A 115,343-nucleotide genomic window follows, 5' to 3' on the forward strand; every position below is an offset into this window, starting at 1 on the left:
CCGACCAGCCGGGCATGAGGTACTTGCCCTTCGCATCCACCACGAGGGCGTTAGCGGCAGGTTTTGTATTGGTATTAATGGAAACAATCTTACCGTTCCTGACCACGACCGTCTGATCTTTCAGCACCGTTTCGCGGTCCATCGGGATCACATTCACCGATAGGAACACAATATCACGATCGACATTGCTCACAGGCGCCTGCGCGAAGCCCGCCTGGGCACTCATGAACCCGAAAATCAAAATCAGTCTGCGTACCATAGTTGTGAAGTGTTGGAAGTGATCAGGAACAGGGCAATCGTATTAGCTCACCACCGAAACATTCTGCGCATTCTTCTGCGCTTTCAGGCACAGCTCCGTCGCCAGGAAACAATGCTCCTGCGACATCGCCGTTTCGGTGCGGTTCAGCACGTCGTCCACCAGCTGGCGGCCGTAAGGCAGCTCCACCTTGCTGCAATCGACGTAGGTCGTTTCTTTGTTATTCACGACAAAAAGGTGGTTGCCGCCATCGCGCCCGCCGATATCGATATTCTTGCGGATCTCGATAAACCCTTCGGTGCCGAGCACGGTCAGACGTCCGTCGCCCCAGGTTTTCAGGCCGTCGGGCGTAAACCAGTCGACGCGGATGTATCCCGAGCCGCCATTTCCGCGGAGCATGGCATCACCAAAATCTTCGAATTTGGGATATTGCGGGTGATTTACATTGCCTACCTGCGAGGCTACCACCTGCGCTTTGGTAGAGTTTGTGAAAAACAAATATTGGTCGAACTGGTGGGAAGCAATGTCGCAGATAATACCGCCGAACCGTTTTTTATCGAAAAACCATTCAGGCCGCGTGTTCGCATTCATGCGGTGCGGGCCGAGACCGATCGTTTGCACCACCTTACCGATAATACCTTCCTTGATGAGCTCGCCCGCCTTCACCGTGGCGCGGTTTTCGAGGCGCTCGCTGTACATGATGGAGTAAATCCGCTTCGTTTCCTTCTGCACTTTACGCACTTCCGCGAGCTGTTCGAGCGTGGTGAGGCCCGGCTTGTCTACCATATAATCCTTGCCCGCCTTCATGACGCGCACACCCAGCGGCCCGCGTTCGTCGGGGATGCCGGAGCTGAGGATGAGCTGAATGGATTTGTCTTCCAGGATTTCCGCCTCGGATTTGGCCTGCTTGGCGTTCGGGTAGCGCTTGGCAAATGCCGCGGTAAGGTCCGCCTCTTTGGCATAAAACGAAACCAGCTCGCCGCCGCCCCGCGTCACGGCCTCCACCTGCCCGTAAATATGGCTGTGGTTCATCCCGATCACCGCGAATTTAATGCGCGACTCCACCGCAGGCGCGAAAGCAGGGCCATCGGCCACGACGGTTTTGACCGATCCGTAGGCATCAGGCGTCAGTTGCGGAAACATGGCCAGCCCGGCGGCCGAATAAAGCGAATTGCGCAGGAAGTCACGGCGATTGTCCTGTTGGTCTCTCATTGCTCGATTTAATTGTAGTGAATACTTAGTAAAGCACATTTTCGGCAGATATAATGTGCTGTTACAATGGACAGTATTCTCCGCCTTTTTCCCTGACAATCCGTTCCCGGAATCGTCTATTTATTTCCTATTGAAATCCCAAAAGTGATGCGCGAGTCGTTGCGCTTACGGCCCGTTTCGACTACACTTTCATAGGAGTTCTCGAAACTTGTCCGGAGTGTCACCCATTTGTTCAGCGGCAGTTCGGCAGAGAGAATCGTGTTCCAGCGCACGTTCGACAGGTCGTTCAATGCGGGCTGGATGAATGTGAGGTGGTTGAACCGGAATTTATCCGACAAGAACGAATGCTTTCCCTTGATTCGGAACGAGTTACGGATCGTCGTTACCGTGGCCTTTTCGAAAAAGTTGGTCGATTCGTACAGCATTGCGTCGGTGAGGCTGAGGTCGTGGGATTTGCTGCGCAGCACGCGGTAGCCTATGCCCGCACCGGCCATTTGCCGGAGGTCGATCCGCCGTAAATTGCTCGTCTCCAACGCCGCGAGGCCGAAAACGTAGGTCCGCCTCTTTTTAAAAACATCCACAAACAGATCGAGATAACTATCGCGCTCGGCGAGGATGCCATTCTGTTTTCCGTAGGTAAATCGCGGATTGGTGGCAATGTTGATCACGGGCCCGCTGAATATGAGCTCGGCGCGGAGCACCATCAGGCTGCGGTTCACGTTGCCGCGGGTGAAGTTACCGTCGCCGATGAAGCGGTAACGGACGGTGTCGATCAGCACGCGGGGCGGCGCCAGGGCCGTGTCGGGCTTCGGGGCGACGAGCGAGTCGGCCGGGACCAGTTTCAGGCCCGTCGTATCGGGTTGGGCATCCTGGGCCATCGCAGAGGCCGAAATAAGCGCAATTAAAAAAGCGGCAAGCGGGAAGAAACGGTAGCAGTTTAGTTTTTTCATCACGGCAATTTTGCAAAATAATGGTGCCAAAATAGCATCAGTTGGTTAATTTGCCCTATGAACCAGAATGATCCCGCCGGAACGCCAGCAGCCGGAATGCACAACTTTATTTTCCTCGACTTCAACATTTCCGACCTGTCCGTTTCGCATATCCTGAACAACAGCGCCGAAATGCCGGCGACCGAGAAACGGGGCTTTTTCGACATTCAGCCTTACGAGATCGACATCGATTATGCCGCATTCCGCGTGCCGGTGTCGCTTACGGAGACGTTCAAGGTGGTGATGAAGCAGGACCACCGGGCGGTAAACCTTTACTGCGAATGCACCCGCCCGAAGCGTAAACTATGCCCGCACCAGAGCCAGGTTTTGTATAACTTCCTCAACCGCCGCGACCTCCGTGCATTCTTTGATAAAAAGCTCCGGCACGAAAAGATCCGCGAGGAAGCGGTATTCTACGGCCTGGAAAACGAAGCCGACCTCGACCCCTATTTCCAGCTGGAATATGCTAACCGCGAATTACGCATCAAACCGAAACTGAAAGAGCTGATCCCGCTCGACACCCTCTCGCTCGAAGCGATGCAGGAGCAGCTCGGCGCGGGTACCACACCCACGCTGCCAGGCCCGAAACCGCAATCGCCCGATACTAAGCCCATTGTCGCGATCGGCCTGAACAAGTACTATGATCATTTCTTTATGGAAATGTATGAAGCGCCGGTGACGCGCCAGGGTAAGCTAAAAAACCCGTTCACGGCGCTCAACCCCCTGGAACAGATCTGGAAAACGCAGGAAACCGACGTGATCAAATTTTACACGGCAGTGGCCTCGTTCCTGAATAATTACCGTAAAAAGAACCCCGAAACCGACCTGCCCGGCCTGCATTCGGTGGCGCAAAACCCGCTGAACCTCGATTTCTACTACCATAACCCGTCGGTTTCCGACAATATCAATGCCGCTTCGCTCCTGCCCGTGAAGCTGGCGTCCACGCCAACCGACCTCGTGCTGACGATCGATAAGAAGGACCCTTTCTTCCAGGTCCGCGGCGAGCTCGTACTGGACAATGTGCACCTTGACCTCGAAAGCGTGCAGTTCCGTTACGACTATTTCGTGTTGTACAAAGATTCGCTGCACCTGATCGAAAGCCAGGACATTCTGCGCACGCTGCAGTTTTTTAGGCAGCATAACCAGCGCATTTACATTCACACGTCCAAATTCGAGACATTCCGGGTCAATCTGCTATCGAAGCTGGGGAGCAGCATCCGCATCAACTATACCTACGTGAAGCCCGCCACACCCGCGCAGCGCGAAGAACAGGGTTTCGATATGAATGTGCAGAAGCTCATTTACCTGGAAGACGTGGGCAACTACATAACCATTACGCCTGTGCTAAAATATGGCAAGGTGGAAGTGCCGCTGTTTTCCCCGAACGACATTTACGCGCTCGACAACCACGGCAACCCGTTCATGGTCAAGCGCGACGAGGAGGCCGAGCTCCGTTTCGGCAGCGCCGTCATGCGGCAGCACCCAGATTTCGAAGAGCAGCTGGGCCGGCCGTTTTTTTACCTGCACCGCGCCCGTTTCCTGAGCGAAGACTGGTTCCCGAATGCATTTGAGGAGTGGCAAAACCAGGGCGCGACGATATTAGGTTTCAACAAACTGACCAAAAACCGACTGAACCAGCACAAGGCGCGCATTTCGGTGCACGTGGAGAGTGGTATCAACTGGTTCAATACGACGGCCAATGTAGAGTTCGGAAAGCAGAAGGTCACCCTGAAACATTTGCACAAGGCCGCGAAGAACCGCAGCAAATATGTGGAACTCGGCGACGGCACGCTCGGCATCCTGCCGGAACAATGGGTCGAAAAATTCGCCCGGTATTTCGAAGCGGGCAGCATTGCCGGCGAGGTGATCCAGACCCCGAAGATCCGTTTCGCTTCCGTCGAGGAGATGTACGAAGGCGCAATGCTGGACCGCGCCGTGCAAGAGCAGATTGCATTTTACCAGACGCGGTTCGATGATTTCGATAAAATCCAGCCGGTACCTGTGCCGCGGACGCTCAAAGCGAGCCTGCGCAACTATCAAAAACAGGGGCTGAACTGGCTCAACTTCCTCGACGATTTCAATTTCGGCGGCTGCCTGGCCGATGATATGGGCTTAGGTAAAACCCTGCAAATCATCGCGTTCATATTGTTGCAAAGAAAGAAACAGGTACGGAATACCAACCTCATTATCGTCCCTACATCCCTTATTTTCAACTGGCAGGCGGAGATCGGGAAGTTTGCGCCGGGCTTGAAGCTGCTAACTATCTACGGCGCCGACCGCGTGAAGGACGTCACCGGTTTCGACCGGTACGAGATCGTGCTTACGTCCTACGGCACATTGCTTTCGGACGTGCAGTTTTTGAAAAAATACCAGTTCAACTACATTATCCTCGACGAATCGCAGGCCATCAAAAACCCCGAATCGCAGCGGTACAAGGCCGTGCGCCTGCTGCAATCGCGGAACCGGCTGGTCATGACCGGTACACCGGTTGAAAACAATACCTTCGATCTGTACGGGCAGCTGTCGTTTGCCTGCCCCGGCCTGCTGGGCAGCCAGACGCAGTTCCGCAACCATTTTTCAATCCCGATAGATCGGTTCAAGGACAGCGAACGGGCTGCGGAGCTGCAAAGGCGGATCAATCCGTTCATTTTGCGGCGTACCAAGCAGCAGGTCGCTTCCGAGCTGCCCGAGAAAACGGAAATGGTGATCTACTGTGAAATGGGCGAAGAGCAGCGCAAGGTGTATAATGCGTACGAACTTGAATTTTTCAATTTCCTCAATACCAAAAAGGAAGGCGATATCGAACGCAGCCGCCTGCACGTGTTGCAGGGCCTTACCAAGCTCCGCCAGATCTGCAACTCGCCCGCGTTGCTCCGCGACGACCTCTATTACGGTGATTCATCGGCAAAAATCGATGTGCTCATGGAGCAGATCGAGGACACGGCGCCGTGGCATAAAATACTGGTATTCTCGCAGTTCACCTCCATGCTCGACCTCATCCGGCCGAAGCTCGAAGAACGCGGCATCGGCTACGAATACCTCACTGGCAAGACCCGCGACCGTGCCGCGCGCGTGGAGAACTTTCAGACCAATGAGCAGGTACGGGTGTTCCTCATCAGCCTCAAAGCCGGCGGAACGGGCCTCAACCTCACCGGGGCCGATTACGTGTACCTGATCGATCCGTGGTGGAACCCGGCCGTCGAAAACCAGGCCATCGACCGCAGCCACCGGATTGGCCAGCAGAAAAATGTGATCGCCGTGCGGCTCATATGCCCCGGCACGATCGAGGAGAAGGTGATGGAATTGCAGGAAACAAAAAAAGACCTGGCCAATGACCTCATCAAAACCGATACGGACGTGCTGAAATCACTGACCAGGGCCGATTTGCTCGCGCTCGTGTCGCGCTAGTCGAGGTTTTTGTGGATCTCGTTGATCAGGTATTCTTTCGGGTCATTGAAATACTCCCAGAAAAATATCCCGGCCAGTTTGTTCTTTTTCACGTATTTACATTTGGCCTTGATCGATTTTTCGTCGTCGTACGTGATGAGCACTTTCGTGGAATCGTTGAACAGGTAAGGTGCCCTGGCTTTTTTGTCGTAATACTTTTTGTAGCCGTTCTGATCGATCATGGTGTCTTTCAGCTTGGTATAGCCGCCGCCCTGCACCGATTTGACGCGTTTGGCACCCAGGCCGTGATTTTCCGTCGTTTCTGCTTCCCAGCCTTTGCCATAGAATGCCGCGCCCAGCCCGATTTTGCTCGCTGGAACGCCCGCCGCAATGAAATTCTTCACCGAACGGTCGGCTGAGGAACCCTCACCGGAAGGATCGTAATCATGGAGGTTGGTATGGTGCCCCACGGTGCCGTTGCGGCCGCCGTAGTCGTAGGTCATAATCAGCACATAGTCGAGGTACGCCTGCGCCAGGCCCATTTCCGTATGCTCGATAAAGGATTTCGAGCCTCCTACCGCTGTGGTGAGCAGGTATTTCTTCCCTTTTTCTTTTTCCAGAATATTCAATTCATCGCGTATCGCCTTGAACATCAGGGTAAAATTCTGCTTGTCTTCGGGCCGGAAAATGTTGCCTTCCTCGCCGCGCATACCGGGGTATTCCCAGTCGATATCCACGCCGTCGAGGTCGTACTGGCGCACGATGTCCACACTCGATTTCGCGAATTTCAGCCGTGAGGATTCCGTCAGCACGGCATCGGAAAAGTTTTCGCTCCACGCCCAGCCGCCGATCGAAATCACGATTTTGAGATCGGGGTTGATCTTTTTCAATGCATTCAGTTTACGGAAGTTCGTCGAATCGGTGGCCAGGTTGGTGAGCACGGCCATACTGTCCTGCACATTCACGAATGCGTAGTTAATGTGCGTCAGCTTTTCCGCATCGATTTCCTCAACGTTGGCCAGCCCCCGGAAGCCGCCGACGTAGCCATTTACAATGTACTTTTTCTTCTTTTGGGCCAATGTGGCGCCGGACATCAGCAGGCACAGCAAGAGCGCCGCGAGTGGGAAGCTGCGGGAGCAGTTTGAGCGTGAGATTCTCATAGGGTCAGGAAAATTTAGGTTTAGGATATATTAAAAAAGCAATATACGCTTAGATGTTACTTCTTTCCCTGTATCGGACACTATAATATAAATTCCCGCCGGCAGCAATGCGAGGTCCATGCTGCCCCGCTGCCTGATCTTCCGCGAACGATGCGCTTTCCCGGCCATGTCATAAACGGTCACCAGCGCGTCGGCAATGCGGTTCAGCTCGACTACCAATATACGGCCCGCAGCGTAAATCCGATGCGGATTACCCGCCGGTTCCAAGGCGGTGATAACGGACGCCGCGCGCACGATCGCCAGCAGGCTGTACGGAGAGTCGCCGCCTGCATTACGGGCTTTGATGCGGTAAAAATAATCCGCCGGTTCCAGTTCCGACCGGTCTTCGTACTGCAATGTGGCAGCCGGCAATTTGGCAATTTGTGCAAAGCTCCCCTCTCCTTTCGCCCGTTCGATCACCACTTCCACGGCATTGTCGGCCGGCTTGGCCCAGCGAAGCTGAATGAGGTCCGGCGCCGTCGGTACGGCTGTAAAATTCGTCGGTGCGGGCGGCACCGGTATGTTTTGCGTTTGGGCTGAACCTGCATTACTATATGCCGACGGCCCGATCGCATTCACGGCGCGCACGCGGTAGTAGTAAGTCGTGGCGGTTGTGAGGCCTGTGCTTTGGTAGGTTGTCGCATTGGCGGCGAGGTCGGCAATTTTGGTAAATGATGTTCCGTTTGGCGAGCGCTCTACCTGGTAACCAGTCTCGTTGTTCGCATTATCCGTCCATTTCAGGTCGATCTGTGAAATGGAAACCGCCGTTGCCGTCAGGTTCGAGGGCGCAGCGGGCGCCACTTGCAGCGTGGTGGCATTGGCAATATTGGAATAGGCTGATTTGCCCGATGCATTCTTTGCGAGTACACGGTAGAAGTAGCGTGTGGCTGGTGCGAGACCGGTATGCTGGTAGGTTTTTACATTCGGACCGAGGTCTGTGAGTTTGGTAAATGTTTGCCCGTCGGCAGATCTTTCCAGCTCAAAACCTGTTTCGTCCGTCGCATTATCGGTCCACGCCAGGTTGATCTGCGTCGCCGAAGCGGCGGTTGCCGTGAGCGCCGTCGGTGCCTTGGGAATGGCCGCCCAAGCGGGTGCGGGAAGCAGCTGGACGAGACAATGCAACAGAAACAGCGAAAACAGGCGTCGGGTAAGGGTTTGCTTCATAGATTCGGGACGATAGGGAGGCAAAAATAGGGGTTAAATGCATTGATGCCACGCATTACAGCCATCCCCGCCTTTTAAACCACACATAAATACCGAAAGTGATGGCACCCATGAGGATCATTACGCCGGGATAACCCCATTTCAGGCGCAGCTCGGGCATAAAATCGAAGTTCATCCCGTAAATGCCGACGATGAATGTAAGCGGCATGAAAAACACGGAAAATACCGTAAGCACCCGCACGATCTCATTGGTCCGCTGGGAAGAAATCGAGAAATAGACCATTACCAGATGGTTCATATTCTCGAAAAGCGTGTCGTAAATGTTGTGAAGCTTCACGTACAGGTCACGCGTGTCGCGCGTGTAGGTGTTCGAATGGCCGGGCTTATCCATCTTGTCCACGATGTCGTGCGAGAGCATGAGAATGCGGCGCGTCACTTCCACCCTTCTTCTCAAATAGTAAAGTCCTTTCAGCAGCGATGCTTTCCGGTTTTTGAGAAACATATTTTCCTCGTAGTACTCAATATCCTTCGTCAGCTTCTGTGACGGCGCCTCATAGGTGGCAATGCAGCTTTTGATGATCTCGTTCACTAAATGTAATGTATCCTCGCAATCGTGCTGGTCCACCTGGTTTTTCAGGATCGCTTCGGGGCCGTCCCACTGCCGCTTGTGCATGGTAATGACGACGTCCTTGGTGATGAAAATGGCCAGCTTATCGGTCAGCTCGGCCACGGTATCGGCCTCCGCGCCCACGGTTTCGCAATGCATCCTGAAAATAATGAAGACATATTTGCCGACATCCTCGTATTTGGGCAGGTGATCGGGTTGCAGCCAGTCCTTGATGGACGATTCGTGCAGCGCATACTTTTGCCTGATCTGTTTGAGTTCGTCGTCGTCCGGGTTCGTCACGTCGATCCATTCGAACGGGTAATGTGACGAATCTGCAATGGTCTGGATCATAGGGCAATACAACTAAATTTTACAGTGTTAAATTAAATACGACCGGTCGTTAAGCCGGCTTTTCCGGCTTGGCGTCCATGATGAACCGCAGCGATTGGTCACGCGTGAAGAATGCCACCATCCAGTTGTAAAGCGTCTTGACCTGGTTCCGGTAGCGGATCAGCGAGAACAAATGCACAACGAGCCAGAGAAAGAAAGCGATAAACCCCTTGAAATGCAAGCGCGGCAGGTCGGCCACAGCTTTGTTGATCCCGATAATGGCCATCGTCCCCTTATCGACATACCTGAATGGCCTCGGTGAGCGTCCTTCCAGCCATATCGGCAGATTGTGCGCCAGGTTGCGGCCTTGCTGGATTGCCACCTGCGCCAACTGCGGATGGCCGTTCGGGAAGTTTTCGTCGGCGTCCATGTAACAAATATCGCCAATGGCAAAAATGTCGGAGAAGCCTTTCACGCGGTTATACGCATCTACCAGCACCCGCTTACCCTTGCCCAGCACGTCCGCGGGCAGGCCGGGCAATGCCGTGGCCGTCACCCCCGACGTCCAGATAAGCGTTTCCGTTTCGATGGTTTTGCCATTGGCGAATGTTACAACCCCATGCTGGTAATCTTTCACGGCATGGTCGAGGAGTACCTCGATGCCCAGGCCGCGCAGTTCTGCCAGCGTTTCTTCCTGTGACTTTTTACTCATGGGGTTCAACACCACGGGCAATGCGTCCACGAGGTATATCTGCACTTCTTCCCTTTTTAATTCGGGGTAATCTTTTTTGAAAATACCCCTGTGCATTTCGGCCAGCATACCCGAGACCTCCACACCCGTGGGTCCCGCACCGGCCACTACGATCGACAACAGTCGCTTACGCGTCGCCAGGTCGCGCTCTTTCACGGCCTCTTCTTTGAGCCGGAGCACGTGGTTCCGCAGCGCCAGCGCATCCTGGACGGTTTTCATGGGAACGGCATTCTGACGGACATTCTCCATGCCGAAATAATTGGTTTCGGTGCCCGTAGCAAACACCAGGTAATCGTAATGAATGTCACCGCTGTCTGTGGAAATCCTTTTTTCTTCGGGAAAAACTTCCCGGAACGCCCCGAAACTAAACCGCAGGTTGTCTTTCTCCTGAAAAAACTTGCGGAACGGGTAGCTGATATTCGAGGCTTCGAGAAAGCCCGTGGCTACCTGGTAGAGCAGCGGCGGAAAAAAATTGTAATTGTTCTTATCCACCAATACAATCCGAAATGCCTTGTTGCGGGACAGTTTCTGGGCCAGATTAATGCCCGCGAAACCGCCTCCGACGATTACTACTTGCTTTTGATCCATAGCGCTATGCATTTGCCGGCCATTGTCGGCCGCACCGGCACGCTAGCATTAATAACCATGCCGAACGCATCCGGCTACGCAAAAGCAAGGATCGGGAGCCCTGCCGGCCACGCTGCGGTGTGCAAATCTTTACTCATTTGCGCCACCCGGGCCGCTGGCACTGGTTTTGGGCAATGCGCCGCACTCACAAACCATTTGACAAATATGAATTTCGATATCGACACCCGTGGCCAGACACAAGATGTGCAGCCCGGTATAGAAGAAATGATGGACCCGGCACCGGTGGTGATCCGGGACAACTACCGCGGCAGCGGCAAGCTTCAAGGCAAAACGGCGCTCATTACCGGCGGCGACAGCGGCATAGGCCGGTCCGTGGCCGTGCATTTCGCACGGGAAGGCGCCGACGTCGCCATTGTGTACCTCGATGAAGGCCAGGACGCGGCGGATACGAAAACTATGGTGGAAGCGGAAGGCAAATCCTGCCTGCTCATCCAGGGCGACATCCGCAGCGAGGCATTTTGCAAAGAAGCAGTAAGCCGCGCGATCAGTGAATTCGGTAAGCTGAATATCCTCGTCAACAATGCCGCCGAGCAGCACCCGAAGGATAATATCGACGACATTTCGGCCGGGCAGCTGGGCGACACGTTCGCGACGAATATCTTTTCTTTCTTTTACTTCACGCAGGCCGCATTACCGCACCTGGACCACGGCGATACCATCATCAACACCACGTCGGTAACAGCCTACCACGGCAGCCCGTCGCTGCTCGACTATTCTTCAACGAAAGGGGCGATTGTGGCATACACACGCTCGCTGGCTGGTAACCTGGCCGATAAGGGCATCCGCGTGAATGCGGTAGCGCCGGGGCCGATCTGGACGCCGCTCATTCCTTCGACATTCGATTCCGAACGGGTGAAGAAGTTTGGTAAGGACACCCCTTTCAAAAGGCCGGGACAGCCTTGCGAAGTGGCTACGTGCTATGTGTTCCTCGCGAGCGAGGACGCCTCGTACATGAGCGGGCAGGTACTTCACCCGAATGGCGGACAGGTGGTGAATGGCTAATTCTTGTAAAGCCATTTGCGGATCGCCGCTTCCAATGTGTCTTTAAGTACCGGCTTGGTGAGGTAGTCGTCCATCCCGGCCTCCATGCATTTCTCGCGCTCGCCGACGACCGTACCGGCGGTGAGCGCGATAATGGGTACGCGCGTACGACCTTCCGCATGCCTGATCTCGCGTGTGGCCTCATAGCCGTTCATTTCAGGCATCTGAATGTCCATAAACACGATATCCGGGCTGGTTTCGCGGAATGCCGTAATGGCCTCCTTCCCATTCGCCGCCTCGATCAGCTGGCTGTTGGGCAATATCTTGCCTAACATCGATTTCACGAGCAGCATATTGATCTTGTGATCCTCCGCGATGAGCACTTTCACTTCCCCGCTTTGCGCCGACTCGCCCGAAGGCTCTTCGGCAGCGACCGGCGCGGCCTGCTCATGGGTGCTCCGGGCTTTGAGGCCGAAGTCGGATAAGGCGTGGAACAGCTGCTGTATCTTGACAGGTTTTACCAAAAAATGCTTGATATCCAATTCGTTACCGAACGAGCGCAATGCTTCCTCGTCGAAGGCATCGTTCAGGAGAAAGATGGGCTGCCTTACGCCGCCGTTTTCCAGCTTGCGCAGCCTCCTGATTGTTTCGATCCCGTCCCATCCCGGCATCTGGGAATCCATGAGCACCACATCGTATTGCTTACCCGCTTCGAGTAGTGCGAGCGCCTCCTGCCCGCTGCGGATATAGTCGGATGCAATGCGCTTGTTGCCCAGCATATCCTGTAAAATCCGGCCATTGTGGGCATTATCGTCCACGATGAGTACTTTTTCGATCTGCGCTGCATTCACCCATTCGAACCGGTCCTCGCCTTCCACGGCCCGGAAGGTGACGTCGAAAAAGAAGGTGCTGCCTTTTTCCGGCTCGCTGATCAGCTGCAAACGGCTGTCCATCAACCCAAGCAGGCTGTTTGAAATGGTTAGCCCCAATCCCGTGCCGCCGAAACGCTTCGTGGTAGATGAATCTTCCTGCGAGAATGCCTCGAAAATGCGGCGCTGATTCTGCGGGTCAATGCCGATACCGGTGTCGCGTACGGAGAAACGGAAGGTGTAATCCATGCCGCTTACTTTGTTCAAAAGCTCGATTTTCAGCTCGATTTCGCCCTCGCTGGTGAATTTAACGGCATTACTGAGCAGGTTTACGAGGATTTGCCGAAGCCTGACGGAGTCGCACCATACCACTTTCGGAATGTCGGCCGGGATGTTCAGCAGCATTTCCAGGTGCTTTTGCTGTGCCTGATAGGTAACCATATCGGCTACCTGTCCGCAGATTTCCAGCATATCGGCCTTCTCGGGCGTGAGTTCCAGCTTTCCGGCTTCGATTTTCGAGAAATCGAGAATATCGTTGATAATGTCCATCAGCGAGTTGGCCGATTGGAATACCATCGACATATACTGCTGCTGGGTTTCGTCGAGATTGGTTTTCATGAGCAAATCCGTAAACCCGACCACGCCATTCAGCGGCGTGCGGATTTCATGGCTCATGTTGGCCAGGAACTCGGATTTCAGTTTACTGGCCGCCTCGGCATGTTCGCGGGCTTCGAGCAGTTCGAGCTCCGCCCGTTTCCGCAGCGTAATGTCGCGGATCACCGCCTGTATGATCTCCGTATCGTTGATTTTGATCAGGTTCAACAGCACCTCGGCGATAAACGATTCCTTCGATTCGCCAAAGCGCTTGTATTTCCACTCAAAACTGTGGGTGCCTTTCTCGTATACCTCGCGGATGTGCCGGTTGCCATCGCTTTTGTTCTCTTCCATCCCGAAGTCGTTCAGGCCCGAAAGATCGCCCATCGGCATGCTCAGCAATGTTTCCGCGGAATCGATGCCGAACATTTTCAATGCAGCCCCATTGCAATCGAGGTAGCCGGTATGGTCGAACAGGATCACGGCGTCGCTCGTGGAGTCGTAAAGGCTGCGGAATTTGGCTTCGGAGTTCATGATGTCCACCTCTGCCTGCTTCCGATGGGTAATGTCCTGGAAAGCGCCGTACAGCCGCACGCACAAGCCATCGACCATTTCGGCATTACCTATTGTCCTTACCCACAGCTCCTTGCCTTTGGCCGTTACCAGTTGCAGTTCGCTGTCCCAGGATGTTCCGTGCGCAAGCCCTTCTGCCAACGCTGCGGAGATCATATCACGGCTAGGGCCTTCCTTGTAAAAATAAATGGCCGTTTCGGTGTCAGGGACGTAGTCGGGCTCCACTTCATGGATTTCCTTCGTCGTCGATGACCAGTACAGCTGCCCCGTGCGCGTATACAGCTCCCACCCGCCTACGCGGGCGACGCTGTTCGTCTGCTCCTGAATGTCCTTGATGCGGCGCAGTTCCTGGTCGGCCTCCTTGCGGGCGGTAATGTTCCTTTCCACGGCCACATAATGCGTACAGTGACCGTAATCGTCGAATACCGGCGTAATTTTGAGATCGACCCAATACTTCTCCCCCGATTTGGTATAACAAAGCAACTCCTCCCGCACTACTTTTTTCTCCTTGCAATACAGAAAGATGCGGTCGAGCGTATCAGGGTCGGTTTCGGGGCCCCGGAGCATGAGCAGCGGATTTTTCCCCTTCACTGACTTGCGGTCATAGCCCGTGTGTGTTTCGTACGCTTTATTTACCCAGGTGATGTAGCCCTGGTTGTTGGTAATAACAATGTAGTCCGTCGTGTTGGAGGCCACCACAGCCAGCTCCTTGAGCCGCTCACGGGAGTTGCGGAGCTCGGTAATGTCGTGGCTGGTGAGGATAATTTCCTTGCTCACCGGGTCGATATTCGCCGACGTGTTGCTCCAAGACCAGGTCCCGTCACGGTGCTTGATACGGTGTTCGACACCGCCGGGCACGGGAACACCCGTTTCTGCCGTAATGCGCAATGCCTCGAAGCACACGTGGAAGTCCTCGGGGTGGATAAATTCCGTAAACGACCGGCCCACGGTTTCTTCGACCGAATGCCCGTACATGCCCGTCCAGCTGGGCGACACGTAGGTAAAAATGCCCTCCGCGGAGATGGTGAACAGCACGTCCTGCATATTGGAAACGAGTACCGAAAGGTCTTCTTCCACTTTGAGCTGCTGGGTAATATCGAAGCCGAGGCAGAGGATCTCGGTCACTACGCCCTGCTCGTCGGCAATGCCGGTAAACTCCCATTGCGTGGTTTTGACGCCGTCGCGGAGCGAGTATTTGCGCAGGACCACGGCGTTGGGCGTACCGGGGTTGATGAAGCATTGCTCCCCCGCTTGCAGGCATTTTTCGATGTCCTCCGGCACCACGCCGCTCAGCGACGACCGGCCGATGATCTCGCTCCGGTCGAGCCCGTAAAATTCACAGAAATGGTCGTTTACATACTTGTAGTTTCCTTCCAGGTCGATGCCGGTCACATAAATAAAATTGCTGTTCAGGAAAGGCTTACTCAGATCGGTATTCCGGATCAGCTCCGGCAGCTCGGGCACGAGGCCGTCGCGGTGGAAGCCGGATAATATGAGCCAGCCCTCCGTTTCACTGAACGCACTTATGGAAGTAATGGCCAGCCGGAGAAATTGCAGGTCTTTGCGCGGAAGCCGCAGAATGCCTCCGCGCGGCTCTTCATGGTCGGGAAACCATTCACGGGCCTTGTCGATATGGAATACAAATGAACGATTGGCAAAGAGCGCCGGGACCGGATCGGCACCGGAACGGAAGTCGGGCGTCACTTCGAGCGTCTGCCGCAATCTGGCATCGGCCCAATATGTGTGCGGGTCGGAATGCTTCCAAATCAGTAATCCGTCGGTCGCTGAATCCTGGATAAAGTCAAAAATAGGCTCATCCTGTTGCAGCAGCTTCAACAGCTCCTTCCTTAGATCATTCATTTTCAAAAAAACTTACAATTAGAAACGTCGGTGGTAGCTTCATTAACCCGTACAATATAGCCCTATTCAACGAATTCGGGAAGCGCAACCGCTTTCAAGAGGTAATTTTATCATATTCCAAAACAAATTCTACATTTATGCCATTCACTTTTTGGGGACTTTGGCACCTTCCTTACGCGCCTCGGAAAGACCGATCGCGATCGCCTGCTTCCTGGAAGTCACCTTCTTACCGGACCCTGATTTGAGCTTTCCTTCCTTCTGCTCATGTAAGGCTTCCTCCACCTTTTCGCCGGCTTTTTTCGAATATTTGGCCATGTTATTAGTTTTTACGTGTTGATGTTTTATTTTTCGCGCCGCTATTCCGCGGTGCGTTTTTCAAACAAAATGCATACCAACATTCCTGAACTCACCTTATTCATGAAAAACACAGCATTATTGTTTGCAATCCTGGGCTCGCTGTTTTGTACCCGCATTTCCGCCCAAACTGCTGCCGTCCTGTTGAAAAACGCGACCATCATAGACGGGACCGGCTCCCCAGCGAAGACGAACACCGACATTCTGATCACCGGCGACCAGGTTACCGACATCCGGAAAGGCATTAAGGCCAAGGGCGCGCGGGAGATAGACCTCACCGGAAAGACCGTCATGCCCTCGCTCGTGTGCGCGCATGCCCACGTGGGTACGCTCAAGGGAACCACGTCATCGGCCGACAACTATACCCGCGAAAACCTGCTCCGGCATCTCCAAAAATACCAGGACTATGGCGTGAGCGCCGTGCTATCGATGGGTACGGACCGTCCGCTGATCTTCAACGGCTTCATCGATTCCACGCAGCACGGGCAGTTGCCGGGTGCGCGCCTTTACTCTGCCGGGTATGGTTTCAACACGCCCGATCCGAACCCCGGATCGTGGATGAACCTGCTGCTACGCCCGAATACCCCGGAAGATGTGCCCGGATTGATGGAAAAACTGGCCGCGGTGAAGCCCACGGTAGTCAAAATATGGGTGGACGATCACGGCGGCAATGGGCAGAAAATGAAGCCGGAAATCTACCAGGCGATCATCCGAGAAGCGCACATGCGCAATATCCGCGTCGCGGCGCACCTTTTTTACGTGGAAGATGCCCGGAAGCTGACCGAAGCCGGCATCGACATTATCGCCCACAGCATTCGCGACAAGGAGGTGGACGCGGATTTGCTGACGAAAATGAAGCAGAAAAACGTGACCTACATCCCCACGCTCTCGCTCGACGAGTACCAGTTTGTATACGCCGGCAATCCCGACTGGATCAACGACGCATTTTTCAAAGCCTCCCTCGAACCGGGCGTTTTTGAAATGATTACGGATAAAGGCTATGCCGAAAAAATCCGTAGCTCGCCGGATTACCAGCGCAACATGTCGGCTTTCAAAACGGCGCTCATCAACCTGAAAAAGATCTACGACGCGGGCATCAAGGTGGCGCTCGGCACGGATTCGGGCGCATTTCCGGTACGCACGCAGGGCTTCACCGAACACCTGGAAATGGAACTGATGGTACAAGCCGGCCTCACGCCCGCACAAGCCCTGACGATCGGTACCCGCAACGCCGCCGAGGCATTGCGGATCTCACAGGAAAAAGGCACGCTCGAAAAAGGCAAAAAAGCCGACCTGCTCATCCTCTCCGCCAACCCGCTCGACAACATCCGGAACACACGGCAGATCGAAGGTGTTTGGAAGGATGGGAAGGAGGTCAGTAAAGGGCCGCTGGCCAAATAAATATGGAAAACGTAGTTTTGACACCCGAAAATCACTCCTGATCATGAAAATTACATTCAAACGACTCGATCATATTATGCTTTGCATCCCGCCGGGGACGGAGCAGCAGGCCAGGGAATTTTATGGCGGTGTGCTGGGGCTGGAAGAACTGAATGACCTGGGGTATCCCCTACCCAACGGCGCTATCTGGTTCCAGATGGGCGATATTCAGCTGCACATACGCGCGGAGGCGGTGCACGACATGTCGCAGCGCCACCCCGCCTTCGAGGTGGCCGACCTGGAAGCGGCCCGCGCAGTGATGGAACAGCATGGTATTCCCGTTAAAAACGAGAGCAAAATCCCCGACCGCAACCGCTTCTCGTTCCGCGACCCGTTCGGTAACCGCATCGAACTCATTGAAATGATCGGATAAAAAAGCGGGGACTACACCTGAGTGCATTCCCCGCGGGCCGGTAAACTGCCATTAGTCCGCCGACTTTAAGTCGCAATGTCGGTATACGGGTTGCTGATCGTCACCACTTCCTGGTTGATAAACTGAACGAGGTTTTCGTTCAACCGCTCCTTGTGCGTCACGAACAGGCCGTGCGGCGCACTTTCGTACACGATGTATTCGGCGCCGGGCAGCATGGCCGACGTACGGTTACTGCTGGCATCGATCGGCACCGTTTTATCGTCTTCCCCATGGATGATCAGCACAGGAATGTCCAGCAGCGATATTTCGTTCCTGAAATCGGTGGCGCTGAAACTCCGGATGCATTGGGTAGTTGCCCGGCCCGATCCCTGCAATGCAAGCATGCCGTGCCATTGCAGTATTTCATCGCTTACGGCGTTGTTCATAAATCCGTTTCCGTAAAAGTCCTTCGCGAACCCGGCGAGGAACTTGGGACGGTCGTCCTCGATATCCTTCACAAACCCGTCGAACATTTCCTGCGGCAGGCCTTCGGGATTATCGTCGGTGTGCAGCATATAGGGAAGCACAGTGCTGACGAGCACCGCCTTCGCGATCTTCCCGCTTCCGTATTTACTCAGATAGCGCACCACTTCGCCGCCGCCCATCGAAAAACCCACGAGCGTGACGTCGTGGAGGTCGAGCCCGTCGATCACCGATTTGAGGTCGCCGGCGAGCGTATCGTAGTCGTACCCGTTCCACGGTTTATCGGATTTACCAAAACCGCGGCGGTCGTATGCAATGCAGCGGATGCCGTGTTTGGGCAGCACATTGAACTGGTACTCCCACATTTCGTGGCTTAGCGGCCAACCGGAGATAAATACGACGGGCTTACCTTGCCCTACCTCGTGTACCAGAAGCTTCACGGGCTCGCCGCCATCGGCAACCCCCGCATTTGATTCTATCCATCTCATGACTTTGCGTTTTTAGTTTGTATTGATGTATTAATTTGAAGGGCGCATTTAAAAACACCCGTGCCAGACGCCGTTAAACGCTGTAAATCAATTGAGAACCATACCGCAGTAGTATCGGCGACGTTCCCGGATTGGGGAGAGCCGGAAACAGCGGGGCGGAAGGTCGCCAGCATCCCGTAACGGGACGCAATTGCCGCTATATTTAGTTAACGACAGCCGAAAAGGCCGTAATTGGAAAAAGTAATCCTAAATTTGCAGTCATATTCGATGCAGACGACGTTCACTTGATGTTAAAGTTTGTTTACAGGTTTTTAATTGCTATTGTCATTCTTGCGGGGATCACCGAGGTGGTATTGAGGGTAAAATACGGCTTTTGTAACTCGCCTCTTTACGTTTCAGACCCTGATTTTGAATATATCTACGCGCCCAATCAGGATGTAAAACGGTTCGGGCAGGTGCTGCGCACCAACAGCTTTTCCATGCGGAACGAGGAAGTACTGCCTACCGACAGCCTCGTGATATTGCTCATCGGCGACTCGGTGGTAAATGGCGGCAGCCTCACCGATCAGGACAGCATTGCGTCGACGCTGCTTGAAAAACGGTTTTTGAAAGATTTCAACAAACGTGTCCGGGTATTGAATATCTCGGCCGGATCGTGGGGGCCGGACAACATTGCCGCTTACCTCAAAAAATACGGCACATTCAAGGCGAAACTGATTTGCCTCGTCACGAGCAGTCACGACGCGCACGATATCATGTCGCACCAAAGCCCGGTCGGCGTCGATCCGGGCTGGCCCAACAAGCAGTACAAAGTAGCCCTTTACGAACTCTGGGACCGCTACCGCTGGATTTTCTTCTACTACCTGGATACCCTTTTCCTCACGCCCGAACCGGATAAAAAAGAGGAAAAAATTGCCATCGTCAAACCTGACGTGACGGACAGCGCACACGTGGAGGCGGATGCGAAAGCGGTAGCGGATACCGTGGAGGCCAAAAAGCTGAACGAAGCCGGTATTCGCAAACCCGGACTCGTCTTTAACCCCGGCTACGAGCAGATTTACGACATTGCGCAGCAGCAACATATCCCGATGTTCATTTACCTGCATCCCGAAATCTCGGAAATCGACCTCGGGCATTTCAACGACCAGGGCCAGGAGATCATCGCATTTGCCAGGGAAAAGAATATCCGGCTGATCGACGAGTTTCAGTTCGGTGCCTCGAAAGCGCGTTACCGCAAGATGGATGTCGTGCATTTCAATAGCGGCGGCCAGGTTTTTTTGGCCGATAACCTGTATCCATTGTTCCAGGAATATCTTAACCTTCGTAAATGATGCGCGTACTGATTGTCCACAACCAATTATGGGCGCATTACAAATCGAAATTGTTCAGCGAGATCGATCGGGCCATCCAACAGGCCAGTGCCTCCGATGAATTGCTCGTGGCGCAGATCGCATTGTACGAAGCGAGCCGCAAGGGCATGCAAACCGGCGGCACTGTCCGCTACGAATATCCCTACCGCGTTCTTTTTGACCGCGCACTCGACGAGGTGAATTTCAGCGAACGGCGCGCGGCATTGTTCCGGACCTTCGACGAATACCGCCCCGATGTGCTGAATATCACCGGCTATTTCGACTGGGCCCAGGTGCTGCTGATGTTTTACGCACGCTGGAAGGGCGTTCCGGTTGTGATTTCGTCGGAATCGTCTTCGGCCGACCATAACCGGTCTTCCTGGAAAGAATTGGTCAAAAAAATGATAGTGAACCGTGCCAATGCGTTTTTCTGCTTTGGCAAAACCTCGGCCGATTACCTGGAAACGCTGGGCGTGGCCAAGCGCGCGATCAAAGTCCGCAATGCGGCCGTGATTGACGAGCAGGTGATACGGGAGCGGTTCGACGAGGCGAAAAATACATCGCAAGCACCAGTTACGCGCAAGTTTGTATACGTGGGCAGGCTCGCGCCCGAGAAAAACCTGCCGACATTACTGCGGGCATTTGCCCATGCGGCGAAACGGCCGGCATCGGATTGGGAGCTGCTGCTGGTAGGCGACGGGCCTGAACGTGCCGCGCTGGAAAAGCTGGCGGCTGAACTGGGAATCGGCGATCAGGTCATTTTCGCAGGCGGTTTCCCCTGGTACGAGGTGCCACGCTGGCTGGCGCAGAGCGACGTGCTCGTACTCCCGAGCCAATCGGAGCCCTGGGGGCTGGTGGTGAACGAGGCAATGGTATGCGGCATGCCGGTTATCGTTTCAAAAACCTGCGGCTGCGCGCCCGATCTCGTGCGCGACGGCGTGAACGGCTTCACATTCGACTACGCGCACCTGGCCGGGCTCGAAACCCATCTCCGCTTTTTTATCCAAAATCTCGACCGGATAATCGGAATGGGAACGGAATCTCTGAAATTAATCGCACCTTTTGCCTCCCGACCGGTGGCCACGCAAATGGCCGAAACCTACCGCGCACTCGCGGCCGGACGAAAAGGCGCATAACACAACTATATTGAACGAAGCATGCGAATACTGAATATTTGTGCATATACATGGGCAATCGGCGGCCCGGCCCGCATTATCTACGACCACACCACGGAGGTCGTGAAGCGCGGCCACCAGGTCGATATCCTGAGCCCGATGACCCCCGGCGAGAAAATGTACCCCGTGCCCGAAGGTGCGCGGCTGATCAGCGTGGCGCGCACGACGCCCGTCAGCAATTTCTACCGGGAGTTCTCCATTGATTTGTACAAATATTTGAAACAACATATCCATGAATACGACGTCGTGCATATGCATGGCATCTGGCATTTCGGCAGCCTCGCGCCGTTCCTGATCCCTTCCAAAGCCGTCAAAGTGATCACGATCCACGGCTTGCTGGATAAATGGGCCGTAGCGCACAGCAAATGGAAGAAAGACCTCGTCACGTTTTTATACCAAAAGCGGCTGTTGGGTAAGGCCGACCTCATTCAAATCAACAATACGGACGAGGAAGAGGACGTGATCCGGTACCTGGGTTACCGGCCGAAAAACATGGTGATCGTGCCGAACGGCATGAAACTCGACGAGTACACCCGCTCGCATTTGCCTGAAAAAGGTACTTTCAGGGCGAAATACGGCATTTCTCCAGACCAGCAAATGGTGCTCTTCATGGCGCGCCTGAATATCAAAAAGGGCCTCGACCTGCTTTTGCCTGCATTTCAGAAAGTACACCGGCAGCTTCCGAACGCTCAGCTGATATTAGCAGGCCCCGACGATGGTTACCAGGCCGAAACGGAAGATTTTATCCGAAAACATAACCTGCAAGACCGCATCAAGCTGGTGGGCATGCTGACCGACACGATCAAAAAGGAAGCATTGGCCGACGCCGACCTGTTCGTGTCCCCCTCCTATTCCGAAGGATTTTCGATCGCCGTGCTCGAAGCGATGACCTCCGGCGTACCCGCGCTCGTCTCCGACCGCGTGGGTTTCGGTGATTACATTGCCCGGTATGAAGCGGCCTATCTCACCCCGCTCACGAGCGATGGCGTGGCCGACGGGCTTCTTAAAATATTACAAGACAAGACCTACGCCGAAGCCATCTCAAATCGTGCCTACAAGATGGTAACCGAAAATTTTGACATTCGGGTGGTTGCCAATCAGTTATTGGAAGAATACAAGAAAGTTCAAAAAAAGTAACTACATTTGCAGCGAATGTAACTGCCGGCCGGCGTACGGTAAACGACACCCGGTCCTGTTCTCAAACCCGTATGGTCGATTTATCCGTCATTATTTTAACACACAACGAATCCAAGCACATCGGCCGGTGCATTCAAAGCCTGTTACAGGTTACCGATCAAATTTTCATTGTAGATTCCTTTTCCACGGACGATACCGTCGCCATTGCCGAAAGTCTCGGTGCCGTGGTTGTGCAGAATCCCTGGGTTTCATACGCATTCCAGTTCAATTTCGGCATCCGCAACAGCCCGTTTCAAACGAAATGGCTCATGCGGATGGACGCCGACGAATACATTACGCCCGAGCTCGCCGCCGAACTCAATGCCTCGCTCACGCAGGTGCCCGAGACGGTGTCCGGCCTTTACGTAAAACGGCGGGTGATTTTCATGGAAAAATGGATTAAAAGGGGCGGGTACTACCCCATCTGGCTCCTGCGCGTGTGGCGGCGGGGGCTGGGCATCTGCGAAGAGCTCTGGATGGATGAACACATCAAGCTCAGCAGCGGCACGACCGCACAGTTACAGCACGACATTGTCGATCACAACCTCAATAACCTCACCTGGTGGACGCAAAAGCATAACAATTACGCAATCCGGGAGGTCATCGACCTGTTGAACATTAAATATAACTTTGATAGCAAGGAAACCGTCGAGCCGAGTTTCTGGGGAAGCCAGGAGCAGCGCACGCGTTTTCTCAAAATCAAATATGCGGGTATGCCCCTCTTTACGAGGCCGTTTATCTACTTTACATTCAGGTATTTCGTAAAACTCGGGTTCCTGGATGGAACAAAGGGGCTCATGTGGCACGTTCTGCAAGGGTTTTGGTACCGTTTCCTGGTGGATGCCAAAATCTTTGAAGTGTATCACCGGGTAGGCAAAGACAAGGAAGCTATTATTTCACATTTCAGGACAGAATATGGAAAAGACCTCAGGAGCCCAAACCAATCTGTCCGCATATAACAACGACTGGTATAATCCGGGCAGCTATCCCAAGCTGGTAACCTGGTACTTGCTCAACCGCTTGTTCATTCACACACACATTCCCTATCCTTCGGCATTCAAGGTCGCGCTGCTCAGGCTGTTCGGTGCAAAGATCGGCCGGGGCGTAGTGATCAAACCCAAGGTGAACATCAAATATCCGTGGTTCCTGCAAATTGGCGACCACGTTTGGATCGGTGAAGAGGTGTGGATCGACAACCTCACTTTGGTGACTATTGAATCAAATGCCTGCTTGTCGCAGGGCGCGATGTTACTTACGGGTAACCATAATTACCGGAAAAGTGCTTTCGACCTGATCGTGAAGCCGATCACGCTCGGGCCCGGCTCCTGGATCGGTGCCAAAGCGACGGTTTGCCCCGGCGTGCAGGTAGGCTCACATGCGCTGCTTACCGTGGGTTCGGTCGCGACGGGCCATTTGGAAGCTTACGGGATTTACCAGGGAAATCCCGCGAAATATCTCAAAACAAGAACTATAACCAGTTGAAAGTTAGCATTCTGACGGTTGTTTATAATGGTGCAGCGACGATCCGTCATTGCATCGAATCCGTGCTCGCGCAGGATTTCCCGGACATTGAATATATTGTCGTGGATGGAAATTCGAAGGACGGCACCCAGGAAATTGTCGGATCGTATGGCGGCAAAATCGCGCAATTCGTGAGCGAACCCGACGCCGGAATCTACGATGCCATGAACAAAGGCATACAATTGGCAACCGGTGATGTGATAGGAATATTGAATGCCGATGATTTTTATGCTTACCCATCGGTCATTTCGGATGTAGCAACGGTACTTTCCGCCAACGACATCGACGCTTCCTATGGCGATCTCGAATATATTGATGCAAATGATGCAACGGTTGTGAAAAGGAAATGGGTCTCAGGAGCATACAAGATCGGCGCTTTTCTAAATGGCTGGATGCCACCTCACCCGACATTTTTTGTAAAAAAATCAGTATACGACACACACGGTAATTTTCGCCTGGACCTGGGCAGCGCGGCCGACTACGAGCTGATGCTGCGCTTTGTTCACCGGGGAAAAATAAGGCTGGCCTATGTGCCTAAAACCCTCGTGAAAATGCGGGCGGGCGGTGTCAGCAACAGTAACCTGAAAAATCGCATTGCAGCCAACCGGAACGACCGGCTGGCGTGGAAAATAAACAATCTGGAACCACGGTTTTACACGCTGTGGTTGAAACCGCTAAGAAAAATTATTCAATTTATCTAGGACCCGGAAGTGACCTCGAGTGCCTTAAACCACAGAGTAAATATTTTGATATTCAGCTATTTGCATTTTTCATTAATTGGTTTATATTTCGACATTTGAATCAGGATTTTTATCCTTCCTCGACGCACTTCCGCTAACTTGACAGACACTATGGAACTACAACTACCTCTGCAAATTCTGACCGAGGGGAACGTTAATACGCTCGTCCACCACGACGTCTATCAATGCCTCCTTTCGTTTCTGATTGCCTGTTTCCTGTCCATCATTTCGATCCCGATCATCATCAACCTTTCCAACCTGCTGCATCTCACAGCGAAGCCGGGTTTCAGGAGTTCGCATGAAACGGAAACACCCACATTAGGTGGTATCGCCATTTTCGCTGCCACGCTGATCGCCTATTTCCTGTGGCCGCATTCGGAAAACATCCTCGATTCGAACCTGATCAGTCTCGCGATGACCGGGGTGATCATCCTGTTTTTCCTGGGGATCAAAGACGATATCCTGGCGGTAGATCCGACGAAAAAGCTTATTATCCAGATATTCGCTTCACTGATCCTCGTGGCGATGGGCAATTTCAAGGTCGATAACTTCTACGGCATTTTCGGCATTCACGGCGTTTCGGACTTCATCAGCATTCCGCTGACGGTCTTCATATTTATCGCGATCATCAATGCGATCAACCTCATCGACGGTATCGATGGTCTTGCGGGCGGTATCAGCCTCATTGCGGGTGTGGGTTTCGGGCTATGGTTCATCGCGAACGAGCATTTTTCATTCGGCTGCCTTGCATTCGCCATGTCGGGTTCATTGCTGGGTTTTCTTCGTTTTAATTTTTCCAAAACGAGTAAAATTTTCATGGGCGACACCGGCTCGCTGATCGTCGGCTACCTGCTCTCGATCTTCTCGGTGGAATTCCTCTCGCTGAACGTGAGCTACCTGCACGATCCGAATGCATATTTCAACGCACCGATCATCGTGATGGTGCTGCTCATCGTCCCTATTTTCGACACATTACGTGTGTTCATCGTCCGCATTTTCAAAGGCGGCTCACCATTCGTGGCCGACCGCAACCATATGCACCACATCCTGATCGACAATGGCCTGAACCACTTCTGGGCGTCGTTCACGCTCTGGATGGTGACGATCATCAACACGGCGTTGTTCTTCGCATTCCACGGCAATATTACCAATACGGCTTCGATGTACATTTACATCGGCATGTTCGGTTTGTACATGGTATTTGCCTATTTTCTCAAAAAGCGCATTGTTACCGTCAAAGAGCGGAAAAAATTGGTCAAAAGCCCTTCCCTGGCCGACGACGACCTTTCTACATTCCAATAACCGCCGGCCGCGGCCGCATTGGTTCACCCTCGTGAAATTCTTGCTAATACCCGCACGGATTTCATGGCGGTGAACCGATTGTTTGTACCTTAGCGCGAAACATCGTCAACTCAGGTATGAACAAAAAGATCAGAAAAGAAGACGCGCTATACTACCATTCCAAGGGTAGACCAGGAAAAATACAGGTAATCCCCACCAAAGAAACGAGTACCCAACGCGACCTTTCGCTTGCCTATTCGCCCGGCGTGGCAGAGCCCTGTCTGGAAATAGCCGATAATGTAGAAAATGCCTATCAATACACTGCCAAGGGCAACCTGGTAGCGGTGATCAGCAATGGTACCGCCGTGCTCGGCCTGGGCGATATCGGTCCCGAAGCTTCCAAGCCCGTCATGGAAGGGAAAGGGCTTCTCTTCAAAATTTACGCGGATATCGACGTTTTTGATATAGAACTCAATACCAAGGACGTCGACGAGTTTGTGAGGACCGTTAAGATCCTCGAACCCACTTTCGGGGGCGTGAACCTGGAAGACATCAAAGCGCCTGAATGCTTCGAAATCGAGTCGCGGCTCAAAAAAGAGCTGAACATCCCCGTTATGCACGACGACCAGCACGGCACGGCGATCATCAGCGCCGCGGCGATGCTCAATGCATTGAAACTCGTCAATAAGGACATTAACGACATTCGCGTCGTCGTTTCGGGCGCGGGCGCTTCGGCGGTATCGTGTACGAAACTGTATCTAGCGCTGGGCGCCAATCCGAAAAACATCGCCATGTTCGATACCAAAGGCCACATCCACAATGGCCGCACGGACCTGAGCGATATGAAAAAGCAGTTCGCGACCGACAAAGCTTACGAATCGCTCGAAGAAGCGATGGTAGGTGCCGACCTGTTCCTGGGCCTTTCCACCGCCGACATCGTATCGAAGGATATGGTGAAATCGATGGCGAAAGACCCGATCGTGCTCGCGATGGCCAACCCGAACCCGGAAATCCCCTATCCCGACGCTGTGGAAGCACGCGAAGACGTGATCATGGCCACCGGCCGTTCCGATTATCCCAACCAGGTGAACAACGTGCTCGGATTCCCGTACATATTCAGGGGCGCGCTCGACGTACGCGCGACGGAAATCAACGAGGAAATGAAGCTGGCGGCAGTACACGCATTGGCCGACCTCGCTACCAAGCCGGTGCCCGATATCGTGAACCTCGCTTATAATGAGACGAATATTGTCTTTGGTAAAAACTACATTATTCCAAAACCGGTAGATCCCCGCCTGCTGACAACCGTGGCGCCCGCCGTGGCGAAAGCGGCTATCGAAACGGGCGTCGCGCGCAAGGTCATTACCGACTGGGATGCTTACGAACAGGAGCTTTCGAGCCGCCTGGGACGCAACGAACAGATTTCGCGCGTGATCCTGAACAAAGCGAAACTGTCGCCCAAGAAAGTCGTATTTGCGGATGCGGAGAATATCCAGGTGCTCCGCGCAGCCCAGCAGGTGCGCGACGAGGGCATTGCCACGCCGATCCTTTTGGGTAATAAGGAAACGATCCTGCATTTGATCCGCGAAAGCAAGCTCGACCTCGCCGACGTTTCGATCATCGATCCGCGCGCCGAAGAAAGCGATCCGATGATCGAGAAATATGCCGCCAAACTGTACGACAAACGCAAGCGCAAAGGCCTCACACCGATCGAAGCGCGCCGTACGATGTACTTTAAAAGCTATTTCGGCTCGATGATGGTCGAAAACGGCGAGGCGGACGCATTCATTTCCGGTTTAACGAGGACTTATCCCGATACCATTCGTCCCGCATTGCACGTAATTGGTAAGCAGGACAGCGTGAACAAGGTGGCAGGTATGTATATTCTGCTCACCCCGAAAGGCCCGCTGTTCTTCTCGGATACGACGGTAAACCTCGACCCGAGCGTGGATGACATCGTAGAAATTACCGAGCTGACGGCCAAGGCAGTGGAGCAATTCAATATCCAGCCGCGCATTGCATTGGTAACTTATGCCAATTACGGCTCTGCCAAAGGCGCCGACGCCGACAAAATGCGCGAAGCAACGGCGATCCTGAAAAAACGCAACCCGTCTATGATCGTGGAAGGCGAAATGCAGGCGCATTTGGCATTCAATACGACATTGTTGAAAGAAAATCACCCGTTCAGCGACCTGGTGGACGGTGGTGCCAATACATTGATCTTCCCGAACCTTTCGGCTAGTAACATTGCCTACAACCTGTTGAAAGAAGCCGCGGAACTCGAAACCATCGGACCGATCCTGCTGGGCCTCAAAAAGCCCGTACACGTGCTGCAATTAGGTAGCTCCGTGCGCGAGATCGTTAACATGGTCGCGATCGCCGTCGTGGAAGCGCAGATGAAAGGGAAGTGACGGGGGACCGATGAGTTGGTGAAAAAACGACCGCCGACGGCTGACCGTTGGCGGTCGTTTTCAGCCCGTCACTTCCCCCCAAGCTTCACGAACGACGGATCGTAGAGCTTCGAATGGATCTGTTTCAATTTCGCTTCCGGGAATTTGATCACCTTACGGTCGTAGGTCATTAATCCGTTGGTTTCCACCTCAACATCAGTGGTCTGTGTGTAAACCGCGGCGGAAAGTCCCTTCTTGATCAATGGCTCAAAGCGGTCGATGAACGTCGCGTAGCGGTTGTAGAGCTCCTCCTGGTTTTTGAAGCTCTGATAACCCCAGTTGTCCTTCTGCTGCCAAACGTGCTGGTCCACCGGCAGGCCTAACCCACCGAATTCGCCCAGAACGATAATCTGTTTCTGACCGAACAAATCAGGACGCGGCATCACCGGCGCCGGATAGTTGTGCAAATCGATAATATGCCCTACCGGCTCGAAATTACCGCCGCTGGCGCTGTTCACGAGGCGCGAAGGATCATATTGCATCGTCCAGTTGGTGATTTCAGCTGTCTTGAACTGCCCCCAGGCCTCATTGAAGGGCACCCACACGACGATCGACGGGAAGAAACGGTTGGCATCCATGATCGCTTTCCACTCCGTTTTGTAAATGTTCTCCGACTCCGGCGTGCGCTGCTTGTCGGTTTCGTTGCCGGTAATGCCCGGGCGCATTTCCCAGTTATTGCCCAGGTCGCCGCTCGGCATATCCTGCCACACGAGCATACCCAGCTCGTCGCAGTAGCGGTACCAGCGCGCAGGCTCCACTTTCACGTGCTTGCGGATCATATTGAAGCCCATTTCCTTCGTTTTCAGGATGTCGAACTTCAATGCCTCGTCGGTAGGCGCCGTGTAGAGGCCGTCGGGCCACCAGCCCTGGTCGAGCGGCCCATATTGGAAGAGGAATTTGTTGTTCAAAGTCATGCGCTGGATGCCGTTTTCATCCACCTGCACCCCTATTTTGCGCATGGCCGCATAGCTCTTCACCTCGTCCACCGCCTTGCCGTTGCGGGTAAGGCTCACGGTCAGGTTATACAGGTTGGGCGCATCCGGCGACCAGAGTTTCGCGTCGCTGATGGTCAATGTCGCAGGCTGGTTGGCGGCCACTTCCTGTTCGGCCACCTTATTTACGCCGTCCCACGCGGCGACTTTCACTTTGTCGGTTGCACTGGCGCCGGCCACCTCTGTGTTGACGGTCAATGTGCCTTTATCGATATCGGCCACCGGTGTCACTTTCGTAATGTGGCTGGTAGCGACCGTTTCGAGCCACACCGTCTGCCAGATGCCCGTCACCGGTGTGTACCAGATGCCGTGCGGGTTCTTGATCTGCTTGCCCCGCGGCTGAGGTCCGTCGCTGCTCGGGTCCCAGACTTTGACGGTGATTTCCTGCTGTTTTTTCTTCGCAAGCAGGTCGGTAATGTCGAATGAGAATGGATCGTAGCCGCCCTGGTGGCTTCCGGCCGGCTTGCCATTGACAAATACCTCCGCTTTCCAGTCTACCGCGCCGAAATGGATGAGCACACGCTGGTCTTTCAGTTTTGGTGCAAAATCGATGAAGCGCTGGTACCAGAGAACGCTGTCCTTGCCTACCGTTTTACCGACGCCGGACAGGGCGGATTCCACGGCGAACGGGACCAATATCTTGCCATCGAATGTGGCCGGTTTGGCATCGGCTGCGCTTGCGGGCACAATGGCATAATTCCACAATCCATTGATATTCTGCCAATTTGGGCGCACCATTTGCGGACGGGGATATTCCGGTAGCGGGTTTTGCGCGGTCACTTTTTCCGCCCACGGCGTAACGATCTTGCCTTGCACATACTTCCATTCAGCGGATTGCTGCGCATAGGCCGGACCATACAGGCTGCCCAGAATCACTCCCAGGCTAAGCACTACTTTCTTCATCAGAGTTTCGGTTTTTGGATAAATTTTGAGTTAGAACTACCAAAAGTAACCACGGAATATGCTCTACTGCACAAAAAAGGCCTTTTCCGTCATCAAAAATGCAAATCGCCCGGCTATCAGCCGAATAGGGATATCGACTTTTAGTTGTTAGATTTGAGACATTCACTCAAATTACTTCTTCATGAAAAAACTTTCCTTAACCCTGCTCGGCGCTTTCTGCTGCATTTCAGCATTCGCGCAGGATTTTTCCGACAAAATCACCCTCGTCATACACGGGGGCGCAGGTACGATCACGCGTGCGAACATGAGCCCGGAACGCGAGAAAGCCTATCGCGACGCACTGAATATTGCATTGGAAAAAGGTTATGAAGTCCTCAAACAAGGCGGTACCAGTGTCCAGGCCGTTGAAGCGGCCATTCATGTCATGGAAGATTCCCCGCTGTTCAATGCCGGGAAGGGCGCCGTTTTTACCCATGAAGGCAAAAATGAAATGGACGCAGCCATAATGGAAGGCAAAACTATGAAAGCCGGTGCCGTGGCTGGGGTTACCACGATCAAAAACCCCATATCGGCAGCCATTGCAGTCATGGACCAGTCGGTACATGTGATGATGGCCGGCAAGGGCGCCGAGCAGTTCGCAAAGGAAAAGGGCCTCGAAATCGTAGACCCCTCCTATTTCTACACCGAGGCGCGGTACAAGGCATTGCAGCGTGCTAAGGAGCAGGAAAAGACCGAGCTCGACCATGATGCGAAGGACGATGGAGGAAAGGGAATAAAGGGAGGAGGGGCGGAAGGGGAATTGAAGAAGGGCGCTAAGACCGGGCAACGGTCCGCTGAGGAACTGATCTTCACGGAAGGCAAAAAGTTCGGGACGGTCGGCTGCGTCGCGCTGGATCGGTTCGGTAACCTGGCGGCGGGCACTTCTACCGGCGGGATGACCAACAAGCGCTACGGCCGCATCGGCGATGCGCCCATTATCGGCGCCGGCACCTATGCCAATAACGCCACATGCGCCGTATCGGCCACGGGCCACGGCGAATACTTCATCCGCTCGGTAGTGGCACACGACATTTCTGCATTGATGGAATACAAAGGCATGTCGCTGAACAATGCCGCGAACGAAGTTGTCATGAAAAAACTCGTGGAAAGAGGCGGCGAGGGCGGCATTATCGCTGTCGACCGCGACGGCAACATCGCCATGCCTTTCAACAGCGAGGGCATGTACCGGGGCTATATCAAGAGCGACGGTCGTCGCGAAATACTGATTTATAAGGACTAAGCCCGAGTGCCGCCGAGAACAGGATTTCCCCTCGGTATCTTTTGCATTTGTTTTGGAAAGAAGCCATACAAAATCAAACCGTTCCCACGTTTTGAACATATAGTTTGTAACCTCACGGCTTCTTTTCCTCTATATATGAAATCAGTTTACAGCTTCCTTTTACTGATCCTGCTTTCCGCGTCCGCATATGCGTCGCACCTGCGAGGCGGGGAAATTATAGCGACCCACGTTTCGGGCCTGACTTACAAGATCAATGTGCGGCTTTATGTGGACCAGGCAATCGGCATGTCTGCTGAATCGGGCAGCAAGACTACGGTGTGTATGGGAGACGGCGGCATTATCGAACTCCCCCGCATTACGAGCAATTCGGGCGTACTTCCCGGCAATGTCGTGGCTTATGAATACGGCGGGAATTATACTTTCCGCTCGACGGGCATTTACCAGATCGCCGTCGCGACCGACAAGCGCAGCGGCGGCATCCTGAACCTGCCCAATTCCTTGGAAACGACGCAGTTTATCTGGACGGTACTCGATACGCAGCAGCCCAATTCCACACCGGTTTTACCTTACCTTACATTCGAAGCCGGCGTTCGCCAGGTATTTTCGCTCGATCTCAAACCTACCGTCGCCGACAACGACAGCATTACCGTACGTGCCGCGCGTGTAAGCAGGCCTTCGCCCGGTACCTGTGGCGTACGAATGCTCGATCGGACCTATCTTTTCCCGAATGAAATCAGCGCTACCGGTACTTTCAGGGTAGATGCGGCGCAGCAAAAGCTCGTGTGGACGGCCCCGGAATTGGTCGGTAATTACCTCTTTGCGATGGTGGTGATCGAATGGCGCGACGGCGCGAAAATATCGGAAACCTACCGCGAAGGCGTCGTGACGGTCGTTGATAAGCCCGGCCAGACAGTTCAGGTACCCCCTTATGTATCAGCTGAATATGGGGATATAGTTACCGCTACGCCGGATGTAAAATCTGCCGAAGTGACGATGGCAGTTCAGGCATACCCTGTTCCCGCAGAGAATTTTGTAACCGTGAAAGCATACAGCAAGCAGCGCGACATTATCCGCCTGCAGCTGATCGATATGAATGGCCGGGTACTGCGCGAGATCGCTAGCAAAACGCCGCAAATCGCCGTGCACGAAGAGTTTGACCTCCGGCAGCTTGCGAGCGGCATGTACCTCATCCGCGCCAGCAACACGAAAGATTCGGTGACGCAAAAAGTCGTGAAATAATGTACTAAACCTGTAATGGTAACGTGCACGAATGTCGTCCTATGGATATAGTTGTTTTAGGTGAAATGCACTTTTCACGTAATACCATAGGTTAATTATTAATAGAAAAGCGGCAGGTCCTGTGATCTGCCGCTTTCTTTTTCCGGATATTTCAAAAATCTCAGTTACCGATTTCGCCGCCTTTGAGGTCCACCCCAATGGCCGTGATCTTATCCTGGAACAACCGGCTTTTCAGCAGCATTTCCTTGATCATCGCCGCGTGCGAGAATGTGATCATATGCCCTGCATTGTACAGGAATATGTATTGCGCCCGCTTGCTTTTGATATGTTTTTTGGCAAAATCGATGTTAGAGGGATCGGCGATCCAATCGTTACCGCCCTGGATGACGGTGGTAGGCACGTGGATTTTCTCCCAAACCGGGAGCAGCTTGCGTAATTCGTCGGCGTGGCTGTATTTCTCGGCGGTGGCCGCATTGAATGCCCTCGGCAGGAACAGCTGCACGAAACTCATCCTCCCCCATTTCGAAAACCAGAAGAACCGCTCCGTTTCAGGGTCGATCACGGGCGATACCATGATGAGTTCCTTGACCTGCTCGGGTGCCATGGAGGCCAGTTTGGCGGCAATGGGCGCACCATAAGAGCGGCCGAGCACAATCACCTTCTGGTCGCTTTTATTGAGGGAGAAAACGGGCAGCAATGCATTGGCCTGCGTTTCGATGGACGTGACGTAGCGGCGCTTTTTAAGGCGCGATTTACCATAGCCGACCCTATCAACGGACACAATGTGAAAATGCTTTTGCAGGTCCTCGTCATCCATCAGGTTCATGTAGCCCCAGAGCGAGCCGGGTGCTCCGTGAATGAGCAGCAGCATCGGCAGCGTGTCCGCGCCCATGCTCGCAAGCGAGAGGGAAAGTGTGTCGTTCCTGATGAAAATTTCCTTCGGTTTGACCTTTTTTTCCGCATAGTGACGCCGTACTTCCTTCGCTGAAATAATGTACCGGGAGAAGCAGGAACTCAGCGATGCGGATAAGAAAAGGAACAGAATAACCGAACGAAGCAATTTAAAACTTAACATACGCCGTAAAGAATCTTGCCTTATTTCCTAAATTCACAGTATATTTCAATATACGATAATATCGGTAGAAAATGTGGGAATCTGGCCCATTTTAAAAAGAAAACAGATTCCCTCAAATTTTTCGGTGCATTTCGTTGTTGGATATTCAAAAGCAATACCAGTAATCGTTTAACGGCGTAGTTAAACCTCTATTTTTGATGACAACCACCCAGCAAGCACTTTTTTTTGAGCGTCTTACGGCGCAGAACGACAAATACAGGTACAAGCTGCCGTCCCGGCAGGACGCGGGGAAATTTATCCAAAACCTGATTAATTTTCTCTTCCCGATCAGCAAGGATTGCCCCAGCTGCCCCGCCAAGGACCTCGAAATGAAATATGCCGATTTGCGAAACGACCTGCGCTGCATGCTGCAACCACTCCTGCCACAGCTCGAACGCGACACGGAGGAAATCCTGGACGACGTTTTCGCGCAAATCCCGGACATCTATGAAGCGCTCCTGGCCGACGCCAAATCGATTACCGATAACGATCCGGCTTCCGTGAGCATCGAAGAGGTGATTTCCGTCTACCCCGGCTTTATGGCCATTGCTACCTACCGCTTCGCACATTCGTTCGCCAAAGCCGGTATTCCGCTTGTACCCCGCATGCTCACGGAGTTTGCACATAGCCAGACGGGCATCGACATCCATCCGAATGCGACCATCGGCCATTCGTTTTTCATCGACCACGGCACGGGTGTCGTAATCGGTGAAACGACGCGGATCGGTAATAATGTGAAGTTGTATCAGGGGGTGACCCTCGGTGCGACCCACGTTTCGAAGTCGCTCGCATCGCATAAGCGCCATCCGACGATCGAGGATAATGTGGTGGTGTACGCCAATGCGACCATCCTGGGCGGCGAAACGGTGATCGGCCACGACTCGATCATCGGCGGGAATGCCTGGTTAACGAAAAGCGTACCCCCATTTTCGCTGGTTTACCACCAGAGCAAAATAGAGATACGCCAGCATTCAGCTCCTTCTGTTACATAATGCTCCGGATAAATCTCCGGATTCCTTCCATATAGACCGGCTCGGCCTGCGGAAATGCGTAACGGGGCTGGGTGGTCATGGTAATGCTGATAAACCCGAAGGTTAGGCACCACCATTCATAATATGTTTTGGTAACAAGGTCGCCCGACTTCGGACGCAGCCCTGCGATCATTTCCCACACGGGGTTATTTTTAATGCTCATAGCCTGCGAATAGGCCTTTTTCGAATCGCAATAGGCGCCTTCCAGGTTGAACATTACCTGAAAAACCTCCGGGTTTTCGACCGCGAAATGCCAGATCGTCTGCGCAACTTCCACCAGTTGCTTCTGGGGGTTGCTGAAATGGCCCTTTATCTTCACAAACTCCGTTTGCAAATAGTCGAATCCTTCCAAACGGATGGCTTCCAGAAGCTTGTCCTTGCTTTCGAAGTACTCATAGAGAATAGGCGGACTGTATTCAATCACATCTGCAATCTTGCGAATCGAAACAGCCGTCCAGCCATCTTCGCGGGCTATGTCCTTGGCTGTCTTGACGATGTCTGAGCGTACCTGTATTCTAAGCCGCTCTCGTCGCTCTACTATTCCCATGCTTAAAAAGTTTTTTAGGATTGATTCAGAATGATATGTTCTCAAATATAATGATATACCCCATACACTTCAAGCCCAGGCAATGGGTCGGAACGAAAAAGGGGGCGAAAATTTCTTTACCTTTTCTACAAACACCGTCAATTAAATCTTACAGGCGATTCAGAAATTTAATGCTGATAAAATTTTTTTAAGCCACCGGAAAGGTTATATTTCTGAACGTCGCGACAGTCCGTTGCGCTCGATTTTCTCCACCAGCCGGTAGTTTGCCTCCTGGGCGCGCACCTTCCCGCGCGAGTCGTCCGGGATGCGCAGATTGTTCTGATAAAGGTCCAGCCGCACCGATTTCTGGTTGTCATTCACGTAATTCCGCAGCACCGTGCGCATCTGGTTTTTCAGTGTTTCGTCCAGAATAGGGAAGCAAACGTCGATCCGCCGGTGCAGGTTCCGGTGCGTCCAGTCGCAGGAAGTGAGGTAAATCTCGTCGTTACCGCGGTTTCCGAAATGGAATATCCGCGTGTTTTCGATGTACCGGTCCACATGCCTGCTCACGACGATATTATCGCTGATCGACGGCAGGCCGGAGATCAAGCCGCAGCTCTCGCTCACGATCACATGTACGGGCACGCCTGCCTGGCCGGCCTGGTACAATTTGTCGATCAGGATATGGTCCTGCAACTGGTTGATTTTAATTGTGATAAATGATTTCAAACCTGCATTGCAATTGGCGATTTCCCGGTCCATAAGGTCGAGCAGCCGCTTTTGCAGGTTAAACTGTGTCACATATAAGTTATTGAAAGGCAAATATTTATATTTTTTCGGCTCGTCCTGCGTGGAAAGGTAGCCGAAGAGCAATTCCAGCTCGTTGGTTAGCTCGCGGTGCGAGGTCAGCAATGCGTGATCCACGATTTCGCGGCTCGTAAGCCGGTAAAAGCCGCCCGTTCCCAGGAATGCGTACCGCTCCCAGCCCTTTTGCACCTTGCGCTTCACCAATGCCATTTTCGCATGCACTTTGAGCCCCGGTACGCTCAACAGTATTTTCACGCCCGCATCCCGCATCTTCTTCGACCATTGCAGGTTCTCCTGAATATCCAGCTTGGTGTTCAGCTCCACGTAGGTAGTCACACGCTTGCCGTTTTTGGAAGCACTGATCAACGAGTTGAGAATAAAAGAATTAGGGCTTATTTTATACAACGAAACGTGGATCTCCCGCACATGCGGGTCCACGGCGGCCTCATTGAAAAACCGTACGATAGGTTCGTACGACTGATAAGGCAAATGCAGCATCTGGTCGCCCTGCTGGATCGACTCGAAAACGGATTCCGTATCGTCGAACTCCGGGTTCTGGACGGGGCGCTGGTGGGGATAATCGAGCCGTCGCGACAGTGCCGGGAACTTTGCCAGGTCCTGCATGAACAGGTATTCTCCCCGTTCGTGGAAATCGTGCATGGGTGCCGCCACTTTGCTCACGAGGTATTCCCGAAAGTACAGCGGCATACCCGATTCATAAAAATATTGCGAGGGCTGCACAAAATTGCGCTTTTCGAGCTGTTTGAGAATGCGCTGCGCCACCTGCATCGGGTATTCGTCTTCAATGGACAGCTCCGTCTCGCGCTCCACGCGTAAGGCGTAGCTTTCGAGGATCTGGTAACCCGGGAAAAGTACCGGCAGGTTTTCGCGGATCACATCTTCCATCAAGGCCACGTGCCGCCTTCCCTCCCACTCAGGCAGTTCCAGAAACCGGCCATGAGGCTCCGCTGGCACATTCACCGACGCATACCAGTCCTCTTCCGCGTCCTGCCGGTGCTGCATGCGTACGATCAGGTATAATTGTTTGGATTCGAATGCAGGCGTTTTCAGCGAACGCCGGCTGTCTAGAAAAACCGGTTGCAGGTAGCGAAAAAGGTGATCGATAAAAAAGCGCCGGGCAAATGCGGCATGCTCGGGCACGAATGCCTCGCGGTAGTAAAAATGCACGCCCTGTTCAAGCAATGCGGGCAGAATGCGGGTGGCAAGAATGTCGTTGAATTCACGAAGCTGGTTTTCAGCCGTTTCGTACACGTGTTCAAGCAGCGACTCGGGGAAAATGTTCAGCTTCGAGCGGATATCGTTGCTTACCTCGCCCATCGCCAGCAGGTTCGGGATACGCACGCGGTAGAACTCCTCCGTTTGATAGGCATATATTCCCAAAAACCGTAAACGTTCCCTTACCGGTACCGTTTCGTCGTTTGCTTCCAGCAACAACCTGTAATTATTCGAAAGCCAGCTAAGATTGGTATCAAAATAAGGATAGGAAACGTCGATCATTGAGTGTGGTGTAAAAGATCCAAAATTTGTTACAATATAAATACATTTGGCGGGTAAGGATATAACTTTGCAGGACAAAAATCAACCTGGACAGGTAAGTTTCATGGGCTATATCTTCACTCAAAATAATCAGTAAATTACTATGCGTTATCAATTGTTAGGCCGCTCGGGATTGCGGGTATCGGAGGTTTGTCTGGGTGCCATGACGTTCGGGAAAGAATGGGGCTGGGGCGCTGACAAGCACGAGAGCTTCAAGATTTTCGAAGCATTCGCCAACGCGGGCGGCAACTTCATCGACACCGCGAACCGCTACACCGAGGGTACTTCCGAGAAATATGTGGGTGAGTTCATCGAAACCGACCGCGACCATTTCGTGCTGGCCACCAAGTTTACGCTCAAAGACCGCAACGACGACCTCAACTTCTCGGGCAACCACCGGAAAAATATGATGCGCTCGGTCACTTCCAGCCTCAAACGCCTCAATACCGAGTATATAGATCTGCTTTGGGTGCATATGTGGGACAATACGACGCCCGCGGAGGAAGTCATGCGTGGCCTCGACGACCTCGTAACCCGCGGCCTGGTGCATTACATCGGTATTTCCGATACACCCGCATGGATCGTTTCACAGGCCAACACCATCGCCGATTTCCGCGGCTGGAATGCATTCGCAGCCATTCAGTTTGAATACTCGCTCCTGCAACGCACACCTGAACGTGATCTGCTGCCCATGGCCAAGGCCCTCCACCTGGCCGTAACCCCTTGGGGTGCCATCGGCGGCGGTGCATTGACGGGCAAGTACCTGCGCGGCGAAAGCGGCCGCGTACCCGATAATAGCACGCGCAGAAGTGAAGAAAGCAGCATGATCGCGCAGACGGTCGTGGATGTGGCCGCAGAACTGGGGGTGACCCCGGCACAGGTCGCCATCAACTGGACGCGCCATCGCAACCAGGTGATGATCCCGATCATCGGCGCCTCGAAAGAAAGCCAGTTGAAGGATTCGCTCGGCTGCCTCGACTTCCGCCTGCCTGCCGAAGCGCTGCAAAAACTGGATGAAGTGAGTAAAATCGAACTAGGCTTCCCCCACGAATTCCTGAAATCCGACGGCGTCAAGGAAGAAGCATTCGGCGGGCTTTACGAGAGTTTGGATAATCATAGGGAGTAGTCACACCGGCGGTCAGCGGTCGGCGGTCGGATACCTGACCGCCGACCGCTGACCGCCGACTCCTTGCCCTCTATTTCCCCCACCGCTCCGGCGCGACTCTCCATGCCGATAGACTCTCAAGTTGCGAGGCGTCGATATAATTGTGCTCCAAAGCCACTTCGATCAGCGCATTGTAGTTACTGATGGTGTGGAGCTCTACCTTCTTCTCGGTGAAATTGTCGGCCGCTACCTGGAAGCCGTAGGTGAAGATCGCTACCATTCCAGCTACCTCTATTCCCGCTTCACGGAGGGCATCTACCGTTTTCAACGAGCTCCCACCCGTCGAGATCAGGTCTTCCACGATCACAACCGATTGTCCTTTTTCCAGGCGTCCTTCGATCTGGTTACCCATTCCGTGCTTTTTCGGCTCCGGACGAACGTAGGCGAAAGGCAATTCGAGCAGGTCGGCTACCAATGCACCCTGGGCGATACCGCCGGTCGCCACGCCTACAATAGCCTGTGCATGGGGGTACTTTTCACGGATCAGCTCGGCAAGCGTTTTCTTGATGAACGTGCGGGTGTCGGGGTACGACAATGCGACGCGGTTGTCACAGTAAATCGGTGAAAACCAGCCGGAGCTCCATTGGAACGGCTTTGCAGGACTGAGCTTGATGGCCTGCGCTTCGAGCAGCAGCTCGGCGATTCGTTTGTTAATATCCAGATCGTTCGACATGGTTAATCTTCGGGTTCTTCCTGTTTGTTATAATTGGTTACTAAGAGCTTGTCTATCCGGCTGCGGTCCATATCAATGACCTCGAACTCAAACTGTTTCCAGCTGAACTTCTCACCGGTTTGGGGGATGTTTTCAAGGATATGCAGCACGAAACCACCGAGGGTATTGAAGCCCACGAGCTCCCGGCGCTCGCTATCGGGGATATTGAGATTGAAATACTGCACGAAGTCATCGAACGGCAGCTGCGCGTCGATGAGGTAAGAACCGTCGTCGCGACGGATGATTTCGGAGGCTTCCTCGATGTCTTCGGAAATGTCGCCCACAAGCGCATCCATAATATCGTGCATCGTCACCACGCCCAGCGTACCGCCGTATTCGTCGACGATAATGCCGAAATACACCCGCTGTTCCTTGAATTTTTCCAGCGCCTGGTAAGCGCGGTTGCTCTGGGGCAAATACACGGGATCGCGCATGATGGCATTCAAATGCGCCATTTGCACTTCCAGATCGGTGGCGATAAGGTCTTTGACATACACCAAACCCACCACGTCGTCGACATTACCGCGGCACACCGGATAGATGGAATGCCGTGAGTCGAGGATCTTGGCCTTGTTCTCTTCGACGGTATCTTCCAGGTCGAGCCACATGATTTCCTGCCGGTTGGTCATCAGCGAAGTTACCTTGCGGTCGCCGAGCTGGAACACATTATGCACGATCTCCTGCTCGATTTCCTCAAAAACACCGCCGGAAGTACCTTCCTGGATGAGGCTTTTGATTTCCTCTTCCGTGACGGAATTCTCGCTTTGTTTGATATTTAAAACCCTGATAATGAGATCACTTGAAAAACCCAGCAACGCAATGAACGGCGCCGTCACTTTGGATAGCAGGTTCATCGGTGTGGCCATTACCTTGGAAATAGCCTCCGGGTTCGACATGCCTATACGCTTGGGAACAAGCTCGCCCAAAACGAGCGAGAGATAAGTGATCACGACGAGCACGGTACCTACCGCCAGCGAGTGCGCATAAGGCACGAATGCAGGCACGCGGGCAATAATTTGCTCAAAATCGGAAGTGATATTGTCGCCACTGTACATACCGGTCAGCAAACCGATGAGCGTAATGCCGATCTGGACGGTGGAGAGGAATTTGGTAGGAGAATTGGCGAGGTTTAATGCGGCTTTGGCGCTCGAATCGCCATTCTTTGCTGCTGCTTCGAGACGCGATTTTCGGGAGGAAACCAGTGCAATCTCTGACATGGAAAAAAGGCCATTGAGCAGCACCAGAAGTAGAATTATAAGGAGTTCCAAGAACTGGTTAGTTGTTACAAGCGCAAATTTATCAATAATAATCTCTGCCTAAACTAAACTCTTTACTTAATTTTGCCATCCATTCACGTACCCATTCCAAAATGATCATTTTTTTCGACGACCGTCCGGTCAGAATTGTAAGGACCAACCAGCTGTCAGCCGCCGAAACTTCGCGCTTCGAACATATCGTAGACCTGAGGCTGGAAAAGTTGCAGCGGAGCATGCTGACGGGCCATGTGCTGTTCCTGAATTCGACGGCTACCAGCGCCATCCAGGTGATCCAGATGCTCGAAAAAGAGTTTCCGAAAGATATGCTTTCGATCACGCTGGCGACCCGCGAGAAATCGGAAGTGGAAGACCGGATCAAGGCACAATACAAGGTGATCAAAGCAGCCGGCGGCGTGGTGGTGAAGGAAGGCAAATGGCTCTTTATGTACCGCCGCAAAATGTGGGACCTGCCCAAGGGTAAGCTCGATAAAGGCGAGAATTCCAAAAAGGCCGCTACCCGCGAAATTGAGGAGGAAACCGGCGTAAAATCGCTCATTCGTGACAAGATCTGCACCACCTGGCACACCTATACGCTCAATAACAGCCGCATTCTGAAACGTACGAAATGGTACCTGTTCGACTGCCTCGACGATTCGAACATGACGCCGCAGGCCGAGGAGCAGATCGAAAAGCTCGACTGGTACGAGCCCGCGGAGGTAAAATCGCTGCTGATCAATTCATACAGCTCGATCCGCTACGTGGTCGACAGCCTCAACAAAATCCACAATCTGAAAGAATCGTAAAAACGGGTTAATGGGCTTCTTCTGCCTTTTTTAACTCCGATAACGAATAAGGAAGAAAATTGTCCACGGCCTGTCCATAACGGTGCAGGTCGCGGATAATGCTCGAACTGATCGGCGCCAGGCTCGGTGATGTGATCAGGAATACGGTTTCGATCTCTTCGTACAAGTACCGGTTCACCTGCGAAATGCCGTTTTCGTACTCGAAATCGGTCGTATTGCGCAGCCCTCTCAAAAGAAACCTCGCGCCGAGCTCGCGCGCCGTATGCGCCGTAAGGTCGTCGTACGTAATCACTTTCACATTCGGCTGTGCTGAAAACGTCTTTTCGATCATTTCCTTCATCACATCGAGCGGGAAGTAGCGCTTTTTCGTGGCATTATTGCCGATCCCGATCACGACTTCATCGAACAACCGCAACCCGCGCAGGACGATATCTTCGTGACCCTTGGTGAAAGGATCGAAAGACCCCGGAAATAGAGCAATGCGCTTCATAGGAGGCGGTATTAAGACGATATGAGATAGGTATTGAACAACCCGAAATACCGGTGCCCGGGCACTTCCGCGCATTGCGGGCTGTATTTCAGCGTCGTGGGCCGCGTGCCCATGTGTAAATTGGGAAAAAATCGCGATAATTCGTGATAGGAATCCGAAACCGGCGCGATTTCGCCATAGCAAAGCACCTTTACCTCTTCCGGCAGGATATTGAGCTGGCTTAATGTAAAGAGAATAATGTAGGCCAATTCCTGCGTTTGCGCATATTTGAAACGGTTGCAAAGTACCAGCTGCTGGCTTTCGCTGACCACTAGTGTAAAATGGTCCTTTTCAAAATACAGCGACATCATCCGCATTTCCTGGTGCTCCACGTGGTTCACCAGCGAACCGATCGCCAATGCACTCGTGAGGTGGTAGAAGGTCACCGTGGAGGAACTGAAATGGTTTACAACCCAATCATACCAAAGCTCCTGGATACTGAAAACATTCTGTGCATGCACGAGCGGCAGGTCGTGCCAAAGCACTTTCTCATGCTTGGAGACCGGGTTACCCAATGCGAACGACAAATACTCATAAGCCGATTCCGGCTTGAAGAGCAAGCTCGGCACCAATGTGAACGCATGCGAATTAACCGTTACACGCACATTTTTCCAGTTGTTGGACGACCATGATAAGTGTCCGCTGAAAATCCTTTTCAACCGTTCGAAAATTTCGGCAGGTGTAAGTGCATTTTCGAAGAAGTAATCTTCCAGCCAGATGCATTCCATATTTTCATCCCGCACAATACAAAAACGAATGCGCCGCTCGTCGAGCTCAATACAGAGCGTGCAAAGCGGGATACTGGCCGCATCGAATGAATTGTCTCCTACCAGCAGCGTGGGAATCACTTCTATTAACTGGTTCTCAGAATTTGCCACGTCGTCGGGGTCGTGTTGGTTTAATGGTCATACCGGCTTTTGATCGCCGGTCATATACTTATTCAATGTAAAAATCCCTGCCAGCGAACCGGCCATATTCAGAACGCGGTGGCGCTGCGCCGGTCCCAGCGCTTCGATATCCGCCCAGTCCATAAACCGGACGTCGCGGATCACCTGCCCATCAGCCGCCAGTTCCGGGTCAAAGCCCGCGGCGAGCTGCCCCGTAAAGGAGCTGATTTCAAAAAACAATTCTACGGCATGCAGCGGGTCGGCAATATGCTCATTCACAAAGAGCAGGTTCCCTACGGTCACTTCCAGGCCCGTTTCCTCGCGAAACTCCCGCGCAAGTGCATGGCCGGCGGTTTCACCGAAATACACGCCGCCACCCGGAGGCGACCAGAACGCATCGGTCCCATACAGCGAATGGTTCACAAGCAGGATGCGGCCTTCATGCACGCAGATTCCGCACACGCGCACACGCACGGAGCCTCCATAGATAGTGCTTATGTCTGCGTTTAATGTTGCCAAAAGCTACTTTTTTGAATGGGCAAAGATAACCATCCGGCCATAATAGGCAAGACATAATTCTACCTCCCCGCTACCGATTGCCGGCTGCGGGTGGTCAGAAAGGCGGTGATCCGGTGATTGGGAAAGAAGGATCAGGAGTAAGGGCTTCCGGAAATATAGCTTTCGAGCGTGTTGATATGTTCTTTCTGCTCATGGATGATGGCAGAAACAATATCGTTGATCGAAATGATGCCGATCAGCCTGCCGTCGCGATTCACGGGCAAGTGCCGGATGTGCTTGTCCGACATAATCTGCATACATGCCTCGATTTTCTCGTCCGTTTCGACCGTGATGACTTTGGCGGTCATGACGTCGCGGATCAGCGTGTCTTTCGACGCACGTCCCTGCAAGATCACCTTCCGCGCATAGTCGCGTTCGGAAAAGATACCGATCAATTCATTATCTTCAAGTACCAAAACTGCCCCAATGTTTTTCTCGGCCATGAGTTCCAGAGCCTCAAACACTGTGTTGTCCTGCGTAACCGACCAAATCGCATTGACAGGCTTGTTGCCCATTACATGTTGTACCAGCATAGATGTTTAGGTTTGGGGATTTTGAGATAAGGGAGTTCAATATAGGCAATTGACCTATTAAAGTCCAATAAATTCTGAGTATATTTTTGTTGAAAAATGCGGTTTTTGATATTCAAAATCCTTGCATTAGATTCGTTCCCATGGACACCGACAGACTTCTGCCTTCCCAGTTATTACGCCGAAAATTCCCTTTCAAACCCACCGACGGGCAGCTTCGCTTCTTCGATAAAACCAACGATTTCCTCATCGAAGAAAAAGGCCTGGAACGTTACCGCGACTGTTTTTTGCTCAAAGGCTACGCCGGAACGGGCAAAACGACGATCATCAGTACGCTCATTAAGGTGCTGAAAAATTTCGGGTACAAGTCGGTGCTGCTCGCGCCGACGGGGCGTGCGGCGAAGGTCATGTCGGGGTATTCCGAGAAGATCGCACTCACGATACACAAGAAGATTTACAAGCAAACGGCCGACGCATTTTCAGGCACGCTCAGCTTCCAGCGGCAGAAAAACTACCACGACAATACGTTGTTTATCGTCGATGAAGCCTCGATGATCACCGACGACGCCGATTTCGGCAACCGCAGCCTCCTGGCCGACCTCATCGAATTCGTATTCGAAAATCCGGGAAACAAGTTGATGCTCGTGGGCGACACCGCCCAGCTCCCGCCCGTGGGCAAAGAACTCAGTCCCGCACTGGACGGCGACTATCTGGAAAGGACGTTCTATATGTCTGTTTTTCAGGAAGAATTGAAGGAAGTAATGCGGCAGGACGAGCAATCGGGCATTCTGTTTAATGCCACCCAGCTCCGTAACCAGCTGGGTGCCCAGGCAGCCGACATTCATATCACGACGCGCTCTTACCGCGATGTTTTTAAAATGACGGGCGAAAAACTGGAAGAAGGGTTGCGCTATGCCTACGACAAATACGGCCCCGAAAACTCGATTATTCTCACGCGCTCGAATAAATCGGCCGTGCAGTATAATGAATATATCCGCCGCATTATCAACTTTTCGGAGGACGAACTCGACGCCGGCGATCGCCTGATGGTTGTGCGGAACAACTATAATATCCTCGACGAGGACTCGCCCGCAGGCTTCATCGCCAACGGTGACTTTGTAGAGCTCCTGAAAATTCGCAAAACGCAGGAAATGCACGGCTTCCGCTTCGCCGACGTGACGATCCGACTCTCGGATTACGAAAAACAACCCGAATTTGACGCTAAAATCTTCCTCGACACGTTGCATTCGCCATCGGCATCGATGTCGGCCGAGGATAATAAGAAGCTTTACGAAAGTGTACAGCAGGATTATTTTTACATTAAATCCAAAAAGGACCGCGTGGAAGCGCTGCGAAAGGATCCCTACCTGAACGCATTGCAGGTGAAATTCGCCTACGCGCTCACGTGTCACAAGGCGCAGGGCGGCCAATGGAGCGCGGTCTTCATCGATCAGGGCTACTTACCGGAGGAACAAATCAATACAGAATTTGTCCGGTGGCTTTACACAGCCATTACCCGCGCTACCGACGAGGTTTTCCTGATGAATTTCCACCAGCAATTTTTCAAATAACAGTGCCGGATGCCGCCGCTATGCGGGTACCGAAGCGCGTTGCAGGCGGTCATTAATGGCCAGGCCTAAACCGCTTGAAGGCACGAGTTCGGCCTTAATTTCAGAAACAGGCAGTCCATCGAGCTCGCGCAGGTTCGCGAAGAGATTGTGAGCAGCTTCTTTCAAATCGCGGGTAGGGCTCAGCAGGCGCTGGAATTGGCGATCGGCACCTTCAAGGTAGCGGTCGAACAGCAGGTAACCGGTGGTTTCGTCCCCGGGCGTCATGGAATCCCTCCGGTACAAATGCAATGGCTTGCGCGGGGCATAATGGCTTTTCAGCATTCCCGGCGCCTTCGGGTCCGAGGTGGAATGCGGCATGAGCACCACCGGACCGATCAGCGACTCTATCTCGTTGATATCTAAGCCCCCAAGTCTGTACACAATCGTTTCGTCATGCTCGAAACCCACGATCGTCGACTCGATGCCCACCTCGCATTCACCGCCGTCGAGGATATAGGGAATCCGGTTGCCGAGCTGCTGATCTACGTGATGCGGCGCCGTAGGGCTTATGTACCCGAACGGATTGGCGCTGGGCGCGGCGAGCGGAAAAGTAAGATCGGCAAGCAGGGCCAGCGTCAATGGATGGTTGGGGACACGTACGGCCACGGTATCCAGCCCCGAGGTAACCAGGTCCGGCACAATATCCTTCTTGGGCAGCAGCATGGTCAATGGCCCCGGCCAGAACTTTTCGGCGAGCACGCGTGCCTTTTCCGGAATGCCGGACACATAAATAGCCACTTTTTCGATGGAATCCGTATGAATAATCAGCGGATCGAAGGCCGGCCGGTTTTTGACTTCGAAAATAGAAAGCACTGCCTTTTCGTTCAATGCATTACCCGCCAGACCATACACGGTTTCGGTAGGAATGGCTACTAATTCGCCTTTTATCAGAAATTCTTTTGCGACGGAAAGGTCGCGACCGGTTACTGCCAAAATATTATTCTGTTTTAAAAAACACAAAAATACGGCGATGCGGAACAAATCCGAGTATTCGCATTTAGATTGTTTTTAAATAACTCTGAAAGCTGGAAAGTTGGCATTCCGTTACCTGATACCTGTTTATATTTATTGGTTAAATAGTACTATCTAAACAACCCTTTACTATGTTTCAAATCAAAGAACAACCTACCGTTTTCGACGTCGCCATTATCGGCTCGGGCGCGGGAGGCGGAATGGCAGCTTATCAACTTGCCAAAGCGGGTGCCAAGGTGGCTCTTTTGGAAGCAGGTGGATATTTCGACCCTGCCGATCCCAAATACATTACCCAGCTGAAATGGCCGTACGAATCGCCCCGCCGTGGTGCGAGCAACCACCGCCCTTTCGGTGACTTCGATGCTGCCTGGGGTGGCTGGGAAATTGAGGGAGAACCCTATACACACAAGAACGGAACGCAATTCGACTGGTTCAGGTCCCGCATGCTCGGTGGCCGTACCAACCACTGGGGCCGTATCTCCCTGCGTTTCGGTCCAAAAGATTTTAAAAGAAAAAGCATCGATGGCCTCGGCGACGACTGGCCTATCAGCTATGACGATGTGAAGCCCTACTACGATCAGGTCGATAAGCTGATTGGTGTGTTCGGGACCGTGGAAGGCATTGACAATGAGCCGGACGGCATTTTCCTTCCGCCGCCAAAGCCGCGTTTGCACGAATTGTTCCTGAAACAGGCGGGTAAAAAGGCGAACATTCCCGTGATCCCTTCACGTCTCTCGATCCTGACCAAGCCCATCAACGACCAGCGCGGTGTTTGTTTCTATTGCAGCCAATGCTCACGTGCGTGCCAGGCCTATGCGGACTTCTCGTCGTCGTCGGTATTGTGTATCCCGGCGATCAAAACCGGTAACGTAACCTTGATCAACAATGCCATGTGCCGCGAGGTATTGACCGATCCTTCAACGGGACTGGCCACGGGCGTATCGTACATTGACCGTGAAAAACTCACCGAGCACACAGTTAAAGCGAAGGTTGTAGTACTTGCGGCGAGCGCAGCGGAATCTTCACGTTTGTTGCTGAACTCGAAATCAGCCCGTCACCAGAATGGTCTGGCGAATTCCAGCGGCGTGGTAGGCCGTTACCTGCACGACTCTACCGGTGCTTCCCGCGGCGCATTCCTGCCCCACCTGATGGACCGCAAGCGGTACAATGAAGACGGCGTAGGCGGTATGCACGTGTACACTCCGTGGTGGCTCGACAACAAGAAACTCGACTTCCCGCGCGGCTACCACATCGAATACGGCGGCGGAATGGGTATGCCGAGCTACGGATTCGGCTCAGGCATCGAAAACCTGAATGGTAAATACCCGACCAAAGACGGCATTACCAAGGCAGCGGGCGGCTACGGCTCTTCGCTGAAAGAGGATTACCGTCGTTTCTACGGTGCCAACATCGGTATGGCCGGCCGCGGCGAGGCGGTGCCTGATTTCAACAACTACTGCGAAATCGATCCGAATGTCGTGGACAAATTCGGTATCCCGGTATTGCGTTTCCACTACAAATGGTCTGATTATGAGATCAAACAGGCGAAACACATGCATGATACTTTCGAAGAAATGATCCATGCATTGGGCGGCGTTGCGAACGGCACCAAGCCGGGCGCGGATACCAACTACGGCCTCGCGGCTCCGGGACGGATCATCCACGAAGTCGGAACGGTGCGTATGGGCGACGATCCGAAAACTTCCGCATTGAACAAGTTCTCCCAGGCGCACGACGCGAAAAACGTGTTCGTGGTAGACGGCGGTTCGTTCGTATCGCAGGCCGATAAAAACCCGACCTGGACAATCCTCGCGCTCTCTATGCGTGCTTCGGAGTACATTATCAATCAGGTTAAACAGAAAAATATCTAACATTTGAGCCCTGTTCAAATCATAAGCATATGAAACGCAGAGATTCATTAAAGTCATTGACCCTGAGCTCACTAGGCATTGCCGCACTGAGCCCCCAGGTAGCGCTCGCCGAACAGCGGGAGCTCGAAATGCAGAACCCGCCGGAAACCCCGCTTAAAATCCCGGGCGGCAGAACGAAAGAAGAAGCCATCCGTGACGCCGAAATCGCGAAACGTAAATTCCTGACCGTAGCCGAACTGGCAACGATCAAAGTCCTCGCCGACATTATCATCCCGGCCGACGACAAGTCAGGCAGCGCGTCGCAGGCAGGCGTGGTCGAGTTTATCGAATTCATCGTGAAAGACATGCCGCAGCACCAGACCCCGCTCCGCGGCGGTTTGCGCTGGCTGGAAAAGGAGTCGATCACCCGTTTCGGAAAAGGGTTTACACTGGCTACCAAAGCCCAGCAAATCCAGATCGTAGACGACATTGCCTACCCCGAAAAAGCAAAACCAATTCACAGCCAGGGAGTTGCATTCTTCAATTTGATGCGCAACCTGACGGCTTCCGGTTTTTACACTTCCAAAATCGGTATCGCCGATCTTGGGTACAAGGGCAACACGCCGAATATCTGGGAAGGTGTGCCGGAGGATGTTTTGAAGCAGTATGGATTGAGTTATGATTAAGGTTTTTTAAAACAGCGGATAAAATAGAAATCCCCGCCTCATGACGAAGCGGGGATTTCTATTTGTATACTAATTAGCAGATCAATACAGCTTCTGACGCTGCTGTTTCACCGTCTCGTCGGTCAGGAACTCGTCGTAGCTCATGAGTTTGTCAAGAATGCCTTTGGGTCCGATTTCGATGATGCGGTTTGCTACCGTTTCTACGAACTGATGGTCGTGGGAGTAGAATAGCAGACAGCCTGTGAAATCGATGAGGCCGTTGTTCAATGCCGTGATCGATTCGAGGTCCAGGTGGTTGGTAGGATCGTCGAGCACCAATGCATTCGCACCGGAAAGCATGGTGCGGGAGAGCATACAACGTACTTTTTCACCTCCTGAAAGCACTTTCGCCTTTTTCAGGGACTCTTCGCCGGAGAAAAGCATACGGCCCAGGAAACCGCGGATGAAGCTTTCGTCTTTCTCCTCAGAATACTGTCTCAGCCAGTCCACCAGGTTCAGGTCCACATCGAAGAATTGTCCGGGATCTTTCGGGAAGTACGATTTCGTGATGGTAACACCCCAGGTAAATTCGCCTTTATCTGCTTTGTCCGTTTCGCTGATGATGTCAAACAACGCACTGATCGCAAGCACATTGCGGCTTACAAATGCGATTTTATCACCCTTATTAACTGTAAAGCTGATGTTATCGAACAGCTTGGTACCATCCTCCGCCGTTTTGGAAAGGCCTTCCACGCGCAGCAACTGGTCCCCTACTTCGCGCTCCGATTTGAAAGCGATGTACGGATATTTGCGGGATGATGGTTTGATATCGTCTACGGTGAGTTTTTCGAGCAACTTGGCACGGGAAGTAGCCTGTTTGGACTTCGACGCATTCGCGCTGAAACGACGGATAAATTCCTCCAACTCCTTTCGTTTGTCTTCCGCTTTTTTGTTCGCGTCCTGGCGCTGCTTCAATGCCAGCTGGCTCGACTGGTACCAGAACGAGTAGTTACCCGAGAACAGCTGAACCTTGCTGAAATCGATGTCCACCACGTGCGTACACACCTCATCGAGGAAGTGACGGTCGTGGGAAACGACGATCACCGTGTTTTTGAAGTCGGCGAGGAAGTTTTCGAGCCACAATACCGTCTCGACGTCCAGGTTGTTGGTAGGTTCATCGAGCAGAAGCACGTCGGGATTACCGAACAGCGCCTGGGCCAAAAGCACGCGTACCTTATCATTGGCGTTAAGGTCGCTCATCATGGCGTGGTGCAGGTCTTCGCCCAATCCAAGGCCGCTCAGCAACTGTGCCGATTCGGTTTCAGCCTCCCAGCCATTCAGGTCGGCAAATTCGGCTTCCAGCTCGGCGGCTTTTTCGCCGTCTTCGTCTGTGAAGTCCTCTTTCGCGTATATGGCCTCGCGCTCCTTCATTACTTTATATAGACGCTCGTGGCCGAGGATCACCGTGTCCATCACGGTGTATGCATCGAACTCGAACTGGTCCTGTTTCAGGAACGTCATCCGCTCTCCGGGGTTCATGCTCACATTACCCGTCTGCGGCTCGATTTCACCTGAAAGAATTTTCAAAAATGTGGATTTCCCGGCCCCGTTGGCACCAATTACGCCGTAGCAGTTACCCGGAACAAACTTTATATTTACTTCGTCGAACAATACCCTTTTACCGTATCGCAGCGATACGTTCTGAACCGTAATCATCTGTAAATTGATTATTTATGAATGAGAGCGCAAAATTACAAAAATCGGTCTGATTTAGCATCCTTAGGTTAACTAAATGCAAACAAAACAGGCCGGTAACATACCGGCCTGCGTATTGAAATTACTTGTTTGGAGTCAATCAGGGGATCACCCGCAACGTGTGCGCGCCCTTGGCCACGCTTACCTTCGCACCTTGCTTTTTCAATGCCGGCGTATCGCCTTTGGTTACCGACCAGAACTCCACACCGCCGTTGCCGCTGCCGTATTCGAGGTATTCGAACACCGAAACCGCCAGGTTGGAGCCATCTTTATCGAATGCCACGCTCTGCGGGTAAATGCCTTCAAATGGATAATCGGCTACTTTGGTTAATGCACCGGTAGCCGCTACTTTATATAAGGTAAGCGATGCGCCTGTTCCCGCACCGGCTTCCGCCCACGGCGAACCGCTTTTGGCACCGTTGGCAGTGACGAGCAAAGTCCCGTCGGGGCTGAGTGCAAACGAGCCGGTATTCAGCCCGACAGGCGCCTGACCGGCCACTTTATGCTCGATCGAACCGTCCATTGAAAAATCTACGACCAGAATCTCCCCATCTCCCGCGCCTTTGCCTTGCGGGCCTTTGCTGTCGAGGACGAGGTAGTGCTTGCCGTCCGGAGTGAATTTCCCGAAGGAAGGATCAACGCCTACTTTCACAGGCTTACCAACCATTTCCACGTTTTTCAGCTTTCCTGCCTCGCGGATCACTTTGTACAGACCTACTTCATTGGAATTATCCAATGTAAATGCGATGAAATCGCCCGATGGGTGCCACGAAATGTCGACAATCCGGCTGGTCGTGTCCAATGCGGCAGGCAGGTTCAGGAAGCGGGCTGGCTTACCGTCCGGGCCGGCTTCGATGAACACCAGTTCTTTGCCGGTATCGCTCGTGGACAGGATCAGTTCGTTCTTGTTGACGTCGATCGACGTCGGCTTTTTACCTACCGGAAAGCCAAATTTAGCCTTCGGCGCTGCGAGGTTGCTGATATCGACTACGAACAGCTTCTCACCTGCCGGAAATTCCTTGGAAAGGTCCTTATATTCACCTACACCGTCTTCCGGCCTGATGCGGTTTTCCAAAACAAATGCAAGTGTACCGGTGGGCGATACGGCCAGCGTTTTGGAATAACCGAGCGCCGAATTGGAAACCAGCGCGCTTCCGAGGCCTTTGGTGCCTCTTTCTACGGGAAATTTGATCGTTGTAAGCTGATCTTTGGATGTGTTGTCTCTTAAAAGCTTTCCATCAACCAATGCGGAAGCCGACAAGTCGGCATCGGAAACTACTACCAGGCCACGGGCATTAAAGCTGATGGGCGATTGAGCCATCGCGGGGATACTTCCCAACGCGGCCAAACCAGCAAAGAATGCAACTTTTTTCATAGAAAAGAATTTAAGTTTTAGGTGGTTTGAACAATTTGCTTTTACACCAAAAGGAACCTTGCAGGGCTAAAAATGCGGTGCAAGGTTCCTTTCAGAACGCGCAATATACAACAAAAAGAAAAACCCCGGCAAGCCTTTGCCGGGGTTTCAAGGTCACACGTAGAAAAAATTACGCCGCAACAGCAAGTCCGTTAACGAATTTCGCCAGTTTGGACTTCTGGTTAGAAGCTTTTTTCTTGTGAATGATATTTTTCTTTGCCAAACGATCCAACATTGAAGATACGGTTTTGTAAACTTCAACAGCTACTGCCTTATCAGTCGTTTCACGCAATTTCTTGATGTATGAACGTGTAGTTTTGTGCTGGTAACGATTACGCAAACGCTTAGTTTCGTTAGCGCGGATTCTTTTTAAAGCTGATTTATGATTTGCCATTGGTAATGAATATTTTTCTATTTCTCATTTCGGTCTGCAAAAATAGAAATTGCTTCCCAAAACGCCAAATTTACTTTCAAAATATATTTGCTGTAAGCAAACTTATTTAGGCATTCGCTGTACATCCGAGGCGAGGTACTCCTCGATCCGCGATTCCAGCTCGTTGTAAGGGATGTTGCTGTGCAGCTCCCCTTCCACGGCCAGGGAGATTTTGCCCGTCTGCTCCGAAATCACAATCACGATCGCATCCGTGGCCTCGCTCATACCCATCGCCGCGCGGTGGCGGAAGCCCAACGAGGACGGCACATCCACGCCGTCGGCCACCGGTAGTACACAGCGCGCCGCTTTCAACACCCCGTCTACGATGATCACCGCGCCGTCGTGCAGCTCGCTGTATTGATTGAACAGGGATACCAGCAATGGCTTCGAAACGCGGGCGTCGAGCATTTCGCCGGTTTCGACATATTTACCTAAATCATCCCGCTTGTTAAGCACGATCAGTGCGCCGGTAAAATTCGCGGCGATCGTCTTGCTCGCATCGATCACCTCTTTCAGGTTTTTTACCTTGAAATCCTGCATCGAGTTGCCGATGATCTTTTTGATAAGACCATTATTGGTGTAAATCGTCGATTTACCGATGATGAGCAGAAACCGTCGGATTTCCTGCTGGAAAATCACGATCAATGCCACGGCTCCTACGCCCATAAAGTATTGCAGAATGGCGGTCAGCAACCCCAGACCGAGCCCTTTGACCACCAGATAAAAGACGTAAACAAACAAATAACCGAGAAAAACCCTGCTTGCAATACTTCCCCGAACAAGGGTATATACCTGGTAAAGAAGAATGGACACTAAAAAAACATCCAGGATATCAGCCCAATTGATGTTCAGAAAACCCACACGCATACGAAAAGGTGATATTTATGAGCGACTAAATTACTATTTTAATTTGGATAGTCACCGGCGGCCATCCAGAGTTTTACCGCTTCCACGGCCGGTTTCACGTCATGTACCCGAAGGATCGACGCGCCCCGTTCGAGGGCCAGCGTATTCAGCACCGTGGTACCATTTAACGCCTCCTCGGGCGAAATATTCAAGGTTTTATAGATCGTCGTTTTCCTTGAAATGCCGACCAGCACCGGGTAACCCAGCAAGTGAAACTGGCGCAGTTCGCGCATCAGCTCGAAATTCTGCGCGATGGTTTTGGCAAAACCGAAACCCGGATCAATGATCAGGTCTGCCACGCCCTTGCCTTGCAGGATTATTGCCTTTTCCCGCAGATCGCGCAGGATATCGGGTACCAGGCGGTCGTAGTGCGTGAGCTGGTTCATCGTTTGCGGCGTCCCGCGCATGTGCATTAATATGTACGGCACACGCAGGCGCGCGACGGTATCGAACATCGCCTCATCGAGCGTTCCGCCGGCAACATCGTTAATAATATGTGCGCCTTTGCGAATGCCCCGTTCCGCTACTTCGGCCCGAAAGGTATCAACAGAAATAATGAGGTCAGGGAAAAATTTAGCTAATGGCTCCACGGCCGACTCGATGCGGTCGCCCTCTTCCCCGGCGCTCACCTCGCGTGCGCCGGGGCGTGTGGAGTACCCGCCGATATCGATCATCCCCGCACCTTCGGCCAGCATTTGGCCCGCCTTTTCGACGATGGCCTCCACTGAAACGACCCGGCTCCCCGAGTAGAACGAGTCGGGTGTGATATTGAGAATGCCCATCACCACGGGGGTCGACAGATCGAGCAGCGTGCCCCGGATATTGAGCGTTTTTTTACTAACTTGCAACATAAATTCTTTTCAAAAACAGGCAATGGAATGAATATCAAAGCATTCTCTTCCTACCGTCTGAAAGTCTCTAACTCATTTGAAACAGTGAAATCCACAGAATCGGAATATCAGGAAATCATTCAGTATTGCCAAGATCTTTTCACAAAAAAAAACAAGGACTACGGTACTTCCTGGCGCATCCTGCGACTCCCGTCGATCACCGATCAGATCTTCATCAAAGCGCAACGCATCCGTACGATCCAGGACAAGGGCGTACAGAAAGTGAATGAGGATGTGTCTTCCGAGTTCATCGGCATTATCAATTACTGCGTGATGGCACTTATCCAGATCGAGGCGGCCGGGCAAAACCAATCCATCGACGATTCAGCGTTAACAATTCTTTACAATTCCCAGGTGAACGAAGTGAAGGAATTGTTGTTTAATAAAAACCATGACTATGGGGAAGCGTGGCGCGACATGCGTGTGAGCTCCATGACCGACATCATTCTCATGAAACTGCTAAGGATTAAACAAATTGAAGACAATCAGGGACTTACGCTTGTTTCCGAGGGCGTTAAAGCAGGTTACCAGGATATTATCAATTATTCGGTATTCTGCCTGATCAAATCGAATGCCTTACAGACTAACTAAAAGATACGTCAAACCGCTGCGTCAATCCCCCAGTTTGCAATGAAAATCTTTGCCCAGATCTCACGAGTTGTAGTAGGATTACTTTTCATTTTCTCCGGAATCATCAAGCTGAACGACCCGATCGGGACGCAGTACAAGCTGGAAGAATATTTCGAGGTTTTCGCGGCCGACCTTCCTGCATGGCATGACTTCTTCATGGCACTCGTGCCGCTGGCGCTCTATTTTTCGGTATTCCTCTGTACGGCGGAAGTAGTGCTGGGCATTGCATTGCTGGTGGCCTACAAGCCCCGGACGATTTCCTGGCTTTTGCTGGCGATTATCGTCTTCTTCACCTTCCTGACATTTTATTCAGCCTATTTCAATAAGGTAACCGACTGCGGCTGCTTCGGCGCGGCGATCAAGCTTACGCCGTGGACGTCGTTCGGCAAGGATATTTTCCTGTTGATCCTGATCCTGGTGATTGTTTATTACCGGAAGAAGTTCAAATCCTACCCGACCGGCATCATCGTGGTGATCTCTACATTGGCTTCGCTGGGCGTCGCCGTGTATTCCCTGCGTCACCTGCCGATCGTGGATTTGCTGCCCTACAGGGTGGGCGCGAGCATTCCTGCGCAGATGAAACCTTCGGAGCCGCTGCGCTATCAATATATATTTGAAAAAGACGGCAAAACGCTCGAATATGAGCAATACCCGAGTGATACTACGTTGAAATTCAAGGAAATGGTCGTGCTGAATGAGGATGCCAAACCGAAAATTACGGACTATAAAGTCTGGAACGATGCCGGCGATTTTACCGAAGGCACATTCCAGGGCAAGAAGCTGTTTCTCATCATCAAAAGCCTCACGGACATTAACACAGCCGCATTGCCCGATATTAACAAACTGATCAATGCCGTGAAAGGCAAAGGCGTGGAACCCGTTATCCTTACCTCCGGCAACAGCGCGGACATCGAGAATTTCCTGTCCGAGCATCAGCTCACGGCTCCTTACTATTATGTGGATGCCACGGTTTTGAAAACCATTTCACGATCAAATCCTGGCCTTTGGTTGCTCAAAGACGGCGTGGTGAAAGGCAAATGGCATTATAACGACACGCCCGCAGCCGAAGAGGTGGTGGAGCTCGTGAAGTAATGTGACCGATTTTAAGATTTCATGAAGAATATAATCCTCGTCGGAATGATGTCGTCCGGCAAAACCACGCTCGGTAAAAAGCTCGCGCGGGCATTGAATTACCAGTTTGTAGACCTCGACAAGCTGATCGAGAAAGACCAGGGAATGGAAATTTCCGCCATTTTCGCGCAGCGTGGCGAGCCCTATTTCCGGGAAGTAGAAAGCCGGATATTAAAAGAAACCGCATCGCAAAAAGGCATTGTGCTGGCATCCGGCGGCGGTACGCCCTGCTTTTTCGACAATATGCAGGTTATCCGTGAAATGGGCGTCAGTATTTTCCTCGACGTTCCTGCCGAAGACCTGGCCCGCCGCATTGAAAACCACGGCAAAGACGACCGCCCCATTCTGTCCGGCGCGACATCGCTCGTGGAAACGCTTCGAAACCGTATTACCGACCGGTTGCCGTTTTACACACAGGCCGATTTTACATTAAAAGGAGAAATAGACGTCGGACATTTACTCGAAGTCATTACCCCCTTGCTCTAAATGCAAAAACCTGCTCAGCGCAGGTTTTTGCATTATAACCCAGTTCTGATACATTAAAAGAACACCCCACCGGTTACCATCACGTTCACGGGCTTGTTTTTAATCGCTACCGAAGCATAGTCGTTCACATTGTTCAGGTAGTAGGGCGTATAGGCCGACTTGTAGGTCGTAAATGTCCCCGTCAAATCCACAAAAAACCGGTCCGTACGTACGCCTACACCGGCGGATGCGAGGATTTTGCTGCGGTCGATCCCGTCCGTCTGACTGAGGTACGGATCGGAAATGTAGGCGCCGCCCAGGCGCGCCCGGAAGATATTCGCGCGGAACTCGCCTCCCAGGCGGAAATTGACCGCGTTTCGGAACGAGTCCTGGATATCCGCCTTGGTATTATCCTTGAAATCCTGGTTACCGGCACTGCTGAGGTAGCTCGTACGTACGCGCATCCCGCTGTAACCTACATATTCGATCGTAGCGGTGAGGAAACCTTTGTTCTGGAACAAGACCGTAGCCCCTACATTACCCCGCAGCGGACCGATAAGGCTGTATTCGAAATCATTGGGCGCAATGGGGACCGTTGTGTACGGCGGTGTTATCAGGTTACCATCCGGGCCGGTCACTTTGCCATCGATATACCCGGCGGATACGCGCTGGCTGAATGTCTCCTTAATGGCGCTGAAAGTGGGGCTGATCACCGTTCCGCCCACCTGGAACATCGGGTTGAACTTGTAAATGGCCCCTAACGAGAAATTGAAGCCGCTTCCCCGGACGGTGAAGTCCTCGAACTGATCGATATAGGTAAGTTCGGGGCTATCGATATAATCGTCGCTGAATGTTGATGAATATTCGTACCGGATGCGGCTAAAACCGACATTACCGCCCAGGTAGAACTTATCATTCAGGTTACCGGCATAGGCGAATGTCCATTGTGAAACAGCACCTTTGGAAGTGAAACTACCCGTTTGGTCCACCACGCTATTCGCGTCTACGGCGCGGTACGGCGGGCCTGCGGACGTCGTTGGGTTAATGAGGTACATCTGGTAATAAGCGGCAGGAAGGCTGTAAGCGACAGCTCCGCCGGCAGCGCCGCTGTCGAAATCCTTTTCGAGATCGCTTACCGACGTTTTGGCGTTATTCACGCCTTCGATCACGTTATCGATATAAGCGCTGTTATTGTTCCTTCCGCCGTAATTATAGCCGTTTTGAAAAGATTGCTGGCGTGAGAACGACACCCCGAATGCGGAGCGCTTCCATTTGCGCTGGAAACCCGGCTGGCTGGCGAATACGACGGATGCCTGCGGGATGTTGAATAGCGATTTGTTGTCGCTCATGCTTTTGGTGGTCGTGCCCAGGTAATCGGCTTTCGTGTTCGCGAGCGACACCGCGGGGCTCAAAGAAAACTCCGAGCGGGTATAAAAACCCAACCCGGCCGGGTTACCGAATATGGAACTTGGATCGCCACCGATGGAGGCGTGGTTGCCGCCCAACGCCTGGAAACGCGCGGAGCCTGTCTGGTTGATTTCCGAGTAGCGAAGCGCGTCGGTTGCATACTGGGCAAATGCGGCCGATGAAGTGAGCAGCGAAATGAGGAACGCTAATCCTGAGAGTGGTTTCGACATGGCGGTTAGGACTTGTTTCAGTACAATGTAAACGAAAACCCTGCAAAATTATGACGTTTTGCAGGGTTCGGCGTGACTATCTCTTTTTCAGGACAATCGTAAATTATCTTGGACCTCTTGAAGAACGGCTTGAACCGCCGCCGCCACCTCCGCCACCGGAAGGTGCGCTGTAACTTCTCGAAGGAGCGCTGTACGACGGCTGGCTGTAAGTCCGCGTCGGTGCGCTATATGATTCGCTTCTTGGGCTCGAATAGCTTCTGGTGCTCGGTGTGCTGTAATCAGACTGGCTTCTGGTTGGCGCGCTGTAAGTAGGTGCGCTGTAAGAAGAAGACGATCCTCTCGACGACCGGGGCGACGAATAATAGGTATTGTTGCCGGTATTCGCATTGTCAGAAGAATAGTTGCTCGAATTCGCTGAACGCGGACGTGAATAGTAGGTATTGCTACCGCCATCCCCTACACCCCGTGAGCTGTAAGCGTCGGCATTGCCGCGTCCGTTCGAAACGGCTTCTCCACGGCCTGCGCCTCTGGCCGACCTGGGTGAAGAATAGGTATCACCCGAAATCACCCGGTTGCCGTCCCGCCCTACCCGCTCGCCTGAAGACGAACGGTTACGCGAAGAATTGACGAAATTGGAATTGTAGCGCTCGTTGCTGCTACGGCTTCCGCCTGCATCCACCACGCGTGGGCCGTAGGTTCTTGCAATACCCCTTTCAGGATTGTTGATCACGATAACCGGACGACTGTAAGCCCAGGGCGAATATCCGTAACCTCCGTAGAAGCTGTCGTAGTAGCCGCCACCCCAGCCGTACATGCTGTTGTAGCCCCATGGATTGTATCCCCACGAATTGTAGCCGAACGGATCATACCCCCAGCTCAGCATGCTGCCGTAGCTCCAGGGCGAATAGCCGAACATCGAACCATAGCCGAAACCGACATAGGGACGCATTCTCATACCGCCGTAACCGAAGTTCAGCGCAAGGCCTGCATAGCTGCCCGGCCAGAAAGAACCGAGGCCGCCATAATAAGGATTGTTGAGACTGGCAGAGTTATAGCCGTCCACGAACCCGGCATTGTAGCCGACATCCGTCGAAACCTGGCGTTTGACAGCGCGTGACGAAAGGTAATTTTCATCGTAGTAATCGGCTGTACCTTCTTCCGAATACTTGCCGGTGTAGGCGTAATCTGGATTATCCAGGCGGGTTACTTCCTGATCTCCACCGCGATCGGCCAATACGAGGCCTCCGCCGGAGCTGCCCCCGTAGAGATCGTCATTGCTTCCGCCGGAACGTGATGCATATTGATTCGAAGTACATCCCCAAGCTCCCAACAGCACCAGCAAAGACAAATATTTTGCTTTATTGAACATACTCATGGCTTTTAAGGATTAAAAGTTTGTTGCTAATATAGGTAAAAAAGGCATTCCCTCTGTGAAGTAAACGACCGTAACTATACATTAATTCCAAAGTTAACATAAAAAACTATCTTTGCAACTCCCTTGAAAAACAGGTCAGGATTAACGTAATACTCCATTTCAATTCCAAAATAATACAAAGTAATGAGTAAAGCCTTGCCAACCCGAAGTGAAAACTACTCCGAATGGTACAATGAATTAGTGAAACGCGCCGACCTGGCCGAAAACTCGCCGGTAAGAGGCTGTATGGTGATTAAACCGTACGGATACTCTATCTGGGAAAAAATGCAGCGCGCGCTGGATGATATGTTCAAGGAAACCGGCCACACCAATGCCTACTTCCCGCTTTTCATCCCGAAATCGTACCTGAGCAAGGAGGCCTCACATGTGGAAGGTTTTGCCAAGGAATGCGCCGTAGTGACGCATTACCGCCTCAAAAACGACCCGAACGGCAAAGGCGTGATCGTCGACCCGGAAGCAAAGCTCGAAGAAGAACTGATCGTGCGCCCGACATCGGAAACGGTGATCTGGAGTACTTATAAAAACTGGATCCAGTCGTACCGCGACCTGCCGTTGCTCATTAACCAATGGGCCAACGTCGTGCGCTGGGAAATGCGTACGCGCCTGTTCCTGCGTACGGCCGAATTCCTCTGGCAAGAAGGTCACACCGCGCACGCCACCGCTCAGGAAGCCATTGCCGAAACGAAGCAAATGCTCGAAGTATACGCGCAGTTTGCCGAAGAATGGATGGCCGTACCGGTGATCAAAGGTGTAAAAACGCCTAACGAACGGTTTGCCGGTGCCGAAGATACTTACTGCATCGAAGCGATGATGCAGGATGGCAAGGCATTGCAGGCAGGTACTTCCCACTTCCTGGGCCAGAACTTCGCGACTGCATTCGATGTGAAATTCCAGGATAAGGAAGGAAAGCTGGATTACGTTTGGGGAACTTCCTGGGGCGTAAGCACCCGTCTGATGGGCGCGCTCATTATGGCCCATTCCGACGACGCAGGCCTCGTATTGCCTCCGAAACTGGCGCCTATCCAGGTCGTGATCGTGCCGATTTACCGCAACGACGAGCAGCTGGCTCAGATTTCCGAAAAAGTGGGCGAAATCATGAAAGCGCTCAAACAACTGGGTATCAGCGTAAAATACGACAGCAGTGACACTGCGAAACCGGGCTTCAAATTTGCCGAATATGAACTGAAAGGTGTTCCCGTCAGGCTCGCGATGGGTGGCCGCGACCTCGAAAACGGCACCGTGGAAGTAGCCCGCCGCGATACCAAAACGAAGGAAACGGTTTCAATCGAAGGCATTGCGCAATATGTACGGAACCTGCTCGACGACATTCAGGAATCCATTTACAAAAAGGCGCTGACATTCCGCGAGGAGAATACCTATAAAGTCGATTCGTTCGAAGAATTCAACAATATCCTCGATACCAAAGGCGGGTTCATCCTCGCCCATTGGGATGGCACGTCCGAAACCGAAGAGAAGATCAAGGAAGAAACCAAAGCGACGATCCGCTGCATTCCTTTGAACCAGGAAGCGGAAGAAGGCGTCTGCATTTACTCGGGCAAACCTTCGAAAGGCCGCGTTGTTTTTGCGCGGGCATACTAATTTTCATTTCCACGCATCCGCGGATAGCTTCCGCGGATGCTTTTTTAAACATCTAAATATAGAACTATGAGTCAGGCAAAAGCTGGTGACAAAGTGCTGGTACATTATAAAGGTACCCTACCGGACGGACAACTTTTTGATTCTTCCGAAGGACGTGAGCCTTTGAGCTTTACGCTGGGCAGCGGGCAGGTAATCAAAGGATTCGACGATGGTGTGACCGGCATGGCGATCGGTGACAGGAAGACCATTAATATCCCTAATGCAGAAGCATACGGCCCGGTAAATGATGAAATGATTATCCAGTTTGACCGTGCGCAAATCCCTGCCGACATTCCTTTGGAAGTAGGCGGCACCTTGAATATGCATCAGGACGGCGGCCAGGTGATCCCGGTCGTGGTGAGAGAAGTGACCGACGCTTACGTGGTATTGGACGCTAACCACCCGCTGGCAGGTCAGGACCTGATTTTCGAATTGGAACTGGTAGGTATCAGCTAATCGGGATATTTGAAATTAATGAAAGGGCCGGCGACTGGTAAAACAGTTGCCGGCCCTTTTTATTCTGTCCATTTCAGGCTGAAACTTTCGGGTTTGCCTTTGGATATTTTAAGCAAAATCTGCCGCTCGGCAAGGTCTTGCAGCATTCGTTCGGCCCGTTTTTCAGATACATTGATGATCCTGGAAAATACCTTGGCCGTCACCGAATCAGTTTCTTTTAAATAGGTGATCAGGGTCTTTACGTGGCGGGTCGCGAGCAGTTTTTCGGTTTCAGCATCGGTACCGTTGTAAAGCAGCAGCCTCGGAATGGGCATACTTTTGTCCTTCACACGAATGTAGATAATCCGATCGCCCTTCTCGTTCAATGCGTGGTGCGGCTTATTATCGCTTTCGCCGACCGTCACCCACAATACCAGCTTGCTATCCAGGTTCTCCGATTTGATCTGCACTGTCAATTCCGGCTCAATCAGCTTCACGAGCGCTTTTTCCAGCTTCTGCAATTCCCGCAGCTCCGACTGCACGCCCAGCACAGCCCCGTGGTCCGCCACGCCGATCAGCAGGTTCCCCCCCGACGTGTTGGCAAACGACACGATCGTTTTGGCAATTTTGAAAGGGCTGTCCACCGTTCTTTTGAACTCGGTAGTAAGCCCCTCCCCTTCCTTAATTAATTGAATGATACTTCTATTCATGCATTTAAATCAACCCATATTTCTTACCCGGCATCGAGCGCACCATTCCCTGAAATTCGAGGTTCAGCAGCAACGTCGCCAGCCGGTTCAGGTGAATGCCCGATTGCCAGGCCAGCTCGTCGATCTGCATCGCGCCGCTTTGTTTCAGTAATGAAAGCACCTGCCCTTCGTCCTGCGTGAAGCCCTCAAAGGACATCGGAGGAAGGTCTGCCGCAGCGGTAGCAGCAGCAGTAACGTCCGGTATACCAGGCGCCCATCCCATCGCATCGGCCAGGTCGGCTACCGAAGTGAATATCGCCGCCTTATTATCGCGGATCAGGAAGTTACACCCTTCCGACTGCGGATCGTTGATCGCCCCGGGAACCGCGAACACATCCCGGTGATAGTTCTGGGCAAACTCCACGGTGATGAGGCTCCCGCCCGTCCGCGCCGATTCCACTACGATGGTAACATCACTCAGCCCCGCAATAATTCGGTTCCGGGCCGGAAATCTCATAAAATCGGGTTTGGTGCCCAATGCATTTTCCGTCACGATCCCTCCGTTCTCCTGCATTTCAAATGCCGTGCGCTGATGCACAGCGGGATATATCACATCGAGGCCGCTCGCCATTACGCCAAGTGTGGCGAGGTTGTTCCTGAGACAATGCCGGTGTGCAGTGATATCCACACCATAAGCCAGCCCGCTCACCACGAGCGGCTGGTAAGGAACCAGGTCCCGGATGATCTGTTCGGTTACCGACTTGCCGTATTCGCTGATTTTGCGGGTGCCCACAATGCCCACCGTGCGTGGCCAGTTGAAGTCCGTATTGCCTTTCGCGTACAATGCAATGGGCGCGTCGTAGAGCGGGCGCAGACGTGAGGGGTAGCCATTATCCGTAAAAAAAAGCAGCTCCGCGCCGAACTTACGGCAGTTGACAAGCTCTTTTTCAGCGATTTCCAATGTGTTTTTACCTAAAACAGCCTTCACGATCTTGTCGCCGATACCGGGTACTTTGATAAGCTTTCTGTAATCGGATTGAAACACCTGGGTAGCGCTGCCGCAGTAGCTGATGAGCTGCCGGATGGTTACCGCGCCGATGCCGGGCGTATGCATGAGCGCGAGGATGCAGATTTTCTCTGCGTCGGAGATAGGTTGCATGATATAGTGTGTTGGTTGAGTTTTAGGGTGCTCGTAAACGCTGGCATACATTTCGCATATACGTTTCCAGAACATTTCAAAAATAAACAATTATCTGAAAACCATATATGGAAAACCTCGAAACCGAAGTAGCCGAAACCGAACAACATTATGAAGGCATGGGCGCCACCTGCCACCCCGAGGGGGTATATTACCGGGTATGGGCGCCGCACGCCGGAAGCGTTTCGGTCATAGGAAGTTTCAACGACTGGGACCCCGCTGCAAGCCCGCTGCATCCGGAAGAAAACGGCATCTGGGGCGCATTGGTCGACAATTCCAAGGAAGGAGATGAATATAAATTTTTCCTCAAAACACCTGCCGGCGAGCTGCACCGTAACGATCCCTATGCACTCAAAGTAACCAATTCGGCAGGAAACTGCATCGTATACAACCACGAGTCGTTCGACTGGCAGGATGTTACTTTTCAAATGCCCGGGTGGCATGAGCTGGTGATCTACGAAATGCACGTAGGTACGTTTAATGTCACTGAAAAAGGAAAGGTAGGAACGTTCTATACGGCCATCGAACGCATTCCTTACTTGAAGGATATGGGTTTCAACGCGGTGGAGCTGATGCCCTGCTCGGAATTTCCCGGCGACCGGTCGTGGGGCTATAACCCTGCCAATCCATTTGCGATCGAATCCGACTACGGCGGTCCCGATGGATTGAAAGCATTCGTCAAAGCCGCGCATGAGGCGGGCATAGGCGTTATTCTCGACGTGGTTTACAATCACTTCGGCCCGTCCGACCTTGACCTATGGCAGTTCGACGGCTGGCAGGAAAACGACGGAGGCGGCATTTACTTTTACAACGACTGGCGCTCCGAAACGCCCTGGGGCAACACCCGCCCCGATTACGGCCGCGGAGAAGTACGCCAGTACATTCATGATAATGCATTGATGTGGCTTAAAGACTACCGCATCGACGGCCTGCGGATGGATATGGTACCCTACATCCGTAACGTGAAAGCCAATGGCAACCCCGGTGACGACATCCCGGAAGGTATAACGCTTATGCAATGGCTCAACAAGGACATCCGCGAAAACTGTCCTAACTGCATTACCATCGCCGAGGATATGCATTCGCTCGACTTCATTACCAAATCCGTCGAGGAAGGTGGCCTGGGATATGGCTCGCAGTGGGACGCGAAATTCGTGCATTCCGTGCGCGACGCCATCATCACGGCCAACGACCAGGACCGGAATATGGATGAGGTGGTAAGCGCCATCACGAGCCGCTACAATACCGATTCGTTTCAGCGCATTATCTACACCGAATCGCACGACGAGGTGGCGAACGGTCAGGCACGCGTAGCCGAGGAGATCGCCGACGGAGATGTAAATAACTGGTATTCCAAAAAACGGGCCGCGTTGGGTGTAGCGTTGGTACTAACCTCTCCCGGCATCCCGATGATCTTCCAGGGCCAGCCGCTGCTGGAAGACAAATGGTTCTCGGACAGCGACCCGATCGACTGGTCGCGGCTGGAAAAATTCAGCGGGTTTGCCGCATTGCACCGCGATATGATCCACATTCGCCGAAACTGGTTTGGGGTAACAAAAGGCTTGCAGGGCCAGGACGTGGACATTATCCGCCAGGACAACGAAAAGAAAGTGATCGTGATGCACCGCTGGGACGAAGGCGGCCCGAAAGACAGCGTCGTGGTCGTATTCAACTTCTCTACCGAAACCTTCTCCGACTACAAGGTAGGTTTCCCACGCGCAGGCAAATGGCACCTCCGCCTCAACACCGACAATGAATACTACGACCAGGATTTCTCCCACCTCGGCGTATTCGATATCGACACCATGGAGGGCGAAATGGATAACTGTGGGCAGTTCGGCTCGTTGCAGATCCCGCCGTATTCGGCGCTGATATTCTCGCAGGAGGAATAGATCCGCAAAGCCGGATCAGCAACAAAAAGAGGCCCGAGGGCCTCTTTTTGTGTTAATGAATAACCCTAAAAATGCGGTCCCAGCGGATCTTGCTGAAAAAACTGGTCGGGTTGGGATCAATGGACATCCATACGAAAACCGCCTTTCCCACAATGTGGTCCTTAGGAACAAAGCCCCAGTACCGCGAATCGGCCGAGTCGTGGCGGTTGTCGCCCATCATGAAGTAATAATCCTGCTTGAAAGTATAGCTCGCAAGGGCCCGGCCGTCGATCGTGATTCGGTCGCCGTCGAGCGCTACATTCGCATTGCCTTCGAAGAAGCGGATAATGTCGCCGTACAGTGCGACGTTGGCCGGGCTCATGGGAACGGTCATGCCTTTTTCGGGCACGGCAACGGGGCCGTAGTTGTCTTTATTCCAATTCAGTAAATCGGTGCGGGGAAACAGGTAAGGCTCTTTCAGGCCCTTTTCCATGAACATAGGCTGTACCTGCTTCACAAAATCGTAGGATTTCAATTTTTCGGCCAGTGCAGCAGTGGTTTTCACAATGTAGCCCATCTGGTCGTTGGCGGTAATGCTGTCGTCGAAGGTTTCGGTGAACTGCGCGTAATCGGTAATGCCGTTCTTTCTGAACACGTTTTCCTCATTCACGGCAGTCGTCACAGCTACGAAATATTCGTTCTGCATGCGTGGCGGGAGCGCCTGCGGCCGGCCGTTCACATACACCTGCCCGCCGCGGATTTCCAGCTTGTCGCCCGCAATACCCACGCACCGCTTAATGTAGTTCGACCGCAGATCGGTGGGATGCGGGTGCAGGTCGGGCAGCACATTGCTGTATCTCTGATACATCTCCGGATGCTCCACGGGCAGGTAAAATACCACCACATCGCCGTTCTTCACCTCCGAAAATCCCGGCAGCCGGAATTGCGGGAGCTGTATCCAATCGAGGTAGGAAGGGATGCTGGTGCCCCAGATCGTCTGATGCGTGAGCGGCACCTGCAATGGGGTCACGGGCGTGGTAGTGCCATAATGCAGCCTGCTGACAAAAAGGTAGTCGCCTACCAGCAGGGTGTTTTCCATGGAAGGCGTCGGGATTACGAATGCGCTGAAAAACAGCCAGCGGATCAGCACCGCTGCCGTAACGGCAAATAATATCGAGTCGAGCCATTCGCGAAATGCGCTCTTTTTGCGTGGCGTGATTTCGGGTTTCGAAAGGGTTTCTGTGACGGACATAGGGCGCTGTTTTTTCCAACTGCAATATACCAGCAATCCATATAAACCTAAAATTTTTATATAATATTAATTTATATATACCTGACAAAAAAGGGAAGGATTTTCGCCCTTCCCTTGAATAATGCTATATGTCAAAGACTAGTTAATCGTCCGGAAAATGCGGCTCCAGCGAATTTTGTTGAAGAAGCTCGTCGGATTCGGGTCGATGGACATCCATACGAATACCGCTTTACCCACGATGTGGTCCATCGGTACGAAACCCCAGTAACGCGAGTCCGCCGAATTGTGCCGGTTATCGCCCATCATGAAATAGTAGTCCTGCTTAAAGGTGTAGCTGGTGATCGCCTTGCCAGCTACCTTAATGGCATTCTCTTCCAGCACGACATCTCCATTATCTTCGTAATTCTTAATCACCGGGCCGTATACCGCAATATTGTCCGGCGTCAGCTGCACGGTCATGCCTTCCTTGGGAACGGTAATCGGGCCGTAGTTATCGCGGTTCCATTTGAACAGGGAAGAATTCGGATACAACATCGGCTCGCTGATATCCTTGGGCGATTTCACAAGCGTAATGCTTTTTACAAAATCGTAGGTTTTCAGCTTGGCGGCGATTTCCACGGTCGTGAAAACCAGGTAGCCCATTTGTTCATTCCCTTTGATGGTATCGTTATCGCCTTCGGTATAAGAGTTGAACTCCGAGATGCCGTTTTCCTTGAATACCTTTTCTTCATTCACGGCCGTGGTAGTAGCTACGAAATACTCGTTTTCCATGCGCGGCGGGTTCTCCATGGCCTGGCCGTTGGCGTATACCTGCAAATCGCGTACTTCCACCTTATCTCCCGGGATACCCACGCAGCGTTTGATATAATTGGTTTTCAAATCGACAGGATGCTGCAATTCGGGCGGGTAGTTGAACACTACCACATCGCCGCGCTTCACTTCGCTGAAACCCGGCAGGCGGTATTGCGGCAACTGAACCAGGCTGGTGTAGGACGGGATATTCGTTCCCCAGATCGTCTGGTGCGTGAGCGGCACCTGCAAGGGCGTCTTCGGCGTGCGGGTACCATAGTGCAGCTTGCTCACAAACAGGAAGTCACCCACGAGCAGGCTGTTTTCCATGGAGGGCGTGGGAATGGTAAATGCTTCGAAAAACAGCCAGCGGATAAGCGTAGCAGCCACTACCGCGAACAAAATGGAGTCGAACCACTCCCGTGCCGGTGACTTCTTCTTTCTGGATTCTACTGAATGGGAAGTCAACTCTTTATTAACAGCCATGCGATGATTGATAGTTAGAATACTTTAAATTTTGAGGAGGTCGTTCATCCCGAACACCCCGAATTTGCCCGGAAGCCATTCTGCGGCCACTACCGCACCCAATGCAAAACCCTGACGGTTATGGGCCGTATGGGAAATTTCAATGGTATCGACTTCGGACTCGTAGCGTACAATGTGAGTGCCCGGCACTTCGCCGCGGCGTTCGGCCAGGATTTGCAGATAACCTTCTTCCGCATCCGGGGCCAGTTTCCAACCGTCGACATTACCCATTTCCTCGATAATACCTTCCGCGAGGGTAATGGCCGTACCGCTCGGTGCGTCCAGCTTGTGAATGTGGTGCACCTCGGTCATGGAGCTCTGGTATTCGTGGCCGTTCATCAGGCGGGCCAGCATGCGGTTTAGGCGGAAAAACAGGTTCACGCCGATGCTGTAATTGGAGGCGTAAAAGAACGAACCGGACTGCGCTTTGCAAAGTGCTTCCACTTCGGCGCGGTGGTCGAGCCAGCCCGTGGTGCCGCACACGATGGGCCAGCCTTTTTTGAGGCAGTAGATGATATTTTCAAAAGCCGATTCCGGCGAGCTGAACTCGATGGCGACGTCCACGTCCCCTACCGCCAGCGCATCCATGTCCGCCCGGTTCTGTAAGTCAATTTTACCCACAATCGTATGTCCACGCTCCACGGCGATCTGTTCGATCGTCTTGCCCATCTTACCGTAGCCCAGTAATAGTATTCTCATTAATTCAATAGTTGAAAATCAGTACTCTATTTGTATTATTTAAAACCAAACACCACTCGTACGCCCGGTGTCGGCGTTCGCATCGACGGCTGGTTGAGCTTCGGGCTTACATTCAAAGTCAGGTCGTCTGAAAGATCGAATGTCTTCAAATGCGCCGCCACGTTGGCCTCGATGATCGATAATGTATAAATCAGGCCCGTCACGATAAGCGCAAAACCGCGGTTCCTGCGCCAGTAGTTCTTCTGGCGTACCGCCTGGCTGTGGGTAATCTGTACATACTCGCTGCTTGTGTTCAGCAGGTTTCGGTATCTTACGGTTACCGTGTCGTCGTCACCAGCCAGATCCTGCTTCCGCTTGCCGTAATTAGGATCGTTTTTGTCCAGCACATAAAAGGACTTGTACGCATCCAGGAAGTCGTGGTACTTGATCGTGTTCAGGTAATAGGTGTAAAGCCCTCCCCCGAATGCGAGGTACACGATCGGCGCCTTCCAGTAATCCCGGTTATACAGCTGCCCCGCGCCCGGTATCAATGCGAGCCGTGTCGCCGTTTTCGGCACGGGCATCCACTTCTTTTTAACGTTTTTTAACGTGTCCGCCTGGGCCAAAGTCGCGCTGTCGAGTACTACGGTCGGCACTTTGCCGGTGTTCAGACTATCTTTCTTACCTTCCGTCTGCGCTGCGATCCGACCCGAAATCAGCAAAATCAACCCTAATAAAACCCAGTTTTTCAACGCCTATTTAAATTTCAGTGTTTCTAAAATCTTTTTCAGTTCGTCCTGAGAGCCGAAAGGGATCTTGATTTCACCCTTATGCTGTTCGTTGGCTTTCACAGACACCTTCGCCCCGAAGTAGGACGAAAGCTGGAACTGTAACGACTTTATTTCCTGATTAATTGTCGGCTGCTTTTTGGACTCCGTAGCGATGTTAGTCATCATTCCGAGCTTCCGCACCTCGTCCTCGACCTTCCTCACAGACCATCCTTCTTCGATGATCTGGTTGAAAATTTTCAGCTGGCTCTGGTCGCTGTTGATCGTGATCAGCGCGCGGGCATGGCCCATGCTGATCTTGTCGTCGCGCAATGACGCCTGGATCACCGGCGGCAGTTTCAGCAAACGGATATAGTTATTGACGGTCGTGCGGTTCTTGCCCACGCGGGCGCCGAGTTCTTCCTGTTTCAGGCTGCATTCGAGGATCAGCCGCTGGTAGCTCAATGCAATCTCGATCGCATTCAGATTTTCGCGCTGGATGTTCTCGATGAGCGCCATTTCCAGCATTTGCTGGTCGTTGGCCGTGCGGATGTACGCGGGAATGGTCGTCATCCCGAGCTGGCGGGAAGCTTGCAGGCGGCGTTCGCCGGAAATGAGCTGGTAAGCATCTTCCGAAAGCTGCCGCACGGTAATAGGCTGGATAATGCCCTGTACCCGAATGGAGTCCGCGAGTTCGTCCAGCGATTCCTGGTCGAACTTCGTCCGCGGCTGGTACGGGTTGGCCTCGATCTGGCTCACCTCGATCTCGTTCATCGAACCGATCACCTCGGTCGGTGAAACGCGCGTGCTCGTCCTGGGCGTATTGATTTTCTCGGAGTCTTGCAGAAGAGCGCCCAATCCCCTTCCCAGTCCGGTCATTTTTTTCGTCTTGCTGCTATTCTCCATTGCCTGTTCGTACTGTCGTTATCAGTTCACCCTGTCCGAGGAGAGCAAACCATTTTTAGTGAGAATCTCTCTTGCAAGGTTCAGGTAGCTGACGGCCCCCTTGCTGTCCGAATCCTGTGCCATGACAGGAATTCCGAAGCTCGGCGCCTCACTGATACGTACGTTACGAGGGATAATGGTATTGAAAACAAGAGATTCGAAGTGATTGGTAACCTCTGTCACCACCTGGTTGGACAAGCGCAGGCGGAGGTCATACATCGTGAGCAGGATACCCTCGATAATGAGGTTGGTATTCAGCCGCGACTGAATGATCGTGATCGTGTTCAGGAGCTTACCGAGGCCTTCCAATGCAAAATATTCGCATTGAACGGGAATGATCACCGAATCGGCGGCGGTAAGGCTGTTGATCGTGATCAGACCGAGTGAAGGAGAGCAGTCGATGATGATGAAGTCATAGTCGTCGCGTACTTCCGCGATGGCGTCCTTCATGCGATGCTCCCGGTTTTTCAGATTGATCATTTCGATTTCCGCGCCCACGAGGTCGATATGCGACGGCAGCAGGTTCAGGTTCGGGAAATCGGTTTGCAGGATAATTTCAGACGTTCTGGCTTGCTCTACCATGCATTCGTAAATGCTGTTTTCCATTTCCTGCGGATTGAATCCGAGGCCGGACGTCGAGTTAGCCTGAGGGTCAGCGTCGATGATGAGTGTGCGGAATTCCAGCGCGGCCAGACTCGCCGCGAGGTTAATAGCGGTAGTGGTTTTCCCTACTCCCCCCTTTTGGTTTGCAATTGCAATTACTTTGCCCATGTATTCATTTGAGTTACCAATGTCAAATTTCTATTATTCGGGGCAATTCACCAAGAAATGTTCCACGGAGTTTTCAAGAAAACATCAAACTACTTGATCATCAGCTTCTTAAATGATATTATTATTTAATTAAAAATAAATTGTACGAAAAATCGGCGAAATGTTTCACGCCCACACCTGCGTGCCTTCCGTACAGTTCTTGCACATCTCTATCTCTGAACGGGATCTGATCAACGAAGCGCGGAAGTCGCGGTACTTTTTGCCCTTCCACAGCTGCCGGAAGGTCGAAGTTTTCATATCGCCCAGCTTGTACTCGGCGTCCTTGTCGAAGCAGCAGGGCACCACGGCACCGTCCCAGGTGATCACGCAGGAGTGCCACATTTTCCAGCAGTGGTCGACGAATTTGTTTTTGATCGAATACTTCCCATTCTCCTGCACCTGGTAGCGCGAATATTTTTCGATCGTAGGGATCAGATCGGAGCCTTCTTCGTAATCGTAAATCTGCGCGGTTTTCAGGCCTACCTCATCCACGCCCATTTCCTCTGCCAGCTTCTTCACGTCTTCAATCTGGTGCTCGTTCGGCTTCACGACGAGGAACTGGAAAATCACATGCGGCGTCGCCGATTTCAATTCCTTCTTCCATTTAATGATGTTTCGCGTTCCTTCCAGGACTTTTTCCAGATTCCCGCCGACGCGGTATTGCTGGTACACGTCCTGCGTCGTTCCGTCAATGGAAATGATCAGGCGGTCGAGGCCCGACTCCACAGTTTTGCGCGCTTTCTCGTCCGTGAGGTAATGCGCATTCGTAGAAGTGGCGGTATAAATGCCTTTGGCGCTGGCATATTTAACGAGCTCGAAAAATTTGGGATGCAGGTAAGGCTCGCCCTGGAAGTAGAATATCAGGTATAGCAGCCTGTCCGCAAGCTCGTCGATGGTCCTTTTGTACAATTTTTCCTCCATCATCCCGGTCGGACGCGTGAACGAGCGCAGGCCGCTCGGGCATTCGGGGCAACGAAGGTTACAGGAGGTCGTCGGTTCGAAGGAAATAGCGATGGGCATTCCCCAATGGACCGGGTTACCCGTCATTTTGGAGTAAAAATAGCTCCCCAATATCTGCATCGCATTCCAGGCGCGCTTCGGCGTCACTTTCGACATCAGGTTCAGGCCATCCTTAAAATTCTTGTTCATATGCTGGGCATTATGCGATCAGCGCGCGCCTACGGGCCTGATGATCAATTAAAATATCGTTGCGACTTACAAAACAGCGATTCCGGTGGTGTACTTGATTTCGGAAATTACGAAATAACTGCTGATGTGTAACACGCTCGACAGGGCAGAAAGTTTATGCTGATAAAACTGATTGTACGCCTCGCCATCCTCGACCACCACTTTCAGCATGTAATCGAAGTTGCCCGAAACGACCGAGCATTCCAGCACTTCGGGCATTTGTACAATGGCCTGATTGAAGTCTTCGAAGCTCTCTTTCCGCTGTTTGTCAAGTGTTACATTACAATATACTACCAGGCTTTTCCCCAGCTTCCGGCGGTTGAGCAGGCACACATATTTATCGATAAACCCTTCTTTTTCAAGCTTTCGGATGCGCTCGTGTACGGGCGTGACGGAGAGATTGATCTTGCTCGCGATCTCTTTGATCGTCATCTGGGCATTGTTTTGTAAAAGGTCCAGAATCTTGCGGTCGGTCTGGTCGGGCTGCATAAAGTATTTTTTATGGCTGTATATCGGCTGTGAACGTTCACGGCAGAAATTTTTCTTACAGATAAGGTCAAAAATAGTTTTCTTTTCTGTCTTTATGAGCCGTTATAGTATGTTTTTCTGCCGGAAATTAATTTTGACCCATTAATCTAAACTATAAACACTACACATACCGATGATCATTGGTGTCCCCAAAGAAATCAAGAACAACGAGAACCGGGTAGCTTTAACGCCCGCAGGAGTCACAGAGCTGCGTAAGCACGGACACACAGTGTACGTGCAGGCCGAGGCAGGCAAAGGCAGCGGCTTTACCGACGAACAATATACAGAAGCGGGAGCGGTCATTCTCCCCACCATCGAAGAGGTTTACGGCATCGCCGAAATGATCATCAAGGTGAAAGAACCCATCGCGAGTGAATACCCGCTAATTAAAGAAAACCAGCTCCTCTTCACCTACTTCCACTTTGCTTCCTCCGAGCCCCTCACCCATGCCATGATCGAGCGCAAAGCCGTTTGCCTCGCTTATGAAACCGTCGAAAAAACAGACAGAAGTCTTCCGTTGCTCGTTCCGATGAGCGAAGTAGCCGGTCGCATGGCGATCCAGGAAGGCGCCAAATACCTCGAAAAACCGATGGGCGGATTCGGTATCCTGCTCGGCGGTGTCGCAGGTGTGAAACCGGCGAATGTACTGGTACTCGGCGGCGGGATCGTAGGAACGCAGGCTGCGAAAATGGCGGCGGGACTGGGAGCGAATGTAACGATCGTCGATATCAGTCTCGCGCGGCTCCGTTACCTGGAAGATATTATGCCGGCGAACGTCGATACGGTGATGTCCAACGAATACAACATCCGCGAGCTGATCAAAAGCACCAACCTCATCATCGGCGGCGTGCTGATCCCCGGTGCCAAGGCGCCTTCGCTCATTACCCGCGATATGCTCAAACTGATGAAACCCGGCACCGTCATGGTGGACGTGGCGATCGACCAGGGCGGCTGCTTCGAAACTTCGAAAGCGACCACGCACGAAGATCCGATCTATGAAGTCGACGGTGTCGTACATTACTGCGTAGCCAACATGCCAGGCGCGGTGCCTTACACCTCCACATTGGCACTCACCAACGCTACCCTCCCCTATGCATTGCAATTGGCCAACCAGGGCTGGAAACAGGCTTGTTCAACGAATGAGGAACTGCGCAGGGGATTGAATGTCGTTCACGGAAAAGTAGTATTTAAAGGAGTGGCCGAAGCATGGCAGTTGCCTTATACGGACGTCAAAGAATTATTCTGAATCAGCAAACCTGACTAGATAAACCCGGGCATTTTTAATGCGCCGGGTTTTTGTTTTCTAAAAATATTACAATTAGTTTCTTCAAACCGTTGCGATTACGAATTATTGTTCTTACTTTTGCGTCACAATTTGAAGGAACATCCGTTCGCTTCTCTGCTCATAAACGGTCTAGTACATTTATAGATCACCTGCCAGCCTCAAAATTTGTCCCGGCTGGACCTACCGTTCACACGCAGAGCCCCACGGATGGTTAGTGGTGGGCTTTGTGCAATCCCTTTCAATATTTTACGAATAAACCGGGATACCGGTGATGTGGTCCGATTTTCATCGGCGCTAATGCATGTGTTGGACTCGTCCCGCATGATCATTATGCTGTTTCCAACCCCGTCGCCCCTCACACCGGATCAACCGTTCAAATCAAGAATTAATACTAAAAGCAATAGAATGACAACTGAAACTTTTCAAACTTTCGAAGAGCTCGGGCTCAACGAAAACATCCTGAAAGCCTTGCAAGAAATGGGTTTTGAAAAACCCTCACCGATACAGGCACAGGGAATCCCCGCAGTAATGCAGGGTTCTGACGTAATTGGTCAGGCCCAGACCGGTACCGGTAAAACTGCGGCATTCGGTATTCCCGTGCTGGAAAGAATTGACACTTCAAGTAATGCAGTACAAGCCCTGATCCTTTGCCCGACCCGCGAACTCGCGGTGCAGGTATCCGAAGAACTCGGCCGTTTGGCCAAATATCTGCGCGGTGTGCGCATTGAAGCCATCTACGGTGGTGACTCGATCGACCGTCAGATCCGCTCCCTGAAAAAAGGGGTACATATAGTAGTAGGAACGCCGGGCCGTGTGATGGACCACATGGAGCGCCGCACCCTGAAATTCGACGAAGTACGTATGATGGTACTCGACGAGGCCGACGAAATGCTCGATATGGGCTTCCGTGAGGACATCGAGAGCATCCTGGCAGACATGCCGGAAGATCGCCAGACGATCCTTTTCTCGGCAACCATGTCGAAGCCGATCATGTCGATCACCAAGCGCTTCCTGAACGACCCTACATTAATTAAGGTAGTTCGCAACGAGCTGACCAACCAGAATATCGAGCAGGTCTATTTCGAAGTAAAACCACAGGCGAAAGTCGAGGTAATGACCCGTCTGATCGATATGCACCACATTAAGTCCCTGTTGGTGTTCTGTAATACCAAACGCAAAGTGGACGAGATCGTGGAAGACCTGCAATTGCGCGGTTATGCTTCCGAAGGTATCCACGGCGACCTGCGCCAGCAACAACGCAGCAATGTCATGAGCAAATTCAAGGCGGGTGTTACCACCATCCTGGTTGCGACCGACGTTGCAGCACGCGGTATCGACGTAAGCGGCCTGGATGGCGTGATCAACTACGACATTCCGATGGACGAAGAATATTACGTACACCGTATCGGCCGTACAGGCCGTGCGGGGATGTCCGGTAAGGCATTCTCCCTCGTGGCCCGTGACGAAAAATACCGTCTGAAATCCATTGAAGGCTATACCAAAGTAAAAATCGAAAAAGGGGTAATTCCTTCCTTCGAAGATATCGTAGGCGTTCGTAAGGCACGTTTCGTAGAGAATATTTCAGCCTCTATCAAAGAAACCGAAGACGAAGGCTTGTACAACGACGTATTGGAAATGCTGCACCACAGCGGTTTCTCAACCGAGCAGATCGTTGGAGCCATGGCGAAGCAGATCATGGGCGTTCAGAAAAACGAATACTCCGACGGTAACCTTGCATGGGAAGAGCGTCGCAGCGACCGTCGCGAAGGTGGCGACCGTTATGAGCGCAAAACAGGCGGAAGCCGTTTCGAAAGAGGCGGAGACCGTCGCGAAGGCGGCCGCTTCGGCGACCGGGGCGGAGATCGCGGAGGCGACCGTTACGCACCACGTGGCGGAGACCGCGGTGGTGACCGTGGCGAGCGTCGTCAATCGGCTCCCGAGGCTGGTATGACCCGTTTGTTCCTGAGCCTTGGCCGTAAAGACCACATCATGCCGAAAGACATCGTAGGCGCTATTGCCGGCGAAGCCAACATTCCGGGCAAGACCATCGGTGCGATCGACATTTATGACAAATTCACATTCGTAGACGTACCTGAGCGCGATGCACGCGCGGTATTGCGTGCGATGGATGGCAACACCATCAAAGGCAAGCCGGTGCAGATCGACATTGCAAAATAAATTCTGACAACAATTAGTGCGAAAAGGGACTTGTAAAAGGGTCCCTTTTTCGTTTATTTTCAGTCATGCAAAATAAAGAACAACTCGAAGTATGGCTGCGCGGGCCGCTTCCCGGAATACCCGATCTGCTTCAACCCGTTGCGCATGCCTTGTTGCAGGCGCGCGAAGAGCTGGGCGTATTTACCAATACATTTCCATCCGGATTACTTTGGGAAAAACCCGCCGGCGTGGCTTCCGTAGGCTTCCATTTGCAGCACCTCGCGGGCGTGCTCGACCGCCTGTTCACCTACGCACGCGAAGAATCGCTCAGCGAGAGCCAGATGGAATTCCTCAAAAGTGAAGGAAAAGAACCATCCGAAGGCTGCACCTACAACCATCTGCTCGACGAATTCAGCACCCAGCTCGAAATTGCATTGCAGCAACTCCGCAACACCGACCCCGGTACCTTGACAGAAATACGCTACGTTGGCCGCGCAATGGTACCGTCCACGCATTTGGGCCTGCTTTTCCACGCGGCCGAGCACACGCAAAGGCACGTAGGCCAACTGCTGGTAACGGCCAGAGTGCTCGTGGCCAACCGTTAATTATCCGGTTCCGGCCTGACATGGAAAAGCCGCTGCAACCAGCCCTGCTGCCCGGCGGCTTCTTTCATTTCTTCCCCCACTTCGGCATCCGCCAAAGCACCCAAATCGGGCTGGCCCGCATTCACCCAGCAGGTATACCATATATTACCCACCATTTCCACCGACGCCCGCATGCGCCGCTCCACCTGTCCGGCCAGCATTTGATGGTATTTTGCGGAAAATTCGCGCGACTGCATGCGTGTGAGCACATTGTTACGCAGCTCGTAGCTGTACTTCTTATCGGTCGGATACTGTGCCGTAAGTTGCTTCTCGAAACGCAGCACCGAATCCATTGCCGCATGGGAGTCGCCGACGGCTTTCCAGATGTCGGCCGCAATGTCCGGCCGGTACTTCGCAGGCCCAAGCCACATATCATATTGCTCCGCGAAAAGCTCGGGCAGCCGCGATTCCCAGAAGCCGTGAATGCCGTCCTGGCCCGAGAGCTGGCCATTATAGTTGCGCGTGGTGTGTAACGGCACGTGCGCGTCGGCAATGTAATGGCCCAGGTCGGCCGAGAGCCGCAGAATGCGCCGGGCATCCTTGTCGCGGAATGCACTGGTCAGTTGCGCTGCGGCCAGCTGCACATGCCAGGGAACGATACCGTGTTTGCGCAGGCTGTCCTCTCCTATTCGCGCTAGGGCGCTTTGCCAATGATGGGGAAGTGTCGTCAATGCGCTGTCGCCGTACACATCGAGATCGATGAAATGGCGCTCGGCTTCACCGACGACCGCGTAGCGGCGTTTGTCGGGATTGACGGCATTTTCGGTGAGGTAATCACTGTACTTTTTAAAGAATGGCTGCATTTCCGGCGGCAGCCTGAAAACCGCTAAACGGTTGATCCGCTTGTGTGCCCAGAAGCCCCAGCGCGGTTTGGCCGCCATTTGAAATAGGAAAATCGTCCCGAGCAGGCTGAAATTCAATGCATTTTTGAAAAAAAACCGATTTTTTTCAGATTTTTTTTGCGGTAACCAACAAATCGGCGCCATACAATATTCGGAAGGTGTTTCGAACTGTTTTACACCTATTGAGACGTCATTTTCAGAAATCGTCACATTTTTTCCGCTTTTTAACACCAACTTTTTACAAGCTGCATTTTTTTATTCATTCAATGTGGTTGTAGCAACCTGGTTATGAGTCCCCTGCAAAAATTTTACAAAAAATTACCTTCCAAATAATATTTCGGAAAGTAGATTTTCGGGGGTTGTTTCTTTTCTTAAATATCAATTTTTCAAAATTATTTATATTTAATATTCAAATAATGCAATTACAGGATATTGTTTTACATTTGTAGCAAGAAAAACTAAATAAGTCTCTTTACAGATTTTGCTATAATGAAAACAAGAAATAAAACATTAGGATATTTAGTCCCTATTTTCGCGCTCTGCGTATTTATGCTGGTTATTTACGGTGCCTATGTACCGCACAAACCTGCTGAAATCCAGCGGGTGGTTTGTATCAAGTTTAAGCCTGGTACCACCCCGCAGGAAGTGGAGAAACACATGCGCGATTTTGCGACGATGAAAAAAGCAGTGAAAGATGTCGTGGCTTATTCGGCCGGACACGTGCAGAAGTCAGAAAACAGCGGTGAAGAATTTGACGTGATCCACTATCTGACTTTCCGTACCAAGGAAGCTGCCCAGGAATACACCGCCAATGCCGACAGACTGGCATTTGTAAAGACCAACGAAGGTCAATGGGACAAAGTGTTGGAGATGAATTCCAACATCGAGAAGTAATTAATAATAGTAATAGGAGTGAAAATCTTAAAGAGAGCCGGGCATCCCGGCTCTCTTTTTTGGTTGTTCCTACCACTCGATCGGGTCGAGGCCCCGGCTTTCGAGGTATTCGTTCGCCTTGCTGAAATGTTTGGTACCGAACCATCCCCCGCCGTTGGCCGACATGGGCGAAGGGTGCTTGGCTTTGAGCACGTAATGTTTGGAAGCGTCGATTACCGCGCCTTTTTCCTGCGCATACCTGCCCCAGAGCATGAATACGACATTGCTTTTTTCGTCGGAAACGCATTTGATCACGGCATCGGTGAAGCGTTCCCAGCCCTTGCCCTGGTGCGAACCTGCGGACGCCGCCTGAACCGTCAGGGTGGCGTTGAGCAACAACACGCCCTGCTTCGCCCAACGTTCGAGATTGCCTGTCGGCGGGAACGGCTTGCCCAGGTCCTGCTGGATCTCCTTGAATATATTCAGCAACGATGGCGGCATCCGGATGCCGTCGTTCACGGAGAAGCAGAGCCCGTTGGCCTGGCCCGCGCCGTGGTAGGGGTCCTGGCCGAGGATCACCACTTTACAGTCGTCGAAGCTGCAATAATTGAATGCGTTGAAAATCTGTTTGGCCGGCGGGAATATCTGTTTCGTCTGGTACTCTTCTCTTACAAAAGTCGTGAGCGATGCGAAATAGGGCTTTTCAAACTCGGGCGCGAGCCGCTCTTTCCACGACTGCTCAATTTTTACATCCATGCTGTTGAATTTGTTTTGGGAAACCAAATTATGTGATTTTTGATTTGGTTTTATCAGCAATTGATTACTATTTTCGTTAAAAGTGACGTGCAAACCGGTATATTTGCCGCTGCCCGGGTCATCCCAATCGTTTTAAAACACCCTCGATCTATATGGTTTCCAAGGTTACAGATGGGGTCAAAGTCACCGTTCTGACGGAATATCAGCCAGATTACTCCAATCCGGGTCAGGACCACTTTGTGTTTACCTATAAGATCCTGATCGAGAACCACAGCGAGCACACCGTGAAGCTGTTACGGAGGCATTGGCTGATCCATGACGCCAACGGTACCGTACGCGAGGTGGAAGGAGCGGGCATCGTAGGCCTCCAACCCGTGCTCGAACCGGGCGATGTGCATGATTATGTTTCCGGCTGCAACCTGCGGACCGACATGGGCAAGATGGCAGGCACCTACCTGATGGAGCGCGTGCTCGACGGCCGGCAGTTCCGCGTAGTGATCCCCGCATTCTCGCTGGTAGCGCCTTACCGCCTCAACTGAACCACCGGCCGGTCCACGGCCGATCTTAAAATTCGACTGCATTGATTGCTGCATACATTAAGTACCTTTTGCGCTCCGGAAACGAGCATTCCATTCATTCCCCTTTCCTGTTTGAGCTTTATAACAATGTCATAGCCGTTCGCAAGGACGATCACCCCGACTACGCGGCCATCCAATCGCTGCGGAAAGAACTGCTGCGTTCCGGCGAGCAAATCGAAATCCTGGACCTGGGCGCAGGCTCTCGTGTGAACAAATCCAACCTGCGGAAGATCAAAACGATCGCAAAAAACGCGGAAAAACCGGCCAAATTCGGTCGGCTTTTTTACCGGCTGATCCGGCGTTTGCAACCGGCAACCATCGTGGAATTGGGCACTTCATTGGGACTGACTACCTCCTACCTTTCGAAAGCCAAACCCGACGCGCAGCTCATTACCTTCGAAGGCTGCCCGCAAACAGCCGCGAAGGCACGCGAGCATTTCGGACGGCTTGGCGTGGACAATGTGGAAATCGTGCTCGGTAACATTGACGAAACGTTGCCCCAACGCCTCGCATCACTCGACAAGCCGGTCGACTTCGCTTATTTCGATGCAAACCACCGCTATGAGCCCACCGTGCGGTATTTCGAGCAATGCCTTCCCCACATTCAGAACGGCTCGCTCTTTATTTTCGACGACATATACTGGTCGGAGGAAATGACGCGTGCCTGGGAATACATTAAGGCGCACCCGCAGGTGACGATGACTGTCGACCTGTTCTGGATCGGGCTTGTATTCTTCCGCAGCGAGCAGGTGAAGGAGGATTTTACATTGCGCTTCTGATAGTATACCGCTAAATATTTCAAAGAGCCCGTTCAGTAATTCCCGAAAGCCTTGCCGCTTCGATTTGAGGACAAAGTTGTTACCTTTGACAGCTTTCGTCTCAACTTCCATGACCACACGATCCATCCTTAACGACCTGACTGACAAGGAAATCATTTCCCCGCAGCAGGCCGATACCATTGATACTTTCGAGCATGAAAAGACTTTCTCCATTCACTGGGAGCTCCGCTCGATCCTCTACCTCGGCATCCTCTTTTTCAGTTCCGGCGCCGGGATACTCATTTACGAAAACATCGATACGATCGGTCATCAGGCCATTATAGCCGTCATTGCCTGCATTACGGCCTATTGTTATTATTATACTTACAAAAACAGCCTCCCCTTCTCCCCCGATCAGGTCGAAAACCCCAACAAGCTGGTCGATTATGTGCTGCTGCTGGGCTGCTCCACGTTCCTGGGCCTGGAAGGTTACCTGCAATTTCAATACAATATTTTTGGCTCGCGTTACGGGCTTGCCGTCATCATCCCTACCATTATCTTCTTCGTTTGTGCCTACCGTTTCGATCACCGCGGGGCATTATCGATGGCCATTACGGGGCTCGCATCCTGGCTCGGGCTTACCATCGCTCCCTTGTCGGTATTGTCTGACAATGACTTTTCAGATGCGAAACTGATCATCCCCGCCATTGCGCTAGGTTCCCTACTGACCGCAGCGGGATGGATTTCGGAGGAACAGCATTTCAAAAAGCATTTCGCGTTCATGTACATGCTCATGGGCGGCAACCTGGCATGCATTGCCGCGCAGATCGGGCTATTCAGTTTCGAACCCAAAATCCTGTACTTTTTTATCGGCATCGGGCTGTGCTGGTTCTTCATTCTTCGCGCGCGCCAGGCGCAGTCGCTGCTGTTCCTGCTTATGGGGACCGTGTACGGCTACTGCATTCTCACTTACGTCATTTTCACCAATCTCGGCGCTGACGCGGCATTAGGGCTGGGCATCTTCTACTTCCTGTTTTCGAGCGTCGGCGTGATTTACTTTTTATTGAACTTCAAAAAATTCCTCGGGATCAAACCGGAGATCAGGAAATGAAAAAGGCATACAATCAAACGTGGATAGACAATCTGCATATCCAGCAGCAGGCGGCTGAATGGAAATCCAAAAATCTGCTGACTCCCGCCCAGGAAGAGCAGGTGAAAGAACATTTCCCGGAGAAATTCTACCGGCCGGGCCTGTTTGTTAAGATCGGACTGTTCTGTTTCGCCGTGGTGGCTTGCTCGTTTTTCATCGGTTTCCTCTCGCTATTCTGGGTGGATACGCATTCCGATACGGGCTTTTCGGTGCTCAGCCTCATTGCCTGCGGCTGCTTCATTTTTGTCCTGGAATTTTTGATCCGGGACCGAAAACTCTTCCATTCGGGCGTCGATAATGCATTGCTGTATGCGGCCGTTGCGGCGGCAATGGTGCCGATGTTCATGCTGTTCAATCACGCGCCGCTGTGGGCCTACTGCCTGGCAGCCCTCGCCATCATCATCCCGGCGACGCTGCGCTATGCCGACCTGCTGGGCCCGATCGCCATTTTCGGGCTCGTATTCACCCTGCTTACCGACCTGATGATGAAATTCGCATTAGGTAAAGCATTGCTCCCGTTCGCCATCATGGTCCTGTCCGTCTGCATTTATATATTGGTAAGAAAAAGCCGGGATATCTACTACCGCGAATGCCGGCAGATCCTGGAAGTATTGTCGCTCGTTACCTTCTACCTCGGAGGTAATTACCTCGTTGTCCGCGAGGCCAATGCCATAATCAGCGGGCTGAACGTTTCCATTGCCCCGCAAATCGCTTTTGCGCCGCTATTCTACTTCTTTACCCTGGCCATACCGGTTGCGTACATTGTATCCGGTTTGAAAAAACCGGATCGTATGCTGCTCATCGTCGGGTTGCTGGCATTCGCATTTTCGATACACACGTACTTTCACTATTTCAGTATCCTCACCGTCTCGCAGGGCCTCACGCTAGCGGGCGCGCTGATGATCGCGGGGGCGGTGGCGCTGATCAAATATCTGCACACGCCCAAACACGGCATTTCCGACGAGCAAGACCGTAAAAATAACCTCGCCGACCTGCAAGCGCTTATCGCAGCCGAGAAGCTTGGGGTGACACCTCACCAACCCGGACTGGAATTCGGTGGTGGTACATTTGGCGGAGGAGGTGCAGGCGAGGTTTATTAATTGCATAAAAATTTGGAACTTGCGGCCCTCACAATTGCCCAAAACCGAAATTTTATGAACAAAAAGCTTGCATTAGCGCTCCTGAACCTCGTTTGTTTCCACACCTTTGCCCAGTTCCCCAAAACATCCGGCAACCCCGTGTTCCCCGGCTGGTATGCCGACCCGGAAGGAATCATTTTTAACAAAACCTACTGGATTTACCCCACTTTCTCCGCACCTTACAACAAGCAGGTGCATATGGATGCATTCTCTTCCACGGACCTCGTAACCTGGAAAAAACACCCCGGCATTATCGATACCGTTGCTGTGAAATGGGCCAAACGCGCCATGTGGGCACCTTCCATTATCGAAAAGGATAAGAAATACTACCTCTTTTTCGGTGCCAACGACATCCAGAACGACAATGAGAAAGGGGGTATCGGCGTAGCGGTGGCCGATCGTCCCGAAGGGCCATTCAAAGACCTGCTCGGCAAGCCATTGATCGACAAGTTCCATAACGGCGCCCAGCCGATCGACCAGTTTGTATTTAAAGACAAGGACGGCCAGTACTACCTCTTTTACGGCGGATGGCGGCATTGCAACGTGGCGAAGCTGAAAAGCGACTTCACCGGCTTTGTCCCATTCGAAGACGGGACGATATTCCGCGAGATCACGCCGAAAGGCTACGTGGAAGGGCCGTTCATGTTTATCCGTAATGGTAAATACTACTTCATGTGGTCGGAAGGCGGCTGGACAGGGCCTGATTACTCGGTCGCTTATGCCATCGCCGATTCGCCTTTCGGGCCTTTCGAGCGGGTGGGCAAGATCCTCCAACAAGATCCCAAAGTGGCTACCGGCGCCGGGCACCATTCCGTGATCCAGATTCCGGGCAAGCAGGAATATTACATCGTATATCACCGCCGTCCGTTGACGGAAACCGATGGTAATCACCGCGAAACCTGCATCGATGTGATGTCTTTTGATGAAAAAGGCATGATCAATCCGGTCAAAATCACGCGCGAGGGTGTGAAGGCAGTTAAATTGGAATGATTTTTGCTGAGCATTGGCAAACCACCGTTTCTCTATCCTGACCCGACATTAGCCCTGGAACGATATGCACATCAACAGTTATGAAGAGCAGATAAAACCTGAGTTGACCAAATGGCAGCTCAAAATGCAGAAGCGGCCCAATTTTATCGACAGGACATCCAAGAAGTTTCAGGACAAGATCAACGACATTATTCCTGATAAAATACACGAGGTCATCACCGGTACCATCAAACAGATGGTACGCGGTGTTTTGACCGGGGCCGAGTTTACGACCGGCCAAAGCATTCCCGGCGCCTCGCTCGAAGAAATTGAGACCGCGGTGCGCAAAAAAATCGATTTTTATAAAAAAGCAGGCGCTGCCGAAGGCGGCATTACCGGCGCGGGCGGCTTCTGGCTCGCATTGGCCGAATTCCCGATCCTGATCGGCATCAAAATCAAGCTTCTTTTCGAAATCGCCGCATTGTACGGTAAGCCCATCAACGATTACCGGGAACGCCTTTTTATACTCCACATTTTTCAGCTGACCTTTTCCAGTCAGAAAGGGCGGCAGGAGGTTTTTGCACAAATGATCCAGTGGGACCAGCACAGCAGGGACCTTCCCAACGACATTCACCAGTTCAACTGGAAAACGTTCCAGCAAGAGTACCGCGATTACATCGACCTCGCCAAAATGGCCCAGCTGATCCCAGGTATCGGCGCGGCCGTGGGGCTGATCGTGAATTACCGCCTGCTCGACCAACTCGGCAAGAACGCGATGAATGCCTACCGGATGCGGTGGTTCGAAGAGCGGATGCTCGGCGGCGAAAGGACACTGCTGCCCACAACAGCCTGATAAATTAGTTTATTACAATTTTTACCCGATTGAATGAGCGCTAGAAAAAAGCAATATGTATACGGCAGAAGTATAGATAATGGCCTGCTGTCGGTCTACAATGCGTATGTTTTCTTTGTCCGGTTCTTCCGCGAGATATTCCGCGGGCGAATGGAATTCCAGGAAATTGTCAAACAATGCTACGCTATCGGCAACCGGTCGCTGGTGCTGATCAGCCTGACGGGCTTTATCACCGGAATGGTATTTACGAAACAGTCGCGGCCTTCGCTTTCTGAATTCGGGGCTACCTCGTGGCTGCCGTCCCTGGTGGCGATTGCGATCGTACGTGCATTGGCACCGTTGGTTACGGCGCTCATCAGCGCGGGCAAAATCGGGTCGAGTATTGGCGCCGAGCTGGGCTCCATGCGTGTGACAGAGCAGATCGACGCCATGGAAGTGTCGGCCGTGAACCCTTTCAAGTTCCTCGTAGTCACCCGCGTAGTGGCGTGTACCATCGCCATTCCCGTGCTCATGTTCTACTGCGCATTGGTGAGCTTGCTGGGCGCCTACCTGAACGTGACCCTGAACGAGGGCACGAGTTTCATCGCCTTTTTTGAAAATGCATTTGAGCAGATTACGTTCCTCGACATCTGGACATCGGTCGCGAAGGCGGTCGCTTACGGCTTCACGATCGGCATCGTGGGCAGTTACCAGGGGTATAATGCCAGCAAGGGAACGGAAGGGGTCGGAAAGGCCGCCAACTCGGCTGTCGTGACATCCATGTTCCTGATCTTCATGGAAGAGGTGATCATCGTACAGGTATCCAACTATTTCAGAGTATAAAATGGAAGAAGTATTTGCACCCGGCGAGCCGGTCATCGAAGTACGCGATTTGTACAAGTCGTTCGGTAGCCTGCATGTATTGCAGGGCGTCGACCTGACGGTGAACAAGGGCGAAAACATGGTGGTTCTGGGGCGTTCGGGAACCGGAAAATCGGTTTTGATCAAGATTATGGTAGGGCTGCTCAAACAGGACCGCGGCGACTGTATCGTACTGGGGAAGGAAGTCTCCACCCAGGTCGGTAACGATTTGCGCGATCTTCGGCTGAAAATTGGTTTTTCATTCCAAAACAGCGCCTTGTATGATAGTATGACCGTTCGCGAGAACCTGGAATTTCCCCTCGTCAGGAACATTCCCAACCTGACCCGGGCGGACATTAACGAGCAGGTAGAATCCGTACTTGACGCGGTAGGGTTGCTGCAAACGATCAACCAGGTGCCGGCGGAACTGTCCGGCGGACAGCGGAAACGGATCGGTATCGCACGGACGCTGATCCTCAAACCGGAAATTATGCTCTACGATGAGCCAACCGCCGGTCTTGACCCGATTACCTGCCTGGAAATCAACCAACTGATCAACGAAGTAAAGGAGAAATACCAGACCACCTCGATCATCATCACACACGACCTCACGTGCGCAAGGGAGACGGGCGACCGCATTGCGATGCTCCTCGACGGCAAGTTCCTGAAAACAGGCACATTTGAAGAAGTATTTGATACCGACGAAGAGCGTATCAAGAGTTTTTACGATTATAATTTTATCCAGTAGTAATGGCAACATCAACCAAACGATCCATTAACGTAGGCCTTTTCGTCGTACTTGGCATTCTCATCTTCGTGGTGGGTATCCTCACCATCGGCAGTATGAAGAAGGTCTTTTCCTCTACGATCACCGTGAAAACCATTTTCGACGATGTGAACGGGCTTAAAATCGGTAACAACATCTGGTATTCCGGTGTGAAGATCGGGACGGTGAAAAGCATCCGCTTCCTCGACAACTCGAAGGTGGAAGTAATGCTGAACATCGAGGAAAAATCGCAGGAATTTATCCGCAAAAATGCGAAAGCGAAGGTCAGTACCGACGGTTTGATCGGTAACAAGATCATCGTCATCTACGGCGGCACGCAGAAAGTGCCCTCGATCGAGGACGGCGACGAGCTGATCGTCGAGAAAATTGAAAGTACGGAGGAAATGCTGGCCGTGCTGTCGGAAAACAACAAAAACCTGCTCGGCATTACAAGTGCATTTAAAACCATCAGCAAAAATATACTCGCCGGAAAAGGAACCGTCGGAATGCTTTTGAACGACGAACGCCTCTATAACGATCTCGACCAGACCCTGGGCGCGATGAAGAAAGCCTCTGTGAATGCGCAGTCGCTGACCGCCTCATTGGCCGGCTACACAGCCAAACTGAACGAAAAAGGAGGACTCGCCAACGACTTCGCGACGGACACCGTGATCATGAAAGACCTCCGCGGCAGCATTGCCCGCCTCAACGAAACGGTGTCGTCGGCGAATGTGATGGTGAACAATTTGAAAACCGCAAGCGCCGACCTCAACTCCAACAAAACCAGCCCGTTGGGAGTACTACTACACGACGAAGCGACCGCTTCCAACCTGAAAGAAACCTTGAAAAACCTGGAAAGCACCACCGAAAAACTGGATGAAAATATGACCGCACTTCGGTCTAACTTCCTTTTCCGCAGGTATTTCCGTAAGAAAGCCAAACAAGATTCAAAGGAAGACGCCAAGCAGCCGGCCACAGAAGAAGTAAAAGAGCAGGAGAACAAACAATAATGTGAAAGTTTTGTAGAAACCGTTTATATTGTCGAAGTATTTCTTTCGATACTACCTTACCGATCCCACTAGTTTGAGCTTCTGAAAAACTTTTAACACGAACCGATGGCCTTACAACTCAACCCCGCCCTGGACCATGCCTACATCGACCAGGCCTACGGAGAAGATCCTGTAATCCTGTACATGATTTTTGACGCGTTCCTGAGCGATTCCATTCCGCGTTGGCACACGCTGCACCGTGCCCTTGGCTCGGGCGACCTGAAAGAAGCTGCGAGCATTGTACACGGATTGAAACCCTCGTTCACCATGACCGGCCTCACGCATGTCAGACCCAAAGTGGAAGTGCTCGAACGGGCCATTAAGGACGAGGCGCCCGGCGAGGAATTGATGGAAATGTATGAGCGTATTTCAGTTGAAATCGACGAGCTGGTCCCGATCCTGGAATCGGAATCGGAGCGACTGAAAACGATCTGACCGATAGTAAAAAGCATTCAGGCGCGTGGCATCAGCTACGCGCTTTTTCTTTTGGCTTTCTCCCAGGCAGCGCTCTGCGAGCCTTTGATGTAGCGGCGAATGCCCGCCAGCACGGCATAGTTCATCATACAAAAATAGTAAGGTACAAAAAGCGCTTTTACCTTCACCTTCCGCCTTTCGAGCAGCCAGCCGGCCAGCGCCGCCCCGTAAAAAATGGCCTGCCCTGCCAGCAAAAGCTGGTAGATCACCCCACCCGATTGAACGACGATGACTACGTTCAGTACAAGCGCCAGGATCATCAGAAACGGTGTTACCGTCCAGCGCAGCACGCGATGGCTAAGGTACTGGAACGACAGCAGCGGATCATGGAACGGGTTCATCAGTTTTTTCAAACGCAATATCGACTGAATGCCGCCTGCGGCGATGCGTACCTTTCTTTTCAGTTCTTCCCGGATGTTTTCTGACGAAAGTTCGGACGCATACGCATCCGGTTCATACACAATGCGATAGCCCTTTTCGGCAATGTACATGGAGATCATGAAATCGTCGAGAATGGTATCCGGCTCCACCGAACGGTACAGCGAACGCCGTACGCTGAACAGCTCCCCCGCCGCGCCTACCACCGAATACAGCTCCGAATCCCACTTTTTCAATGTCGATTCGTATTTCCAATAGAACCCCTCCCCTGCCGTGGCGTCCGACAGCGCGTCCTGCATGACCCGCTTTTCGCCCGATACGGCACCGGTTTTCGGATCGGCGTAATGCCTTGCGATGAGTACCAATGCGTCCTTATTCAAGAAAGTATTCGCGTCGGTGAATACCACCACTTCGGTATCCACCTCGTCCATAGCGCGGTGCATGGCGAGGATCTTGCCGCTTCGCACGGGCGTATGCATGAGCTTGATCTGCGGGTATTGCGCTACCAGGTCGGGCGTGCGGTCTGACGAGCCGTCGGTGACGAAAATGAGTTTCAGCTTCCCGGCCGGGTACGAGAGGCCCAGCGTATTCGCGATTTTTTCTTCGATAATGCTTTCTTCATTGTAAGCGGCGATCACGAGTGTGAGTGTCGGAAAATCCTGGTCGAGGCCGGGGGCGAGCCTTTTCCCTTTGAAAATCCGCCGGATGCGGACCAGCATGTAAAGCACGATGCCGTAGCCGAGAAATGTGTAGAAAACAATGAACAGACTGAGCCAGAAAAGTATTTCCATAAATCAACGGGTCAACGGGAAGCCCAAATTTTCGCTATCGGGTTTATTTTTTAAATGCCAGGTAATGGCGCTCCAAAGCACCGGGATGAAGTTGTACTCCTTGTTTTTGAGGTAAACAAGCATATTCCGCGGCACCACGGTGAGCATGAAATAGCAGCAGAACAGAAAGAAAGTCAGTCCGGGCGCATTTCTGCGGATGAATAAAATGCGGTTACGGTTCATGAAAAACTCTTTCAATGCCGTGCGCTTGCCCACCGACACCGATTCTTTGTGGTAAATCAATGCGTCGAGGTTGACGTGGATTTCGTACCCTGCTTTTTTAATGCGCTCGCACCAGTCGAGTTCTTCGTAATACAGGAAGTAGTTTTCCGCCATGCCGCCGGCTTTTTGCCAGGCTTCCCGGCTGATCATCATCGCCGCCCCGTGCGCGTAGCCCGTGGGCCCGGTCAGGAAATCGTATTGCCCGCGGTCCTGCTCGAACTGCCCGATACACGCATTGCGGGCCGTGTAGTAGTTCATCTGCGTGTAGCCGGTGTATTGCAGCATACCCGGCTGGTCGAAATAATGGATTTTGGGCGAAATCATGCCGATTTTCGGGTTGGCCTCCATCGAATGCACGAGCCTGGCGATGAGGTCGGCGGTGACCTCGGTGTCGTTATTGATCAGGAACAGGTAATCACCCGTGGCGTGCGCCATGCCGATATTGTTACCGCCCGCAAAGCCGGTATTCAGGTCCGAACGGACGAAGATGATATTCGGGTAGCGCTCTTTCCATTCCGGGACGGGGTTTGCCTTGCTGCCGTTGTCGACGACGATAATTTCAAGATCGGCATAAGTATTAACCTCAGCGAGCGATTTCAATAAGTCTTCGGTAACCTTCGGCTGATTGAAATTCACCGTCACGATGGAAACTTTTTTCATGCGCAAAACTTAGCCGGTATGGGTGCTGAAAAGAAGGAATATTTTTATTGATTTGTAGAACTATTTCAAATTTAATAATAAAAACATAGCTTTAACCAAAATCGGGAATGTAACCCCGGTTTTTGTTAAAAACACCCTGAAAACCTCCGCAACCGCCTTTTGCTACCAAACGATTCGCCCGCGTGAAACTCAACAAACTGCTTAACGATGCACAATCCGGCCCGAACCAGCCCGACGCAAACGGGCAGAATCTGGCGCAGCTTGAAAAAAAAGTGGCGGAACTCATCGACGCGATAGAGCAGGCGGACATCGACACGCAGCATTCACGGCATTACCAGAAGCAGATCGCCGACGCATTCCAGCGCTCGGCTTCTACCCAGAAACGCATTGCGCCGTTCAAGGAGCTGGATCAGGACAATAACCTTTCCCGGGAGGAACTGCTCGAAGGCCTGGAAAAGCTCCTGGCCGAAAACCAGATCGACAGCCGCATGAATGCGCCCAAACGCAGCGGGAAGCTCGTGCAGAAAGGCGTCATGTTCATCCTCGCCCTCCTGCTCATCGTCGTCGGTTTCGCGATGATCATCATGCCGGCCCCGCCGAGTTTCGAGCTTTTTACCGTGTATTACTTCAATATCAATGACGGCGTCACCATTATGGACCTGGTGTCGCTGCTGATTATATTCGGCGGAGTACTTTTGTTTGTATTAAACTTCAACAAGAAATGATCAGCTTCCCCGATCCGCCTACCACCGTCAAAAAGATCCTGCTCGTGGAGGATAACCTGCTGTTTCGCAGGGTGGTGGAAAGCGCATTGGTGAAAGCCGGCTATACCTGCGTGCTCAGCGAGTCGGCCTCGGAGGCGCTGGAACTGCTGCATTCGGAAACGCCCGACCTTATATTGTCGGACTACGATATGCCCGAAATGAACGGCTTCGATTTCCGTCAGGAAGTGCTGCTGAACCCCAATATCAGCGATATTCCCTTCGTGTTCCTGACGTCGTTCACCGACAACAAGCTCGTGCTCGAAGGGCTGAATATGTCGGCGCTGGACTTCATCAACAAGGAGACGCCGATCCCGGTGATCATTTCCAAGCTGAACAATATCATCAAAACCCTTGAAAACGAGCACGTAAGGTCGGTAAGAGAACTAAAAGTGGCAGCAGAGGCCCTGAATGTAAAGTCGATCCCGACGCACGCGCCGTCCGTCAGCGGTTACCGTATTTTTTACTGGCACAGAGGCTACCGCGGCTATCCCGGCGGGGATTTCATCGACTTCGTGCAGGTCGACAGCCGGTATTGCTTTGCATTTCTGGGTGATATTATGGGGAAGAAATGGAAGGCCTGGTTTTTTACCTTCGGCTTTCTCAGTTATATCCGCGCCGCCATCCGCTTTTGCGTGCTGGACCAGGATTTCAACCTGGCGACGATCGTGCAGAAGATCAACAAGCTGATTTACCTCGACGAAAGTTTGCAAAACATCCTGTCGAGCCTTTCGCTTCTGCTCCTGGACACGCACACGGGACGCGTGCATTATACCGGCGCGGGAGACCTGCCGCTGATCAGCTATTCGCCCAAAACCGGCCGCACGTCCACCGTACAATCTGCCGGACTGCTGCTGGGCCTGCTGGAAGACGGCTTTTATGATAATCAGGAGCTCACGATGCAGCACGGCGACCAGCTGGCGATTTTCACCGACGGGATGATCGATATCCCGTCCAATGGCGCCAAGAAGAGCGATTACCCGTTTTTTGTTGAAAAAATAACCCCTTACCTGGGAAAACCCGACAGCTTCGAGCTCATTCGGAAGCACGTCCTCGACCTGATCGACGACAACAACCAGATGGACGACGCGAGCATCATCTTTATAGAAAAACAATAGTTCCTTATGATCCTGAAAGTAGAGGAGATAAACCGCGTGGTGCAAGCCACCATTTTACCGGAAGAGGCAAGCCTTACGAATGCGGACGCATTCAAGGAAGAAATGATCTCGATCATCGGCAGGGGCGTCCGGCTGGTGATCGTGAGTTTTGAGAATGTCAACTACATCGACAGCTCGTTCCTGGGCAGCCTGGTGGTGGCGCTGAAATATGCCATGCCCCGTAATGTCGATATTTACCTGGTCTCGTTGAAGCCGGATGTTAAAAACCTGCTCACACTCATCCGAATGGACAGGGTGTTCAGGATATTTAACAACTACGACGAGGCGATGGGTACATTAAGCTAGTTTATGAGGGCGTATTCGGACCAGATCAAAATAGTTTTCGATTGTAACCGGGAGGGTATTCCCGGGACTTTAAACGTGTGCCTGAACCACATCCGGGAGAAAACGGGGGCCTTACCGCTCGACGACGCCCTGATGGCCAAGATCAAGTGGGTGCTCATGGAGCTGCTCACCAACGCCGTGAAGCATTCGGGCGAGCGGCAGTCGGTGCTGCGGATCGGCTTCTCGGAAGAGGCGCTTTCGCTGGAAAAAGAAGATTACGGCAAGCCGCTCGTGCTCGTCGGGCAGGATAAAAAGAAAATCGTGTGGCCGCTGGAAGAGGTGGTGAAGCCGGTAGATTTCCCGATTTACCACAACGGCATGGATTCGCTGTGTGTACGCACCGACGAGGCCGGCCGGGCGACGTTCTTCATCGAGGAACTTGCGGAAATGGAAATGCCCGCATTGCTTTCCGACACCAGCGAGCATTTCGGGTTGCTGATTATGACCAAGGCTTCCGACGAATTCGCCTACGAACACGACCCCGACACCGGCCTGAACCGCTTTACAAGCACATTCTACCTCATTACCCACTGACATGAAGCACCGTTTCGAAGTACTGGATATTTTTCGCGGGCTTTTTGCGTCGCTCGTGTTCCTGTTCCACCTCGGCCCATTTGCCAACACCCCCATTCTGAACAACCGCTTCGTCGAAAACTCCGATATGTTCGTGGATTTTTTCTTCGTCCTCAGCGGGTTCGTGATCGCGTACAGCTACCAGTCGCTGGCCGACTGGGCGGCATTCCGGCTGTTCCTGAAAAAGCGCGTTTACCGCATTTACCCGCTGCATTTCGTGATGCTCATGGCATTTGTGGGCATGGAAGTGGCCAAAAACCTGCTCGCGCCGTACATTCAGGTCAATAACCTGGTGAACCCGGCGAACAGCCTTTACACCTTCTTCACCTCGCTTTTCCTGATCAACTCCACGCCTGTACCGGGCGTGAACGATGTGAGCTGGAACATTCCAAGCTGGTCTATCAGCGCCGAAATGATGGCCTACCTCGTTTTCGGCAGCCTGGTGGTCATCATCCACCGCACCGGCGAGTTCAACCGCCGCAACGCGTGGTATGGGCTGATGATCGTCATGTCCCTCGCGGCGTTATGGTCCGTCTCGAACAGTTTCCAGATCAATTACAGCTTCAACTACGGTTTTCTAAGGGGGATTCTGGGCTTCTTTACGGGCGTATTGTGCTTCAACTTGTTCAGCAAAACCCACGTGCAGGTACGCGAGAAACCTTCCGCATTGTTCTCCATGGCCGAAATCGCGTCGCTTTCGCTGATCGTCCTATGCATTTACAACGGTGAAACGATGAAGCCCTGGGGAGCGGTTTTCGAAGTACTGTTCTTCGTTTGCATTTACACATTCGCGTTTGAGAAGGGTATTATTTCAAAAGCATTGAAAAGCGTGAAGATATTGCACAAGCTCGGCGCCTACTCCTACTCGATCTACATGACGCACGCGCTGCTGATCAGCCTCTTCAATGTATTGTTTATCAGGATATTAAAGTTCCCACCCGAAGCATACTCCTACCTGTTCATCCTCAATTTCATCATCATCTACTTCGTATCGGCGTGGACGTACAAGCACATCGAAATGCGGTTCCAATACAAATCGCTGAAAAAAGTACGCGAAGAAGAAGTAGCTCGGAAATAGGCTGCGGGCTGACGGCTGACTGCCGACGGCTGACCACTGACGGCTGACCGCCGACCACTGACGGCTGACTGCCGACGGCTGACCGCTGACCGCTGACCGCCGACCACTGACCGCTGACGGCAGTCAGCCGTCATCAGGGGTGAATCACCTGTTCGAGATGGTAATGGATAATGTCCGCAATGGCATCTACGCGGTTCTCCCACGTGTTTTCGGCGGCTATCGTGACGCGCGTTTTGCGCTGTTCGGCGCTGTCCGTTTGCAATGCGGTGTTAATGGCGGCAGAAAAGCTCGCTGCATCGCCGCAGAATGTAACGGCGCCTTTGGTAAACTCCTTCAAGTCAGGGTTGAAATCGATGGCGACCACGGGTTTGCCTGCACCGAGGTATTCGAAGAGTTTCAGCGGGAAAATACTGCTGCTTACCTCGTCTTTCTTGAACGGGATCAGTGCCACATCGAAGCCTTTAATCACCGCCGGCATATCATCGTAGGCAATGGAACCCAGGAAATGCACATTTTCGGCCGAGAAGAACCAGTCCGGCACGAATTCCCTCGAAACGGGCCCTACGAATGCAAAACTTTTATCGGGATTGGCGATGATCACTTCTTTCAGTAAATCGTAATCCATCCGCCGCTCGATCGCGCCCAGGTAGCCCACCACCGGCCTTTTGAGCGCCGCAATGGCCGGAAGCACCGGCAGACTTTCGTTCAGTGCCTTGCTGCTATGACCGAGGTCGGCCGCATTGGCCACGAAATAGCTGTGTGGGTTCTGCTTTTTCTTCTCCTCGTATAGCTGCTTGCTGCTGCAAATCACGACGTCGCTTTCTTTTACGAGAATATCCTCCGATACCACGCCATGCCGCCGGTTGAACGGCAGCACCATCGGGTCGAGGCAATGGTACACTTCCAGTTTCGGCGAAAGGCCGTCGCAGAGCGTCGGGTAATGGAAATTGAAGGAGTTAATGAAGATATAATCGCGGATATTGTAAGCCTTGAGAATGCTTTTCAGCTTCGTGCGGATCAGGAACTCGTTGAATCTCAATGCCGCCCGGAAGAGCCCGTTCTCCGGCAGGAAGTTCACCGACAGCAATATCGGCGGGATAATCACTTTCAGGTTCGGAATGTCGGTCTCGATGAGCGAATGACCTGTGAGCGAGAAATGCTCTTTGCGCAGCTGGTACTCGGGAGTATGGCGCAGCCTGAAATAGTCCCTCAGCGTAAATGGATTATCGATATAGTACACTTCGTTCTCCCGCGCGAGCAGCTTGGCTGTCGTGTAGTTGGTAGACTCGATAGATGCGTCAAATCGGGGTAAGCCAAAAATTATGATCTGATGTCCTTTCAGTTTCATTTGCAAAGCGTATTCAATAGGTTCTCATCAGATCGGCGTCGGATAAAATCGGGTGCTGTAATTTAGAAATTTTTACAATACATCCCTCCATTCAAAGCGGTCTGTCATGATGCCTTTGGGGTGTTCGCGGCCAATCCGGAAGCCAAACCAGTTCTTTGGCGCGATCACGTGGTTCTTCTTTTTACAAATATAGGCCGCCCACCAGGCGAATGTGCTGTTTGAAATAATGGCAATATCCGCATGCATGATCAGCTGGAAATCGATGATCTCGGCGTTGGAGACGAAGAAAAAATTGTCGCGTGCAGGGAACGCCTTCTTGACGAACTCCATGTCGTCGCTCACGAAAAATACCTGGTAAGCATCCAGGTTATCGACCGATGCGAGCTGTTTTTGAAAGTACTCCACAGGCAGCGAAATGTCGCGTTTGCCGTAGGAAAGGTAATCCGTGCGGCGGATATGCACCACCACCGTTTTGTTTTCCCTGAAAACCGAGCCGTACTGTTCGTCGAATGCTTTTTCGAACGCCGGTTTCAGCTTCGGCAATGTGCCTGCGGGTAAGTGTTTGAGGTAAAAATCGCTTTGATAATAGCCGTAATACATCTGCCCGTTCTTCGGCGTAAACTCTTTGGGGCTGAAAAAGTTATGCACATACACGGGCGTAAATTTCACAAACTTCGGGATCGTGCGCGTGAGGCCGGAGTACAGTTTCGAGCCTAATGTAAGGTCGTGGTAAGTGCCCAGGTCGAAATACTTGCTCAGATAGGCATGGTGCGGGTTCGGGAAGAAATAGGTCAGGCGTGGGTTGCGGGTTTTCAGGTACAACAAAAAGTAATACTGAAACAACTGGTTGCCAAGCCGGCCTGTAAAATAGACGCCTACCATAATGAGCTGCTTTTATGACCTCGCTTTCAGCATCGGCCGCAGGTAGCGGTCGAGGAACTCGGGGTAAAACTTGTACATATACACGAACGTGTTGAGGACATTCACGCCGATCTCGCGTTTGAGGATCACCTGTGCCACGGCAAATCCGGCGATATTGGAGCATAAAGTGGCATAAGCCGCCCCTACCACACCCCATTGGCGGATAAAGAAGTAGTTCAGGCAAAGGTTCAGCGTAGCCGTGCCGATCACGACGAAGAACGTCATCCGCGTTTTCCCGATCGAATCCAGGATCGTCCCGAACTGCCGCCCGAACGGTATCAGCAGGCAGTAGAGCAAGGTGATTTGCAGCAATGGAATGGAATCCGCGTATTTCTCACCTGCTATCAATGTGATCACAATGCCCGAGAAGAGGTAGAGGAATATCACCACCGGCACCACGAGCGCAAGCGTCGTCCCCACCGATTTTTCATACAGATACTTGATCGCCGCCGGCCCTTCCGACTCCATGCGCTTGGCGCTCTGCGGGAACACGATCGTCGCCACGGCATTGCCCGGAATGTCGATCAGGTTGGTAATGCGCACGGCGATGTTGAACGCGCCCGACGCCGCCGGAGAGAGCATGGCCCCCAGCATCATCTGATCGATCGTCCCCGAAAGCAACGAGCTGATCAGCGTTCCGAACGCATATTTACCATAGCCGAACAGCTTGCCCATCCATTCACGGCTCACTTTGGCCGACAATGCAAGGTTCGCCCGTGCATGCACGTAGGCGATAAGCATACCCGCGAGCGCACTCACGATCTGCACCCACACGAGGAACACCAGCTCTACCGAAAAGCTGAAAATGTAGGATACCAGCACGAATGTAAAGAAAACGCCCTGCCGGATAATGGTGGTCACGAAAATGCCATTGAACCGCAAATTGGCCTGTTCGACGCCATTGAACTGCGCCTGCAAGCCCGAAAGCAGGTAAATGGCGATGTACCAGTACATCATTTCCACCAGCTGCGGCGCGTCCCAGAGCCGGCTCAGCCAGGGCGAGAAAATCAATATCGCCGCAATGCACACCACCTGCACAATGCCGTTGATGGCAAACGAGGCGGTGATGATGGCGGGATGCTCTTTGGCGTCCGATGATGAAATGTATTTGATCAATGCGTTCTGCAAAAGCCCGCTGCGGATCGCTTCGAGAATGGTGGTGGTGGAAATGAAGAGCGTCCACACCCCGAAATCGTGTTTCGTGAGCAGCCGCACAAGCAGGTAAAAGCCCGCAAAGCCGAAAAACACGCCCGAGAAGTTCTGGACGATATTGATAAACCCCGATTTGAGCCAGTAATCCTTTTTCCCTTCCATATGCTCAAAAATGCGCTTCCACGTACTGTTTCACCTCGTCATCCGTCTTGGCATGCAGGATTTTTGCTCCCGAAAACTGCGGGTACAGCTTTTCGAAGCATTTGAAATAATGCTCCGGCCCCTTTTTCGACAAAATCAGGTTAGTACCGCCGAAATAGCTCGCCAAAGTAGCCGTGCCGCCGTGGATCGAGATAAAGCGGCTCGCATTGGCATAAACCATGAGCTGTAAATGGTTGAAATTGCCGGCATTGCCCCTGTTCTCCTTGAAAAGGTCTTCCATTAAGATCACATCCGGGTGTTCGGCAGCGAGCCAGCTGAACTCGTCCATGTCGTAAATGTCGGAGTTGTCCATCGTAATGTGCTGCGGGCGCGGGCGGTTGTAAATGACCGTGTATTTGCTTTTCAGTTTGTCGAGAATGAATGCGAGCATTTCGATGCTGTAAAAGCTCACCGGCGGGCCGTCCCATTCCATATTGTAGCGGTTGGCGATGATCAGGATGGGCTTTTCGTATACGTAAATGTCGTTCTGGTAAGTCGCTTTCAACGGCACAGGAATCCATTTCGACATGTCGTAATCCTGGCTGTACAGGACGCGCGGCATTTCAAAATTGTAATTTCCCTCATTCGAGCGCGTATCGAACTGCTCCCGGTGATCGGGCGAAAAAAAGTAAAGCTCTTTCGTGTATTTCGAAGAAACGGTGCTTTCGAGCGTGCCGTTTTGGTAATGCCAATAGGCGAACGGCAGGACAAATTGCAGTTCCGGCGCGAACTCGCCGCTGAACGCGAGCTTCTTGTATTTTTTCCGGACTACATAATCCTGCCAGATGTATTTCCATTGCTGTACCTGGCAGCGCAGTGTATCCCGGTAGAAATAGCGGTGCTCCCACGGCAGTTTCCCGTACCGCAGCAGCACTGCCAGACTGAGTATTTTGTTGAGCATAATCTTTAATGTGCCTTATTGACCACCAGTTTTCCCCACCATAACCTCACCAGGCTGATCGCCTCCGCATACCCCGTCGTGAACACGCTCACGATACCGAACGGCTGGAAACGGTTGAGGCCCCAATAGCCGATCCCCACGCCGATGAGCGTTGGTACCACGCCGGCAATGGCCACGCCGTACACGCTGCCGGTGAGGTAAATGCCCGTAACCGACGCAATGACGCTGCCGGCGAGCATGATCAGGACTTTGATGAAATTGATTTTGGGCTGATGGATAACGTCGAGTGTCAATGCGAAAAAGCGGTCGAGCGGGTACAGGAGCGCGAAGGTCATGTACAGGCGCATGATGTTGGCGGCTTCGGAATCAATGTATTTCTCCCCTCCTATAATGTGGATAGCGACGTCCGCGAGGATCACTGCGCCGATGCAGGCGGGCAGCAAAGCCATTGTAATGAGGCCGGTGTAGCGCTTCATCGTTTCGATCACCCTGGGGCGGTTGCCTTCGTTATAAGCGGCCGAAAGCTCGGGCATCCCGGTGGCGGCGAAGCTTCTCAGGGGTATTTCAATGATTTCCATCAGCCGCTGGCCCAGGTTGAACACCGCTAAGGCGGCCGGACCGAGCATGAAGTTGATGATCATCGTATTGGAAGTACCAAACAAATTGGAACTCAATGTGGTACCGACGGAAAATTTGCCGAAATGGAAGATCTCTTTAATGCATTCGCTCGTACGGTCCCTGAAATTAGCCAGCCGCGCCCAGCCCATCACGACCGTGAAAATGCTTGTGAGCGCTGCGCCCCCGAGGTAGGCATAAATGATATTTTGCAGATTGGCCGTATGGGTGAAGGCCATCACCATCACGAAAAGGATAAAAAAGCCCTGGCTCAGGAAACGGATGCAAAGCAGCTGGTCGAACCGCTGCTCGGCCTGCACCACGCAGGACGCGATGAAATAGGGCAATGAAGCAATGTAAATGATCCCGAACCACTCCACGAACAGCACGACGGAGGGGTTTTTGAAATACTCCGAAAACAGGAATGCCGGGATGTTGATCAGCGCGAGAACGCCTGTAATGGCCCCGCCGATAAACCAGGCCGAACCCACCACTTCCCGCTTACGCGCCTCGCCCGCCCCCGCGTAAAATTTGATGAAGGCCGTCGTGAGAAACCCCGAACGGAACGTATCCACGAGCAGCAAAATCGACAGAAAAAACACCCACATACCAATGCTGGCCACAGGCAATGCGCGGTAGAGAATGATCATGTTGAGCATTCCCAGCACCGACATGATCCCGTTACCGGCAAGCGAAAGAAAATGTTTGTTCCTTAATTTCTGTAACAGCGGATTGGCCATCAAATTACTTAACTTTTTTGCCGAAGTTAGAAGCAAACGCAATATGCGAAGTAATTTTACAATATTTTTGCGCAAAGCAGGAATAATGTTTTAACTTTCCTCCCTACTGTCCAGCCGCACGGACTTCCTTGATTGTAAAGACGTACAAAACCTGTTGATTACCAGAATATGAGTTTATTGGGTTTACCTAAATGGATTTTACCGCACCTTTTTACAAACAAGCGATTCGAAGACCTGACGGAAGCCGAAATACAGGTGCTGCGCGAACGCATCAGCCGTTTCAAGGATGAAACACCCGAAGTATCCGTGGTGATACCGGCCTGGAACGAGCAGAACAACATCTACCGGACGTTGTCGTCGCTCTCCGCCAGCAATACCCGCTACAAGGTCGAGATCATTGTCGTGAACAACAATTCCACCGACGGCACGCAGCACGTGCTCGACACGCTGGGCGTCAGGAATTACCTGCAAACCGTGCAGGGAACTCCCTTCGCACGGCAAATGGGCCTCGACCACGCCCGCGGTAAATATCATCTCTGCGCCGATTCCGACACTTTTTATCCGCCTTCGTGGATCGACCTGATGGTGGAGCCGATGGTGAACAACAGCCGCATTACCGGCGTGTACGGCAATTACGCATTCATCCCGCCGGCTGGTCAGGGACGGCTGGGGCTGTGGTTTTATGAAAAATTCGCCGGGCTCATGGTGCAGATCCGCAAGAAAAACCGCGAGTACCTCAATGTGTACGGGTTCAATATGGGCTTCGTCACGGAGGTAGGGCGCCGCACGGGCGGTTTCCGGGTGAGCGGTTCGCGGGTGTATGCCAATATCGTCGGCAGCGACTTCGAGAACGAGGCCGAAGACGGCCGCATGGCCCTTAACCTCAAAAAAGAAGGCGACCTGAAACAGGTTACCAGCGGGAAAGCCACCGTTTTCACCTCACCGCGCCGCCTGCTCGACGACGGCAGCATTACCAATGCGTTTATCAACCGGGCCAAGCGGCAGTTACAAGGCATGCGTGATTATCTCTCGTAATTTTTTATGCAGCACTCATTCCCCGATACGACCCTACTGATCACCCATTACAACCGCAGCGGCTCGCTGGAACGCCTGCTGGGCACCTTCGAATCGCTGGGATGCGAGTTTGCCGACATTGTCGTGTCCGACGACGGCAGCAAGCCCGAGCACCTGGATAAAGTGAAAGCATTGACGGACCGGTTCCGGTTCCGGCTCATAACCACGCCGAAAAACCGCGGCCTGGGCAACAATATCAACAAAGGCCAGGACGCCGTGCAATCGGAATATACCTTGTATGTGCAGGAGGATTTCGAGCCTTCCGATATTTTCCCCGCGCATTTCGCGGACGCGCTTGCATTCATGCGCGAAGACCCGAAATGGGACATGGTGCGCTTTTACGCCTATTTCGCCTACCCTACCCTGAAACCATTCAAAAAAGGGTATTCTGAAATGGTGTACCGGTTCTGGGATATGAACCATTTGAAATTCTACTATTACAGCGACCACCCGCATTTGCGCCGGAGCACTTTCCTGCAAAAGTTCGGCCGCTACCCCGAGGGCATCAAAGGCGACCTCACCGAATACAAAATGGCCGTCAGCTTCCTGCAAAAGAAGGGCAAAGGGCTGTTTTTCAATGATTTCACCCAATTGTTTTACCAAAAAAACTCCTCCGACGAACCCAGTACCATGGTGCGCGCCGACTGGAAACTAAGCGAGAACCCGCTGGTGAAACTGGCCCGGCTGGGCTACCTGCGCTATCGCTGGCTTAAAAATACCCTGGACCTGGTTTTCATGAAATAGACCGGACTGACCCACATGACAAAGGAATATTTCTTCGGGGAAGTGACGCTGCTCATTACCCATTACAACCGGAGCCAGTCGCTGGAACAGCTGCTGCTCGCATTCGAAGCGCTCCATTGCCGCTTCGGCGACATTGTCGTGTCCGACGACGGCAGCCGGCCCGAGCACATCGATTACCTGCTCCAATTGCAGAAAAAACACGAGTTCAGGCTCATTACCACGCCGCAGAACCGCGGGCTGGGCAACAATATCAACAAAGGACAGGACGCCGTACAAACGCCGCTGACACTTTACGTGCAGGAAGACTTCACGCCCACCGCCATTTTCCCCGAGCGCTTTTCGCAGGCGCTGGACATTATGCGCGAGCATCCGGAAAACGACATGGTGCGTTTTTACGCCTATTTCGAATACCCTTGCCTGCGTAACCCGCGCGACGGCTTCTACGAAATGGACTTCAAAGTGTGGAAACCCGGCTACCGGAAGTTTTACGCGTACAGTGATCACCCGCACCTGCGCAGGAGCAATTTTTTCGAGCGGTTCGGCAGATACCCCGAGGGGCAAAAAGGCGACGTGACCGAGTACCGGATGATGATGTCTTTCCTCAAAAACAAGGGCAGGTCTTACTTCTACAAGGATTTCCAAGGGCTTTTTATACAGAAGAATTCCGAATCAGAGCCCAGCACCATGTCGCGGGAAAACTGGCGGCAGACCGACCGTTTTCCTGTAAAGCAAATCCGGGATGTTTACCGCCATTTAAAGTTCAATTTTGACTACCTGTTCTGAATAAGTGTTTGATTATTCCGATCTTGGTCTTTCAAAACCCAACGTTACCGCCCCTACGATATGCCGAGCAGCCTGACAAACGACTCATTCAGATGGTATTACGCGAGCATTTACCTGGGGCTGGCACTGATCTTCGGCTCGCAGTATTTTACCTATAAAAACGTCCGCGACCTCTCGCTGAACAACGAACGCCTGAACGTCACGATCGGCGTGCTGAACCAGACGGCAAATTTCGGGCTGGTGACGAAGGATTTTCAGTCGAATATGCGGGGATACCTCATTACCCAGGACAAGCAACTGCTAGCCGACAATTACAACAAGAAAATCCAGCTCGTAGGCATCACCGACACGCTTTTCAACCTCGTGAAAACCGATGAGTTGCAGACCAAACGGGTGAAGGACCTGTTGCAGATTTCGAGCCAAATCGTTCTCTATTCGCAGAATGTCATCACGATTTACCGCACGCAGGGCGCCGATTCGGCCTTTTCGAAGATCCAGGAAGGTGAAGGCATCCGGTTGAACAACCTGCTGACGGCGAAAATCAACGAGATCGACGATTACGAAAACCACAATCTGGAACAGCGGCGGAAGCTGGTTTCGGCTACGCAGCAGAATTCGATCCTGTTCATATTCGTGACCGGCGCCGTCGGGTTCATACTGACCATCTTGTCCATTGTTTTTCTGAACGTCGACAAACGCAAGCAACGGCAGTTCCAGCTGGCACTGAACGAAAAGGAGCGCATTCTGGCCCAATACCTGGAAGCGATCCCCGACGGCGTGATGATCATCAACCATGAGCACAAAATCGAGGTCCTGAACGAGTCGGGCCGGGAGATCCTGGGGGTAACCGGCGCAAGGCCCGATTCGCTGGAAGAACAGGTGAAGCGCATCAAACTTCTCGATCCCACGCGTTACCACGTCCGTTTTTCGGCCGATACCCTGCCTGTCTCCCGTGCATTGCAGGGCGAAAAGCTGACCGGCAACAAGATCGACCTCGTCAAGAACGACAAGATATACCATCTCGAAACGAACGTGCAGCCGGTGATCGGCCTCAACGGCGAGATTACCAGCGCTATTACCGTGTTCAGGGACATTACCGAACGGGCCAACTACGAGGCCACGCTGGAAAAGGCACGCATACTGGCCGAAAAATCGGTGCGGGTGAAAGATATTTTCCTTTCCAATGTGAGCCACGAGATCCGCACGCCGCTGAATGCGATCATCGGTTTTACGAACCTGCTCATGGGCGAAGTAACCGACCCGAAAAGCGTCGAGTATGTAGGCTATATACAGTATGCGGGTAAAAACCTGCTCGAACTGATCAACGACATTCTCGACTTCTCGAAAATAGAAGCCGGGCAGGTGCACCTGGAAAAAACGCCGGTGCCGATCCGCGAGCTGGCCGACGAAATATCGGCCATTATGCACCACCGCGCCGTGGAAAAAGGCATTACCTACGAAGCCGTCCTGACCGACGGCCTGCCGGAATACATCGAAACCGACAAGCTGCGCCTCACGCAGATTTTGCTGAATGTATGCGGCAATGCCGTGAAGTTTACGGAAAAAGGCAGCGTGAAACTGTGCATCGAGCCCATCGGCGAGCCGCTGAACGACGTTCAGAATATCCGTTTCGAAGTGAAGGATACGGGCGTGGGCATTCCGAAGGACAAGATCAAGGAGGTTTTCAACCGGTTTGTACAGGCTACCGAAAGCACTACCCGGGTATTCGGCGGTACGGGGCTGGGATTGAGCATTGTAAAATCGCTCGTGCAGCTGTTCGACGGCACGCTCAACCTTGAAAGCGAGCTCGGAAAAGGATCGGTATTCACGATGGATTTTCCGTTCAAAGTCGTGAAAGAGGCCGATTTACAGGATGAGGTGGTGGAAGAGATCGATATCAATGCGTCGGTAACCTCCCTGCGCATTCTGGCGGCGGAAGACAATTCATTGAACCAGAAACTGCTCAAAGCGATCTTTGAACGCCTGAACATACCGCTCACGATCGTCAACAACGGCCAGGAGGCCCTCGACAGACTGAGTGAGGAAACCTTCGATATGGTGCTGATGGACATTCAAATGCCGGTGATGGACGGGTATACCGCTATTAAGGAGATCAGAAGGACTATTTCCGGCACCATTCCAATCATTACCATGACTGCCCACGCAATGGTGGGCGAGAAAGAAGAATGCCTAAGTATCGGCGCTAACAGCTATATTTCGAAACCGTTTAAGGAAAGTGAACTTTTATATACGATTGCCCACCTTGGAAACAAAGAAAATTACGAATCACCACAACCCAAAGACTTTACTCAACAACCTCCAATGACTAAAATGACAGATACCATCCTGAATCTCGATTACCTCGCCGAAATCACCGGAGGCGACCAGGAGCTCCGCGACGAACTGATCGCGCTATTTGAAAACGACAGCCAGGTGCAGCTCAAAAACATTGCGGAAGCATCGCTCGCCAACGAACCAGAGCGCCTCCGCCAGGCCATTCACAAGTTCCGCTCTTCATTGTTTTCGGTAGGCTTGCTCAATACGGCCAACCAATACAAAGACCTGGAAGCGACCTTGAAACAAGGCAAATGGACCAGCGATATGAACCAGACCCTGGTAGACCTGAAAGCCGAATCGGAACTGGGGTTGTCGCAGCTCAAAAATCTCTGACGCGTATCTGCTTAAGAAGCCATCACAGGTCGGAACCGGCTTTGCTGATGGCTTTGTAAATTTCCCCGACACTGTTTTCCCACGTGTGCGAGCTTGCAAAGGCACGCCGGGCTTCCGTGCGCGCGTCCGAGTTTTCGATAATGGCGCGCTCGATGAGGCGCACGTAGTCTTCCTTGCTTTTGCCAAGGTACACGTGCTCGTCGAACACGCTCATGGCGTCGGTAGCGGTGGCGACCACGGGTTTGCCCACGGCCAGGTACTCGTCGATCTTGCGGGGGTAATTGCCGATGGTGACCTCGTTGAGCAGCTGCGGGTTCACGCACACGTCGAAGGCATTGATGTACGCGGGGAGGTCGGTAATGTTGCGGGAGCCGGTGAAGGTTACATTGGGCAGCTTATGCAGGCTGCTCTGGAGAAATTCATTGTCTTCCGGGCCTACCAGCACGATATTCCATTCGGGGCGGGTTTCGGCGATGTATTGCAGCAGCTCCATATCGAGCCGCAGGCTTTGCAGCGCGCCTACGTAGCCGATGCGCGGGCGGGCGATGCCGCTCATATCGGCAGGTTCGGCCGAATGGTTTCCGGCCATGAAAATGTCCAGGTCGCAGCCCTGGCCGACATAATAGGAATGCCGGTTGTACTTTTCGCAGTATTTGGCAAGGTAGGTCGAGTTGGCTACGCACAGATCGCTTTTGGCGATCAGTTCGGGCTCGATCCGGCCGCCGTGTTTCCGCCAGTAATCGACGGCCAGCATGTAATCGCGGGAGTAGTAAATCGACAGCCGGGGTTTGAGCAGGTCTTTGAGAAAGAAGCTGCGGAACATGTCATTGTCATTGAAATGAACGTAATCCGCGAAGCCCAGCCGCTTGACAGCCCGGGCAATGGCGCCGGCGAAAAGCTGGTTATTACGCTTGTTGAGCAGGTCGAAAAGCATTTCGGGAAGCCAGTTGATCGACTCGATCATTTTGTCGGGGTAAAGCACCCAGAGGTTTTCCTGCACTTCTTCCAGGCCATCGGCCTTGCCGTACACGACGGCTTTTCGCTTCACAATCTTGGGATCGTCGCCGCTTTTAAGCAGGCTGATGCGGTCCAACGGGGAATTGACATACAATACCCTGTGATTCTTGCTGAATTCCAGGGCAATGTTCTTGCAGTTACTCCCGATTTCTACATCCCAGGCCTGTTGTCCGGTAATGACAATATCCATATTGTTGTGGCTAATGTGGGCCTCTCTCCCACCTGCATGAGTTAAAGTTGCGGATGCTGAATTCGGGCGTCGAGCCTGTCCACCACATCCGGAAACCGGGCCAGGTCGAACTTCCGGGCGAAAAGTTTCCCCGAAGCCCACATCCGTTCCAGGTCGTCTTCCGTGAGCACTTTCGGGCTCGCCTGGCCTTTCGACCAGTCAATATACCTCAAATTATCGTTCACGAGTGAAGAACGGAAAGGGGAATTATACAAAATAGTTTGAAATATAATTTCATCGGGGGCCCAGGTGAGCCTGAAAAACCGCACAACCTCCGGATGTTCTTCCAGATAACGGAGAATGTACCGCACGGCGTCCATTGTGAGCGTCATCCACTGCGACCGCCCTACCGGTTCTAAACCCGCCGGCATCGTGCGTGCGGGCAGTAGTTTGTTCATCCATTTCTGGGCCGCGTGTTTGCCCGGAAAGCTGTAATTCGTAAGATGATATTCGGTCAGCCGGGTGATGGCTTCGGTCCATTCGCGGTGCACGGAATAGTATTCCATGAAATTTTCCCCTTCATGCCCAGCCAAAAAATCATGGATTTCCGCGGCAGACCGCAGCGGGTAGTCGGCGCCGCTGAGCAAATTGACATAATCGAAATCCGATTGGGCGATGTGCCTGAAACCCTGCAATGTGGCTTCCACGATGCTGTAAGCGCCCCAGCCTACATCCACGCGTGCGGGCACGAGCGAGCCGTTCTTACCGGCATTCAAAAACGGGAATGCCTTCAAATCCGCTTTGCGGTCGAGGTGGACGAAGATGTGGGCATCGTCGTGGTCGAGCGCCCCGGCGAGCCTCGCCAGTTGTGCAGGTGCCGCGTGCGCCAGTATCAGATGGGCAATTTTCATACGCTGAGTAGCCTTGGAATGATGCGAACCTTACTTGTATATCCAAACTGCGCATAATTTAACAGTTTTTGTACAAATAATTTTACAGATTCAGTTTCCGCTGTTCGCGATCGTCGAGGATGCGGGTAATGTTAATGATGGCCGCGGCGAGGTAGAAGTAGATATTGGAAGGAAACTGCACCAAGGCCTCTTGCGGGTAATTACCTATATTATAAGCAAATACAACCAGCAACATAGCCAGGCAGTACGTCCGGAGCTCGGGATTTCGAATGAGGAAATAGTTATTGATCCCTTCCTTTAAAATAAAAAACATGAGCAGGCAGAATAGAAAAAGTCCTACCCAGCCCAGCTCCACGGCAATGCGGACGTAACCGCTGTCGGGCGGGAAATTGGCCAGGTACGACTGCGGCGCAAAACGCTGCCCCCAGGCCCCGGTAGCCCCCAGCCCGCCGCCGATCGGGTGCGTGAGAATGTAGGGTTGAATGCGTTTCTGGTTGTTTTTGCGCGCCTGGAAGGAAATATCGTCGTTCGGCTTGAAGGCCGTCTGGAAGCGGACGATGTTGGAATTGGTGGTAGGTACAAAAATGAGGAAGACGAAAAACAGCGCCGCCACCCCGGTAAAGAACAATACCTGCCTGTTGATCCGCAATATCACGAACAGCACCATCGCCGCGGGTATGAGCACGTAAGCGCCGCGCGTACCCGAGAAAAGCATCGACGAGAAGAACAGCACCAGCATGAGCGCGAGCACTACTTTTTTCCAGGTTTTCTTTACGAAAGTCAGCAGCGCAATGCAGATAATGCTGCTCACGACCATGTTGTAGGAAAATGCGACCGGGTCGGAAAAGATGGAGAATTTGCGCCAATGCCCGGCAATGAACAGCAGGTCGGCCACGCCCTCGGAATCGAGCCAGGCCTGCTCCGCACCCGAGAAGCCGATGTATTCCTGCTTGTAGGCATACAATGCGGCAAACAGCGCCAAACCGAGCCAGAGTTTGAGGATGAACCGCAAAAACTGAATGCTGCGGATCTGGTACATGAATACGAAATACGTGAGCATCACGATCGCCACGGCACGGATCGTGTACACCCACGCGAGCCGGGACTCGGCGGCGGGGTTGGCGACCTGGATAATATTGTAAATGATCCAGATGATGATCATCACGCTGATCGGCCCGCGGAATATCTTCCAGTCGGGGCGGCTTTTCTGGTGGATGAAAAAACCCAGGATGAGCATGCCGTTGATGCCGTCCATAACGGTACCCAGCGGGAAGTTGATTCCCAGCCGGCCGATGAAAAACAGCAGGTAGGCGAACATCAGCAGCACGGTAACCCCGAATTCCGGGTACGCCACGATGCAATACACCGCCGGCGGGCCAGCCATGAGCGCCATAATGCCCGCCCCTGCAATAATGCCGTTGTAAGCAATCAGCACCCCGAACCCCAGTGACAGCGCAAGCAGAATGAGCAACCCCGCCAGCTTACGGTCGAACAACGCCCGTAGCTTTTCGACGCGGCTCAGCCCCTGGCTGCTTTTTCCGGGGATATGTATCCGGATGTCTTCCACTAAAAGAACAGTATTTTAAAAAACCAGATAAATACGCTCACCAACGCCAGCAGCAATGCCGCCTGCCGCGTTTTTTGCTGCAAGGGCGTGAGGCCGGCAAAGCCCTTTTTTTCGGCACTGACCTTCTTTTCGGGGTAAATCTTCATGGGTAATGCGGTTAGCCCTGGGCGTTTTTATTCTCCTGGCGCGTCGCCACCGAAATCTTGTTCGCCCGGCGCGCATTCACGAGCGCCGTCAGCTGGTAAAACATGAATTTCGGGATATTCACGAGCGACTGGTAAATTTTCGGATCGGTAGGCGAGCTTTTCAGCGAAATGTAAAAGCCGAGCACAAATATCAGGAGCGCGATCAGCCATACCAGCGACAGCACCGGCATTATCAGCAGATTAACCAGCATAAAAAACACCGATAGCAGCAGGAAAATGAACAAAGGCGGCCGCAACAGCACGAGCCCGAAAAGAACCTGGTTCAGGCTGAAACGGATAATGCCTTTGAAAAATATCTTGAAGCCATAAGCGAAGTATTTGAACCAGGTATTGATCCACCGCGCCCGCTGCTTCACGAGCTGTTCGGAGCCGGTCGTTTTTTCGTCGTATACAATGGCTTTCCCGGCAAATGCAATGCGGTAGCCGCGGCCTACGATGCCTTCCTGTAACACCTTATCGAATCCGGCGCCGGTCACGTCGAGGTGGCCGAGCACTTTCTCGTACAACGCCGTCGTAAATGCCATTCCCGAGCCCGCCAGCGTGGCCGACGATCCCGCACCGAACAGTACTTTCCCGTCGTAGAAATGGTAGTAAATGTCACGTGCCGCGTCGAGGCAGGCGTAGGTGCTATCGAGGTTCTTGGCCTCGCGCACGCCTTGCACCGCTTCGTATCCTTGGTTGAAATACACATTCAATGCATGCAGATAGCCGGGATCGGTGAGATTGTCGCTGTCGATGATCGTCAGGTGGGTATGCGGACGGATGAACCTGCGGATCGCGTAGAAATGCGAGCGCGTGTTGCTGCCCAGCACCTGCTCGGGACGCAGCAGCGCGACTTTATCCGTCGGGAAATGCAGGTTAGTGATATCGCATTTATCAGCCACCACATAAATATGGTAACGATCGTAATCCAGTTGCAGCAGCGAACCCACCACGGCGGGAAGCTGCGCGGTGTATTCATAGGCCGTCACGATAATGCCGTAATCGGGCAGATTGCCCGCATTTACAGCCTTGCCCGCGCCGGCTACCGATTTGCGGATGCCGTAAATCAGCAGCAGGAACACCGGAAATACGAGGTTATACCCGATCGCCACCTGAGTGGCGAGCCATACCCATTCTACGATTTTCATGCTTCCACCGGTTTAGCCACCTTGCCGGCCTGCTCGGGAATGCTCTCGGTGTTGGTAAGTACCCAACCCGCGAATTTGCCGTTCAGGCCGTCGAGATACTGGATTTTGGATTGATCTTCTGTACCAATGGCCCTTCCGGCAGCGAATACCGCCACCACCAGGTCCGAGAAATTGACCCACTCCTTGGCGCGGTTCATGGCGCGGAGCGAATCCGTTTCGATCAGGATGATGTCAAAACGTGTTTTCAATGCCTGCAAACGCTCGCCGATCGTCTTCTCGTCGGCCAGTTCGAGTACCGAAAGGTCGCCCGATTTCGAGCCGAGAATGCTGATCTGCCCCGGCGTCGCTTCGGGCAGGTTATTGGATTTGACAAAATTCTCGAATGGTGTGCTGTCCGGGTTCAGTTTGGAAATATCCGGTTGCGCGAAATTGCCGTCGATAATCAGAACCGTTTTGTTGATCTTCGAAAATGCCCACGCCAATGCAATCACGAACGGCGTCTTACCCACTCCATAGCCCAGGCTCGTCACGGCGATGATTTTCGGATCGCTCATTTCATTGTCCAGCTCGTAGCGGATCGAGCGCACGAGGTTTTTATACAGGCGCACCGCCTTGTCGTCCGACGCATTCATGCCCGACAGGCTCAGGTTCGAATCCTTGTCTAATGCATTTAAATATCCCAAAACAGGTTTGCCCGTTTCGTTGGCGAGTTGCAATGGGTAGCGGATCGACTTGTCGAGGTAGAAAAGGATGAAGAATACGAACACGCAGAAGGTGAAGCTGATCACACCCGAAAGGATCACGAGCACCATTTTCTTCGACGCCTGCACCTCGCCCGGCATCGCGCGTTCGATCAGGCGCAGGTACACGGGAAAGCTGAATTCCAGGCTGGCCTCGTTGTAGCGCTGCAGTGCTTCAATGTACTCCTTGCTCGCAATGTCGATCGACGTTTCGTATTCCTGGATCTTCGCCTCGTTCGGTACCAGGCCGTCGAACTTCCGGTTAAGCCGGTCGAGCTCCGACTGGATGGACGCGACGCTGTTCTTGGCCAGTTCCAGAGAAATTTCCATACCCAGTTTCTGGCTCACCAGGTCTTGCTTCACCACCATCGGGTTGTAGGCATATTTGTCCGTAGCCTCGTTGATCTCCTCCGACAACCTGCTCCGCAGCGAATCGAGGCTGAATTTCAGCCGGCTGTCGAAATTATTGACAATGTACCGCTCGTTCAGCGCTTTGAGATTGGCCTTCGTGCCGATGATCTTCTGGTTAATGTCGGTCAGCGCGCTTTCGAAATACTTGCGCTCGGTAGGATTAAAGCGGCGATCGATGTTGCCGATGGCGGCGGTATAGGCGATAATGTCCTTCTGTGCGATCTGGCGGCGCGTTTCGAAATCGGCCATTTGCCCGTAAATGCTTTTCGCCTGCTCGTTCAGGTTCAGTACGCGGTTTTGTATTTTGAAATTCTTCAGCGTATTCATCCGGTCGTTCAGCGCATTCAGCTTTTGCTGCATGAAACTTTGGAGGAAGTCGATCGTCTTCTTGTTGTTACCCACCACGCGTGAAGAGTTGTCGGCGATAAACTCCTGCGCAAGCGTGTTGATCACATAGGCCGACAAATCCGGGTGCTCCGCTTCGTATTCGATATCGATATAGTCGCCTACGCCGGTACGGTAAATGATCAGCTTTTCGCGCAACGCATTGGCGCCGTAGCCCATTTCCACGATCATGTCGTTCAGCTTTTTCTCTTCCGGTTTCCACAAAAAGAGCTCTTCCCGTTTCTGGTATTTCCGGGTAATGAGGGCAACGGCTTTCGCCTTATCGCCCTTGCTCATTTCTTCGAGCGCACGTACCGGCTCGCGCCAGGTCGAGTCTTTCAGTCCTTTCAAATCATTGAGGATAAGCCGGTAGGAAACCTGATCGAGCGTCCGTTTCAGGCGCATTACCTGGATCAGGCTCTCAAATTTACGGGCGATCTGCTGGTCCTGCTCATCCTTGGCGCGGGTTACCACCTGATCGGTCTTGTCCACGAGGCCTGTCGCGATGCGCGCATGCGACTCGTACGTATCCGGCAACCGTCTGACGAGGAAGTAGCACACGATAACGGTGATCAGGGGAACGAGAATGAGGGTAATCTTATTCCTCTGAAGCAATCTTAAAAACTGTACAACTTCCGTCATTTTATATCTTCCAATTTTTGTCCTAACAATTCTTCCAGGCTGCTTTTGGCCACCAGCACTTCGCTCTCCGAGTTGAGCAGGTTCTGTGCGTGATCGGTTTGCATGATGAGCACCTGGTTATATTTTTCCAATGTTTCCTGCCCCATTTCGAACCGCTTTTTTACATTATCCAGCATACTCTCCACATCCAGCGATGCATTGGAGCGCACACGGTACACGGCTTTTTTCTGTACCAGGGTAAAATACCGCTTCTTTACCTCGGCTTCGAGGTTCAGGTCGAACGACTGCTTATCGAACTCTGCCGAGGCCAGCTCGCTTTTGGCCTGCTTCACCATCGCCGGCTTTTGCAGGATAGCGCCGATGTTGACGAAAAAACCAAACTGGTAGGTGAATGGAAACTGGACCGAAACGGCCGTCGGGTCCTGGTTGCGCTTGGGATTGTAGAGGTAGGAGAAGTTGAAAATATCGAAATACGAAAGTTTCGCCTTTTTGACGCCCGTTTCGGCCGCGTCGATATGCGCCTGGTACATCTTGATCTTCGGGTAATTGGCCTTGCAGATCGCAATGAGCTTGTCGAGGTACGCGTAGTCCACGTCTTTGCTCAAAGATTCCTGGGCCCGGGCGCTTTGGGTGAAAAAAAAGAGCAAGAGCCCGAGAGCGGCATATTTCATCGGCATATTAGGGAACAATAATTATTTATAAATCACTTTCGCTTGACTTTGTAGTAATAGAAAATACTTTTGATAAAAATATTACTACATCTCACTAATCTAGGTAAAATGTCGTTATCCGACCAAATCCGGAACAGTCCGGGACTTAAAAAATTCGTCCACTGGATGCTGATTCCCACCGATCAGGCCCGTCCAAGGCTCTGGGTCCGGATATTTTTGAACCGTTTTTTTCATCAGAGGGGTAAGAATGTGATCATCCGCCGCTGGGTGCGTATGGACGTGCTGCCTTTCAATCCCTTCTCCATCGGCGACGGTTCGATGATCGAGGATTTCAGCACAATCAATAATGGCGTGGGGGCAGTGTCTATTGGCGCCAACTCGCTGGTTGGGCTGGGAAATGTCATTATCGGCCCGGTGACGATCGGCAACGACGTGATCCTGGCGCAGCACATCGTGGCCAGCGGCCTGAACCATAATTATCAGGATATTCAGCAACCTATTCACAAACAAGGCGTAAGCGTCGCACCGATCGTGATCGAAGATGAATGCTGGATCGGCGCCAATGCCGTGGTGACCGCCGGCGTTACCATTGGCCGGCACTCGGTGGTGGCCGCCGGGGCAGTGGTTACCAAGGATATTCCTCCATATTCGGTAGCCGTGGGAAATCCCGCGCGCGTCATCAAAAAATACGATCCTGAATACAAAGACTGGGTTAAAGCGTCCTGACATACTGTGCTGCTCCGTCAGACATTCTCCGACTGCAACAGCGCCGGGAATGTTTTCAGGATGATCTCCATATCCATTTTGAAGGAAAATTCCCTGGCATAGGTGATATCCAGCTGGGTGCGTTCCTCTTCTGTCATATCGGCCTTGCCTTTGCCGCGTTTGGTTACCTGCCAAAGGCCGGTAAGGCCCGCCGGACCCGCAAAACGCAGTATTTTATCATCGGTGGTCATTTTTTCGGCTTCGTACAGCGGTAATGGGCGGTTACCCACGAGCGACATGTCGCCTTTCAGGATGTTGATCAGCTGAGGCAGTTCGTCGATACTCGAATTGCGCAGGAAACCACCCAGGCGGGTAATGCGCGGGTCGTTCTGAAACTTCATGAATGCCGCTTTCTGCTCTTTCTGGAAATGGTAGAGCTTTTCGCAAATCTCCTTTCCATCATGGAATAGCAGGCTTTTGCATTGATTTCCGGCCAGGCATTCGTCGCAAAGGCCATGGGTTTCGATCTGTGAAACCGGCTCGGCTTTGGAATACATATTCAATGCGGCCATTTTACGGATCAGCTGGTCGGCGTCCGTGCGCATGGTCCTGAACTTGTACAGGTCAAAAATCTTGTAGCCACTCCCTACCCTTTTGGATTTGTAGAAAATGGGCCCTTTCGAGTCCAGTTTAATCAAAATCGCCACCAGAATGAACACCGGCAGCAGCAGGATCACCGCCGTACCCGTAGTAGCCACGTCGATGGCCCGCTTCCAGAGCGGTGTTTTATGGCTTTGCGCCCCGATCTTCTGGGAAGCTTTATTCGCAACGTACCATTGCCGTTTTTTGAAATACTTAATGCGGGTAACGAGGTCTCCATCATCGAAATTGACGGAAAAAACGTCGTCGGCATGCCGTTGCCTCGCGGTTTCGATCGCCTGGCGGTCGAGGCGGTCTACGAGCAGTACAAAAGGGATGTTACCGAACCCGGCGCTGCTGCGGATGGTACCGAGCAGTTCGAGCCCGCCGCTGCGGTCGTGCGCGACGATCACGTCGGCGGGAAAGTTCTCCTTCAATGCGTCCAGGGCGCCGGCTGGGGTATCGAAATACTCCACCTGCAAATACTCGGCGAAGCGCTCGGTAAAGCGGAGGTATTCCTGAAAATCGGTATGGAGATAGATAACCCTGAATTGGGCAACGTAGGTTTTGCCTGCGGTTGCCGTTTCCAATGTAGTGCCAGCCAGTTCCATGATATCGGTGGTTTAAGAGAAGCGTTTACTG

Annotated in this window: 106 protein-coding genes (2 of these 106 cut by a window edge); 50 read left to right on the top strand and 56 right to left on the bottom strand. The window is 52.5% G+C overall.

Annotated elements, in window-relative coordinates:
* The 3 genes from H144_RS0120715 to H144_RS0120725 form a co-directional block, all read right to left on the bottom strand.
* Positions 1 to 259, bottom strand: partial view of an amidohydrolase family protein gene (locus tag H144_RS0120715; protein ID WP_019944024.1) — the 5' end (the start) only. 1,100 nt of this gene lie to the left of the window's left edge; 259 of the gene's 1,359 nt are visible here — the first part of the coding sequence; the start codon lies at positions 257 to 259; its stop codon lies beyond the left edge, outside the window.
* Between the two features lie 42 nt (positions 260 to 301).
* Positions 302 to 1,468, bottom strand: coding sequence for a Gfo/Idh/MocA family protein (locus H144_RS0120720; protein ID WP_019944025.1), 1,167 nt, complete (start codon positions 1,466 to 1,468; stop codon positions 302 to 304).
* Between the two features lie 116 nt (positions 1,469 to 1,584).
* Positions 1,585 to 2,418 carry a DUF481 domain-containing protein gene (locus H144_RS0120725; RefSeq protein ID WP_019944026.1) on the bottom strand — a complete coding sequence of 278 codons (834 nt, stop codon included), beginning with the start codon at positions 2,416 to 2,418 and terminating at the stop codon, positions 1,585 to 1,587.
* Between the two features lie 57 nt (positions 2,419 to 2,475).
* Between H144_RS0120725 and H144_RS0120730 the strand changes: the two genes are divergently transcribed.
* Positions 2,476 to 5,865 (top strand): DEAD/DEAH box helicase, encoded by a 3,390-nt coding sequence (locus H144_RS0120730; protein ID WP_019944027.1) that lies wholly within the window; start codon positions 2,476 to 2,478, stop codon positions 5,863 to 5,865.
* Here H144_RS0120730 and H144_RS0120735 read toward each other — a convergent pair.
* From H144_RS0120735 to H144_RS0120750, 4 genes are read right to left on the bottom strand one after another with little or no spacing between them, the layout of a single operon-like run.
* Entirely contained in the window at positions 5,862 to 7,004 is a 1,143-nt protein-coding gene (locus H144_RS0120735; protein WP_019944028.1) for a glycoside hydrolase family 18 protein, read from the bottom strand. The two genes, H144_RS0120730 and H144_RS0120735, sit on opposite strands and share 4 nt — an antisense overlap.
* A gap of 30 nt (positions 7,005 to 7,034) precedes the next feature.
* The gene (locus tag H144_RS0120740; protein ID WP_019944029.1) at positions 7,035 to 8,207 is read right to left on the bottom strand and encodes a fibronectin type III domain-containing protein; all 1,173 of its coding nucleotides are present in this window, start codon (positions 8,205 to 8,207) and stop codon (positions 7,035 to 7,037) included.
* A 55-nt stretch (positions 8,208 to 8,262) separates the two neighbouring features.
* The gene (locus H144_RS0120745) at positions 8,263 to 9,165 is read right to left on the bottom strand and encodes a magnesium transporter CorA family protein (RefSeq protein WP_019944030.1); all 903 of its coding nucleotides are present in this window, start codon (positions 9,163 to 9,165) and stop codon (positions 8,263 to 8,265) included.
* Positions 9,166 to 9,214: 49 nt separating this feature from the next.
* Positions 9,215 to 10,483 carry an NAD(P)/FAD-dependent oxidoreductase gene (locus tag H144_RS0120750; protein ID WP_019944031.1) on the bottom strand — a complete coding sequence of 423 codons (1,269 nt, stop codon included), beginning with the start codon at positions 10,481 to 10,483 and terminating at the stop codon, positions 9,215 to 9,217.
* 204 nt (positions 10,484 to 10,687) lie between these two features.
* On the opposite strand from H144_RS0120750, the gene H144_RS0120755 reads away from it, so the two are divergent.
* Complete coding sequence (locus H144_RS0120755; protein ID WP_026350874.1) at positions 10,688 to 11,545, top strand: SDR family oxidoreductase; 858 nt, start codon at positions 10,688 to 10,690, stop codon at positions 11,543 to 11,545.
* On the opposite strand, the gene H144_RS0120760 is transcribed toward H144_RS0120755, so the two are convergent.
* Both H144_RS0120760 and H144_RS34615 read right to left on the bottom strand, forming a co-directional pair.
* The gene (locus H144_RS0120760) at positions 11,542 to 15,420 is read right to left on the bottom strand and encodes a PAS domain-containing hybrid sensor histidine kinase/response regulator (RefSeq protein WP_019944033.1); all 3,879 of its coding nucleotides are present in this window, start codon (positions 15,418 to 15,420) and stop codon (positions 11,542 to 11,544) included. The two genes, H144_RS0120755 and H144_RS0120760, sit on opposite strands and share 4 nt — an antisense overlap.
* 144 nt (positions 15,421 to 15,564) lie before the next feature.
* On the bottom strand, positions 15,565 to 15,735 hold the full coding sequence (locus tag H144_RS34615; protein ID WP_019944034.1) for a DUF6496 domain-containing protein: 171 nt from the start codon (positions 15,733 to 15,735) through the stop codon (positions 15,565 to 15,567).
* A 102-nt stretch (positions 15,736 to 15,837) separates the two neighbouring features.
* Here H144_RS34615 and H144_RS0120770 point away from each other — a divergent pair, with 102 nt between their 5' ends.
* Both H144_RS0120770 and H144_RS0120775 read left to right on the top strand, forming a co-directional pair.
* The gene (locus H144_RS0120770) at positions 15,838 to 17,175 is read left to right on the top strand and encodes an amidohydrolase family protein (protein ID WP_033403142.1); all 1,338 of its coding nucleotides are present in this window, start codon (positions 15,838 to 15,840) and stop codon (positions 17,173 to 17,175) included.
* Positions 17,176 to 17,218: 43 nt separating this feature from the next.
* Positions 17,219 to 17,587, top strand: coding sequence for a VOC family protein (locus H144_RS0120775; protein ID WP_019944036.1), 369 nt, complete (start codon positions 17,219 to 17,221; stop codon positions 17,585 to 17,587).
* Between the two features lie 65 nt (positions 17,588 to 17,652).
* Here H144_RS0120775 and H144_RS0120780 read toward each other — a convergent pair whose 3' ends face one another.
* Positions 17,653 to 18,537 carry an alpha/beta fold hydrolase gene (locus H144_RS0120780; protein WP_019944037.1) on the bottom strand — a complete coding sequence of 295 codons (885 nt, stop codon included), beginning with the start codon at positions 18,535 to 18,537 and terminating at the stop codon, positions 17,653 to 17,655.
* A gap of 287 nt (positions 18,538 to 18,824) precedes the next feature.
* On the opposite strand from H144_RS0120780, the gene H144_RS0120785 reads away from it, so the two are divergent.
* From H144_RS0120785 to H144_RS0120820, 8 genes are all read left to right on the top strand, one after another.
* Positions 18,825 to 19,868, top strand: coding sequence for an SGNH/GDSL hydrolase family protein (locus H144_RS0120785; RefSeq protein WP_019944038.1), 1,044 nt, complete (start codon positions 18,825 to 18,827; stop codon positions 19,866 to 19,868).
* Positions 19,865 to 21,022, top strand: coding sequence for a glycosyltransferase (locus tag H144_RS0120790; protein WP_019944039.1), 1,158 nt, complete (start codon positions 19,865 to 19,867; stop codon positions 21,020 to 21,022). The genes H144_RS0120785 and H144_RS0120790 overlap by 4 nt, the downstream gene beginning before the upstream one ends.
* Before the next feature lie 21 nt (positions 21,023 to 21,043).
* Positions 21,044 to 22,198 (top strand): glycosyltransferase, encoded by a 1,155-nt coding sequence (locus H144_RS0120795; RefSeq protein ID WP_019944040.1) that lies wholly within the window; start codon positions 21,044 to 21,046, stop codon positions 22,196 to 22,198.
* A gap of 71 nt (positions 22,199 to 22,269) precedes the next feature.
* Entirely contained in the window at positions 22,270 to 23,196 is a 927-nt protein-coding gene (locus H144_RS0120800) for a glycosyltransferase family 2 protein (RefSeq protein ID WP_019944041.1), read from the top strand.
* The gene (locus H144_RS0120805) at positions 23,153 to 23,719 is read left to right on the top strand and encodes a putative colanic acid biosynthesis acetyltransferase (RefSeq protein ID WP_019944042.1); all 567 of its coding nucleotides are present in this window, start codon (positions 23,153 to 23,155) and stop codon (positions 23,717 to 23,719) included. The genes H144_RS0120800 and H144_RS0120805 overlap by 44 nt, the downstream gene beginning before the upstream one ends.
* Positions 23,716 to 24,459, top strand: coding sequence for a glycosyltransferase family 2 protein (locus tag H144_RS0120810; RefSeq protein ID WP_019944043.1), 744 nt, complete (start codon positions 23,716 to 23,718; stop codon positions 24,457 to 24,459). Before H144_RS0120805 ends, H144_RS0120810 begins: the two co-directional genes overlap by 4 nt.
* A 150-nt stretch (positions 24,460 to 24,609) precedes the next feature.
* Complete coding sequence (locus H144_RS0120815; RefSeq protein ID WP_019944044.1) at positions 24,610 to 25,800, top strand: MraY family glycosyltransferase; 1,191 nt, start codon at positions 24,610 to 24,612, stop codon at positions 25,798 to 25,800.
* Positions 25,801 to 25,916: 116 nt separating this feature from the next.
* Complete coding sequence (locus H144_RS0120820; protein ID WP_019944045.1) at positions 25,917 to 28,190, top strand: NADP-dependent malic enzyme; 2,274 nt, start codon at positions 25,917 to 25,919, stop codon at positions 28,188 to 28,190.
* Between the two features lie 68 nt (positions 28,191 to 28,258).
* On the opposite strand, the gene H144_RS0120825 is transcribed toward H144_RS0120820, so the two are convergent.
* Positions 28,259 to 30,124, bottom strand: a complete 1,866-nt coding sequence (locus H144_RS0120825; RefSeq protein WP_019944046.1) for a glycoside hydrolase family 2 protein — start codon at positions 30,122 to 30,124, stop codon at positions 28,259 to 28,261.
* Positions 30,125 to 30,305: 181 nt separating this feature from the next.
* Between H144_RS0120825 and H144_RS0120830 the strand changes: the two genes are divergently transcribed.
* On the top strand, positions 30,306 to 31,403 hold the full coding sequence (locus tag H144_RS0120830; protein WP_019944047.1) for an isoaspartyl peptidase/L-asparaginase family protein: 1,098 nt from the start codon (positions 30,306 to 30,308) through the stop codon (positions 31,401 to 31,403).
* Between the two features lie 135 nt (positions 31,404 to 31,538).
* On the top strand, positions 31,539 to 32,642 hold the full coding sequence (locus H144_RS0120835; protein ID WP_019944048.1) for a T9SS type A sorting domain-containing protein: 1,104 nt from the start codon (positions 31,539 to 31,541) through the stop codon (positions 32,640 to 32,642).
* A gap of 160 nt (positions 32,643 to 32,802) precedes the next feature.
* On the opposite strand, the gene H144_RS0120840 is transcribed toward H144_RS0120835, so the two are convergent.
* The gene (locus tag H144_RS0120840; protein WP_019944049.1) at positions 32,803 to 33,717 is read right to left on the bottom strand and encodes an alpha/beta fold hydrolase; all 915 of its coding nucleotides are present in this window, start codon (positions 33,715 to 33,717) and stop codon (positions 32,803 to 32,805) included.
* A gap of 197 nt (positions 33,718 to 33,914) precedes the next feature.
* Between H144_RS0120840 and epsC the strand changes: the two genes are divergently transcribed.
* On the top strand, positions 33,915 to 34,748 hold the full coding sequence (epsC, locus tag H144_RS0120845) for a serine O-acetyltransferase EpsC (protein WP_019944050.1): 834 nt from the start codon (positions 33,915 to 33,917) through the stop codon (positions 34,746 to 34,748).
* Here the strand turns inward: epsC and H144_RS0120850 are convergent.
* Together H144_RS0120850 and ppk1 are read right to left on the bottom strand one after the other, a co-directional pair.
* A complete protein-coding gene (locus tag H144_RS0120850; protein WP_019944051.1) occupies positions 34,741 to 35,334 on the bottom strand; it encodes a TetR/AcrR family transcriptional regulator in 594 nt (197 codons plus the stop codon). The two genes, epsC and H144_RS0120850, sit on opposite strands and share 8 nt — an antisense overlap.
* A 204-nt stretch (positions 35,335 to 35,538) precedes the next feature.
* On the bottom strand, positions 35,539 to 37,638 hold the full coding sequence (gene ppk1, locus H144_RS0120855; RefSeq protein ID WP_019944052.1) for a polyphosphate kinase 1: 2,100 nt from the start codon (positions 37,636 to 37,638) through the stop codon (positions 35,539 to 35,541).
* 142 nt (positions 37,639 to 37,780) lie between these two features.
* Between ppk1 and H144_RS0120860 the strand changes: the two genes are divergently transcribed.
* Entirely contained in the window at positions 37,781 to 38,803 is a 1,023-nt protein-coding gene (locus H144_RS0120860; RefSeq protein ID WP_026350875.1) for an aldo/keto reductase, read from the top strand.
* Positions 38,804 to 38,873: 70 nt separating this feature from the next.
* On the opposite strand, the gene pyrE is transcribed toward H144_RS0120860, so the two are convergent.
* Both pyrE and H144_RS0120870 read right to left on the bottom strand, forming a co-directional pair.
* The gene (pyrE, locus tag H144_RS0120865; protein WP_019944054.1) at positions 38,874 to 39,515 is read right to left on the bottom strand and encodes an orotate phosphoribosyltransferase; all 642 of its coding nucleotides are present in this window, start codon (positions 39,513 to 39,515) and stop codon (positions 38,874 to 38,876) included.
* A 2-nt stretch (positions 39,516 to 39,517) separates the two neighbouring features.
* The gene (locus tag H144_RS0120870) at positions 39,518 to 40,822 is read right to left on the bottom strand and encodes a hemolysin family protein (protein WP_084599992.1); all 1,305 of its coding nucleotides are present in this window, start codon (positions 40,820 to 40,822) and stop codon (positions 39,518 to 39,520) included.
* Between the two features lie 101 nt (positions 40,823 to 40,923).
* On the opposite strand from H144_RS0120870, the gene H144_RS0120875 reads away from it, so the two are divergent.
* A complete protein-coding gene (locus H144_RS0120875) occupies positions 40,924 to 41,613 on the top strand; it encodes an NUDIX hydrolase (protein WP_019944056.1) in 690 nt (229 codons plus the stop codon).
* A gap of 7 nt (positions 41,614 to 41,620) precedes the next feature.
* On the opposite strand, the gene coaD is transcribed toward H144_RS0120875, so the two are convergent.
* The 4 genes from coaD to H144_RS0120895 all read right to left on the bottom strand — a co-directional run bounded on the left by coaD (position 41,621) and on the right by H144_RS0120895 (position 44,102).
* Entirely contained in the window at positions 41,621 to 42,103 is a 483-nt protein-coding gene (gene coaD / locus H144_RS0120880) for a pantetheine-phosphate adenylyltransferase (RefSeq protein WP_019944057.1), read from the bottom strand.
* Positions 42,104 to 42,114: 11 nt separating this feature from the next.
* A complete protein-coding gene (locus H144_RS0120885) occupies positions 42,115 to 43,020 on the bottom strand; it encodes a DUF3822 family protein (protein WP_033403010.1) in 906 nt (301 codons plus the stop codon).
* Between the two features lie 27 nt (positions 43,021 to 43,047).
* On the bottom strand, positions 43,048 to 43,548 hold the full coding sequence (locus tag H144_RS0120890) for an NUDIX domain-containing protein (RefSeq protein WP_033403011.1): 501 nt from the start codon (positions 43,546 to 43,548) through the stop codon (positions 43,048 to 43,050).
* Positions 43,549 to 43,679: 131 nt separating this feature from the next.
* Complete coding sequence (locus H144_RS0120895; protein ID WP_019944060.1) at positions 43,680 to 44,102, bottom strand: CBS domain-containing protein; 423 nt, start codon at positions 44,100 to 44,102, stop codon at positions 43,680 to 43,682.
* A 158-nt stretch (positions 44,103 to 44,260) separates the two neighbouring features.
* On the opposite strand from H144_RS0120895, the gene H144_RS0120900 reads away from it, so the two are divergent.
* Positions 44,261 to 45,688 (top strand): ATP-dependent DNA helicase, encoded by a 1,428-nt coding sequence (locus H144_RS0120900; RefSeq protein WP_019944061.1) that lies wholly within the window; start codon positions 44,261 to 44,263, stop codon positions 45,686 to 45,688.
* A gap of 18 nt (positions 45,689 to 45,706) precedes the next feature.
* Here H144_RS0120900 and H144_RS0120905 read toward each other — a convergent pair whose 3' ends face one another.
* Positions 45,707 to 46,660 carry an L-threonylcarbamoyladenylate synthase gene (locus H144_RS0120905; RefSeq protein WP_026350877.1) on the bottom strand — a complete coding sequence of 318 codons (954 nt, stop codon included), beginning with the start codon at positions 46,658 to 46,660 and terminating at the stop codon, positions 45,707 to 45,709.
* A 170-nt stretch (positions 46,661 to 46,830) separates the two neighbouring features.
* On the opposite strand from H144_RS0120905, the gene H144_RS0120910 reads away from it, so the two are divergent.
* Positions 46,831 to 48,570, top strand: coding sequence for a GMC family oxidoreductase (locus H144_RS0120910; protein ID WP_019944063.1), 1,740 nt, complete (start codon positions 46,831 to 46,833; stop codon positions 48,568 to 48,570).
* 29 nt (positions 48,571 to 48,599) lie between these two features.
* Positions 48,600 to 49,235: a gluconate 2-dehydrogenase subunit 3 family protein gene (locus H144_RS0120915; protein ID WP_019944064.1), complete on the top strand. Its 636-nt coding sequence runs from the start codon at positions 48,600 to 48,602 to the stop codon at positions 49,233 to 49,235.
* Positions 49,236 to 49,316: 81 nt separating this feature from the next.
* Here the strand turns inward: H144_RS0120915 and H144_RS0120920 are convergent, their stop codons facing one another.
* The 5 genes from H144_RS0120920 to folP all read right to left on the bottom strand — a co-directional run bounded on the left by H144_RS0120920 (position 49,317) and on the right by folP (position 54,573).
* Positions 49,317 to 50,930 carry an ABC-F family ATP-binding cassette domain-containing protein gene (locus H144_RS0120920; protein WP_019944065.1) on the bottom strand — a complete coding sequence of 538 codons (1,614 nt, stop codon included), beginning with the start codon at positions 50,928 to 50,930 and terminating at the stop codon, positions 49,317 to 49,319.
* A gap of 139 nt (positions 50,931 to 51,069) precedes the next feature.
* The gene (locus H144_RS0120925; protein ID WP_019944066.1) at positions 51,070 to 52,344 is read right to left on the bottom strand and encodes a lactonase family protein; all 1,275 of its coding nucleotides are present in this window, start codon (positions 52,342 to 52,344) and stop codon (positions 51,070 to 51,072) included.
* A gap of 169 nt (positions 52,345 to 52,513) precedes the next feature.
* Complete coding sequence (gene rpsT, locus H144_RS0120930; protein WP_019944067.1) at positions 52,514 to 52,777, bottom strand: 30S ribosomal protein S20; 264 nt, start codon at positions 52,775 to 52,777, stop codon at positions 52,514 to 52,516.
* Between the two features lie 102 nt (positions 52,778 to 52,879).
* Entirely contained in the window at positions 52,880 to 53,683 is an 804-nt protein-coding gene (gene cdaA / locus H144_RS0120935; protein ID WP_019944068.1) for a diadenylate cyclase CdaA, read from the bottom strand.
* 38 nt (positions 53,684 to 53,721) lie between these two features.
* The gene (folP, locus tag H144_RS0120940; protein WP_019944069.1) at positions 53,722 to 54,573 is read right to left on the bottom strand and encodes a dihydropteroate synthase; all 852 of its coding nucleotides are present in this window, start codon (positions 54,571 to 54,573) and stop codon (positions 53,722 to 53,724) included.
* Positions 54,574 to 54,600: 27 nt separating this feature from the next.
* On the opposite strand from folP, the gene H144_RS0120945 reads away from it, so the two are divergent.
* From H144_RS0120945 to H144_RS0120955, 3 genes are read left to right on the top strand one after another with little or no spacing between them, the layout of a single operon-like run.
* Positions 54,601 to 55,203, top strand: coding sequence for a DUF1599 domain-containing protein (locus tag H144_RS0120945; protein WP_019944070.1), 603 nt, complete (start codon positions 54,601 to 54,603; stop codon positions 55,201 to 55,203).
* A gap of 39 nt (positions 55,204 to 55,242) precedes the next feature.
* Positions 55,243 to 56,334, top strand: a complete 1,092-nt coding sequence (locus H144_RS0120950) for a BT_3928 family protein (RefSeq protein ID WP_019944071.1) — start codon at positions 55,243 to 55,245, stop codon at positions 56,332 to 56,334.
* A gap of 21 nt (positions 56,335 to 56,355) precedes the next feature.
* On the top strand, positions 56,356 to 56,859 hold the full coding sequence (locus H144_RS0120955; RefSeq protein ID WP_019944072.1) for a shikimate kinase: 504 nt from the start codon (positions 56,356 to 56,358) through the stop codon (positions 56,857 to 56,859).
* A gap of 53 nt (positions 56,860 to 56,912) precedes the next feature.
* Here H144_RS0120955 and H144_RS0120960 read toward each other — a convergent pair whose 3' ends face one another.
* Positions 56,913 to 58,475, bottom strand: coding sequence for an OmpP1/FadL family transporter (locus H144_RS0120960; RefSeq protein WP_019944073.1), 1,563 nt, complete (start codon positions 58,473 to 58,475; stop codon positions 56,913 to 56,915).
* A 103-nt stretch (positions 58,476 to 58,578) separates the two neighbouring features.
* A complete protein-coding gene (locus tag H144_RS0120965) occupies positions 58,579 to 59,844 on the bottom strand; it encodes a hypothetical protein (protein ID WP_019944074.1) in 1,266 nt (421 codons plus the stop codon).
* Between the two features lie 189 nt (positions 59,845 to 60,033).
* Here H144_RS0120965 and proS point away from each other — a divergent pair, with 189 nt between their 5' ends.
* Both proS and H144_RS0120975 read left to right on the top strand, forming a co-directional pair.
* The gene (gene proS / locus H144_RS0120970) at positions 60,034 to 61,509 is read left to right on the top strand and encodes a proline--tRNA ligase (RefSeq protein WP_019944075.1); all 1,476 of its coding nucleotides are present in this window, start codon (positions 60,034 to 60,036) and stop codon (positions 61,507 to 61,509) included.
* Between the two features lie 66 nt (positions 61,510 to 61,575).
* Positions 61,576 to 62,004: an FKBP-type peptidyl-prolyl cis-trans isomerase gene (locus tag H144_RS0120975; protein ID WP_019944076.1), complete on the top strand. Its 429-nt coding sequence runs from the start codon at positions 61,576 to 61,578 to the stop codon at positions 62,002 to 62,004.
* A gap of 59 nt (positions 62,005 to 62,063) precedes the next feature.
* On the opposite strand, the gene H144_RS0120980 is transcribed toward H144_RS0120975, so the two are convergent.
* Together H144_RS0120980 and dprA are read right to left on the bottom strand one after the other, a co-directional pair.
* Positions 62,064 to 62,693, bottom strand: a complete 630-nt coding sequence (locus H144_RS0120980; protein ID WP_019944077.1) for an AlbA family DNA-binding domain-containing protein — start codon at positions 62,691 to 62,693, stop codon at positions 62,064 to 62,066.
* A gap of 4 nt (positions 62,694 to 62,697) precedes the next feature.
* Positions 62,698 to 63,831 carry a DNA-processing protein DprA gene (gene dprA / locus H144_RS0120985; protein ID WP_019944078.1) on the bottom strand — a complete coding sequence of 378 codons (1,134 nt, stop codon included), beginning with the start codon at positions 63,829 to 63,831 and terminating at the stop codon, positions 62,698 to 62,700.
* 107 nt (positions 63,832 to 63,938) lie between these two features.
* On the opposite strand from dprA, the gene H144_RS0120990 reads away from it, so the two are divergent.
* The gene (locus tag H144_RS0120990; RefSeq protein WP_019944079.1) at positions 63,939 to 65,762 is read left to right on the top strand and encodes an alpha-amylase family glycosyl hydrolase; all 1,824 of its coding nucleotides are present in this window, start codon (positions 63,939 to 63,941) and stop codon (positions 65,760 to 65,762) included.
* 52 nt (positions 65,763 to 65,814) lie between these two features.
* On the opposite strand, the gene lepB (H144_RS0120995) is transcribed toward H144_RS0120990, so the two are convergent.
* From lepB (H144_RS0120995) to H144_RS0121030, 8 genes are all read right to left on the bottom strand, one after another.
* Positions 65,815 to 66,993: a signal peptidase I gene (gene lepB / locus H144_RS0120995; protein WP_019944080.1), complete on the bottom strand. Its 1,179-nt coding sequence runs from the start codon at positions 66,991 to 66,993 to the stop codon at positions 65,815 to 65,817.
* A 138-nt stretch (positions 66,994 to 67,131) separates the two neighbouring features.
* Entirely contained in the window at positions 67,132 to 68,268 is a 1,137-nt protein-coding gene (gene lepB / locus H144_RS0121000) for a signal peptidase I (RefSeq protein ID WP_019944081.1), read from the bottom strand.
* A 24-nt stretch (positions 68,269 to 68,292) separates the two neighbouring features.
* Complete coding sequence (gene dapB, locus H144_RS0121005) at positions 68,293 to 69,006, bottom strand: 4-hydroxy-tetrahydrodipicolinate reductase (RefSeq protein ID WP_026350879.1); 714 nt, start codon at positions 69,004 to 69,006, stop codon at positions 68,293 to 68,295.
* Between the two features lie 35 nt (positions 69,007 to 69,041).
* Positions 69,042 to 69,707, bottom strand: a complete 666-nt coding sequence (locus H144_RS0121010; RefSeq protein ID WP_229207957.1) for a DUF5683 domain-containing protein — start codon at positions 69,705 to 69,707, stop codon at positions 69,042 to 69,044.
* A 33-nt stretch (positions 69,708 to 69,740) separates the two neighbouring features.
* Entirely contained in the window at positions 69,741 to 70,658 is a 918-nt protein-coding gene (locus tag H144_RS0121015) for a ParB/RepB/Spo0J family partition protein (RefSeq protein WP_019944084.1), read from the bottom strand.
* Positions 70,659 to 70,679: 21 nt separating this feature from the next.
* The gene (locus H144_RS0121020) at positions 70,680 to 71,468 is read right to left on the bottom strand and encodes a ParA family protein (RefSeq protein WP_019944085.1); all 789 of its coding nucleotides are present in this window, start codon (positions 71,466 to 71,468) and stop codon (positions 70,680 to 70,682) included.
* 165 nt (positions 71,469 to 71,633) lie between these two features.
* A complete protein-coding gene (locus tag H144_RS0121025) occupies positions 71,634 to 72,656 on the bottom strand; it encodes a radical SAM protein (protein ID WP_019944086.1) in 1,023 nt (340 codons plus the stop codon).
* A 66-nt stretch (positions 72,657 to 72,722) separates the two neighbouring features.
* Positions 72,723 to 73,184 carry an Lrp/AsnC family transcriptional regulator gene (locus H144_RS0121030; RefSeq protein ID WP_012779823.1) on the bottom strand — a complete coding sequence of 154 codons (462 nt, stop codon included), beginning with the start codon at positions 73,182 to 73,184 and terminating at the stop codon, positions 72,723 to 72,725.
* Between the two features lie 172 nt (positions 73,185 to 73,356).
* Here H144_RS0121030 and ald point away from each other — a divergent pair, with 172 nt between their 5' ends.
* From ald to H144_RS0121045, 3 genes are all read left to right on the top strand, one after another.
* Positions 73,357 to 74,469 (top strand): alanine dehydrogenase, encoded by a 1,113-nt coding sequence (gene ald / locus H144_RS0121035; protein ID WP_019944087.1) that lies wholly within the window; start codon positions 73,357 to 73,359, stop codon positions 74,467 to 74,469.
* Between the two features lie 444 nt (positions 74,470 to 74,913).
* Positions 74,914 to 76,686 carry a DEAD/DEAH box helicase gene (locus H144_RS0121040; protein ID WP_019944088.1) on the top strand — a complete coding sequence of 591 codons (1,773 nt, stop codon included), beginning with the start codon at positions 74,914 to 74,916 and terminating at the stop codon, positions 76,684 to 76,686.
* 65 nt (positions 76,687 to 76,751) lie between these two features.
* Positions 76,752 to 77,270: a DinB family protein gene (locus H144_RS0121045; protein ID WP_019944089.1), complete on the top strand. Its 519-nt coding sequence runs from the start codon at positions 76,752 to 76,754 to the stop codon at positions 77,268 to 77,270.
* On the opposite strand, the gene H144_RS0121050 is transcribed toward H144_RS0121045, so the two are convergent.
* Positions 77,267 to 78,385 carry a zinc dependent phospholipase C family protein gene (locus H144_RS0121050; RefSeq protein ID WP_019944090.1) on the bottom strand — a complete coding sequence of 373 codons (1,119 nt, stop codon included), beginning with the start codon at positions 78,383 to 78,385 and terminating at the stop codon, positions 77,267 to 77,269. The genes H144_RS0121045 and H144_RS0121050 overlap by 4 nt on opposite strands.
* A gap of 255 nt (positions 78,386 to 78,640) precedes the next feature.
* On the opposite strand from H144_RS0121050, the gene H144_RS0121055 reads away from it, so the two are divergent.
* Positions 78,641 to 79,045, top strand: coding sequence for a Dabb family protein (locus H144_RS0121055; RefSeq protein ID WP_026350880.1), 405 nt, complete (start codon positions 78,641 to 78,643; stop codon positions 79,043 to 79,045).
* A 69-nt stretch (positions 79,046 to 79,114) separates the two neighbouring features.
* Here the strand turns inward: H144_RS0121055 and ung are convergent, their stop codons facing one another.
* A complete protein-coding gene (gene ung, locus H144_RS0121060; protein WP_026350881.1) occupies positions 79,115 to 79,780 on the bottom strand; it encodes a uracil-DNA glycosylase in 666 nt (221 codons plus the stop codon).
* 152 nt (positions 79,781 to 79,932) lie between these two features.
* Here ung and apaG point away from each other — a divergent pair, with 152 nt between their 5' ends.
* The 10 genes from apaG (at position 79,933) to H144_RS0121110 (ending at position 88,317) form a co-directional block, all read left to right on the top strand.
* Positions 79,933 to 80,319: a Co2+/Mg2+ efflux facilitator ApaG/CorD gene (gene apaG / locus H144_RS0121065; protein ID WP_012779816.1), complete on the top strand. Its 387-nt coding sequence runs from the start codon at positions 79,933 to 79,935 to the stop codon at positions 80,317 to 80,319.
* A gap of 41 nt (positions 80,320 to 80,360) precedes the next feature.
* Positions 80,361 to 81,137, top strand: coding sequence for an O-methyltransferase (locus H144_RS0121070; RefSeq protein WP_019944093.1), 777 nt, complete (start codon positions 80,361 to 80,363; stop codon positions 81,135 to 81,137).
* A 109-nt stretch (positions 81,138 to 81,246) separates the two neighbouring features.
* Positions 81,247 to 82,227, top strand: coding sequence for a DUF2157 domain-containing protein (locus tag H144_RS0121075; protein ID WP_019944094.1), 981 nt, complete (start codon positions 81,247 to 81,249; stop codon positions 82,225 to 82,227).
* Positions 82,224 to 83,366, top strand: a complete 1,143-nt coding sequence (locus tag H144_RS0121080; RefSeq protein WP_019944095.1) for a hypothetical protein — start codon at positions 82,224 to 82,226, stop codon at positions 83,364 to 83,366. The genes H144_RS0121075 and H144_RS0121080 overlap by 4 nt, the downstream gene beginning before the upstream one ends.
* 54 nt (positions 83,367 to 83,420) lie before the next feature.
* Positions 83,421 to 84,395 carry a glycoside hydrolase family 43 protein gene (locus tag H144_RS0121085; protein WP_033403148.1) on the top strand — a complete coding sequence of 325 codons (975 nt, stop codon included), beginning with the start codon at positions 83,421 to 83,423 and terminating at the stop codon, positions 84,393 to 84,395.
* A 64-nt stretch (positions 84,396 to 84,459) separates the two neighbouring features.
* Complete coding sequence (locus H144_RS0121090) at positions 84,460 to 85,227, top strand: EcsC family protein (RefSeq protein WP_019944097.1); 768 nt, start codon at positions 84,460 to 84,462, stop codon at positions 85,225 to 85,227.
* Between the two features lie 33 nt (positions 85,228 to 85,260).
* Complete coding sequence (locus H144_RS0121095; RefSeq protein WP_019944098.1) at positions 85,261 to 86,049, top strand: MlaE family ABC transporter permease; 789 nt, start codon at positions 85,261 to 85,263, stop codon at positions 86,047 to 86,049.
* A 1-nt stretch (position 86,050) separates the two neighbouring features.
* On the top strand, positions 86,051 to 86,815 hold the full coding sequence (locus H144_RS0121100) for an ABC transporter ATP-binding protein (protein ID WP_019944099.1): 765 nt from the start codon (positions 86,051 to 86,053) through the stop codon (positions 86,813 to 86,815).
* A gap of 2 nt (positions 86,816 to 86,817) precedes the next feature.
* The gene (locus H144_RS0121105) at positions 86,818 to 87,843 is read left to right on the top strand and encodes an MlaD family protein (RefSeq protein WP_019944100.1); all 1,026 of its coding nucleotides are present in this window, start codon (positions 86,818 to 86,820) and stop codon (positions 87,841 to 87,843) included.
* 105 nt (positions 87,844 to 87,948) lie between these two features.
* Positions 87,949 to 88,317, top strand: coding sequence for an Hpt domain-containing protein (locus H144_RS0121110; RefSeq protein WP_019944101.1), 369 nt, complete (start codon positions 87,949 to 87,951; stop codon positions 88,315 to 88,317).
* Between the two features lie 35 nt (positions 88,318 to 88,352).
* Here the strand turns inward: H144_RS0121110 and H144_RS0121115 are convergent, their stop codons facing one another.
* Both H144_RS0121115 and H144_RS0121120 read right to left on the bottom strand, forming a co-directional pair.
* Entirely contained in the window at positions 88,353 to 89,525 is a 1,173-nt protein-coding gene (locus H144_RS0121115; RefSeq protein ID WP_019944102.1) for a glycosyltransferase family 2 protein, read from the bottom strand.
* A 3-nt stretch (positions 89,526 to 89,528) separates the two neighbouring features.
* Entirely contained in the window at positions 89,529 to 90,446 is a 918-nt protein-coding gene (locus H144_RS0121120; protein ID WP_019944103.1) for a glycosyltransferase family 2 protein, read from the bottom strand.
* A gap of 182 nt (positions 90,447 to 90,628) precedes the next feature.
* On the opposite strand from H144_RS0121120, the gene H144_RS0121125 reads away from it, so the two are divergent.
* Genes H144_RS0121125 through H144_RS0121145 form a run of 5 tightly spaced genes read left to right on the top strand, consistent with a single transcriptional unit; the run spans position 90,629 to position 94,360 of the window.
* Positions 90,629 to 91,171, top strand: coding sequence for a hypothetical protein (locus H144_RS0121125; RefSeq protein WP_019944104.1), 543 nt, complete (start codon positions 90,629 to 90,631; stop codon positions 91,169 to 91,171).
* A complete protein-coding gene (locus H144_RS0121130) occupies positions 91,168 to 92,325 on the top strand; it encodes a response regulator (protein WP_019944105.1) in 1,158 nt (385 codons plus the stop codon). The genes H144_RS0121125 and H144_RS0121130 overlap by 4 nt, the downstream gene beginning before the upstream one ends.
* Positions 92,326 to 92,331: 6 nt before the next feature.
* Complete coding sequence (locus H144_RS0121135; protein WP_019944106.1) at positions 92,332 to 92,670, top strand: STAS domain-containing protein; 339 nt, start codon at positions 92,332 to 92,334, stop codon at positions 92,668 to 92,670.
* 3 nt (positions 92,671 to 92,673) lie between these two features.
* Entirely contained in the window at positions 92,674 to 93,243 is a 570-nt protein-coding gene (locus H144_RS0121140; RefSeq protein ID WP_019944107.1) for an ATP-binding protein, read from the top strand.
* A gap of 1 nt (position 93,244) precedes the next feature.
* Positions 93,245 to 94,360 (top strand): acyltransferase family protein, encoded by a 1,116-nt coding sequence (locus tag H144_RS0121145; RefSeq protein ID WP_019944108.1) that lies wholly within the window; start codon positions 93,245 to 93,247, stop codon positions 94,358 to 94,360.
* A gap of 133 nt (positions 94,361 to 94,493) precedes the next feature.
* Here the strand turns inward: H144_RS0121145 and H144_RS0121150 are convergent, their stop codons facing one another.
* From H144_RS0121150 to H144_RS0121170, 5 genes are all read right to left on the bottom strand, one after another.
* Positions 94,494 to 95,708, bottom strand: a complete 1,215-nt coding sequence (locus H144_RS0121150; RefSeq protein ID WP_019944109.1) for a glycosyltransferase — start codon at positions 95,706 to 95,708, stop codon at positions 94,494 to 94,496.
* A gap of 72 nt (positions 95,709 to 95,780) precedes the next feature.
* The gene (locus H144_RS0121155; protein ID WP_026350883.1) at positions 95,781 to 96,590 is read right to left on the bottom strand and encodes an alpha-1,2-fucosyltransferase; all 810 of its coding nucleotides are present in this window, start codon (positions 96,588 to 96,590) and stop codon (positions 95,781 to 95,783) included.
* Between the two features lie 12 nt (positions 96,591 to 96,602).
* Positions 96,603 to 97,943: a flippase gene (locus H144_RS0121160; RefSeq protein WP_019944111.1), complete on the bottom strand. Its 1,341-nt coding sequence runs from the start codon at positions 97,941 to 97,943 to the stop codon at positions 96,603 to 96,605.
* A gap of 4 nt (positions 97,944 to 97,947) precedes the next feature.
* Entirely contained in the window at positions 97,948 to 98,883 is a 936-nt protein-coding gene (locus H144_RS0121165; protein ID WP_019944112.1) for a hypothetical protein, read from the bottom strand.
* A gap of 5 nt (positions 98,884 to 98,888) precedes the next feature.
* Entirely contained in the window at positions 98,889 to 100,238 is a 1,350-nt protein-coding gene (locus tag H144_RS0121170; RefSeq protein WP_019944113.1) for a lipopolysaccharide biosynthesis protein, read from the bottom strand.
* A gap of 168 nt (positions 100,239 to 100,406) precedes the next feature.
* On the opposite strand from H144_RS0121170, the gene H144_RS0121175 reads away from it, so the two are divergent.
* From H144_RS0121175 to H144_RS0121190, 4 genes are read left to right on the top strand one after another with little or no spacing between them, the layout of a single operon-like run.
* Positions 100,407 to 101,273, top strand: a complete 867-nt coding sequence (locus tag H144_RS0121175; protein WP_019944114.1) for a glycosyltransferase family 2 protein — start codon at positions 100,407 to 100,409, stop codon at positions 101,271 to 101,273.
* Between the two features lie 6 nt (positions 101,274 to 101,279).
* Positions 101,280 to 102,056 carry a glycosyltransferase family 2 protein gene (locus tag H144_RS0121180; RefSeq protein ID WP_019944115.1) on the top strand — a complete coding sequence of 259 codons (777 nt, stop codon included), beginning with the start codon at positions 101,280 to 101,282 and terminating at the stop codon, positions 102,054 to 102,056.
* A gap of 15 nt (positions 102,057 to 102,071) precedes the next feature.
* Positions 102,072 to 102,839 (top strand): glycosyltransferase, encoded by a 768-nt coding sequence (locus H144_RS0121185; RefSeq protein WP_019944116.1) that lies wholly within the window; start codon positions 102,072 to 102,074, stop codon positions 102,837 to 102,839.
* 60 nt (positions 102,840 to 102,899) lie between these two features.
* Complete coding sequence (locus H144_RS0121190) at positions 102,900 to 105,509, top strand: hybrid sensor histidine kinase/response regulator (RefSeq protein ID WP_019944117.1); 2,610 nt, start codon at positions 102,900 to 102,902, stop codon at positions 105,507 to 105,509.
* Between the two features lie 22 nt (positions 105,510 to 105,531).
* Here H144_RS0121190 and H144_RS0121195 read toward each other — a convergent pair whose 3' ends face one another.
* The 7 genes from H144_RS0121195 to H144_RS0121225 form a co-directional block, all read right to left on the bottom strand.
* Positions 105,532 to 106,716, bottom strand: a complete 1,185-nt coding sequence (locus H144_RS0121195; protein WP_019944118.1) for a glycosyltransferase — start codon at positions 106,714 to 106,716, stop codon at positions 105,532 to 105,534.
* A gap of 41 nt (positions 106,717 to 106,757) precedes the next feature.
* Positions 106,758 to 107,606 (bottom strand): beta-1,6-N-acetylglucosaminyltransferase, encoded by an 849-nt coding sequence (locus H144_RS0121200; protein WP_019944119.1) that lies wholly within the window; start codon positions 107,604 to 107,606, stop codon positions 106,758 to 106,760.
* 82 nt (positions 107,607 to 107,688) lie between these two features.
* Positions 107,689 to 109,173: an O-antigen ligase family protein gene (locus H144_RS0121205; RefSeq protein WP_019944120.1), complete on the bottom strand. Its 1,485-nt coding sequence runs from the start codon at positions 109,171 to 109,173 to the stop codon at positions 107,689 to 107,691.
* Entirely contained in the window at positions 109,173 to 109,319 is a 147-nt protein-coding gene (locus H144_RS34620; RefSeq protein ID WP_019944121.1) for a hypothetical protein, read from the bottom strand. Before H144_RS34620 ends, H144_RS0121205 begins: the two co-directional genes overlap by 1 nt.
* Before the next feature lie 11 nt (positions 109,320 to 109,330).
* A complete protein-coding gene (locus H144_RS0121215) occupies positions 109,331 to 110,509 on the bottom strand; it encodes a glycosyltransferase (protein ID WP_019944122.1) in 1,179 nt (392 codons plus the stop codon).
* Positions 110,506 to 112,686, bottom strand: a complete 2,181-nt coding sequence (locus H144_RS0121220) for an exopolysaccharide transport family protein (RefSeq protein ID WP_019944123.1) — start codon at positions 112,684 to 112,686, stop codon at positions 110,506 to 110,508. The genes H144_RS0121215 and H144_RS0121220 overlap by 4 nt, the downstream gene beginning before the upstream one ends.
* On the bottom strand, positions 112,683 to 113,357 hold the full coding sequence (locus tag H144_RS0121225; RefSeq protein ID WP_229207958.1) for a TolC family protein: 675 nt from the start codon (positions 113,355 to 113,357) through the stop codon (positions 112,683 to 112,685). Before H144_RS0121225 ends, H144_RS0121220 begins: the two co-directional genes overlap by 4 nt.
* Before the next feature lie 108 nt (positions 113,358 to 113,465).
* Between H144_RS0121225 and H144_RS0121230 the strand changes: the two genes are divergently transcribed.
* Positions 113,466 to 114,083, top strand: a complete 618-nt coding sequence (locus H144_RS0121230) for an acyltransferase (protein ID WP_019944125.1) — start codon at positions 113,466 to 113,468, stop codon at positions 114,081 to 114,083.
* Positions 114,084 to 114,100: 17 nt separating this feature from the next.
* Here the strand turns inward: H144_RS0121230 and H144_RS0121235 are convergent, their stop codons facing one another.
* Positions 114,101 to 115,312, bottom strand: a complete 1,212-nt coding sequence (locus H144_RS0121235; RefSeq protein ID WP_019944126.1) for a sugar transferase — start codon at positions 115,310 to 115,312, stop codon at positions 114,101 to 114,103.
* Positions 115,313 to 115,324: 12 nt separating this feature from the next.
* Positions 115,325 to 115,343, bottom strand: the 3' end of a protein-coding gene (locus H144_RS0121240) for a response regulator transcription factor (RefSeq protein ID WP_019944127.1). 371 nt of this gene lie beyond the right edge of the window; the window shows 19 of its 390 coding nt (coding positions 372–390); its start codon lies beyond the right edge, outside the window; the stop codon is at positions 115,325 to 115,327.

This window comes from Dyadobacter beijingensis DSM 21582 (assembly GCF_000382205.1).
GTDB lineage: Bacteria > Bacteroidota > Bacteroidia > Cytophagales > Spirosomataceae > Dyadobacter > Dyadobacter beijingensis.

Coding starts and splice junctions, on each gene's coding strand:
- H144_RS0120720 (WP_019944025.1), bottom strand. CDS start 1,468: ATGAGAGACCAACAGGACAATCGCCGTGACTTCCTGCGCAATTCGCTT.
- H144_RS0120725 (WP_019944026.1), bottom strand. CDS start 2,418: ATGAAAAAACTAAACTGCTACCGTTTCTTCCCGCTTGCCGCTTTTTTA.
- H144_RS0120730 (WP_019944027.1), top strand. CDS start 2,476: ATGAACCAGAATGATCCCGCCGGAACGCCAGCAGCCGGAATGCACAAC.
- H144_RS0120735 (WP_019944028.1), bottom strand. CDS start 7,004: ATGAGAATCTCACGCTCAAACTGCTCCCGCAGCTTCCCACTCGCGGCG.
- H144_RS0120740 (WP_019944029.1), bottom strand. CDS start 8,207: ATGAAGCAAACCCTTACCCGACGCCTGTTTTCGCTGTTTCTGTTGCAT.
- H144_RS0120745 (WP_019944030.1), bottom strand. CDS start 9,165: ATGATCCAGACCATTGCAGATTCGTCACATTACCCGTTCGAATGGATC.
- H144_RS0120750 (WP_019944031.1), bottom strand. CDS start 10,483: ATGGATCAAAAGCAAGTAGTAATCGTCGGAGGCGGTTTCGCGGGCATT.
- H144_RS0120755 (WP_026350874.1), top strand. CDS start 10,688: ATGAATTTCGATATCGACACCCGTGGCCAGACACAAGATGTGCAGCCC.
- H144_RS0120760 (WP_019944033.1), bottom strand. CDS start 15,420: ATGAATGATCTAAGGAAGGAGCTGTTGAAGCTGCTGCAACAGGATGAG.
- H144_RS34615 (WP_019944034.1), bottom strand. CDS start 15,735: ATGGCCAAATATTCGAAAAAAGCCGGCGAAAAGGTGGAGGAAGCCTTA.
- H144_RS0120770 (WP_033403142.1), top strand. CDS start 15,838: ATGAAAAACACAGCATTATTGTTTGCAATCCTGGGCTCGCTGTTTTGT.
- H144_RS0120775 (WP_019944036.1), top strand. CDS start 17,219: ATGAAAATTACATTCAAACGACTCGATCATATTATGCTTTGCATCCCG.
- H144_RS0120780 (WP_019944037.1), bottom strand. CDS start 18,537: ATGAGATGGATAGAATCAAATGCGGGGGTTGCCGATGGCGGCGAGCCC.
- H144_RS0120785 (WP_019944038.1), top strand. CDS start 18,825: ATGTTAAAGTTTGTTTACAGGTTTTTAATTGCTATTGTCATTCTTGCG.
- H144_RS0120790 (WP_019944039.1), top strand. CDS start 19,865: ATGATGCGCGTACTGATTGTCCACAACCAATTATGGGCGCATTACAAA.
- H144_RS0120795 (WP_019944040.1), top strand. CDS start 21,044: ATGCGAATACTGAATATTTGTGCATATACATGGGCAATCGGCGGCCCG.
- H144_RS0120800 (WP_019944041.1), top strand. CDS start 22,270: ATGGTCGATTTATCCGTCATTATTTTAACACACAACGAATCCAAGCAC.
- H144_RS0120805 (WP_019944042.1), top strand. CDS start 23,153: ATGGAAAAGACCTCAGGAGCCCAAACCAATCTGTCCGCATATAACAAC.
- H144_RS0120815 (WP_019944044.1), top strand. CDS start 24,610: ATGGAACTACAACTACCTCTGCAAATTCTGACCGAGGGGAACGTTAAT.
- H144_RS0120820 (WP_019944045.1), top strand. CDS start 25,917: ATGAACAAAAAGATCAGAAAAGAAGACGCGCTATACTACCATTCCAAG.
- H144_RS0120825 (WP_019944046.1), bottom strand. CDS start 30,124: ATGAAGAAAGTAGTGCTTAGCCTGGGAGTGATTCTGGGCAGCCTGTAT.
- H144_RS0120830 (WP_019944047.1), top strand. CDS start 30,306: ATGAAAAAACTTTCCTTAACCCTGCTCGGCGCTTTCTGCTGCATTTCA.
- H144_RS0120835 (WP_019944048.1), top strand. CDS start 31,539: ATGAAATCAGTTTACAGCTTCCTTTTACTGATCCTGCTTTCCGCGTCC.
- H144_RS0120840 (WP_019944049.1), bottom strand. CDS start 33,717: ATGTTAAGTTTTAAATTGCTTCGTTCGGTTATTCTGTTCCTTTTCTTA.
- epsC (WP_019944050.1), top strand. CDS start 33,915: ATGACAACCACCCAGCAAGCACTTTTTTTTGAGCGTCTTACGGCGCAG.
- H144_RS0120850 (WP_019944051.1), bottom strand. CDS start 35,334: ATGGGAATAGTAGAGCGACGAGAGCGGCTTAGAATACAGGTACGCTCA.
- ppk1 (WP_019944052.1), bottom strand. CDS start 37,638: ATGATCGACGTTTCCTATCCTTATTTTGATACCAATCTTAGCTGGCTT.
- H144_RS0120860 (WP_026350875.1), top strand. CDS start 37,781: ATGCGTTATCAATTGTTAGGCCGCTCGGGATTGCGGGTATCGGAGGTT.
- pyrE (WP_019944054.1), bottom strand. CDS start 39,515: ATGTCGAACGATCTGGATATTAACAAACGAATCGCCGAGCTGCTGCTC.
- H144_RS0120875 (WP_019944056.1), top strand. CDS start 40,924: ATGATCATTTTTTTCGACGACCGTCCGGTCAGAATTGTAAGGACCAAC.
- coaD (WP_019944057.1), bottom strand. CDS start 42,103: ATGAAGCGCATTGCTCTATTTCCGGGGTCTTTCGATCCTTTCACCAAG.
- H144_RS0120895 (WP_019944060.1), bottom strand. CDS start 44,102: ATGGGCAACAAGCCTGTCAATGCGATTTGGTCGGTTACGCAGGACAAC.
- H144_RS0120900 (WP_019944061.1), top strand. CDS start 44,261: ATGGACACCGACAGACTTCTGCCTTCCCAGTTATTACGCCGAAAATTC.
- H144_RS0120910 (WP_019944063.1), top strand. CDS start 46,831: ATGTTTCAAATCAAAGAACAACCTACCGTTTTCGACGTCGCCATTATC.
- H144_RS0120915 (WP_019944064.1), top strand. CDS start 48,600: ATGAAACGCAGAGATTCATTAAAGTCATTGACCCTGAGCTCACTAGGC.
- H144_RS0120920 (WP_019944065.1), bottom strand. CDS start 50,930: ATGATTACGGTTCAGAACGTATCGCTGCGATACGGTAAAAGGGTATTG.
- H144_RS0120925 (WP_019944066.1), bottom strand. CDS start 52,344: ATGAAAAAAGTTGCATTCTTTGCTGGTTTGGCCGCGTTGGGAAGTATC.
- rpsT (WP_019944067.1), bottom strand. CDS start 52,777: ATGGCAAATCATAAATCAGCTTTAAAAAGAATCCGCGCTAACGAAACT.
- cdaA (WP_019944068.1), bottom strand. CDS start 53,683: ATGCGTGTGGGTTTTCTGAACATCAATTGGGCTGATATCCTGGATGTT.
- folP (WP_019944069.1), bottom strand. CDS start 54,573: ATGTTGCAAGTTAGTAAAAAAACGCTCAATATCCGGGGCACGCTGCTC.
- H144_RS0120945 (WP_019944070.1), top strand. CDS start 54,601: ATGAATATCAAAGCATTCTCTTCCTACCGTCTGAAAGTCTCTAACTCA.
- H144_RS0120950 (WP_019944071.1), top strand. CDS start 55,243: ATGAAAATCTTTGCCCAGATCTCACGAGTTGTAGTAGGATTACTTTTC.
- H144_RS0120955 (WP_019944072.1), top strand. CDS start 56,356: ATGAAGAATATAATCCTCGTCGGAATGATGTCGTCCGGCAAAACCACG.
- H144_RS0120960 (WP_019944073.1), bottom strand. CDS start 58,475: ATGTCGAAACCACTCTCAGGATTAGCGTTCCTCATTTCGCTGCTCACT.
- H144_RS0120965 (WP_019944074.1), bottom strand. CDS start 59,844: ATGTTCAATAAAGCAAAATATTTGTCTTTGCTGGTGCTGTTGGGAGCT.
- proS (WP_019944075.1), top strand. CDS start 60,034: ATGAGTAAAGCCTTGCCAACCCGAAGTGAAAACTACTCCGAATGGTAC.
- H144_RS0120975 (WP_019944076.1), top strand. CDS start 61,576: ATGAGTCAGGCAAAAGCTGGTGACAAAGTGCTGGTACATTATAAAGGT.
- H144_RS0120980 (WP_019944077.1), bottom strand. CDS start 62,693: ATGAATAGAAGTATCATTCAATTAATTAAGGAAGGGGAGGGGCTTACT.
- dprA (WP_019944078.1), bottom strand. CDS start 63,831: ATGCAACCTATCTCCGACGCAGAGAAAATCTGCATCCTCGCGCTCATG.
- H144_RS0120990 (WP_019944079.1), top strand. CDS start 63,939: ATGGAAAACCTCGAAACCGAAGTAGCCGAAACCGAACAACATTATGAA.
- lepB (WP_019944080.1), bottom strand. CDS start 66,993: ATGTCCGTCACAGAAACCCTTTCGAAACCCGAAATCACGCCACGCAAA.
- lepB (WP_019944081.1), bottom strand. CDS start 68,268: ATGGCTGTTAATAAAGAGTTGACTTCCCATTCAGTAGAATCCAGAAAG.
- dapB (WP_026350879.1), bottom strand. CDS start 69,006: ATGAGAATACTATTACTGGGCTACGGTAAGATGGGCAAGACGATCGAA.
- H144_RS0121015 (WP_019944084.1), bottom strand. CDS start 70,658: ATGGAGAATAGCAGCAAGACGAAAAAAATGACCGGACTGGGAAGGGGA.
- H144_RS0121020 (WP_019944085.1), bottom strand. CDS start 71,468: ATGGGCAAAGTAATTGCAATTGCAAACCAAAAGGGGGGAGTAGGGAAA.
- H144_RS0121025 (WP_019944086.1), bottom strand. CDS start 72,656: ATGAACAAGAATTTTAAGGATGGCCTGAACCTGATGTCGAAAGTGACG.
- H144_RS0121030 (WP_012779823.1), bottom strand. CDS start 73,184: ATGCAGCCCGACCAGACCGACCGCAAGATTCTGGACCTTTTACAAAAC.
- ald (WP_019944087.1), top strand. CDS start 73,357: ATGATCATTGGTGTCCCCAAAGAAATCAAGAACAACGAGAACCGGGTA.
- H144_RS0121040 (WP_019944088.1), top strand. CDS start 74,914: ATGACAACTGAAACTTTTCAAACTTTCGAAGAGCTCGGGCTCAACGAA.
- H144_RS0121045 (WP_019944089.1), top strand. CDS start 76,752: ATGCAAAATAAAGAACAACTCGAAGTATGGCTGCGCGGGCCGCTTCCC.
- H144_RS0121055 (WP_026350880.1), top strand. CDS start 78,641: ATGAAAACAAGAAATAAAACATTAGGATATTTAGTCCCTATTTTCGCG.
- ung (WP_026350881.1), bottom strand. CDS start 79,780: ATGGATGTAAAAATTGAGCAGTCGTGGAAAGAGCGGCTCGCGCCCGAG.
- apaG (WP_012779816.1), top strand. CDS start 79,933: ATGGTTTCCAAGGTTACAGATGGGGTCAAAGTCACCGTTCTGACGGAA.
- H144_RS0121075 (WP_019944094.1), top strand. CDS start 81,247: ATGACCACACGATCCATCCTTAACGACCTGACTGACAAGGAAATCATT.
- H144_RS0121080 (WP_019944095.1), top strand. CDS start 82,224: ATGAAAAAGGCATACAATCAAACGTGGATAGACAATCTGCATATCCAG.
- H144_RS0121085 (WP_033403148.1), top strand. CDS start 83,421: ATGAACAAAAAGCTTGCATTAGCGCTCCTGAACCTCGTTTGTTTCCAC.
- H144_RS0121090 (WP_019944097.1), top strand. CDS start 84,460: ATGCACATCAACAGTTATGAAGAGCAGATAAAACCTGAGTTGACCAAA.
- H144_RS0121095 (WP_019944098.1), top strand. CDS start 85,261: ATGAGCGCTAGAAAAAAGCAATATGTATACGGCAGAAGTATAGATAAT.
- H144_RS0121100 (WP_019944099.1), top strand. CDS start 86,051: ATGGAAGAAGTATTTGCACCCGGCGAGCCGGTCATCGAAGTACGCGAT.
- H144_RS0121105 (WP_019944100.1), top strand. CDS start 86,818: ATGGCAACATCAACCAAACGATCCATTAACGTAGGCCTTTTCGTCGTA.
- H144_RS0121110 (WP_019944101.1), top strand. CDS start 87,949: ATGGCCTTACAACTCAACCCCGCCCTGGACCATGCCTACATCGACCAG.
- H144_RS0121115 (WP_019944102.1), bottom strand. CDS start 89,525: ATGGAAATACTTTTCTGGCTCAGTCTGTTCATTGTTTTCTACACATTT.
- H144_RS0121120 (WP_019944103.1), bottom strand. CDS start 90,446: ATGAAAAAAGTTTCCATCGTGACGGTGAATTTCAATCAGCCGAAGGTT.
- H144_RS0121130 (WP_019944105.1), top strand. CDS start 91,168: ATGATCAGCTTCCCCGATCCGCCTACCACCGTCAAAAAGATCCTGCTC.
- H144_RS0121135 (WP_019944106.1), top strand. CDS start 92,332: ATGATCCTGAAAGTAGAGGAGATAAACCGCGTGGTGCAAGCCACCATT.
- H144_RS0121140 (WP_019944107.1), top strand. CDS start 92,674: ATGAGGGCGTATTCGGACCAGATCAAAATAGTTTTCGATTGTAACCGG.
- H144_RS0121145 (WP_019944108.1), top strand. CDS start 93,245: ATGAAGCACCGTTTCGAAGTACTGGATATTTTTCGCGGGCTTTTTGCG.
- H144_RS0121150 (WP_019944109.1), bottom strand. CDS start 95,708: ATGAAACTGAAAGGACATCAGATCATAATTTTTGGCTTACCCCGATTT.
- H144_RS0121155 (WP_026350883.1), bottom strand. CDS start 96,590: ATGGTAGGCGTCTATTTTACAGGCCGGCTTGGCAACCAGTTGTTTCAG.
- H144_RS0121160 (WP_019944111.1), bottom strand. CDS start 97,943: ATGGAAGGGAAAAAGGATTACTGGCTCAAATCGGGGTTTATCAATATC.
- H144_RS0121165 (WP_019944112.1), bottom strand. CDS start 98,883: ATGCTCAACAAAATACTCAGTCTGGCAGTGCTGCTGCGGTACGGGAAA.
- H144_RS0121170 (WP_019944113.1), bottom strand. CDS start 100,238: ATGGCCAATCCGCTGTTACAGAAATTAAGGAACAAACATTTTCTTTCG.
- H144_RS0121175 (WP_019944114.1), top strand. CDS start 100,407: ATGAGTTTATTGGGTTTACCTAAATGGATTTTACCGCACCTTTTTACA.
- H144_RS0121180 (WP_019944115.1), top strand. CDS start 101,280: ATGCAGCACTCATTCCCCGATACGACCCTACTGATCACCCATTACAAC.
- H144_RS0121185 (WP_019944116.1), top strand. CDS start 102,072: ATGACAAAGGAATATTTCTTCGGGGAAGTGACGCTGCTCATTACCCAT.
- H144_RS0121190 (WP_019944117.1), top strand. CDS start 102,900: ATGCCGAGCAGCCTGACAAACGACTCATTCAGATGGTATTACGCGAGC.
- H144_RS0121195 (WP_019944118.1), bottom strand. CDS start 106,716: ATGGATATTGTCATTACCGGACAACAGGCCTGGGATGTAGAAATCGGG.
- H144_RS0121200 (WP_019944119.1), bottom strand. CDS start 107,606: ATGAAAATTGCCCATCTGATACTGGCGCACGCGGCACCTGCACAACTG.
- H144_RS34620 (WP_019944121.1), bottom strand. CDS start 109,319: ATGAAGATTTACCCCGAAAAGAAGGTCAGTGCCGAAAAAAAGGGCTTT.
- H144_RS0121215 (WP_019944122.1), bottom strand. CDS start 110,509: ATGAAAATCGTAGAATGGGTATGGCTCGCCACTCAGGTGGCGATCGGG.
- H144_RS0121220 (WP_019944123.1), bottom strand. CDS start 112,686: ATGACGGAAGTTGTACAGTTTTTAAGATTGCTTCAGAGGAATAAGATT.
- H144_RS0121225 (WP_229207958.1), bottom strand. CDS start 113,357: ATGAAATATGCCGCTCTCGGGCTCTTGCTCTTTTTTTTCACCCAAAGC.
- H144_RS0121230 (WP_019944125.1), top strand. CDS start 113,466: ATGTCGTTATCCGACCAAATCCGGAACAGTCCGGGACTTAAAAAATTC.
- H144_RS0121235 (WP_019944126.1), bottom strand. CDS start 115,312: ATGGAACTGGCTGGCACTACATTGGAAACGGCAACCGCAGGCAAAACC.